This window comes from Streptomyces sp. NPDC093221, assembly GCF_044753885.1.
Taxonomy (GTDB): domain Bacteria; phylum Actinomycetota; class Actinomycetes; order Streptomycetales; family Streptomycetaceae; genus Actinacidiphila.
The window spans coordinates 728,253-840,957 of sequence record NZ_JBIVOA010000001.1; the positions used below are offsets into that span (position 1 = coordinate 728,253).

Consider the following 112,705-nt stretch of genomic DNA (forward strand, 5'->3'; position numbering starts at 1 on the left):
CGGAGCGTACGGCGTTCAGGGCGCGAACCGTCACCGGCTTCCGCGCCAGCGCTCCGTCGGCTCCGTGGCCCGTGGCTCGACCGTCCTCGGCGTCGCCGCGATGGCCGCCGTAGGGGCCGGGGGCGTGGCCGTCGCGGCCGACGCCGTACCCGCGCCCATAGCGGTCCCGGACCTGCCGGAACTCCCCGACTCCACTGACCTGCCCCCGAGTTCGACAGGGGTCTCGCCCGCCGGTTCCCCCGGCGTCTCGGCGGCGGCCGGTGACTTCTTCGGCGCGGCGGTACGGGAGGTGTCGGCCCCCGACACCTCCGTGAGCACGGCCGCCGATACGGCCACGGACTTGGCTCCGGCAACAGACTTGGCTCCGGACCCCGACTTGGCTCCGGCTACGGACTTGGTTCCGGCCACGGACTTGGCGCCGGTTTCGACCACGGCTCCGACCGCCGTCGTGGCCGCCTCCTCCGTCGACGTCGCGCCGTCCGCCGCCCCCGTGCCCACCGACCCCGGTGAGGTCCTGCGCGCCCGCATCATCGACGAGGCCACGCGGCAGCGGGACGCCGCCGCGCGGGCCGAGCGCGAGGCGGCCGAGAAGGCGGCGGCCCAGCAGGCCGCCCGCGAAGCCGCCGCGCAGAAGGTACGCGAGCAGGCCGCCGCCGCGAAGGCCGCGGCGGAAGCACAGGCCAAGGCCGATGCCGAGGCCGCCGCCAAGGCCGAGTCCGAGCGCCTGGCCCACCTCGCGGTCTCGTACCTCAAGCCGCTCGCCTCGTACACGCTCACCGACAGCTTCGGCGAGGCCAGTTCCCTGTGGGCCAACACCCACTCCGGCCAGGACTTCGCCGCTCCCACCGGCACCCCGGTGCACGCCATCCACACCGGTACGGTCACCTCGGCCGGGTGGGCGGGCTCGTACGGCTACCGCGTGATCCTCACCCTCGATGACGGCACCGAGCTGTGGTACTGCCACCTCTCCACCATGGTCGTCACCTCCGGCGAGGTCATCACCGGCGACACCATCGGGCGCGTCGGCGCCACCGGCAACGTCACCAGCCCCCACCTCCACCTGGAGGTTCGCCCCGCCGCCGGGGCCGCCCCCATCGACCCGGCCGTCTGGCTCCGCGCCCACGACATCGCCGTCTGAACCATCTGGGACGGTCCCGCTCCACCCGGGACCGCTCCTCCGGTTAACCCCGACGGCCCTGGCGCTCCCCCCCGACGCCAGGGCCGTTGGCATGCGGCTCGCTCGGTCAGCCCTTCCGGTCCAGCGTCGCCGACAGCACGGCGATACCCGTCTCGCCCTCGTCGAACTGGCGCAGGACATCCGCCAGCGTGGCGGCGGCATCGGTGTGCTCGATGACGAGCAACGGCTGCGCGCCGTCGTCCTGGACCGCCGGTACGAAGTCGGTGACGATCTCGCCCCGCAGCAGGACCAGACGGTCGGCGTCGAGCGGATCGCGGGCCAGCCCGGCGAGGTGCGTCCGCAACTCGTCCGTCTCGCCCAGATCGGCGTCCAGCACCGCGCGGTGCGACAGCACCGTCACGGCCAACCGCTCGCCGATCCGCTCATAACGCGCCGAGAGGTCGTCCGGCAGCAGATAGAAGACGCCTTCCTCGCCCTCGTGCCCCCGGTTCAGCAGCAGACGGATCATCCGCTCCGCCGGGTCGGGCGAGTCCAGATCGAGGTCCAGAATCACTTCCACGCCGTCCGGATCCACCGACGGGATCGCGCCGATCCATATCCGCGCCGACCCGGAACCGACGGCCCCGCCGCCGCTCGTGACATCGTCGTCGTCCATGCGCGGCATTCAAACACGCGGCTCTCAGCCGCGCGGGCCCGTCACGGCGGGGGCGTGGTCTCAGGGGCGACGGCGATGTCGGCGTCGGCCCGCGACCGCCCTGGACGGGGCGCCCGCCTCGGCGTTCATACGCGCGGCTCTCAGCCGCGTCGGCCCGTCACGGCCCAGGACGCGGCGGCCACGCCACCGGCGACGGTGAAGACGGCGGGCCAGGCGCCGAGCTTGCGGGCGAGAGGGTGCGAACCCGCGAAAGCGGCCACGTAGACGGTGGTCAGCGTCGTGGCGACCGCCGGTCCCGAGCGCGCGTGCCACTCGCGGGCCGCGAGCGTGCCCGCCGCCGCGAGGGCCACGCCCCCAAGGGCCCGCTTCCGCGTCCACCGGGCCACCCCGTAGCCGCCGATCAGCCCGCCCGCCGCCACCACACTCGCCGGAACCCCAGCCATCCCGTCCTCCTCCTCACGCACAAACCCCGAAGCCTTGCCTCCGAGGCTAACCGCCCCTCGTCCGCCGCCGCCGCGAGGGGGTCCGCGACCAGAGGCGGCGAGTCGCCCTGTCCGGTGTTTGGGGACGGGAGCCGAGGCTGGCGCTGTGCCAGAAGCGGTGAGTGAGCCTGTCCGGCGTTTGGGGACGGGAGCCGGGGTTGGCGGTGTGCCAGAGGCCATGAATGAGCCTGTCCGGCGTTTGGGGACGGAGGCCGGGGTTGGCGGTGTGCCAGAGGCCATGAATGAGCCTGTCCGGCGTTTGGGGACGGGAGCCGGGGTTGGCGGTGTGCCAGAGGCCATGAATCAGCCTGTCCGGCGTTTGGGGACGGAGGCCGAGGCTGGCGGTGTGCCAGAAGCCATGAATCAGCCCGTCCGGCGTTTGAGGACCAGCCCCAGCGGCAATGAGCGCCCACCCGTCGACCACGCCCCGCCGTCCGGCACCCGAGGGCGGACAGGGGACGGTTCCCCGGGCGAGACCCCCGCCGCCCCTACCCTCGGGGAATGACCGACGCCGACCTCCGTACGGAGGGCCGTACCGAGGGCCGCCCGGAGGGCCGTACGCCCCGCGACTGGGCCGTGGACGCGGCCGCGCTCTGCTTCGCCGTACTGGTCGGCATGGTGGTCTACGGCATCGCGGCGCAGCACGAGGACCGGCCGGTGTGGATCCAGGCGGTCGACCTGCCGCTCGGCGCGCTCGCGTGCGTGTCGCTGTGGTGGCGCAGGCGGTACCCGATGGCCGTGGCGCTGCTGGCCGTACCCGCGTTGGCGCTGTCCAACAGCGTGTTCGGCGCCGGGATGGTGATCACGGCGAGCCTGGCGCTGTACGAGCCGCTGCGCCGTTCGCTGCCGGTGCTCGGACTGTTCGTGGCCGCGTCGGTGCCGGACGCGCTGCTGCTGTCGGACCCGCACGGCACCGACTGGACGGCGGCGGCCTTCTCGGTGGCGTACTACCTCGTCTCCTTCGCCTCGGGCAGCGCCCTGCGCAGCCGACGCCAACTCCTCGTCCGGCTGCGGGAGGACGCGGTACGCGAGCGCGCCGACCACGCGCGGCGGCTCGCCGACACCCGCCGCGCCGAACGGACCGCCATCGCACGGGAGATGCACGATGTGCTGGCGCACCGCATCTCGCTGCTGTCCGTGCACGCGGGCGCGCTGGCGTACCGGACGAGGAGCGCCGGCGGCCCCGCGCTGGACGCCGCAGAGATCGAGGAGAGTGCCCGCGTCATCCGGGACAACGCCCATCAGGCGCTGGAGGAGTTGCGGGAAGTGCTGCTCGTGCTGCGGACGGAGGACGAGGGCACGGCCGCGCCGCAGCCACGGCTCGCGGACGTGGCCGTACTGGTGGGCGAGGCGCGGGCGGCCGGCCAGGACGTGCAGTTCCACGACGACGTGGACGCCGCGCTCGCGTCCGACCTGCGCCCGCAGGCCCAGCGCACCGCCTACCGCGCGGTGCAGGAAGCGCTGACCAACGCCCGTAAGCACGCGGCCGGTTCACCCGTGACCGTACGGCTGAGCGGCGCGCCCGGCGCGGACCTCACCGTCGAGGTGACCAACCCGCAGGCGTACGAGGCGACTTCGGGGCCGCCGCGCCCGATCCCCGGTTCCGGCACCGGTCTCGTGGGCCTCGGCGAGCGCGTCGCCCTGGACGGCGGGACCCTCGAACACGGCCGCGCTGACGGCGTGTTCACCGTACGGGTACGGCTACCGTGGCCCGCGACATCAGCGCGTGATCCCCGGCAGCGGGGGAAGGGCGAGGCGTGAGGGGCGACGGCATGATCCGGGTACTTCTGGTCGACGACGACCCGCTGGTGCGCGCCGGGCTGAAGATGATGCTGCGCGGCGCCGACGGCATCGAGGTCGTCGGCGAGGTGGGGGACGGCGCTGCCGTACCCGGGGCCGTACGGCAGCACGGTCCCGACGTCGTCCTCATGGACATCCGCATGCCGGTCATGGACGGCATCACCGCCACCCGCGCCCTCACCGGGCGCGACCCCGCGCCCCAGGTCATCGTGCTGACCACCTTCGGCGCCGAGGACACCGTCCTGGAGGCGGTACGCGCGGGCGCGGCGGGCTATCTGCTCAAGCACACCGAGCCGGAGGAGATCGTCGAGGCCGTACGCCGGGCGGCTCGCGGCGAACCCGTCCTGTCGCCGTCCGCCGCCCGTGCCCTCATCGCCCACGCGGCTACCGGGTCCTCTTCCCGCGCCGACGCCGCCCGGCAGCGGCTCGCCGACCTCTCCGAGCGCGAGCGCGACGTCGCCCGGGCCGTCGCCGAAGGGCTCTCCAACACCGAGATCGGCGCGCGGCTGCATGTGTCGGTCGGGACGGTCAAGGCGCATCTGTCCAGCGCGCTGGGGAAGGCCGGGGTCGAGAACCGGATTCAGCTCGCGTTGCTGGCGCATGACGCGGGGGAGGAGTGAGGGGGCGGTGCTCGCGGCGGTCCCGTCCCGTAGCGCCTCCGGCGGGGATGCGGGCCGGTGGGTGTACGGGGCCGCTCGGTGGGTGTACGGCACGGGCCGGTCGGTGGGTTGACGGGTCTGGCCGGTCGGACCGCGGGTCTGGCCGGTCGGCCGAGGCCGTGAACGAGGCGGGTGCCTAGCGTCGGAGGTATGCCTTCCGATGACGCAGTACGGACGTCTTTGCCGCGGGCCGCCGCTTCCGCCCCGGACCCGGGGGCCGAGGCTGGCCGGGTGACCGTATCCGAACCTGGGGCCGACTCCCGGCCGGGGACCGTATCCGACCCCCGGACCGTATCCGCGTACCGGCCGCCGGCCGACCCGCGCCCGGCCGACCGGCGCCTGCACGACCGGCGCCCGTATCACCGTCTCCGGCTCGCGGTGGCCCTCTTCTTCCTCTCTCCCCTGATCGGGGAGTTCCTGCTCGGCAACCAGCCGGTCACCGCGCTGCCGTCCGTCCTGATCCTCGCGCCGATGTACGGCGGCGGCGCCGTACTGATCCGCGAGTGCGCGCGGCGCCTCGGCCGGGGCTGGCCGACGATGATCGTGCTCGCGGCGGCATACGCCCTGGTCGAGGAGGGGCCGATCGACCAGATGCTGTGGAATCCGCACTACGGCGGGTTCGACATGGCGGGCGCGTACGCGGGGACGTACGTGCCGTTCCTCGGGACGAGCGTCGGGATGATCGAGGACGTGCTGTCGATCCACACGGTCTGGAGCGTGTGCGTGCCGATCGCGATCGTGGAGACCTTCGCGTGGGGCGGCGGGCGCGCGGGACGGGAGATCCGGCCGTGGCTGGGCAACATCGGCCTGCCGCTGGTCGCCACGGCCTTCGTCGCCGACTCGCTCTTCCTCGCCGTCGCGCAGCAGCACAGCGAGCACTTCATGGCCTCGCCCGCGCGGCTCATCGGCTGCGGCGCCGTCATTCTCGTACTGATCGCGCTGGCCTTCACGCTCCCCGCCCGCCCGGCGACCCGCCCGACGGCCCGTACGCCCCGCCCCTGGCACGTCGGCGCCGCGGCCTTCACCGCCACGTCCCTCTACTGGGCGCGCGGCGGCCTGCTCCCCTCCGGCGTCCCCGACTGGACCGACCCCGCGCTGTGGCTGCTGGCCGTCGCCGCCTTCGTGTGCCTCGCGCTCCGCTGGTCCCGCAGCCCGGCGTGGTCCGCCGCCCACCGCTTCGCGCTCGCCGCGGGCGCCGTCCTCACCTACGCCTGGGTCGGCTTCACGCAGTCCCCGACCCTCGACGTCCCCCTGTCCCTCGCCCTGACGGGCAGCGCCGTCTTCGCCCTCGCCGCCCTCGTCCTCCTGGCCGCCGCCGCCCGCGCCCTCACGCGCCGCGCAACTCCCGGTCGCCCCGCCCCCAGAAACGCCGGTACACCCGCCGGGCCAGCAGCGGACCGAGAATCCACAGCACCCACGCGTGCGTCGTCGCAAAGAACACCGGAATGGACAGACCGAACCCGACGATGACCCCGTACGACCCCTCGTTCCCGTCCACCCCGGCGCCCGTTCCCGCGGGGTTCAGCGTCTTCAGGTAATACGTCAGGGCGAGCAGCGTGACATTCGCCAGCACCTGCAACAGCGCGTAGAAACCCCACCGCAGCGCATGCGTGGCGACGGTGTCGTGCCCCTCCTCGATCAGCATCTTCGTCGCGAACGGATTCAGGATGATCATCATCAGCCACACCATGTTGATCTTCCGCAACCGCGTATCGACCCGCAGCGCCGTCCTGAACACCCTGTGGTGCTCGCCCCACGCCATCGCGATCACCACGAAACTGATCAAAAACGCCAGGTAATGCCCGTCATCCGCCCGCACCGAGTGCCAGAACTCCGACACATCGTGCCCCTCCGGCACCGGCAACTCCAACGCGAGCAACGTGATGGCGATCGCCACCACCGCGTCCGAAAACAAAATCAGCCGCTCCGCCGCCCGCGTCTCATGCCCTTGCTCGTTCTCCGAGGTCCCCAAAAGATGCCCAACTTCCCTGTGGCGCGACCCGCTTTCCGGCCCCGCGACGACTCCGGCCAGAGCGCATTACTACACCACTCTCAGCCCAGCCGCCCCACGCAGGCGCGGAAGACGCGTCCCGCGCTCGTGGGCGGGGACATCCAGGGTTCCGTCAGCTACGCCGTGCCCGGCGCTTGTCGACCTCAGCGGCGATCGTGAGCGCGCAGGCATCCGGTGACTCGTGCTCCCAGAAACGCAGCACCGTCCAACCGGCATCGGTGAGGCGCTCGTTCGTGTCCTGGTCCCGCGCCATGTTCTTGGCGACCTTCTCCGACCAATAGCCCGCGTTGGTCTTCGGCGAGACGTAGTGCTCAGGGCAGCCGTGCCAGTAGCAGCCGTCGATGAAGACGGCGACCTTCGCCGGCCGGAACACCAGGTCGGCTGTCCGGCGGAGGTCCGGCAGGGGGCGAGCCGAGACGCGGTAGCGCAGCCCCCGCGCGTGGACCAGGCGCCGGACCAGCCACTCAGGCCCGGTATCCCGGCTCCGTACGGCCTGCATATTCCGCCGCCGGCTCTCAGAAGACGCCCAGGACCCCTCGGGCGCTACCCACCCTGCCTCCATACGGCAACTACTCCTGCGTCTCCCCTGGACCTTGAGCGTCCTGAATTCTCAAGGCCGCTCCGAGCCGGCTGCGGGTCAACGGCGTCCCAGAGTCCCCCGTCGAGCTCCTTTGTGCGACTCAAGCCTACTTCTGCGTGTGACCAGGCGGTGGCGAATACAGACGCACGGCGGTCTGCGGGCCAGCGGCCTATACCGCTTTACGCCGTGCGTTCCCTGACATCCGCGGCCTGGAATCAGGTCCGTTCACCGTCAGGGCAGCGGTCGCCCCTCTCGAGCCGTCCTTCTTTTCCGGCGCGCCACGTCATGGCACTCTTCACCTCCCAATTCCTTGCACGGAGTCGCCTGTTGTACGGCCGGACCGCGAGGCTCTGCGGCCGTGACGGCCCTCAGTCCGTCGGCGCCGCCGCGATGGCCTCGACGTACTGGCTCACCGTCGTGCTCCCCGGTGTGGTGTACGAGGCCAAGGGCACGTCGTCGAAGCCCGCGAGCGAGAAGTCCCGCGGGATCCGGACGGCATCGCCCGGTCGAGCGCGATGGACCGCAGCCCGGCGTCCTCGTATGTCTGGACCTCGTCGGAGTCGGCCCGCAGCCGCGTCACCAGGACGCGCTTGATCTTCTTGGAGAGCAGCACGTAGAGGTTCCGCCGCTCGATGCGCTCGTCGTCCCGCGTGCCGCACAGCAGGGCGGCTACGGTGTTCGACGCCTCGCGGGCCGAGTCGCTGGAGCCAGGCTCTTGCGCAGGCTCGCGGACTGGGTGACAACTCGCCGCGATCGAGGGCAATGCGGGCGCGGTGCGAGCCGTGGTGGAGGCTAGGGCGACGCGGTGGGCGCGAGGTGCGGAGATTATCGGTGCTTGCCGGGTCCGGGGGCGCCCCACGTGCCCGGCGCCTGCGCGTGCCATCCGCCGGGCGCACCCCACTGGCCGGGTGCCTGGCCGTCCCACGGCCGGGGACCCCACATCGGGGCCTGGCGCGGATGCGGGAAGGGTGCCGCCCAGGCGGCGGGCGGGAGGTGCGGCGTCGCGGCCTGGGCGAGCGGGATTCGCACCAGGGACTTGCGCTGCCAGAGGTGATGGAGGAGTTCGGCTTCGCGCGCGGTGAAGTCCGGCGCGGGCATGCCGCGGGTGGCCGCCGCGCGCAGGAAGGCGAGGTGCGTGGCGAAGGCGGTGTAGTCGCGTACCGCGCGCGCCCCGCTCTCGCCGTAGTAGCGGCGCGCGGTGTCGCGGGCCTGGCTGCGGGCCTTCATCGAGGCCAGGGCGGTCGGCTCGGGGAGCGTCAGCCAGCCGGCGGCGGCGTAGACGGGGAGGTTGGTGCGGATGGTGCGCAACTCGCGGGCGCGGGCCCAGAAGGCGAGCCAGACGACGAGGCCGAAGACCGGGATCATGACGGCCACGTAGACGGTCAGGAAGCCGACGGGCGAGAGCATCGAGGAGCTGTTCCACAGGCCGTGCAGCACCATCGCGAGCAGCCAGCCGCCGAGCGGCGCGAGCCAGCGCCACACACTGCGCGGGCGGCTGGTGGCGGCGATGGCGAAACCGATGCCGGTCATCGCCGTGAAGAGCGGGTGCGCGAAGGGCGTCATCAGGACGCGGACGAAGAAGGTCGCGGCGGTCGCCGAGTCGAGTACGGAGGAGCCGAGCGCCTTGTCCTCGCCGAAGGCCGAGCCGATGTACAGGATGTTCTCGGTGAAGGCGAAGCCGGTCGCGGCCAGCCCCGCCAGCACGATGCCGTCCACGACGGACTCGATGTGACGGCGCCGGAAGAGGAAGAGCAGCAGGAGCGCGGCGCCCTTCGCCGTCTCCTCCACCAGCGGCGCGACGAAGGTCGCACCCCAGTGGTCGGTCTGCGTCGGAGTCGCGGAGAAGGTCGTGGCGATCAGCTTGGCGCCGTACTCGTTGGCGAACAGCGCGACGAGGGTCGCCGCGCACGCGCCCCAGGAGAAGGCGAAGACCACGTTCTGCCAGGGGCTCGGCGCCACGTGGTCGAGCCACAGGAACGCCCAGACCAGCAACGGCACCGGCAGGACGGCCAGCACCAGGCCGACCAGGAAGCTCTCGGTGCCTATGTGCTGGCGCACGACCGCGAGGATGATCACACCGCAGACGGCCAGTGCCGTGAACAGCGCGCCCGTACGGACCGCCCGGCTCTCCCAGAACGGACGGCGGGGCGCGTACTGCCAGGTCTCGGGAGCGGGCGCGGGCGCGAATCCGGGCGGCGGCCCGGCGGGTGCGGCCTCCGACGCGTCGGGACCGGATACGTCGCGACCGGATACGTCGCAACTCGATCCGGCGGAACCTGATCCGTCGAAGCCCGATCCGGCGGTCCCGGACTGCGGTCCCGGCGCGGCGGACCCGGGCGGCGGCCCCGACACGGGCAGGGCAGCGGCCTCCTGAGGACCCGCGGCCCCGGCAGCCGGGTGCGAAAACATGGACACCCGTCGACAGTACGGGGGCCGGGCGGCCGTACGCGAGGGTGCGTCGGCATCGGTTCGCGCAGGTGACCGCCGCTGCCCGGCCCGAACGGGCGGGTCAGGGGCGGTTCCGGCGGCGGCTCAGGGACCGGGCCAGGGACGGGGCCAGGGACGAGACCAGGGGCGGGCCAGGAGACGGTTCCCGGAGCGCGCGCCGGTCGCGTACGCCGGACGTCCCCCGCGCCCGTACGCGCCCCGTGCCCGTACGCCGGTCGCGCCCCGCGCCCGTACGCACGTCGCGCCCCACGCGCCTGCGCAGGATACCCCCCGCCGCCTCCCTCAGATACGGGTGAACAGCAGGTCGCGTACGACGTGCCCCTTCGCCAGCCCCTGCCGCTCGAACTTCGTCATCGGCCGGAAGTCCGGCCGGGGGGCGAAACCTTCCGCCGGGTACCGGTTCGCCAGCCCCGGCTCCGCCGCCAGCACCTCCAGCATCTGCTCGGCGTACGGCTCCCAGTCCGTCGCGCAGTGCACGACCGCGCCGGGCCGCAGCAGGGGCAGCACCATGGCCAGGAAGTCCGGCTGGATCAGCCGCCGCTTGTGGTGCTTGGCCTTCGGCCAGGGGTCGGGGAAGTACACGCGCAGGCCCGCGAGCGAGGCGGGCGGCAGCATGTCCCGCAGCAGGACGACGGCGTCGCCGTTGGCCACCCGGACGTTCGTCAGGCCGAGGCGGTCGGCGAGCGCCAGCAGATTCCCCTGGCCGGGGGTGTGCACATCGACGGCCAGGATGCCGGTCGCCGGGTCCGCCGCCGCCATCGCGGCGGTGGCGTCCCCCATCCCGAAGCCGATCTCCAGCACCAGGGGCGGCTCGGAGTCGCCGAAGAGCGCGCCCGGATCCAGCGGCGCGCCGTCCAGCTCCACCCCCCACGCCTCCCAGTGCCGCTCGATCGCCGCGGCCTGCGCCTGCGTGATCCGCCCCCGCCGGGCATGGAACGACCTGATCCGGTGCTCCTCCCGCGACCCCGCCGGATCGGGCGCGGGCCCGCTGGGAAAGCGCTGCTGCTTGCCGACGCCGGAGACGGCCTTTCCGGCAACGGCTTCCGTGTCGGCTTCCGTGACGGCTTCGGCGTCGGCTTCCGTGACGGATTCCGCTACGGCGACGGCTACGGCTAGGGCTGCGGCATCGGTCTCGCGTACGGCGGGCGCGCTCGTACGCGTGGCGGGGGGAGTGGGTGACGTGGACACAATGCCGTCGATTCTACGGGGCGCCCGCGGCCCCCGGAGCGGCTGCCAGCGGCGTACGGGCTCACGTACCGGTGCGCGGACGCGCCGCGTAAGGCCAGGTCCGGGGCCGTACGGCGGCCGGGGGCGCAGGCGCGAACCGTGAACGCCGTCCGCGGGGCTACGCGGCGCGCAGGGCCTCCAGGGCCCGGCGGGCAACCTCGCGGCCGATCGGGAGCGAGGCGGTGGCGGCGGGGGAGGGGGCGTTGAGGACGTGGACGAAGGGGGCGGTCCCGGCGAAGAGGAAGTCGTCGACGAGGGTCCCGTCGGGGAGTACGGCCTGGGCGCGGACTCCGGCGGGGGCCGGGACGAGGTCGCCGGGGCGCAGCGCGGGCAGCAGGCGGCGGGCGTCGGCGGTGAAGGCGCGCTTGGACAGCGAGCGGTGGATCTCGCCCGCCTCCTGGCGCCAGTGGCGGCGGGCGATCCGCCAGGTGCCGGGGAAGCGGGCGGTCGCGGCGAGGTCGCGCAGCCCCACGGTGCCGCGCCGGTAGCCCTCGCGGGCGAGCGCGGGCACCGCGTTCGGACCGAGGTGGACGCCGCCGTGCACATCGCGGGTCAGGTGGACGCCGAGGAAGGGGAAGTCCGGGTCGGGCACCGGGTAGACAAGACCGCGCACCAGCCCGCGGCGGACCGGGATCAGCTCGTAGAACTCGCCGCGGAAGGGCACGATCCGCATGCCCGGGTCGTCCCCGGCCAGCTCCGCGATCCGGTCGCTGTGCAGCCCCGCGCAGTTGACCAGCACTTTCGTACGGATCTCGGGGCGCGGGCGGCCCTCGGCGTCGCTGCTGCGGACGGCGACCAGGCCGTCGGCGCGGCGCTCGATCGTACGGACCCGCTCGCCGTAGCGGACCCGGCAGCCCGCGTCCCCGGCCAGCCGGGCCAGGGTGGCGGCGACCTCGCGGAAGTCGCAGATGCCGGTGGTGGCGACGTGGATGGCGGCCAGCCCCGCGACCTTCGGCTCGTACTCGGCGATCTGGGCCGGGCCCAACTCCCGCACTGGGATGCCGTGTTCGCGGCCCCGCTGGACCAGGGCGTGCAGCCGCGGGAGTTCGGCCTGGGCGGTGGCGACGATGAGCTTGCCGGTGGTCTCGTGCGGGATGCCGTGCTCGGCGCAGAATTTGCCGATCTCGGCCGAACCCGCCAGCGCGTACTGGGCTTTGAGGGAGCCGGGGCGGTAGTAGATGCCGCTGTGGATCACTCCGCTGTTGCGGCCGGTCTGGTGGCGCGCGGGGCCCGGTTCCTTCTCCAGGACGGTGACGCGGATGCCGGGGGAGGCGCGGGTGAGCGCGTAGGCGGTGGAGAGGCCGATGATGCCCGCGCCCACGACAAGGACATCCTCCGGGCGGGAGGCGGGTGCGGTGCTGCGGGTCATGACGCCTCCTGCCTGTGGGGCCCTCATAGCCCGGCGGCCCGCTCCTCAAACGCCGTACCGGCCGGAAACCGCCGGACGGCCCGGAATTCGCTTCTGGCACACCCGCGCCGCCGCTACGCCCGTGCTGCCGACCTTCCCGCGCTGCTGGCGCATCCGCGCCGCCGGTCCGCCCGCCCGCGCCGCCGGTCCGCCCGCCCGCGCCTGCCGTCCCGCCCGGCTGAATCGTTTACGCCGGGGCCGCGAGCAAGGGCCTGGCCCGCTCCCGCAGCTCCAGCACCCGCGGCTCGTCGTTGTACGGCTCCAGGCGGTGCAGCAGGTCGCGGACGTACTCCGTGGTGCGGGCCGAGGAGATGCGCCCCGCGACCTCGACGGCCTTGGTGCCCGCGGCGCACGCGGCGTCCAGGTTCCCGGACTCCAGTTCGGCGACGGCGGAGACGACCAGGCGCAGGCCGTGGGAGCGGACGAACTCCTCGGTGGGGCGGGCGAGGGCCTGCTCGGTGAAGCGCTGCACCTGGCGCGGGACGCGCAGGTCGCGGTAGCACTCGGCGGCGTCGGCGGCGAGCCGGTCGTAGGAGTAGAAGCCGAGCCACTGCGGGTCGGCGTCGCCCTCGCGGGAGCGCTCGAGTAACGCCTCCGCGGCGGCCAGCGAGGCCCCGCAGGCGGCGGCCTCGCCCGCCTTGGCGTGCGCGCGGGCCTCCACGAGGTGGAAGAAGCTCATCGTGCGGGCGGTCGCCAGACCGCGGTTGCGCTCCAGCGCGGCCTGGGCGAGGTCGACGCCCTCGTCGGAGAAGTTGCGGTACGTGGCCTGGAGCGACATCGAGGCGAGCACGTAACCGCCGAGCGGTACGTCGGCGGCGGCGCGGGCCATCCGCAGCGCCTGGATGTAATACCGCTGGGCGGCCTCCTGTTGGCCGGTGTCGAAGGCCATCCACCCGGCGAGACGGGTGAGTTCGGCGGTCGCGCCGAACAGCGCGCGGCCCACGTCGTCGCTGTAGGAACCGAGCAGCAGGGGCGCCGCCTCGACCCGCAGGCACTCCGGGACCATGCCCGAACGCCAGTCGCCGCCACCGTACTTGGAGTCCCAGCGGCGGGCGTCCTCGGCGGCTTCGCGGAGCTTGGTCACGTCGTTGTGACCGACGTGGTTCATGCCCGGCGCGGGCGCGTCGCGGGCCACGGTGGCGTCCGCGGGGGTGATCAACCAGCGCGACGCGGGGGTCACGTAAGCGCTCACTGCGAAAGATCCGGCCAAGCTCTGCCAGATGCCGGTGCCGCCGGGTCCGCGCCGTCCGGCGAGATCCAACCGCCACAGATCGGTGGCCGATTTCACCGCCTCGCCGACATCGCGCGGGAAGGCGAGGCCGACCTCGGGCGCCGGGTCCGCGTCGGCCAGACCGATCTCGTGCAGCGGCACGGGACGGCCGAGCTTGGCGCCTATCGCCGCCGCGATCAGATGCGGCGCGGCGCCCTGCGGAACCATGCCCTTGGCCACCCACCGGGCGACCGACGTCTTGTCATAACGCAGGGTCAGGCCGCGTTGGGCGCCCAAGTCGTTGACCCTGCGGGCCAGTCCGGCGTTGCTGATGCCCGCCAGAGCGAGAAGGGTGCCGAGCTTCTCGTTCGGCCCGCGGTGTTCTCTGTTCACTGCGGTTCACCTCGTGATGCCGCTGGGGGGCAGGCCGGCCGGCCTGGTCTTGTCGTGGGGTACGGGGGTCACCCTCCCCTGGAGCCCGATTCAGCCACCGCGGTGACCGCTCGGCGGCCGGTGCGGCGCATGCGCCGGACACCCGAGCCGCGCGTACGTGTGCGAACCGGGTACACCCAGCGTAGTTCGCCGCATCCCGACCGTTAAGAGTCTCGTCCCGGATGGCGAGATTCCTGCCCCTTACTCGCCACCTCATTGGACCGTGCTCCCGGTATATGTGGCCGTGCGCCCGGCCGTGCGCTCTGTGCCGTCCGGGACGGCGGCGCTTGCATAGGGTCCGTGGGTCGGCCCGCGGCCCCGGCAGGCGGCTATGGCGGTGGTACGGCGGGCCAGGGGGTTCCGTTGCCACAATCCCCGCGGGCGGCGGACCGGCCCGGGAGGTGCGTCAGCGCCCTCCCGGGCCGTGGACCTCCCCTTGCGCCGAAGCCTCTCCGCGACGGCGCGCCCGCGCCCGGCCCCGCCCGCGCCGCCCGGCGTCCGCGGGAGGTGCTCCACCAGCGGTCCACACCTGCTCCACACCTTCTCCACGGCCCTCACCACTGTCTCCTTCACCACATTCACCGCCCCCGCCCGCGCCGGAACGTGCCCTTAATGTCCCGCATGCCGACCTCGAACGGTCCTCAACCGGTCCCTGGTCGCGTACGTGGCTTTCCGGCATATCAACTCCGGCATGTGCCGCAGACTTTGGCGCGAATCAGACGTTTCGGCTGATGCGTGTTTCACACTCGCCTCGCGGCTGCCCTCAGCGCGCGACCCGGCGCTCCTTGGTGCACCCATGCGCCGCTTTGCGCGCCTTCACGTGGCAGCATGGTCTTTCGGACGTCAGACGTGGCAGCGAAGCGGTAGAGCAGTGGGGCGGCGGCAGAGCGGCCCCCCGCGTACCGGCTGTCCACAGCCTGTGGAGGCGGCGATGCGGTGGTTGGTGGGGTGGAGCAGTGCCACCGCGGGTCCCGTTCCCGGCAGCAGGACCCGTACGCTCCTGCCCGTCGGTGCCCAACTCCTGTGGTCGGAACCGGATCCGCTGTGGGCCGTCGGTGACTGGCGGCCCGACGAGGTCCGTGTCGTCCAGGCCGATCCGGGCGGCGGCGCCGCGTACGCCTTCGGCGGCGGCAAAGGTGCGGCGTACGGCTCCGCGGGCGCGGCCTACGGGGACGGTTACGGCGACACGTACGGCGGGGCGGGTGCCGCGTACGGCGACGGCGGCGCGTACCGCAACGGCGCCCGGGGCGGCGGCGGTTCGAACGGCTCCCACAGCAACGGCTCCCATGGCAACGGGCACGGCGGGGGCGCCCCGCACACCGTCGCCCGGCTCGCCGTACTCGGCCGATGCGGCGCCAGCGACGCCGAGTTGCGGCTCGGCCTGGTCGCCGCCCGCGGCGGCGCGCTGCGCCATCTGACGGCCTGGTCGGGCAGTTACACCGCCGTACTCCAACTCGGCCGCCGCATCACCGTGTTGGGCGACCTCGCCGGGGCCAGGCCGGTCTTCCACACCCGTTGGGCGGGCGGTACGGCGTACGCGACCGCCGCCCTCCCGCTCGCCGACCTCATCGAGGCCGGGCTCGACGTCACCCACCTCGCCGCGCTCCTCGCCTGCCCCGACTCGCCCGAAGCGCTCGGCGACGGCACCCCGTACCTCGGCGTCCGCCGCGTCCCGCCCGGCCACGCGCTCATCCTGCGCGACGGTGCCCCGGAGATCAGCGGCTACGAACAGACCACCTCGCTGGCCGTCGGCCACCAGCCCACCAACAACGCCGACGCCACCGCGGCCGTCGAGGGCATACGGGACGCGCTCGTCGACGCCGTACGCGCCAGGCTCTCCCAGGCCCGCTTCGTACCCGACCCCGGGGACGGGCCCGCGCCCGGCATCGGCGCCGACCTCTCCGGCGGCAGCGCCTCCGCCACGCTCGCGCTGCTCGCCGCCGGGCTGCCCGGCAACCCCGGCATGCTGCCCGGCGCGCCCGGCTCCCTCGCGGGGGAGCGGCTGCTCGCCGTCACCTTCAACGACCTCGCGGGCGGCGGACCTCCGGGGTCCTCCGGCGGGGAGCCCTCGGGCGGCGGACTCCACTCCAGGGAAGCGCAGTTGGAGCGGGCGCGGATCATGGGCGCCGACCCGCGGCTGCGGCACGTCGTCGTCCCCGGCGGCCCCGAGGCGCTGCCGTACGCCGACCTCGGCGGCGGCGCGCTCACCGACGAGCCCGCCCCCTCCCTCGTCGACGCCGAACGCAACCGCCGGCGGCTCGCCGCGGGCGGCGCCGACCACCTCATCGGATACGGCGCCCGGCAGGTCCTCGACGCGCATCCCGCGCGGCTCGCCGACCTCCTGATGGACCGGCGCCGCCGCCACCTCGTACGGCCGGTGGCCGCGCTCACCCGCGCCGACGGGGCCCTCGGGCACCCCGCGCTCGTGCCCTTCACCGTGCCGATCACCGTCTACCGCGCCGCCCGGCGGCTGGCCCGCACCCCGTATCAACAGGGTGTGGAGGACGCGGCGGCGCGGCTCCAGCGACACGAGTTCGGCTCCGCCGGCAGTGGGCCGCTGGCCGCGTCCCTCGCCGCGATGACCTGGGTACGGCCGGGGCCCGCCGCCCGCTGGCTCACCGGGGAGGCGCTGGCCGAGGTGTCGGTACGCCTCCAGGACGCCGCGCGGCGGCCGTGGCCGATGGACCGGCCGGGGGAGCGGCGCGCCCGCGCCGTGCTGGCGCGTACCGCCGCGGATTTCCGCGCCTTCGAGCAGGCCGCGGCGGTGCCCAGCCAGCGGCTGCACGCGCCCTTCCTCGACAACCAGGTCGTCCGGGCCTGCCGGGCGCTGCCCGGCGCCCTTCGCGTACGGCCCGGCGCCCGGGCCGACGTCCTGCGCGACGTCCTCGAAGGCGCCGGGGTCCGTGACCTGCCGCCGGGGTGGGGCGCCAACTCCCACTCCACCGCTGCCGCGGCGGCCCGCACGGGGTTGCGCTTGGCGCTGGACGACCTTCTGGACCTTTTTGACGCGCCGCTGCTTGCCGATGCCGGGCTCATCGACGCTCGCGTGGTGCGCTCCGCGCTGGTCGCTGTCGCGGACGGGGGTGGGGTGCCGGCGGATCTCGACGGGTTGGGCGACCTTGTCGCCACTGAGGTCTGGCTGCGGCGGCTGCTTGCGCGGCGGGGGTCGTGCTGGACCGATCCCGCCACTCCCACTGATCCCCGCGCCCTCTCTTCCGGCGTCCAGCGCCTCTCCCTCTGACGTCGCGTTCTCCTTTTCCCGCCCGCCCACCCGTGCGGGTGCTTTCTTCGTCTGCGGGTGCCGCTTGTGCCTGGGTCGGTGCCGGTCCGGGGCACCTCCTCGAAATGCGGCTACCTGGTCCCGCGTATCCGGTGCCCTTCTTGTCACCGCATTTCTGCGGGGGCACCCCGGCCCGTCCCCTCCCGGTACGTCGGCGTCCGACGGTCCGGTGGGGGTGGCCGGGGAGGTTAGGGGGTCTTTTCAGCGTGCCGCCCTGCGCCGGTGGCCCCTCCCGGTGGGCCGCGGAGCTCGGGCCCTTCCCCAAGCGCCCAACTACGCCCCCTGCGGTTACCCCCACCCGGACGCCCCGCAGGTCCCGCACGCCCCGTCGGCCGTCGGCCGCCGGGGCGTCGACCACGCACCTCCCGCACCTCCCCCCACCCCCTTCCGCCGCCCCGCCGGGAGGTCGGGTGGCGCAGGGGTCGGGCTCCCACCCACCCCCTCCTCCGCCACCACAGTGGACCGTCGGACGCCGGCGTACCCGAGCCCACCCACCCCCCTGCCCGGCCACCCCCACGGACCGTCTGGCGTACAGGTCCGGCACCCCACCCGCCCCCTCCTCCCGCCCCGGGTGGACGGTCGGTCGCGCAGGGGCCGCACCCCCTGCCACCCCTCCCTCCTCAGCTACAGCGGACAGGCGGGCGCCGATGGACCGGAGGGGTCGGTGCGGGGTGCCCCCGCAGGGGGACGAACGGGCAGGGGCAGAAGCAGGCGCAGGTGGCCGCAGGTTCGTCGCCCGAGGAGGTGCCCCGGGCCGGGACCGACCAGGCACAAGCGGCACCCGCAGACGAAGAAAGCACCCGCACGGGTGGGCGGGTGGGAAGGCCCAGGCACCGCAAAGGCGCCCACCCCTGTCAGTGGGGTGACGCAGAATGGTCCTCGGGGAACCGACGGGGACAAGGCGAAGGGAGGTCGACATGACGGTATGGGACGACGTCGTCGGCCAGCAGCGCGTAGTCGCGGAGCTATCAGCGGCGGCGGCAGACGCAAACGCCTTGGTGACGGCCCACGAAGAAGGCCGTCCACAACCCGAGGCGTCAAGAATGACGCACGCCTGGCTGTTCACCGGCCCCCCCGGCTCGGGCCGATCCACCGCCGCCAGAGCCTTCGCCGCCGCACTCCAATGCGTCAGCCCCGACCGAGCCCTCGGCGCCGCCCCCGGCTGCGGCTTCTGCGACGGCTGCCACACCACGGCCGTCGGCACCCACGCCGACGTGGAATTCGTCCGCACGGACCTCCTCTCCATCGGCGTCAAAGAGACCCGTGACCTGGTGCGGCGCGCCGCGCTGTCCCCGGCCGGAGGCCGCTGGCAGGTCATCGTCATGGAGGACGCGGACCGCCTGACGGAAGGCGCGGGCAACGTACTGCTGAAAGCCGTCGAGGAGCCCGCCCCCCGCACGGTGTGGCTGCTGTGCGCGCCGTCGGTGGAGGACGCGCTGCCGACGATCCGTTCGCGGTGCAGGCTGCTGAGCCTGCGTACGCCGTCGGCCGAGGCGGTCGCGGACGTACTGATGCGGCGCGACGGCATCGACCCGGCGCTGGCGGAGCGGGTCGCGCGGGCGACCCAGGGCCACATAGGGCGTGCGAGGCGGCTGGCGACGGACGAGTCGGCACGGTCCCGCCGCGCCGCGGTGCTGCGCGTACCGCTGCGGGTCGCGGACATCGGCGGGTGCCTGCGCGCGGCGCAGGAGTTGGTGGACGCGGCGCAGGAGGACGCGAAGGCGGTCGCGGAGGAGGTCGACGGCAAGGAGACCGAGGAGATGCGGGCGGCCCTCGGCGCGGCGGCGGGCGCGGGCAGCCGGATGCCGCGCGGCACGGCGGGCGCGATGAAGGAGTTGGCGGACCGGCAGAAGCGGCGTTCGACGCGTACGCAGCGCGACACCCTCGACCTCGCGCTCACCGACCTCGCCGGTTTCTACCGCGACGTGCTGTCGTTGCAGCTCGGCTCGGCGGTCGGCATCGCGAACACCGAGGTCCGCGAGGGCATCGAGCAGATCGCGTCGTCGTCCCGGCCGGAGAACAGCCTGCGCAGGATCGAGGCCGTGCTCGCCTGCCGCGACGCCCTGGACCGTAACGTCGCCCCGCTGCTGGCGGTGGAGGCCATGACCCTGGCGCTACGAGCGGGCTGAGGGCCGAGCAACGGCTCGGGATCCGTCCTCCGGAAGGGTCCCCGGCGGTCCGGGGTTCGTCCTCCGGAAGGGTCCCGGCGGCCAGAAAGTTCGTCCGCCGGAAGGGCACCCCGGCGGTCCGGAGCTCATCCGCCGGAAGGCCACCCCCTTGGTCCGTCCGGGTGATCCCGCCCCCGCCCCCGTAACGTCTCCCACCCCATGGCCCGCAGCCGTTGCAAGGTGCAGACAGCGTTCCCGCGCTTCCGCCGCCGTACGGAATCACCAACCGCCCCGGGGGGCATCCCACCCCGAGGACCGACCCGAGGACCCGACCAGGCCCAAGGGTCCGGCCCAAGGCCCCGGTCCAACACCAAGGCCCAGGCCCAGGCACAAGAACCTGGTCCAAGGCCCCGGCCCGAGGACCAGCCCCCGTACCCGGCCGCACCGTCCCAGCGGGAGCGCACCCGCACCCGAGGGGTTCCGCCGTGGCCGACGTCGTCCTGTCCGTCCTGCTGCTCGCGGCGACCGCCGCCGCCGTACTGCTGGCCCACCGCGCCTTGCGGCACTGGTGGTCAGAGCGCGCCGGGCGGCCGTACGAACTGCCCGCCGACCGCCTCGGCACCGCCCTGCGCGCGGGGGCGGCCGGGGTCGCGGCGCTCACCGCCCTGTCGCTCGCCGTGCCGCTGCTCAGCGACTCCCGCGACACCGGCCGCGCCGACCGGGCCCCCGCCGGGGAGTCGGCCGAGGCCACGGCCACCGTGCCGCCCGCCCCCAGCCGTACCCCCGCCCCCGCCCCGCCGGCGCCCGAGATGCGTACGGTCGGCCACCCGGCGGGCGGCACCCTGATGGAACTGCGCGACGGCATCCGCGTCTGGCTGCCGCCGCGTTACGAGTCGACGGGCGCGGCGAGCCTCGCGTACCCCGTCGTCCTCGCGCACCTGCCCGCCACCGGCGCCCCCGACCTCTTCGAGGGCTTCGCCGTACAGGCCAAGCGCGGCCTGGCCAATCCGTTCCTGCTGGTCATGCCGCGCGACTGCGGTCAGGACCCGGTCGCCGTCCTGGCGGAGGCCGCCCGCCACTTCCGCGCGCTGCCCGCGAGCGGCGCGCACGCCGTCATCGGCCTCGGCGCGCAGGCGCCCTGCGCGGTGCACGAGGCGCTGAGCCACCCGGGCCGGTACCGCGCCGCCGCCGGGATCTCCGGTACGTATCCGCCGCTCGCCCCGGCAGCGGGCCCGCATCCGGCCCTGCTCCTGGCCGCCACCACCGGCGAACTGGCCCCGCGCGCCTCGGCGTTGCGCCTGCGCGCCGCCCTGCGCCCGCGCGGCGACCAGGTCCGGATCATCGACGGCGTACGGGTGCGGCGCGAGATGTACGCACTGGTCGCGGGGTATCTGACGGAGAAGCTGGAGGGGCCGAGCCGTAAAGCCGCCTCGGCCGTATCGAAGGCCCGTCACGCGACAGCCGTACCGGAAGCCCACGCCGCGACCGGGGCGGCGCCCACCCCCACCCCCCTCAAACGCTCATAATCGTGCGTATCACTCGTAAGGGGACAGCTTGAGCGTCTGTCCCCGCCCCCCGGCCGATACGCTCGCAAGCACCCGACGGGAGGATCCGAGCCGCCGATGCACTCCAAGCGCCTGCTCCGCATCCCGGCCACCGTGATCGCGGTGACCGGACTGCTGCTGTCCGCATGCACCTCAGAGGGGGGCGGGCACAAGGCCGCGGCGTCGTCGCCGGTCCCCGCCACCACCTCGCTCAAACCGCTGCCGTCCGAGAGCCCCGCGGACCTGGCGCCGTACTACGGACAGAAGCTGTCGTGGCACGACTGCGGCGTCCCCGGCTTCCAGTGCTCGACCATGAAGGTCCCGCTGGACTACGCGCACCCCGTCACCGCCGACGACCTCAAGCTCGCCGTCGCCCGCAAGAAGGCGACAGGCCCCGGCAAACGGCTCGGCTCGCTGCTGGTCAACCCCGGCGGCCCCGGCGGCTCGGCGATCGACTACCTCCAGTACGCGGCCCTCGGCTACCCGACCGCGGTCACCTCCCGGTACGACATGGCGGCCGTCGACCCGCGCGGCGTCGCCCGCAGTGAGCCCGTCGAATGCCTCAGCGACCCGCAGATGGACGCGTTCACGGCCGTCGACACCACGCCCGACGACAACGCCGAGGTCAACAAGCTCGTCACCGCCGACCGCGGCTTCGCCAACGGCTGCGAGAAGCGTTCCGCCAAGATCCTCGGCCACGTCTCGACCGTCGAGTCCGCCCGCGACATGGACATCCTGCGCGCGCTGCTCGGCGACCAGAAACTGACGTACGTCGGAAAGTCGTACGGCACCTTCCTCGGGGCCACCTACGCCGGGCTCTTCCCGCAGCGCGTCGGCCGTCTCGTCCTCGACGGCGCCATGGACCCCTCCGTCGGCGCGCTGGAGAGCAGCCGCGCCCAGGCCGGCGGCTTCGAGGTCGCCTTCAAGGCGTTCGCGGCGGACTGCGTCAAACGCTCCGACTGCCCGCTCGGCACGACGTCCACCGACGACGCGGGCAAGCACCTCGACGCGTTCTTCGCCTCCCTGGACAGCCACCCGCTCTCCACCGGCACCAGCCGCCCGCTCACCGAGGCCCTCGGCACGACCGGCGTCATCGCCGCGATGTACGACGAGGGCGCCTGGCCGACCCTGCGCGGGGCCCTGGCCAGCGCCCTCAAGGATGACGGCGGCCCGCTGCTCAAGCTCTCCGACAGCTACTACGAGCGCGACGACAAGGGCAAGTACAGCAATCTGATGTACGCCAACGCCGCCGTCAACTGCCTCGACCTGCCCCCGGCCCTGTCCTCCCCGGCCGACGTCGAACGCGCCCTCCCCTCCTTCCGCGCCGCCTCCCCGCACTTCGGTACGACCCTGGCCTGGTCCTCCCTCATCTGCGGCTACTGGCCCCTGCCGTCCACCGGCCACGCCCAGCGCATCGAGGCCAAGGGCGCCGCCCCGATCCTCGTCGTCGGCACCATCCGCGACCCCGCCACCCCGTACGCCTGGGCCGTCTCCCTCGCCTCCCAGCTCTCCTCCGGCCACCTCCTCACCTACGACGGCGACGGCCACACCGCCTACGCCCGCGGCTCCGACTGCATCGACACCGCCGTCAACGCCTACCTCCTCGACGACACCGTCCCCCCCAAAGACCAGAAGTGCACCTAACCCCTGACCTGCACCCCCCTTGATCCCCCAACGGTCCGAACCACCCCCCGGAACCCTGTAGACTTGGCGCCGCTGCGCCTGCCACCCTTGGCATCAAGGCGCAGCGCGCCGCCTTAGCTCAGTTGGCCAGAGCAACGCACTCGTAATGCGTAGGTCTCGGGTTCGAATCCCGAAGGCGGCTCCGCGAAAGCCCCAGGACTCACTCGCCGTGACCTGGGGCTTTTGCCTTCACCGGATGCGCCGCCGCCGCTGCGCGCGCGCCGATTTGCTGTCTGCGGTCTCAGTTCTGGTCTCAGTAGGGGCCGCGACCTGCGGCATGAAGGTGTCGCCCATGCGGCCCATTGCGTCCTTCGAGAGGTACGACCTGCCCTTGACGTAGCGGCGGGTCTGACTGATCTGCGTGTGCCGCAGGATCTCCATGATGGTCACGATGTCCACGCCCAGCTCGTTGAGGATCGTGCCGGCGGTGTGGCGGCTTCCGTCGTAAAGCCGCCGGTCGTCGATCCCTGCCTCGGCAAGAAGCTCCTTGAACTCCTCCCAGTCCGCGCGCGGGTCCAGCGGCCGGCCGTCCGGCCGGGTGAACACCGCACCGCACTCCTGCCAGGCTTCGCCCGCGGCGGCCTTCATTGCCTCCTGCTGTTCCTTGTGCGTGCGCAGGTAGGGAATGAAAGGAGGCGGGATCGGCACCTGATTCCGGCTCTTCTTCGTCTTGGGACGGGTGAAGCGGAGACCTCCGTCCTTGCGCTCCGGGCAGGCGCTTGCGTGCCCCGTGCACGTCTTGGTGCACGGCTTCGGGCACCCCCGCTTGTAGCCCTTGTGAGTCGCGCAGTCCGGCAGGCAGGGACCGAATCGGTGCAGCCGAGTACCGCATTCGTGCGGGTCCGTACAGCCGTGACGCCACGTGAGCCGCTGGAGTTGCCATTGCGGGTGGAACAGCTCGTTGTCGAGGTCCACGTATTGCCACCGCAGACCAAGGGATTCGCCCTGCCGGAAGCCCATGCCGACCCCGACCACCCAGCGCATGAACGTGTCGCGTTTGGTCGCCGCGGCGAGGAAGGATTTCGCCTCTTCGATGGTGAACGGGTTCGCCTCGGTCTCATCCACGGTTGGTGGGTCAACGAGTGTGGCCACGTTTTCGGCAATGAGGCGGCGGCGGTGGGCAATCTTGAGGGCCCGCGACAGGATGCGATGCACCTTGAGCACGTGAGACGGGGCGTGTCCGGCGTCGAGCATCACCCGGTACATGTGCTCAAGGTGTTCCGGACCGAGCTTGTCGAGCCGGTGCTGCCCGATTCCGGGAATGATGTCGTTGCGCGTCTTGGACCAATAGTCGTCCAGAGAACGGGGCTTGAGAGTCAAGCTGGCAATGTCGGTGAGGTAGGTCTCCATCCACCTCTGAACGGTGGGCTTTCGACCTGCCTTCGGAGCATGTCCTTTGTCGCGCAGGGTCTCCAGTTCCTTGACCTTGCGCTTGATTTCAGGCTCGGTCTTGGCCCTGCGGTGGCGGCGGTCGGGACTGCCGTCGCTCTTGACGCCCATGGTGACGCGGCCGTGCCACCAGCCGTCGTTTCCCTCGTAGATGGACGACTCCATGTTGGCTTTGCGTGGGCTCACGGTTCCTCCGACGCGAAGAGGCGGGCCGTTGCGTCGGGCCGCCTCTTCGCGGTCTATTCAGTGGGGTTGGTCGGTGAGGCTTGCGGCGAAGCGCTCCAATTCGCTGTGGTGGATGCGACGGGAGCGCCCGCACTTGACGAATCGCAGCGCGCCGTCCGCCATCAGCTCGTAGATGGTGGAACGGCCCAACGACAGGGCTTCGGCTGCATCTTCGGGGCGGTAGAGGAGACGGGGTATCGGCGCGGTGGCGGTGCTCATGTAGGTGGCTCCTAGGTGAGCGGGGAGGGCTCCCCCTCCCGTCAAGTCCGCTACTGCCGCTACCTCCGCTACCGCCCTGGTCAGGGGCTTGATCAGGTAGCGGATGGGGGTAGCGGTAGCGGATGCGTCCGCTACCGGTGGCGGTGCCGGGTAGCGGATGCGGGGTGCTGGTAGCGGATGGGTAGCGGATAGCCGGGGCGTATCCGCTACCGCGTCCGTGCAGCTCAGGGGGTGTTTTGAAGATCAGGTAGCGGAGGTAGCGGATGTTTCGGGGGTGGGAGGGCAGTACCGGCTCCACGCGTCGGCGAGATCGTGGGCGTAGTAGCCCTTGACCACCCCGTCGCCGGTCTTGATGTTGCGTGCTTTGACCGGGGTGTTGTCGGCGGTGACGTACTCCCCGAGCCGCTTCGCCAAGCCCCGTGCGTCCAGCGGCCTGCCGGCGGTGTCGGCCCACGGCGACTCGTCCAGCGTGTTGAGGCTGATGAGGATGTGCGCGGTGGGCATGCGGTCGGCGCCGTTGAACACGTGGTCGCGCAGGTCGGTGAGGAGCTTGATGCCGAGGCTGGCTTTGTCGTCCTGTCGTGCGGCGGTGACCAGTTCCAGGCACGCTGCGCGGGCCCGCTCGGGCCAGTGCCCTCCGACCGCGTCCGCGACGGCAAGCAGCGGCTCCCACACATCGGCCGGCCGGTCGGTGACACCCTCAGGCATCTCGGGAAACGCCCCGTCAACAACCTTGCGGACGCTCCCCGCCCACTTGCTCAGCCGATCGCGCAACACGTGCCCTTGCGGTTCGTGCAGGCGCTTGCGCCACGGCTCCACGACCTCGTTCGGCGCCCGGCGGCGCATGCGGATGATGACCGAGCGGGTGAGGATCGTGTCGGGGAGCGAGCCGAGTCCGGCCATGGCCAGCGCGCAGAACGACGGGAATTCCGTGGGTGTCTGGTTCGAGCCGTCGCCGACGCAGCGCCAGGTTCCGGCGCCGCGGCGGTGTCCGGCGTTGATGAACGCCCGGAGCTGTTCGTCGCCTCCCGCTTTGGGCCCGAACACCGCGTCCACCTCATCGAAGAGGATCGTCGGACGGGTCTCGGTGGCGGACACCGCCCGGAACATGGCGTTGGCGGTGGCGTCGGCGGCCATCATCCGGTTGGGGACCAGGGTCTCCATGACCTCCAGCGCCCGGGATTTCCCGGATCCCGGTTCGGGGGAGAGGAACGCGATGCGGGGAGTGGAGTCGAACGCGTCGATCAGGTGCGCGTGCGCGTCCCACAACGCCACGGCCACGTAGGCGGCTTCGAGGGGGAAGACGTTGAACCGGCGGTGGAAGGCTTCGACCTCGTCCAGCAATTCGGCGCCGTTGTCGTTCATGCTGCCTGCCTCCGTTCGGATGCGGTGTGCAGCGTGCACAGGGTGCGGTGTTCGGCGTGAGCAGTGACCAGGGCGATCACGTCGTCATGGCCGCGGGCGGTGATGTGGCGTCCGCAGCCGCAATGCGACGTGGCCCGGGGCTCCTTGCGCCAGCTCGTGGGCAGCACGATGTGAAGCCACCCGATCACCTGGGGTTCACGGGCCGGGCTCGGGCCAGTGACAAGGGCTGAAGGGACGCCTTCGGCGGCGACCTTCGGCGCATCACCCCCGGTGGACGCCGATGCCGGTTTGGCGGGGCGGGCGCGGGCGGGGGTGGACGTGAGGCTTTTCAGGCGGCGGCGGGGTTCCGGGGTGCTCATGTGGTCTCCCGCGGCCGGGCGGTGCGAATCGACCAATCCAGAGCGGAGCGGATGGTGGCGCGGCACTCGGACGCCGGCAGACCCGTCGACTCGCCCCCCGCCTGAAAAGCCGCTTCCACAGCGGTGCGGTCGAGGTCGCCCCATGCCACGAATCTGCCCACGGCCCGCACCGCGCGCAGCAGTTCGCTGTTACGTGATCCTTCGCCGGTCGCGGCGACGGATGCCGTTTCGCGTTCCAGCACCGTTGCGGCGAGACGGCCGGTGTTCCGGGCGACAGCGTGCCGGATCGGTGTCGTGGTGGGCTTCTGATGGACCGTCAGGGCGCTGTGGAGCCAGTGGGGCAGTGCTGCAACGGGAGCGTCGTCTGACACCGCGTACAGGCCCTGAGGGGTGATGCTTCCCGAGGCGACGACCTGTCCGCCCCATGCGCGGGTGTCGATCATCGGTGCGAGTGTGCCTTTGGTGCTGGACAGGCGGACCCCGGGCGGGGTGGTGAAGTACAGGTGCTCACCACCGCTCGGGGTCCGGATGCGGCGGGTGAGGGGGACGGCCTGTCCGGCGCGCTCGCAGAGCGCCAGGAAGGATTGCGCGCCGTCAGGCGTGTCCGGTGAGTCCATGGCCTTGAGGGTGTCGAGGTCCACCACCAGCAATCCGGCCGGGCCGGTGGCAATCCCGACGTTGTACGGGCCGCTGTTCCAGCATCGGTGGATGCGGGCGGCGTCGGTGGTGGCGCGTTGCTCGAACTTGCGGTGCCCATTGGTGCAGTCGCCGGTCCGGGGGCAGGCAGTTCCGCCGTGCAGGGCGGGGTACTTGCGGCCGGGGCGAAGCGGTATGACGGGCCAGCCGCGTTCGGCAGCACTTAATGCTGCGGACAGCAGCGCGCGGGCAGGGTGTTGGGTCATGCTGGGACTACTCCTGTTCCTTGGTAGTGGAGCGGAGGAGCCGGAACGGCCGCGGTCTTTTGCCGAGAGAGCGGCCGTTCCGGGTGAAGTCAGGCGTCGGGGTGAGTGTCGTAGGAGGCGAGGCGCTGTTCGAAGCCGTCGTTGTCGTCGACAAACTCGCGGTAGACGGGTGCCAGGCCGTGCAGCGTCCGGGTCGGCGCGGTGAAAGCGGTCTGGGCGATGACGACGACCTGCTGCGGTGTGGGCAGCACGTCGCGGGTGTCGAGTTCGCCCACCCAGTCAAGGAGTTCGTTGGGCTGGCCGCCTCCGATGAGCCAGCCCGCTTCCTCGGTCCAGGTCAGAACGATCGTCTCGCCGGGGTAGTGGGGTTCGGTGGCATAGGTGGCGAGGGTGATGCAGGCGTCGCGGGGGTCGTTGGGGTCGGCGAACCAGTCGGTGACGCCGATCCCCGCGGCCGTCAGGGCACTGACCACAGCGGCGATGTAGGGCTGGTGTGCGTTGTGATAGTTCAGCAAGGGTTCCCCCTGGACAGATCGGCGGTGGGCAGTTCGGGCAGTCCGGCCGCGGTGAGCGCGGCAGGGTCGTAGCCGGGCATCGCGGCGCGGGCGGTGAGGGCTGCGGCGAGTGCGGTGGCGTAGTCGCCTCCGGCGCGGGCGGTTTCCACGGCGGCGCGGGCGCGGATGACTTCGACGGTTTCGACGTGGTGCTGTGTTTCGCGCCGGTCGCTGGTGGCCCGGTCGTATGCCGTGGTGTCGCGGTGGTCGGTGCGCCAGTGCCGGTAGGCCAGCACGTAGGCCAGCACGGTGGCGACGGACCACAGCAGCAACGGCAAAGGCAAGCCGTCGCTGTACGCGGCGACTCCAGTGAGCGCGAAGGTGCCGGACGCGGTGAAGCCGACCGCGGCAGCGACCGGTTCGCCGTTGTTACCGCGGGCGAGCGCGTTCCCCGCGAACGCGGCACCCACCGCGAGGACCCCCATCACGGACGCGTCCCCGATCGAGTGCTGCGCGCCGTTGGCATTCCAGATCCGCGCCAGCGCCAGCACGGTAGAGGTCGCCAGCGCGGGCACGGCCTTGGGGGCGAGGCCGGCGGCCCAGTGCCGGTAGGTGATGGGGGTGTTGGCACCGGGCGGGGTGGTGAAGGGCTCGTTCATGGTGGTGCCCTCCTGCGGGGTCAGCGCATCTGGCCGATGGCCTGTGCGGTGGCGTTGACGATGTCGGTGATGGGGGCGGCGGCTCCGGTGGCTGCGGCGTAGAAGCCGAAGAGGAACACCACCAGGGCGGCGCCGAAGCTGGTGGACTTGTAGCGGATGGCCAGGGCGGTGCCGGTGCCGAAGAGCAGCACGGCGGAGACGGACAGAATCATGTGCGGTCTCCCCGGTTCGAGGTGAACGGGCTTGCGTGGGTGGTGGGTTGGTCCGCAGTCGTGCCGCGGTCGTAGGTGCGGCGCCAGGCGTTGTAGGCGTGGCGGCCGGCGCGGATGCGGATGCCGTGGCCGTCGCAGCGGCGGCAGTGCTTGCCGCGCTTGGGCTTGCCGGAGCGGGTGGTGGTCAGGGCGAAGCCGAGTCCGGAGCACTTGCGGCAGCGGGCGAACGGCTGCCCGGCACAGAGTGCTACGTAACCGAGCGTGAAGAGTAGGATGAGAGCTATAGCGGCGAGTACGGGGGTCATGACGGGCCCTTTCAGGGCTTTGACGGGGTTTTCGCAGGTGGGCCGCTAGAGGCTAGGAACCTGATCAGCGGCCGGATGGGGCGCTAGCGGTGCCGCTAGACCTAGCGGGGTGTGCCGCTAGGTCTAGCGGCGAACACGGCTAGCCCGCGTCCTGGTTTCCGTCACGCTCCGCAACAGCGGTGAGGATGCGGGAGCGGTCGATACCGCGCCGGTTGGCACCCTTGCCCGCCTCGGTCTTGCCCCACACCTGGACTGTGGGGACGCCGTGCGGCTTGAGTGCTGCGGCGAGTCCTTCGGGGTCCCAGCCGCCGTAGACCTCGGGGCGCAGGTCGGCGAGCCGGGCGACCACGGTCTCGGACCACACCTTGGGCTCTTCGGCCGGCACCACGGCAAGGATGTCGCGGAGCAGGTCGAAACCACTGGTGGGCGGGGTGTCGAAGGCTTCCCCGAGCGCGTGACCCGACAGCGTCCCCGCGACCTCGCGGAGCCTGCGGGCCCGCAGACCGATCGTCTCGGCGGTGGGCGCGTCCACATAGACGGAGGACACGATCCGGGCGTCCGAGCCTTCACCCACGAAGTAGTGGATGCCCTTGTCCTTCCACGAGAACATCGTCGCCCGGATGCCCCGCTTGTACGACGACGTGCCGAGCACCATGTCGTTCTCCAACTGGCCCATGACCTTCAGGCAGAACCGGGCCGAGGCGTTCGCGGAGATGCCGGTGGGCAGGGCTTTGGCGTCCGGGCGCTGCGTGGCCAGCAGCAGCACGATCCCGGTCGCCGGGCCGCGCTTGACCAGGTCGGTGCAGATCTCCTCGAACTCCGCCCCGTGCTTGGGGTGCTCGAACCACACCTGGCACTCATCCACCCCGACCACGACCGGGTGCAGACCAAGCGACGGCTTGTTCGCCAGGTCGGAGGTCACCTTCGACTCGGGGCAGATGTCCCGCGGCAGGGAACGGATCACCTTCGCCCTGCGCCGCAGTTCCTCGCGCAGTTCCCGCAGGTCCGCCAGCGCGTACTCGATGTCCTCATCATCGTCCCCCGCGCGGTGCCGGTGACTCACGCGCTCCCCGACCGGGTCCAGGTCGCCGGTCCCCTTCAGGTCGTAGGTGTGCAGCTCAGCCCGCACATCCAGCGCGGCGATGAGCAGCAGCAACCGCAGCAGGAACGTCTTGCCCATCCGCGGGATCGCCCCGATGACGGCCGCGATGTACATCAGGGTGATCTCCACCCAGCGCCCGCGCTGGTCAGTGCCGAACGCGACAGGCTTGAACAAGTCCACCGAACCGGCCTTCAGCAGGGGCCAGGCGGGCTTGCGGGCAGTGGACATGTCCTGATCCCCGACCCACATCACCAGCCGTCCAGTGTGCTCATCTGCCACCGCTTCGGGCCACACGCACCCCAGCGGCCGGCGAAGCCCGGAGGCGAGCCGGTCGCGGCGCTCGATCACATCGGTGACCGTCACCCCGTACGGGAGATCACCTTCCGCACGCCAGCCGGGGCCGTCGCGGGTGATCGGGGCGGTGAACGCGAAACCGTCACGGCCCTTGCCCTGCGCCTGGTTGATCGCCGGAATGCCGAGGGCACCGAGGGCGCGGAGGACGATGTCGCTGGTGAGCTTCGGGGAGTTCGGCAACTCCACAGCGCGGGTGATGACGGGTGCGTCGGCCCGGGTGCCGGCCGCCCCCAAAGCGAGCACCAGCGCGCCGACCGACACCGACAGCAGCCACGCCGGGGCGAGCACCCACAGCGCCAGAGCCGACCCCAACCCGACCACGGCCGCCAGTACGCCGACCACGGTGCGGAGCCGCACCCGGCCGTCCCGCTGCCGCGACAGCTTCAGGTACTCGCCCGCGTCCTCACGCCGGACCGCGGCGAGCCGGACCGGCTCTCCCTCACGGTCGGCCAGCCACCGCACCGACCCGCCCACGAAGCGGGCGGCGCCGCGCGGGGACTGCAACGCCAACCGCCCGGCGTAGTACGGGGAGCGAAGCCCGTGGTAGGCGGCAAGGTGCGCGTAGTGCCCCGTGGCCCAGCGGGCCGCAGTGCGGAACTCGGTCGTGGATCGCAGCCACACCGGGAGGGTGTCCCGGCGCTTGGCGCCCATCAGCCGGCCCAGGTATCCCGGGCCGACCGGCACCGGGGAGTCGACCACCATGCGCTTGGTCGGGTCGCCCGACCGGTCGGGCGACGCGGTACCCGACTCGGACAGGTCCGGGTCGGCCGACTCGCGGGCCGACCGGGCCGTGTCGAGATCCACCACATCGGCCCCAAAGTCGGCACCGGCGGCGGGGGTGAAGTCGGCCGACAGGTCGGCCTCTAACCGCGCGAACAGGTCGCGCTCGTTGTCATCGTTCTCGGGGTGATTCACTGAACTTCCTTCCGTACTGCGGGAGGTGGAGCGGGCCCGGCCGATCGCTGTGAGAGGTGGGCGGCCGGGCCCGTGGGGAAATGGACAGGCGCGGTCAGGGACCGTGCGCATACGCTGCGGATGGTGGCCATTCGTGGTCCAACGGCAGGACGCCCCACGCGGGTTCACCCGATGGGTAGATCCCGGTTCGAATCCGGGCGATGGCCACCACTTCACAGCTCGCCGGGCTTCCGGCACGGACGCCGTAGCGTCAGGCGGCGCACTGTTCGTCGGGATAGGCGCAGGACACGCAGCAGCCGAGCGAGCCGGGTATGACGTATCCGGCATCGGTACGGCACTGCGGGCAGGTCCGCCGCGCGAGCATCGCCGCAGCATGCGCGGACCACTTGGCCGGCGTCATCGGACGAACCGGCAGGGCCAGATCGATCCGGTAGAGGTAGGCGACCGCGTAACCCGCCTTACGTCGCCGCGAGCGGCACATGATCTGCGCTGCGATCGGCTGTCCACCCGGCCGCAAGCCCTTCGCCCGAAGCTGCCTGCGGGTCGCCAAGTCCTCCGGTGCCAGCCGCCACGGGAACGTGGGGATGCCCCACGTGGTGCCGGTCGGGTCGTAGCACTGGCCGAACGTCGGGGACATCACGCCACCATCCCCAGGGCCGGCAGGGTGTCGGTGCGGGCGGTGAGGAACGCCGTGCCGATCCACTCGCCGTAGGCGGGCGGGATCGCCTCGGTCAACTCCTCACGGACATCGGTCCACGTGATGCCCATGGCCCGCTGCAACTGCGGGATGGTGGGTTTGCCGCCACCGCTGCCGTACGCGGCGACGTAAGGGCCGTCGTACTTCTTGCCGTGGCGATAGCCCGAGACCCTGCCGCGGTGCGGCAGGTGCGCAGCCCGGACGGCGGTCCAGCCGCCAAGCTCGAAGTTGCGGTGCCGGATCACGCCGAGGCCGAACATCTCCCCGCACAGCGTGATGTCCTTGCGGATCCTCGCCCTACCGTTGGGTTGCTCCATCACGTACGGCAACCCGGTCCGCTCCAACAGGACCCGAGTCGGTGCCACCAGATCCTCATGGGTGCCGCCCCAACCGCGGGACCGGTTGGTGCCCACGGTCAACGTGCACTTGTCCTGGCACGGCGGGGAGGCGTGCACCATCGCGTACCGCACGATCTCGCCGGTCGTGATCAGGTACGCGAGGTGAGCGAGCGCGTCGCCGCGGTGCATCGGGAACGGGTAGTTCGGCCGCTGCGCGATGTCCACGCCGTGAACATCGAACCCCGCCCGGTGATAACCGGTGCCCGCGCCGCCGGCGCAGCAGAACAGATCCAGCAACAGCGGGCGCCTCATGCCGCCACCGCCTCGGAGGCCGGGACGGTGGCGCGTTCGGCTCGCAGGGTGTCGCGGACCGCACGGGCGGGCCCGGCGCCGCAACTCACGGCCTGCCGGATCCGGTCGGCCGTCAGCTCCTCAACCGGCCACGCCTCGGTCACCTGCCGCGCCTCAGCCAGCACCACACCCAGGGTCCGGCGGCCGGTGGTGGTCTTGGCCTGCGGCTTGGTGTTCCGGGTACGGGTCGGCTTCGGCGCTACCAGCGGCACATGTGCGGCCGGAGCCGCGTCAGGCTCGGGCATGGCAGCAGCGGCCGGGGCCAGCTCGCCGAGCCTGAGCAGCACCCGGGTCCGGCGCTCGGTCCTGGACCGCCACCGCCGCCCGTGCTCCTGCCGCAGGTCCGCGCGGACCAACTGCCGCTCCCGCTCCCGGGCCAGCGCCTCGCTGTAGGAGGTGATCTCCCACAGCGTCATCCGCCGCCACAGGCAGAACGTGCTGACCGGAGCCAACAGCCAGCGTGAGCGGCGGATCTTCTCCATCCGCCGGCCGGTCACCGCACCGATCCGCGCCGCGTACACGTGGGCTGCGACCTCGGAGAGCACCACCCACAGCAGCGGCATCGTGCCGTGCGCGACCCGGGCGGATACCGACGTTCCCGCGGCGATGTTCAGCCAGCACGTCACCAGCGTCAACGCCCAGGGCACAAACCGCACCCAGGCAAGGGGCATGTCCATCCGGATCAACAGCAGGTTCACGATCGTGAAGACCGGGATGGCCAGGTCGATGGCCAGCGGAAGCATCTGCGGCGTGGCGAACCCCCACCGGGCACCGGCCGCGGACACGGTGTCGAAGGACAGGGCCAGACCGACCCCGCCCACCCCGACACCGAACACAGTCGCAGCCACCAGAAGAACCCGGTCCCCGAGCGACAGCGGCGGCACCTCCGGCGCGCTCATGCCGCACCCCCGACCACGAACACCGCGGCGAGAAGCAGCAGCACACCGGCAACGCACGTCAGGTCGACCGCACGCCGCAGGTGGACGAACTTGTTCACCGCGACCCGCGAGAGCGCCGCTATGTGCTCGGACCGGTCATCCCCGGCCAGCTCCGTGCGGATCTCCGCCGCGCTGAGCGTGGCCCAGCGCGGGAAACCCACCGCACCGACACCACCCAGGCTCGGACGCGCCGCCCGCAGCAGCACACCGGCCACGACCACCAGCACCCCCACACCCGCACCGCCAGACACCGCGGCAACCGGCGGCAGGTGACGGCCGGAGCCGACCGTCCACACCCCCGCCAACAGAGCGCCGACGAACGCCAGCAACAGCGACACCTTCGCGTCCGTACGGGCGATCTCCGCCTTCACATCAGCGCGAGCCGCATCCAAGTTCACGCCCGTACGCTCCGCCACCGCGGACCGCGTCAGGTCCGGGGCACTCACGCCGCCACCCCCTTGCGGGAGCGCCAACCGCGGCCGGCGGGCCGGGACAGCGGGACGGCGTTGAACAGGTGCGGCGCGAACGCCTCGATCGCCTCGGCAGCAATGCGGGTCGCCCGGTCGGGAAGACCGGGGTCGTCCGCGAGGATGTCGCCGGCCGCCGCGAGTCGCGCCGCCCGCTCCATCCCGCTCTCACCCTCAACACCCAGCCACAGATCCAGCGGGGTACCGAGCGCGAGTTCCACAAACTCAGTGGCCGTGACAGCCACATGACCAGCGACGATACTTCTCATGGGTCGTGCACTCCTTAGACGGTGGGAACGGCCCAAACAGCGGCCACGGAGTTGCACCTCCGTGGCCGCGCGCCGTTCATGGGTGGGAGTACCCCGGGCCGGATTCGATCCGGCAGCGTCACGCCGGGTCCGGGGCTTGGTTGCGCCATGTCTCTGCCTGGCACGCAGCAGGGCAGCTCACATCGGGTGGCACCCGCGAGGGGCGTTTCCCAGAGCCGATGAGCGGTGCGTGCCACGCCGACGCGCGGCACCGCTGCCGACGAACCTCACCCGGTCGTCACGGGAACGGGACTCTCACCCGTCACAAGTTCACTGTTCAGTTCTCAAGGTCCAGGCGCTTCCATGGGACCCCTGTCACCGGGTCCGCCGGGCGCTTCATGAACTAGCGTGCACTAGTGTGCACCAGCTTGGCAAGACATCGGGCAGCGTGGACTAGTGCGGGGTCGCCTACGCTGGATCGCATGACGATTGCGAAGGACGGCCCGCAACTGCCGTCAGTGCAGGTGGCGGAAGCGCTGCGCGAGAAACTAAAGGCAGGCACATACGCGCCTGACGAGAAGCTGCCTTCGATCAAGGCGCTCGCCGCGGACTTCGGAGTTGCCGAAGAGACGGTGAAGAAGAGCCTCGCCACCCTTAGGGCAGAGGGCTTGATCATCCCCGTCCCCAACCGGGGACACTTCGCCGTAGGCTCGAACGGCACCGGGAACCCCAATGCAGCCGACCGCAGAGACCTGAGCGGGTCCATTGATGTCCTCCGTTCCGAGATCCAGAAGCTGACTGAGCGAGTGGCCAAGCTGGAGGCGAGAGCCGACTCCAACGACGCTTGAACACTCATCACAATGGAAGACGGATGGCCGTACGCACAGTGACATCACCTGGTCACAGCAGGGACAGCGCGGACACCTCTGGTGTCACCGGCTTGTCACCTTGACTGTCACCAGGTGCCCTGTAGTCAGATCGGAGCAGGCACCCGGAGGAGGGCTAATGAGCGACGATCGACCGTCGTGGGCACGGCGCATGGTTGCCGAGCGGGAATCACGTGACTGGTCTCAGACAGAAGCCGTCCGCGCGCTGCGAGCGCATGCGCCCAAAGACCTGCCGGACGACGCGAACATGCTCCGTCAGTGGAAGCGCTGGGAGGCCGGCACGGCAACGCCGGGCGCTTTCTACCAGCCGATCATCGCGGCGATGTTCGGAACCGTGACTCATGCGCTGTTCCCCCTGAAGGGGAAGCGCGACGCGAATGCAGAGATTGCATCTGTCAGCGGCATGGAAACTCTGGAAATCGTCAGTCGCCTGCAAGCTTCCGATGTCGATAACGCCACAATCGAAGCTCTGCGCATCACTGCCGACAGATTGTGCTCCGAATACGCGTTCCTTCCCAGTGAACAACTCATTGTCGAGGGTCGCGCATGGCTTCGCCGCGTCGGGCAGCTTCAAGAGCAGAGGCTCACGCTCGCCCAGCACCGCGAGGTTCTGACCCTCTCCGGTTGGCTCGCACTGCTTGTTGGCTGCGTCGAATACGACAGTGGCGATCGGCGCGCAGCCGAGTCCACGCGCCGCGCCGCGCTCTCTTTGGCCCACGAAGCGGAGAACGCTGAGATCCAGGGATGGGCTTACGAAATGCGCGCGTGGTTCGCTCTCACTACGGGCGACTACCGAGGCGTCATCGCTGCCTCGCAAGCGGGGGCTCTCATCGCACCAAATCACGGAGTCGCTGTTCAGCTCGCCGCACAAGAGGCGAAAGCATGGGCTCGCATTGGTGACCGTCGTCAGACAGAAGTATCCCTCGATCGTGGCCGCCGGATTCTCGAAGGGATGCCGCATCCTGATAACCTGGACAACCATTTCGTCGTGGACCCGGCGAAATTCGACTTCTACAGCATGGATTGCTATCGGCTATTGGGCGAAGACCGAATGGCCCGAACGCTGGCTGAGGAAGTCCTCCGCCTCGGCATGGAGTTTGACGACGCGGAGCACTCCCCGATGCGCAACTCCGAGGCCCGCATAACTCTCGGCGTGGCAGCAGCGCGAGAGGGCGACCTAGATCAAGCGCTGGCCTACGGGCAACGGGCGCTCGTTGGCGACCGGCAGTCGGTACCGTCGCTTCTCATGGTGAGCCGGGAACTCGCTGCCGTCGTCAAGGAGCGGTACGCGAGCGAGCCCGCAGCGCAGGAGTACCTCACCCGTTTACACGACCTCGGTCGCTCGAAGCCGGGATTCCTCCCAGTGCAGTAACCGCGCGAAGTGAAAACGGCGGCCCCTGCGAGTTCAGGGCAGCCGTTTTGCGTTCTGATCTGAACTGGTCCTATGCCTGGATCCCACTCACCTGTGAGCTTACCGGGACCTCATTTTCACCATATGTAGTCGCAATCCGCGCGGAGTTTAGCGTTCCGATTGCAGTCCTCGAAATGCTCCGCATCATCAAGGATGAATTCTTGCTGAGAACGCAAAGGGATACCAAGCGTTTTGAAGGGTTTTTTATGGTCAAGAAGAATGGATGTATGTAGCCCGCTCGAATCACTGTGAGTCACCTGAATTTTCCAAGTGCAATCAGAACGTTCGGCTACGGATTGTACGCGCAGCGCGCCTGGAGTCGCCCCATTTCCCAGGTCGATTTTTTGGTGATCAAAGAAGGGCTTACCATAATTTTTATCTGGAGCCACAGAGACGGGCAAGTTGCCGCGAGGCAAATCAAACATTATTCCTGGGACTGCCCCTCCTCCTCTCGGTCGGATGACCAGTACGGCTGCCGCCTTTGCAGGGGAGCAATGGACATCGACGGCTTTCATGGCGACTATGGACAGGGAGCTATCCCTGTCGCTGAAGAAATCGAGAAAGAAAGGCGAAGAATAGCCGTGATGTGAACTTTCAGCCGACAGGAATGTGCCATTATTTGCGTGCACTACCGACATAATCTTGCGTTCTGAATTATCTGCGTCTAAGTTCGTCTTTTTGAGGATTTCGACGTCTTCCGAATTGAGCACATGATCGAATACTATTGCACCCGGAAAAATGGATCCATCGGAATCCTCGGACCGCACATTAAAAGTGAAAGGCGGGTTTTTACCATCTAGTTCGTCCTGCACCGATTTTTCACGCCGCGCCGAAGTCGGCGCGGATAGGTAGTCCAGCCCGAATGAAGAGAACCAAGAAAAGAGCGTAGCCAGCACTGCAACAAAGAAGATGATCGCTAGCCGACGCGTACGCGTTCCGCGCGGAGAGTCGACGCCATCCGGGTCGAGGACATTGCCGACGGCGGACATCCAGGCTACTGACCAATGACGAGTGGGAGACGCTGGGGCTTGCGCCGGTTGGGACGCGCCCGCGCTGGTGGGAGACGCTGGGGCTTGCGCCGGTTGGGACGCGCCCGCGCTGGTGGGAGACCCCAAGCCGGAGGAAGCCTGATTTGGATCGGTCCCCGACATGTTCCCCTCACTGGCTGACGGCTGACGGCCATCCTAGGGTGTCACCGAAGGCGCACACGTGTAGCCGGTTCAACCCGATACGCCCGGATACCTACGGGGACTACATTTCTTGCAGCCAGACCTCTTCCGCACCCTATCGGCGGGGCTGGCATCCCAGAGTGCGGCGGGGTCTCAGTTGTGGTCTCGATTGCCGTACCGTCCGCGTTGATCCGCTGTCGTCCGCAGAGGTCCGTTAGCGGTCTGAACTGCTGAAACGGACTTCTGCGGACGGCAGCGGATCAAGATCGGACAACTCGTAATGCGTAGGTCTCGGGTTCGAATCCCGAAGGCGGCTCCGAAGAACCCCAGGACTCACTCGCCGTGACCTGGGGTTTTTCCTTGTCCGGGGGCCCGCCGCGTCAGGCCGCTCAGACGGCGCTGGACGGCTTGCGTGAGCGATGCGTGAGCGGAGCGCTTTTGGATCTAGGTTTTGGGCTTCTTCCGCTTGGCCTTCTTCTTGGCCCTGGCCTGGGCTTCCTTGGTCTTCTTCGCGGTCTTCCGCGCCTGCTCCGTCTCGGCCTTGCGCTGGAGGGAGACGAGCTTGGCGGTGGCTTCGGCGGCGCTTCTGCCGACCTGGGGGAGGACGCTCTGGTAGATGTCGCGCGTGATGCGGGTGTCGCTGTGCCCGAGGGTGTCGGAGACGACCTTCACGTCGACGCCGGCGGCGAGCATGAGGGTGGCGGCGCCGTGGCGGAGGTCGTGCAGCCGGACCGGTGGCAGGCCGGAGGCGGCCACGGGCCGCTCGAAGAGGTCGGTGACCTTGCCGGGGTGCAGCCAGGAGCCGTCCTCCTGGGCGAAGCTGGGAGGGGTCCACCATGCGGTGGACCCCTCCGAGAGAAGGACTGCTCAGCGGACCTGACCGCAGCCGTTCCATCCGGGCCAGGCGAACCGATGCCAAGTCAAGCCCGGCGACGTCGGTGCCGCGCGCCACCGGCCCTCACTGGCGAGCGTCCCGGCTCCGGCGGTGGGACTGAACCGGGCTGCGCCGGGCCGTCGGTGAGAAGGATTGCCTGCCAGACCCGTTCCTGGAGTTCGTTGATGCAGGGGCCGCAGGCGTACATCGGTGCCTGGGCTCCGGTGACGTTCGCCGGGCCGATCCACAGGACGCGGGTCCACTGCTGGCCGCAGAACAGCCAGCAGTAGCCGTCGGTCCAGTCATTCCCGTCGTCGGTCGTCGCTGGTTCCGGGAGGCCGCCGCGGGCGAAGGCGGCGATCCCGGGGATGACGCGATGCTGGAGGGAGAGTTCCGTCAGCACGGCTGTGCTCCGGCAATCACTGACGTTGCGAGGCCGTCGCGGGCTCGCCGTTCTTCCCGGCGTCCGAGAAGAGGAGGGTCGGTTCGGCGAGGATGTCGCGATCGGCTTCGCTTTTGTAGATGGCGTCGACGCTGCCGAAGCGGGCGTTCGCGTAGTCGAGGTCGAGGCGGGCTGCGGCGTCGCGGACGGAGGGTTCGTCGGGGCCTTCGATCTCCAGGAAGGTGGGGAGGTCGGGCCAGGTGTCGAAGTCGAAGGCGACGTCGCCGAGCTGCCATTCCTCGCGGAAGTTTTCCTGGTAACGGACTTCGTGCAGGCCGAGGTTGGTGAGGATCTCGGCCATGGCGTGGAGGTCGCCGACCTCGGTCTCGATTTCGGTGGTGCCGTGGATGGACGTGGCGTCGGTGACCTGCTTGAGGGTGAGGGTCGTGCGGGTGCCTTCGTGGCGGAGGCGTACCCATTGGGAGCCGTCGAGGACGTCGCTCTCGAAGATCTTCCTGGTGAGCAGGGTACGGGGGAACGCCTGTACCGCGCCGAGGGCCGCGAGCTTGGCTTGGAGTCCGGCGACGTCGACGGCGAGGAACTTCGCTTCGTACTCGTGCTTCATGATCGCTTCATGCCCTTTCAGAGGTCACGGGAGAGGTGCGGGTCGCCAGGAGCAGGCCCATGCGATGGGTGTGCAGGTGGGGCTGACCGATGTGCGGACGTTCGACGTACTGGCCTGATCTCAGAGTCAGTTGGATGTTCCATCCGTCGGAGAAGAGCGGGCTGAGCTTCTCGGGGGACGTGTAGTGCTCGGTGAGATGGTGCCGGGCCGTGACGGGCATCATGAACTCGGCGCCGAACAGACCGTGGACGCGCACCAGGCCCTGCATGCGGGTGATGAAGTCGGCCAGGGGCCGGTGGTGGTTGGCACTGTAATGCCAGGAACAGCTCGTCCAAACGGCGTCGTACTGCGCGTCGGCGGGCAGACCGGCGTCGAGGAAGTCCCCTTCCACGATGTCCACGCGATCGGCCAGTCCTTCCTGCTGAATCCGCCCGGTCAGGCCCGGGGCGTGGGCCTCGGTGCCGTCGGGCAGGCTGACGAGACCACCCCGAAGAGCGACCGGATCTCGTTCGATCGCAGTAACACGGTGGCCGGCTGCCGCCAGCGGCAGGACCAGCCTGCCGTCGCTCGCTCCGATCACCAGCACGGTGGCGTCAGAGCCAGCGTGTTCCGACAGGGCCGCGCGGAACTGGGGGAAGAAGGTGAGGGTGTGCTCCCACCGGCTCAGGGTCTGCACCGCTGGCTCCTTGGGCAGTGACGTCGAGGATGGCGTGGACGACCTGTTCGGGCGTGCGGCCCGTGGTGTTCACGCGGTGCATCGGGAAGGGGGCGTAGGCGTGGGTGATCTGCTCGGCGACCTCTTCGGCGAGGCCGTCCCAGCGTGAGGTCGGCTTGTGGCGGGCGGCGAGTCTGCGTCGGCGTTCGGTCTCATCGCACACGAGGCTGTACGTGACGGGCTCCGGCAGGTTCGGCGGAAGGGTGATGCCGAGGCGGGAGCCGAAGGCGCGGTGGTTGGCCAGGCAGCGGGCGAAGTAGCTGTCCACGACGACCGGAGTGCCGGCGGACAGGTGCCGGCGGATGTCGTCGGTGGCGGTGAAGAGGGCGGAGAGGTAGAAGGCCATGCGGGCTTCAACGTTGTCCCGAGCGTCGATCTCCCGGCGCAGCGACAGGTAGAGCGCGGGCACGGTGGGGACCAAGACCGCCCTGCGGGCTGCGGCGAGCAGCGGTGCGACGGTGGACTTCCCGGTGCCGCGTAATCCTTCGAGGCTCTCGAAGAGCGGCTGGTCAGGCACGGGCGTAGACCACGCCGGGCACGGCGAGGGCGAGTTCGTCGGTGGCGGAGGGGCGGTGGACGACGTGCCCGGCTTCCTTGTCGTACCAGAAGGCATGCGCATCCTTGCCGACCGCCTTGCACGACATCGTGAGGGCGCCGCGCGGGTCGGCCTCGATCCGGGGGATGGCGGCGGTGCCGCTGAGCGGTTCGCAGACCTCGGGTGCGCCGTCTTCCGACAGGTCCTCGTCCACGATGACCTCGATGGTGAGGTCGTCGGCGGTGCGGAGCTGATCGCGCAGGCGGCCGTACGCGGCGGTGCCGCTGATGAGGAGTTCGGGGTGATGGGCGGCGTTGCCGACCGGACGCAGGTGGTGGAGCTTCAACTGCCGGGCGCCGTAGTCCTGGAGGGTGCGGGCGAGCGGCAGCACCTCGTCGATGTTGCGGGCGTTGACGGTCATGGTGGCGCCGGTGGGGATGCCGAGGTCGCGGGCGTGGGCCAGGGCGGACAGGGCTCCCTGGTAGCTGCCGAACTTGCGGATGGCGTCGTTGGTGGCGCCGTTGCCCTCCAGCGAGATCCGCAACAGATCCAGGTGCGGGGCGATCTCGGTGAGGCGGCGCTCGATGCGGTAGCCGTTGGTGCAGATCTCCACGTGCAGGCCCAGTTCCTGCTTGGCGTAACGGACGACCTCGGGCAGGTCCTTGTAGACGAACGGCTCGCCGCCGAGCAGGTTGACGGCCTCGGTGCCGTACTCCTTGTGCATCAGCCGCATCAGCGTGATGGCCTCTTCGAGCGTGAACGCGTCGGCGTGCTGGAGGCGTTCGCCGTGGAAGCAGTGCTGGCAGGCGAAATTGCAGCGGTAGAGCAGTTGCAGGTAGAGCATCCGGATCGTCTTGATGCCGGTGATCTCCGTGATCATGGTGACCTCCCTGGGCGTGGTGCCTGGGTTGAGGCCCTGATCGTGGCCGGGCTGCACGGGACCGCGTCACCGCGTAAAGGGACGCGCCCAGGACGTCCTGGGACGTTTTCAGGCCCGCGCGATGTCCTCCAGGAGGCGAAGGACGCGGTCGGTGTCCGCCAGGTCGGGCAGGACGACGGGGGCGCCGGCGGCTTCGAGTGCGGTGGGGCTGTCGACACCGGTGGCCACGGCGATGATGTGCGCACCCGAGGCCAGGGCGGACTCGACGTCCCGGGGCGTGTCGCCCACCAGCACGACGGGGGAGCCGGCGGGGAGGCCGCGGTCGCGCTGAACGCGGCGACGGGCGACGTCCACCATGTGTGGACGCTCCTCGGCGTCGGCGCCGTACGCCCCGACCGGCAGGTCCAGGAGCGCGTCCAGGCCGAAGGCCGAGAGCTTCACGCGGGCGTTGGCGGCGATGTTGCCGGTCAGTACCGAGGAGACCCAACCAGGTTGTGCGGCAGCGGCTTTGAGTACGTCCTGCACTCCTGGCAGCGCTGTTCCCCGGGCTTGGAGCGCTCCAAGCCGTTCCGCTCCCGCGCGGATCAGCGCGGCTTCGAAGTCCGGCCACGCGGGCTCGGCCACACCGTTCCGGCCGAACATGTCCCGCATGATCAGGCGGTCCGTACGCCCCTCGGTGACGGCCGCCTCAACTGGACGGCTTCCCGTCACGGCCTCGTACGCGGCGGCGTAAATCTCCTTGCTCACACCGGCGTTGTCGATGAGCGTGTGGTCGATGTCCCACAGGACGATGAGCGCCATACGGCCAGCGTAGGTGCCACGCGGGAACGGCCGATTCCGCCGACGTCCAACCAATCGGGCTTGCTCACCTGCCGCACCCTGCACTTGTATGGCTTCTGTGAACGAGCGACTTCACTCCGTACTCGCCCAGCGTGGTGTCACGCCCGAGTTGCTCGCCGAAGCGTGCGAAGTGGACCCAAGACCGTCGGCCGATGGCTCGGCGGACGCATCCCCCACCCCCGGCACCGCCACCGCGTCGCCCAGCACCTCCGCGTGGAGGAGACCTTCCTCTGGCCCGCCCCGCAGATCCTGAGTAGGCCAGCAGTCGGTGCCCAGGACACGGAGCTACTCCGCACGTACCCGAACCGGGCCAGCGTCCCGCGCGAGACGTGGCTTGGTCTGCTCCAACAGGCCCAGGAACAGATCGACGTGCTCGTCTTCTCCGGCACGTTCTTCGCCCAGAGCAACCCGCACGTCGCCCGCATGCTCGCCGCTCGCGCCGCCGACGGCGTCCGCGTACGGCTGTGCTTCGGCGACCCGAGCGGCCAAGCCGTCTCCATCCGGGGCCACGAAGAAGGCATCGGCGACACCCTTGCCGCCAAAATCCGCGCCTCCCTCACCTACTACCGCTCGCTGTTAACGGTGGCCGGATGCGAGGTGCGGCTGCACGACACCACGCTCTACACCTCGCTCTTCCGCTACGACGACACCCTGCTGGCCAACCCGCACATCTACGGCCAGCCCGCCAGCGCCAACCCCGTCCTCCACCTCAAGTGGGCAGAGACCAACGGCTGGTTCGACACGTACGCTCACAGCTTCGACGCCGTCTGGGCCGGCGCCCGCCCCTGGACGCCCGACCAGGAAGGGAGTCCCGCGCATGGGCAGGACTGAGTACTACAACGACCCGAACGCCCCCAAGGCCAACACCCTCATCCCCGCCAGCAACCTCCTGGTCGTCGACGACTCCGGCGCGATCCTCCTCCAACGCCGCCGCGACACCGGCCAATGGGCCCTGCCCGGCGGAGCCCAGGACATCGGCGAAACCGCCGCCCAGTGCGCGATCCGCGAATGCCTCGAAGAGACCGGCATCATCGCCGAAATCACCGGCTTCCTCGGCGTCTACACCAACCCCAAGCACATCGTCGCCTACACCGACGGCGAGATCCGCCAGCAATACGAGAACACCTACATCGGCCGCCCCGTCGGCGGCGAACCGACCATCAACGACGAGGCCGACGGCGTCCGTTGGGTCCAGCCCGACGATATGGACGCGTACGACATCCACGCCAGCATGCGCCAGCAGATCGGCGACTACCTCGCCGGCACCTACCCCTACCTCGCCTGAGCCGCGGAGAGCGCCACCTCGATCCGTGCCACGGCCGCGTAGATCTCCGGCTCCGCACGCCGAATGAACCGCCCCACGATGCTGTCGGCTCCGTACCGTCCGACGATCTCCGCGACCCGCTCCCGCGCGGTCGTCGGCTCTCCGTCAGGCGTCGTCGTCATGTCGCAGTACACCAGCGCATCCACCAGCAACTGGTCCTCCAACAGCGGAAACTCCGCCTCCAACACCCCCCGCAGCCCTCGCTCCTCCGCCTCCAACAACGCGAACGAATGGTTCGCGACCAAGCGCGTCACCCGCTCATCAACCCCATGCTCATCCCGCAGAAACCGCGCCCCGTCCAACGGATGAAACCCGGTGACCACCAGCCGAGGTGCGTACCCGACGTCATGCAGCACCGCCGCCGAATTGATGAGCGCTGCGCGGTCGCCGACGATCTCGGCTAGCGTCCCAGCGCGTGCTGCAACGCCCTGAGAGTGTGCCCAACGCCTCGGCAGCGGGCCTGCAAGCTCGTGCTGAGCAATTAGCTGTTCCCTGGTCAAGCGAGCCTCCAGCCGTAGCTCTGAACTCATACTGCATCGGGGCACGGCACGACCCCAGGCAATGCAGTCTGCCTGGGGTCTGCTGCAGCGTTGGGTGACAGATTGGGTCACGCGGCCTGAAGGGCCGGTGTGGTCATGACGGTCTCGTATTCGACGGGTGTGAGCCGACCGAGGGCGGCTTGTCCAGGTCACGATCGCGATCCGCAGTTCTTCGCGGGTGGCCCAGGTGCGTCGGTCGAGGACGTTCTTCTGCAGGAGGCTGAAGAAGGACTCCATGGCGGCGTTGTCCCCGGCTGCCCCAACCCTCCCAATCGATCCGGCCATGCGATGCCGATCCAGTGCTCGGACGTATTTCCTGGAACGGAACTGGGATCCTCGGTCGCTGCGGACAACACATCCGGCGACGTTTTCACGTCGGGCCACCGCGTTGTCCAGGGCGGCGACGGCCAGGCGGGACTTCATCCGTGAGTCGATGGAGTAGCCCACGATCCTCTTGCTGAAGACGTCCTTGACCGCACAGAGATAAAGCTTTCCTTCTCCCGTGGCGTGTTCGGTGATGTCGGTGAGCCAGAGCCGGTTCGGCGCACTTGCGGTGAAGTCGCGGCGGACGAGGTCGTCGTGAACGGGCGGTCCGGCCTTCTTGCCCTTGCCCCGCTTCTTGCCGAACACGCTCCACCAGCGGTTGTCCCGGCAGATCCGCCACGCGGTCCGGTCCGCCATGCCGGCTCCCACGGAACGGGCTTCGTCGGCCAGGAAGCGGTAGCCGAACTCCGGGTCCTCGCGATAGGCATCGAACAGCGCGTTCGCGCGAGCGGCCGTCATGAACTCGGCACCGGTGACCGGTTGGTCAAGCCATCGGTAGTAGGGCGCTCTGGCGAGCTTCAGGACCCGGCACGTGACCGTGACGGGAACACCGTCTCCGGCCAGCTCCTTCACGAGCGGGTAGATCCTTTTCCCGGCAGATGCGCCTGGGAAAGGTAGGCCGCGGCCCGGCGCAGGACCTCGTTCTCCTGCTCCAGCAGCTTGATACGCCGACGTGCCTCCCGCAGTTCCGCGCTCTCCTGGCTGGACGTTCCGGTTTTTGTCCCCTCGTCGACGTCCGCACGGCGCATCCACTTGAACAGCGTCATCGGATGGACGCCGAAGTCGGTGGCCACCTGCTCGACCGTCACACCCGGACCGCGGTTCCTCGCGACCCGCACGACGTCCTGGCGGAACTCTTCGGAATAAGGCTTGGGCACAGCGACATCCTTCCCACCTGCCCTACAGGACAAGCCAGTTCAGATGTCACCCGATCGTGCAGCAGCCCCCCCCCCCGCCGAACGGGCCAGCCTGTGACCGCGATGCCGGGCCCGCCGTGGGCGGCGTGACGCAGTCGGTTGCGCGGCGCAGCCAGGGTTCAGGACTGCTGGTCGTCGGACTCGCTACCGGGGCGCCGGTCCAGCGCGCGGATCAGGATCTCGGCTCGGATCAGGCGAACGTTGCCTGATGCGGCACTAGCAGTGGGGCAGACCACCAGGCGACATCCAGAACCTCTGGTCACCATCCACGTACGGCCCGTAGGTCCAGCCGGGGCCCCCGGAAGAGGTATATACATCGAGGTAGGTGCCGTTCACCATGATCCCCGAGGTGCGGTACCAGACGTCGCCGGTGGTGCCGACGGTGCCGCCGGACACCCAGCAGTCCACGTAAGCTTGCTGCCCCGGCGCGAGGATGAGGCCGTCGATCTTTTTGGAGTCCGCCCGGGGGGAGCTGTAGACCCCCGCGTGGTACTGGGTGATCAGCGTGGCCATCTGCGGGTTGGAGTCGTGAACGTTCGGATTCGGATCCGCAGACGCCTGCGAGGACGCGCCGAGGATCGATGCCCCAGCCAACACAAGCGCGCCGAGAGCCTTGATCACACGAGCCATTGAGTGTTTCTCCCAGTCCTCATAGTTGTCAGTATCCGGCGATGGGTGATGCATCCCGCTCGGATGCCGTGCGGGGCCGTGGCCCGGCCACCAGGCGGCCCGACCGACTGTCACCCTGCTAATCGAGGCTAAGAGCTTCCGTCCTGGATCCGTCCTAGATCCGTCCTTGCGCACTCGTCTGGCGAGGCTGGTGCTGGCGGGCTGCCAGCCGAGGTCCGATAGCGCGAACGGGAAGGTGCCCGCGCGGAGCGCGGGTGTCGCCCGCTCCATCAGCAGCGGGTCGGCGCTGGGGGCGCTGGCGAAGCTCGCGGTGAAGCCGGACGGGCCGATCTCCGGCTACGACCGGATCGCCGACTTCGGCGCGGCGTGGACCGACGGCCAAGGCGCGTCCGACTGCCAAGGCGCGTCCGGCGGCCACAACGGCTGCGAGACGAGGGACGACATCCTGCGGCGTGATCTCACCGAGGTGAAGCTCGAGGGCAGGTGCGAGGTCGAGTCCGGTGTCCTGAAGGACCCCTGCACCGGCCGGACGATCCGCTTCACCCGGGGCCGGAAGACGAGTCCGGCGGTGCGGATCGACCCTATGGTGGCGCTCGGCAATGCCTGGCAGACCGGCGCGAAGGCGCTGTCGAAGCCGGTGCGCGAGCAGTTGGCCAACGATCCGCTGAACCTGACCGCCGCGGACGGCCCGGCGAACGACGACAAGGGCGACGACGACGCCAGCGGTTGGCTGCCGCAGGCAGCGGCCGGATTCCGGTGCGAGTACGTGGCACGGCAGGTCGCGGTGAAGACGAAGTACAAGCTGTGGATCACCTCGGCGGAGAAGATCGCGATGAGCAGGATCCTGGGCGGCTGCCGCGGCCGGGTGCTGCCCACCGAGTCCAGCCACGAGGTCGCGCTGAAGTCCTGACCTGCAAGCCCCGGGGCTTCGGTCGACCGGGTCGAGCGCTATGACCCGCCGAAGTCACCGGCCGTCGTCGTGGAACGCGGGCGCGGCGGTTCGGCGCGGCGCCGGTGCCACGTCCGGTTGACGGATCAGGAGCAGGCATCGCTGCGGCGCCGGGGCGGGCTGGCGCCGACCCCCACGGAAAATTCAGTCTGGTGACCGGGGTGCTCATAGATTCTGCCGCGGCCCCCTCGCCCAGGACGAACCCTCGTGTGCCCTTTTGGAAGGGACGACAGACTTCCTGCGCGGGCCGGTCGTAGATCCCCACCGACGCCCCGAGCCGCATCTCTTCGCCGTCGAAACCCACGTCGGCGGCGGTCACAATGACGTCGGTGGCGTCGCCGCAGGTGAGCAGGCGCTGAGGTCGGCCCGGGTCGCGGCGTGGACGACCGCGACCCGCTCGCCCGGCAGCCAGCCGCGGGCCAGGGCGTCGCAGACCGCTTCGTCGGCAGCCGCGAACGCGGCCCGCACGTAGCGGGTGTGGCCCACGTCGGGATCTCCTCCCTCGGGTACGCGCGCGAACCAGCATGGGTCGGGGAACCGTCCGCTGAGACTGGGATGCAGGCGGGCGCTGGAATGGTGGTGCGCAGGGGTGGGCCGGCCGGTCAGCGGCCGGGGCGGTCCAGGGTGGCGCGGTGCCCGCGGGCGACGGTCACGCCATGGCGGCCGTCTGCGCCGTGCGTGTCGCTGCTGCTCCCGTAGCCGCCGTGCTCGCCGCCGTCATCGGGTGGGCAGCAGGTCACGGTGTTCGTGACGGTGGCGTGCTGGTGGTGTGCCGTGAGGGTGGTCTCGTACGGCAAGGGCAGGTCCACGGGCGTGCCGTCGATCTCGGTGATTTCGGAGCGGGTGAGCGTGCAGGCGTCGTTGCCCAGGTGGACCTGTTCACCGATCGTCACCTGGTCGCCCACTGTGTAGCCGGGGCGGGCGACGCCCCAAGGCTGCGGTGTCGGTGACGCGGTGTCGGGGCCGGTGAGGGTGAGCTGGGCGTCGAGGCCGTCGGGTTGGGTGCCCTCGGGGTAGAGGTGCCCGTCGACGTCCCACTCCTTGTCGACGGTCAGGTCGGCTTCGCCGTCGTCCTCCGCGGGCCGGTTGTAGACGGTGCAGGTGATCGCGTCCTGGCGGGGAGCGTCGACGGTGAAGCCGGGGCCGGCCGCGGACGCGGTGTTCTCCACCGGTACGCGCCGGCCGGTGTCGAGGTCGGTGCACACCGCGTTCTGGCCGCCCTGGGTGACCAGCTGGTATCCGGGGTGCTGGACCTCGTCCACCGTGACGTCAGCAGAGGGGTTGGCGCCGTAGCCGGGGGTGAAGGTGACCGTGCCGGTGCCGTCGGCGGTGGTGGTCCGGGAGTCGGGCAGACCGGTGACTCCCGGTGTGGTGGTGGAGGCAGCGAAGGTCCACCCCGGGCCGGCCGGAACCGAGCCGGTCACGTCTTCGCCGGTGGTGTCGGCCGGTGTGATCTGCTTGACCACGTTGATCGTGCCGGTGCACTTGTCCACTGCCAGGTCGTGCAGTTGGCGGCCGGCCTGGCCGAAGTCAGCGGTCTGGAAGTAGTCCGCGGCCACGGTGTTGGACCCGTCGAACGCGGTCGGTCCGGAGATCGCCCGCAGGTTCAGCCCGGACACCCCCGCGACGCCGCTGCCCACACCCAGCGCGATCACCCGGGTGTCCTTCGCCTTCACGGAGTTGGCGGAGAAGACGCCGTTCTCCACGTCAATGAAGTGGGTGTTCGACCCGTCGCCCCGGCGTTCGCCGAAACGGGTCGGGTTGCCGTCGGTCAGTACCACGGTCGCGTCGTAGTGCTCCGGTGCCTGCGCCACCGCCCACAGCGCCTGGTCCCAGTTCGTGCCCTTGCCCAGCGTCCAGTCGGCGTACAGGTCCTTGAAGGAGTCCGCTCCGGCCTGCGTGGACACCGAACGCAGCTGCGGATAGTTCACGCCCACGCTGGTGGACGGCGACGCCTCGTCGAAGGAGAACAGCGCCATCCGCGAGGGCGTGCCGGTCAGCGCGTCGGTGAAGGCGTCCGTCGCGGCCTTCAGCGCCGGCAGTTGGCTGCCGACCGACGCCGACAGGTCGAGCACGACCGCGACGTCCAGACCGCACGACGGCGGCAGCGGCGGATTGTCCCGCGAGGACTGCCATACCCCGCCCGACCGTGTGGGCAGCCCGTTGTTCGAGCTGTACATGAACTCGCGCGTCGACCGGTAGGTGTTCCCCGCTTGCAGCGGCGGGGTCTGGAACCGGTAGGGCGAGGCCACCGACCCCGAGCCGCTGCCCGGTCCGGTGCGCAGCACCGGGTTGGTGTACCACCCGGTCGGTGCCGCTGTCTGGCGCACCGTCATCACCGCGGCGTGGTTCGCCTGGCCCGCGGCGGTGTCCGGGACGACGAAGCTGCAGTCCCCCTCGGCGTCGGACGTGCACCGGGCCCACGCCTGTCCGATTGGATCGGTCGCGTCCGGACTCGCGTACAGCGCGAGGCCCACTCCTGCCAGCGGCGCCGCCTCGTCCTCAGAGACCCGGTCTCCCCCGGTCCGCACCGTCACCACGCTGCTGTCCGAACCAGGTGCCGGCACAAAACGCGCGGCCTGTGGGCTCGTTGCCGCGGCAGTCACCGGAGCGGCGGCCAGTACCAGCGCGCTCAACGCGATCCAACACAACCTCTGCCTCATCGGCCTCTCCTCGACGACCAGCCACCGCCCACTGCGGCAAACCGGGATCAAAGGCACCCTAGGCACGCCGTCGGCGACCTCCGCCCGGACGCGCCCAGCACACGGGGCACACCAGCCACACGGGTCACACCGGCGACGGCGGCTACCAACTACGCCGGGGGATCCGACCAGCACCGAAGCCCGACTGTCCGCGATCCTGGAGGGCGCCGTGCGCCGGCCGCGATCCGCGCCTCTTGGACCGCCGCCGCGCCGGCAGGTGACGGCGCGGCCGCGGCGGTCGTCGATGTGGACCTGGCGGCCGTGGACATCGCTGCGACCGTCCACATCCACCGCGAGCACCTCCGCCACCGGCACCTGCTCGCCGCGGCCCGCCGCGGCCCGCCGCGGCCCGCCGCGACCCCGCCGCGGCCCGCCGCGACCCCGCCGCGGCTCCGCCGCGGCTCCGGCGCGCTCTGGTGCGGAAAATGAGCCGCGTTGCTCGATATGGCCATGTTTCGAGCTATTGTGCTCACGAATGGGACTGGCTAGCCTGCGCTGCGCAGTGATCGGGCCGTCTCAGCGGGGCCCCGCCCGGCCCTGGGATCGGATACTGAAGGCCATGTCCGTTCGACAGCCGCACCATCCAATGCAGCGACTCGACGCTGCTCACCAGGAGGAGCACCATGGCTGAACAAGGGATGCCTCGAAGGCGTTTGCTCGCCGTCGGCGGAGCGGTCGGCGTGTCGGGTGCGCTTTTGACGAGTGGTCAGTCGGCTGCTCGTGGCGAGTCGCGCGCGACCGGGCAGCCGGGGAACGGTGCGACCGGAGCTCCGGCGCCCACGCGGTTCGAGGACACCGTCGACAGCGTCAGACTCATTGTGTCGGCCGCGGCGAAGGCCCCGGGCTACACCGTGGTCGTCACCAAGTCGCCCTTCCAGATCACCACACTGCGCGATCGCAAGGTGGTGTTGCAGACCGATGCGGGCTCGTCCGCGTCGTCGGGGTCCGGCCCCGCGGTCTTCCGCACGGCACAGGGAGCGTGGGCGACCGCCACGTCCGTTACGAGCGCGCGGTGGAGCGACGGTGTGCTCGTACTGACGCTGGCGACCACCGTACCCGGCAGCACCGTGACCTACCGGATCACTCCGGCCGCTGACCGGTACCGGATGACCTGGTCGGTCCAGGGACAGGTCGCCGCGACCAAGGTGGCCAGCCATTATCTGGTCGAGTCGGCCGGTCACTGGTACGGGCAGGGCGAGGCGGTGACCGCGACCGGTGCGCCGTACATCGACCAGCCGTGGCCGTTGGACTCCGGCAAGGTCCGGGACAAGACGATGGCGCCCGCGGAGTATCTGGTCACCGAGCCGTTCTGGTTCACCCAGCGGGGCACCGGCTTGTGGGTCAACACCGAAGACGTCATGGATGTGTCCATCAACGACGCGCAGCAGGGGGTCTTCGGCTACACGCTCACCCAGAGTTCCACGATGGACGCCACCGTCTTCGTGGAACGCAACGCCAGAGACGTCTATGAGAACTACATCGGCATCACCGGCACGCCCGCCAAGAGCGACGCGTCGAGCGCGCAGTACGCCAAGCCGTTGTGGAACTCGTGGGCGCAGTTCTACTCCGCCGTCTCACAGGACTCGCTGCTGGGCTGGGCCAGGAGTCTGCACGACGCGGGAGTGCCGGGGCACACGGTCCAGATGGACGACGGCTGGATGAGCCATTACGGCGACTTCACCTTCAACAGCAAATTCCCGGCGCCGAAGGCGATGTCCGACGAGATCCACGCGATGGGATACGACTTCGGGATCTGGGTCACGCTGTGGATCAACACCGACGCCGACAACTTCTCCTATGCCGCCGACCACGGCTACCTCCTGAAATCGAGGACCGACCCGGCCGAACCGGGCCTGGTCAAGTGGTGGAACGGCACCGCCGGCATCGTCGACATCGCCAATCCCGAGGCCCGCGCCTGGTATGTCGGGAACCTTCAGAGCCTGCGGCAGGACTACGGCGTCGACGGGTTCAAATTCGACACCCGCTTCTACGACGAGACCTGTGCGCCGTATCCCGGTCACACCGCGCTCGACTACCTCAAGCTCGGCGCGGAACTGTGCGACCAGTTCGACCTGCAAGGCGCCGGCGTACGGATCCACTGGACCGGCTCGCAGCGGTACGGCTTCGTCACCCGGCAGATCGACAAGGGAACAAGCTGGGTCTCGCTGCGCGCGGCGGTGGCGCAGAACCTCTCGATCAGTACCGTCGGCTACCCCTTCGTCGAGACGGACATGATCGGCGGTTCCCTCAGCAAGGCCCCGCCTGCCAAGCAGGTGCTCGTGCGGTGGGCGCAGGCGGCGTCGCTGATGCCGCTGATGTACTCCTCCACCTCGCCGCTCGGAGTGTCCAACGCCTACGGCAGCCAGAAGTACGATCAGGAGACGGTCGACCTCTACGTCGCCGCGGTCCAGGCGCACGAACGCCTCGCGCCGTACATCGAGTCGCAGGCCGAGCGGGCGGTGCGCACCGGGGAACCGATCATGAAGCCGCTGTTCTTCAACTACCCGCAGGATGAGGCGGCCTACACGATCGCCGACCAGTGGCTGCTCGGCGACTCGCTGATGGCCGCGCCCGTCCTCACCGATCAGACGCGGCGCGACATCCATGTTCCGCCGGGCCAGTGGTACGACGTCCTGCACCGGAGGACGATCCACGGACCCGCCGAGCTGACGGGCTACGCCGCCGACCTGAGCCGGACCCCGGTGTTCGTCCTGCTGGGCACGCACGACACCGACGCCCTGATGCATGCCGTCTCCCGCTGACGCGTCTCCGCGGGGGGCGCGCATCGGCGCAGTGTGGATGAGGGCCGTGCCGATTCACCACTGGGTTTTCGCGTGCAGTTGGCCGTCGGCGTGTGTGAGCGGGTGGCCCGGTGCCGCGCCACGGCAATGAGGCCGGCCCGGAGTCGCGGGTGGGGACTTGGGCGACTCCGGGCCGGCTCGTGCGCGGGGGAGGGGGTCAGCCCTTGGCGCCCTTGGGGATTGCCTTCAGGGTGGAGAGGTCGCTGCGCAGGACGTCCTTGCAGTAGGAGACGTTGCCGGTGTTGTCGACGTACTTCGCCGAGACCCAGTTCGAGTTGTCGCGCAGCAGGTACCAGACGTCGTTGCCCGCGATGTTCTGGGCGCGGACCTTGCAGCGCAGGCCGACCTGCTGGTGGTAGCGCAGCGAGCCCTTGACGGACGAGTCCGTGCTCGGGAACTGGCGCTGGACCACGCCGTCACCGGCGACGACCGTGCCGTACGGGCGGGCCGGGGTGGCGGTCGGGGCGGCGGCCTGGGCGGCCGTCGCGCCGAGCAGCGTGGTGCCGAGTACGACGGCGGTGGTCAGCGCGCTGGCGCCGGTGATGATGCGGCCTCGGAGGGAAGGAAGAGCAGCGAATGTCGCCAAGGGACTTCTCCTGTTCCTGATGTGCAATGACACGCATGGGCACCGCTGAAAATACGCCGGACAATCTCCAACAACTAGGATAAATTGCCACGTTGAGCCGAACGTGCGCAGTCCTCACCCGTCTGCGGGTGCCGCCGCCACCCGGACGGCGGCCTGTGCGCGCAGCGGGTCCGCCGCCGGGGGGCCGGTCCAGAGGTTCTAGAGGTGCTAGAGGTGCTAAAGGTTCTAGAGGCGCTAGAGGTTGTAGCCGCCCGAGACCTCGATGGTCTGGGCGGTGACCCAGCGGGACTCGGGGGAGGTGAGGGCGGCGATCATGGGGCCGATGTCGGCGGGTTCGCCGAGGCGGCCGAGCGCGGTCTTCGCGGCGAGGGCCGGGATGACCTCGGGGAACTGGGTAAAGGCGTCGTTGGCGATGCGGGTGCGGGTGGAGCCGGGGGAGACGGCGTTGACCCGGATGCCGCGCGGGCTGAATTCCTTGGCCATGTAGCGGGTCAGGACGTCGAGGCCGCCCTTCATCGAGGCGTAGACGGAGTAGCCGGGTTCGAGGCCGGCGGACGCGGTCGAGTTGCTGCTCGTGTTGACGATGGCGCCGCCGTCGGCCATCAGGGGGAGCAGCTTCTGCGTCAGGAAGTACGGACCCTTGAGCAGGACGCGCATGAGCCGGTCGAAGGTCTCCTCGGTGGTGTCCTCGATCAGCGAGGTGAGGGAGAGACCGGCGTTGTTGACCAGGTAGTCGAAGGTGTCGCGCTGCCAGGTGTCGTGCAGTACGGCGGCCACGGTGTCGCGGAAGGCGGCGAAGGTGCCGGCCTCGCCGACGTCCAGGGGCAGGGCGACGGCTGTGCCGCCCGCCTTCCCGATGGCGGCGACGGTCTCCCGGCCGCCGGCCGGGTTGTTGGCGTAGGTCAGGATGACGCCGGTTCCGCGTTTGGCGATCTCGATCGCGGCGCTCTGTCCGATGCCGGAGCTGGCCCCGGTGACGATGGCGACGTTCATGGTGGTCCTCCAGATGGGGGTGGGCTTACGCGACCGGGTGGGCCTACGCGACCGGGTGGGCCTACGCGGCCGGATGGGGTTACGTGACCAGGCCGGATTACGCGGCCGGGCGGATCACCCGGCCGGGCGGGCCTACGCGGACAGGGCGCGGGCGAGCCAGTCGGTGCGGGTCCTGCGAGCGGTGGCCGCGATACGGGCTTGCGGGTACAGCGCGTCGAAGCCGTGGAAGCCGCCCGCCCAGACGTGGAGCTCGGCCTGGCCGCCGGCCGCCCAGATCCGGGTGGCGTAGTCGGTGTCCTCGTCGCGGAAGACCTCGGCGGAACCGGTGTCGATGTAGGCGGTCGGCAGATTCGACAGGTCGTCGGCCAGGGCGGGCGATACGTACGCGGGTACGTCGTCGCCGACGAGGCCGCCGAGCAGGCAGCTCCAGCCGAACTCGTTCATCTCGCGGGTCCATACGCCGGGTTCGTTCGCGTACTGGCGGCTGGAGGCGGTGGTGTTGCGGTGGTCGAGCATGGGGCCGATCAGCACCTGGGCGGCGATGGCCGGGGCCTGCCGGTCGCGGGCCGCCAGCGCCACCCCGGCGGCGAGGCCGCCGCCCGCGCTGGCACCCGCGACGACGATACGGGCGGGGTCGATGCCCAGCTCGGCCGCGTGCTCGGCGACCCAGAGCAGCCCCTGGTAGCAGTCCTCGACGGGGATCGTGCCGCCGGACTCCGGCGCGAGCCGGTACTCGACGGTGACCACGACGGCGCCGCACGCGTCGAGCCACTCCAGCGGAATGTCTATCTGGGAGAAGCGGTCGCCCATGACCATCCCGCCGCCGTGCATCCAGTAGACGCAGGGCGCCGCGGTGGTACGGCCGCCGGTGGCCGCGGGGCTGAAGACCGACAGCGCGATCGGTTCGCCGTCCCGGCTCGGGACGGTCACCTCGCGGCGGTCGATCGCGCGTCCTTCCAGGAGCGGTTCGACGGGCGCCGAGGAGAAGGGGCGGACCTGCGCGAGCACCTCCGGGCTGAGCCCGGACATCAGCGGCAAGTCGGCGAGCAGGTCGTGCAGTTCGGGGTCGAGGCCGGGGCGGGGCGTGGTCATGGGCGGTGCCTTTCTCAAGAGGTGGAGAGGGTGGTGGCGGCGGACTGGCGCATCAGAAAGCGGGAGCCGACGGATGAGCCGGTAAGCGGGAGTCGGCAGATGGAAGGTCGGAGCAGGCGGATCAGAAAGCGGCCTTGCCCCGCACCGGCACGTAATCCGTGTAGTCGGACTCCTTGGCCAGCAGCGGGCCGATCCGCGCCACGATGGCCTGCGCGGCCTCGCCGGCGAAGGCGCGGTGGTGGTCCTCCTCGCTGGTCCAGCCCTCGGTGACGTGGACGACGTCCGGGTCGGAGGCGGAGCGGGAGACGAGGTAGACGACGCAGTGCTCGCTCGCGCCGGGGCTGCCCTCGTCCAGACCGGTCAGCAGTAGCTCGACGAGCTGGTCGCTCATTCCGGCCTTGGCGGTCAGCGTGGCGTTGAAGCCGTAGTTCGCGTTCATGGAATCCTTCTTCTCTCCGTTGGAGTGCGGTGATTCCATTGAACCGCTCTGACCTGCGGAAATGTTAGAACGTTCCTCGCTCGTACTTGCACGATCCTCGCCGCCACGGGAGCCAGGGCGCGGTGGGGTGGTGCAATGGACGTATGACCCGTGAAGAACACCTGGACGAGCTGCGCGGCCTGCTGGCACGGCACGCGCCGCGCTCCGGCTGGACCACCGCCATCGACGGCGTCCTCGTCTCGAAGGTCGACCGCCCCGACCCGCCCGCCCCCTCGATGTCCGGCACGGTCCTGGCGGTCATCGCCCAGGGCGCCAAACGCCTGGCCCTGGGGGAGCGGGTCTTCGAGTACGGGGCCGGGCAGTACCTGATCGCGTCCGTGGATCTGCCGGTCACGGGACAGTTCCTCCAAGCCGACGCCGAGGAACCGGCGTTGGGATTCGGCCTGGTCCTCGAACCGTCCGCCGTCGCCGAACTGCTGCTCCAGGCCGGGCCCGGCAACTCCCCCCGTACCGGCGGCGGTACGCCGTCGGGCATCGTCGTCAGCGACGCGCCGCCCGCGCTGCTCGACGCGGTCGTCCGGCTGCTGCGCCTGCTCGACGAGCCGCACGACCGGGCCGTCCTCGCGCCCCTCGTCAAGCGCGAGATCCTGTGGCGGCTGATCACCGGCGAACAGGGCGCGGCGGTACGGCAGTTCGGCCTGGCCGACAGCAGTCTCAGCCATGTCTCGCGCGCCGTGCGCTGGATCCGCGAGCACTACGCGCAGCCCTTCCGCGTCGAGGACGTGGCGCGGCAGTCCGGTATGAGCGTGTCCGCCTTCTACCGCAACTTCCAGGCGGTGACCGCGATGAGCCCGATCCAGTTCCAGAAGCAGATCCGGCTCCAGGAGGCCCGGCTGCTGCTCACCACCCACCCGGGCGACGTCACGGGGGTCGGGCAGCGCGTCGGCTACGACAACCCCTCGCAGTTCAGCCGCGAGTACCGGCGCCAGTTCGGCGCGCCCCCCAGCCGGGACGCCGCCCGCCTGCGCCGGACCGTCCGTACCGTCCACACCCCGGCGGGCGTCCTCCCCTGAGCGGGGAAGCCGCCGAGCCGGGGCGCGGCGGGATCACCCCCGGGTGAGGGCGCTCCCCCCAACGGCGTGGGTCAGGGCGCCTGTTGGACCCAAGGCAGCGTGAAGGCGGCGAAGACGATGCCGCCCGTGTCGCCGATTTCGTAGAGGTCGGCGATCGAGCCGCCCTGGAGGACGGCCAGGGTGGAGTAACCGGCGGCCTTGGACTTGATGAGCGCCTGCTGGGGCCAGGTGGCGCCGTCGTCCTGGCTGACGCGGACGGTCAGTTCGGAACGGGCGGTGGAGGCGTTGTTGCTGAGGAGCGTGACCGAGGTGGTCGTGGGGGCTCCGTTCGCGCCGAGTTGGGAGGGCTGGAGGTAGGAGATCTCGTCGGCGTTGCAACCGGGGTCGACCAGGCCGGAGTTCCAGGCCGGGCCGAACGCGCTGGCGACGTCGGTCGCTCCGGCCGGGGAGGCGTCGCCCGCGGTGGCGTACCAGCGGTTGCCGCCCGCGTTGGAGCGGAGGTTCTGGACGACCTTGCCGTTGCCGCGCTGGACGACCTTGCTCTCGTTGACGCCGGTCGCCGCCGCCGGTCCCGCGTGCCAGGTGGCGCCGTGGTCGTCGGAGTAGATGTCGCCCGCGTGGTCCACGCCGTTCTCGCGGTACACGATGGGCTGCACCAGCCGCCCGCTGGCCAGTTGGGTGCCGTGGCCCGAGGAGGCGAAGAGCCCGGCCCAACCGGTGCTCTTGACCTGGGGGTTGAGGTCGACGGGGGCGCTCCAGGTGGCGCCGTTGTCGGTCGAGGCGATGTAGCGGATGTGCATCGCGGTCGTGTCGGTCGCGGAGTTGGAGCCGGCCGCGGAACCGTAGTAGCCGATGCCGGGCGCCGGCGAGTAGTTGATGAAGGCGAACACCTTGCCGTTCGCGCCGACGGACCGGTCGACGAGCAGGCTGCTGTCCCCGTATCCCTCGTGCGTGGTGGGCGCGTGGGCGACGACGGCGGGCGCGGTCCAGGTGGCGCCGCCGTCGGAGCTGCGGCGCAGGGCGACTTGGATGTTGTTGCTCGCGCCGCCGAGGTCGGCGCTGCTGTCGACCCGCGCGTCGGCCATGGCGATGACGGTGCCGCTCCTGGTGACGGCCATGGCCGGGATGCGTACGGAGGCGGCGGTGCCGGTGTACGTCTCGTACGTGCTGCCGTCCGCCGAGAGCCGGTTGAGGCCGCTGATGGGCGTGGCCGGGCTGAACAGCGTCTGGGCGTTCAACCCCGGTGTGCCGGAGGCCAGTCCGCAGGCGGCGGTGCCGGATTCGGTACGGCTGTAGCCGGTCGGCGTGGTCGTGGTGAACGTGTATGGCGTGCCGTTGGCGACCGTCCAGTACAGCGAGTCGTCCGAGGCTCCGGCGGCGACGGTCCTGGTCCAGGGGGAGCCGCCGCGGCCGGGCCAGGCGACGGTGAAGGTCTGCTGGACGGGGGAGCGGTTGACCAGCGTCACGCGCAGGGCGTGAGTGGCGGGCGGTGAACCGTCGGCGGCGCGCGGGCAGTCCATGCCGACCTGGGAGCCCAGGGCTCCGTCGCAGTTCAGCGTGCCGGACAGGGTGGTGTCCAGGCCCTGGGGCGTGGTGACGCGGAAGGAGTACGCCGTGCCGCTCGCCTTGGTGAAGAACAGGTCCGAGCGGTCGCCCGCCGCGACGGTCGGCGTCCAGGTGCCGTTCCCCGGCCACGTCACGGTGAAGGTGGTGCTCGCGGCGGTCGGATTGGCGAGGGCGACCCGTATACGGCTGCTGACGCAGTCCTGGCTGACGACGGCGGTCTGGGCGCCCGGGGTGGCCGGGTACCCGGGCGTCGCCGTGGCCAGCGGTGCGGCCGCCGCGACGACGACCGTCAGGGGGAGCAGCGTCCGGCGGACCGCCCGCGCCGCTCCCCTCCGGGCCGATCCCCTTCGCGCTGATCGGGCGTACGGAGACACGGGCGGCACGACCGGTACGGACGGCACGGATGCCACGGACAGCACGGGTGCCACGGACGGTACGGGCACATCGGGGGAGGCGGGCGGCAACGGCGGCGGCACAGGGGACTCCTCAGCTCGCGGCGGACACCGCGCTCGACAGGACGTACCTCAGGTCTGACACCTGACGAACGACATCAGATGTCTGCTGTCGAGGGACCCTAGGGCCGGGGTCCGACCCCGTCAAGATCCGGAGCGCCGCCTCGGCGCGATGACCGCACGCTCCCGTGCCTCCGGCGTCCCCGCCTTCCCCTCCGCCGCCGCCCGCGCCTCGGCGATCCGCCGCCGGACCGGCGCGTAGTGGTCGGAGACGGCCGCGGCGAAGGCCGCCGCGTCCCGGTCGCGCGCGGCCTCCACGATCCGGTGGTGGTGGTGGACGGTCTCCACCTCCTCCGCCCTGCTGATCCCGGTGAGCTGCGGGGCCACGACGATGTAGACGTCCCAGAACGCCGCCGAGAGCTGGCCGATCAGTTCGTTGCCGAGCGGCGCGACCAGAAGGGCGTGGAAGGCCCGGTCGGCCTCGACGAAACCGGTCCCGTCGCCGCTGCCGGACGCGTTCATGTCGTCCACCAGCGCGGCGAGGGCGTCCAGGTCGGCGGAGTCGAGCGCGGCCACGATGCGGTCGGCCATCCCGCGCTCGAACAGCTCGCGCATGTCGGCCAGCTCCAGCATGAGCTGCATGTCGTCGTCGCGGTCGAGCATGCCACGGAACGTGAGGCTTTCCACGAGCGCGGACAGTCCGAGGCGGCCGACGTAGGTGCCGTGCCCCCGGCGCACCTCCACGATGTCGAGGACGTCGAGGGTCTTCACGGCCTCGCGGACGCTGGAGCGGCTGGCGTCCAGGGCCTCGCACAGCTCGTTCTCGGTGGGCAGGACGTCCCCCGGACGGAGCCCATTGTCCAGGATGTAACGTTTGATGCCCTCGCTGACCTCGTGCATCAGCAGGCGACGACCCCGTCCGTTGCCCGCATCGCGAGTTCCGTCCACCTCTTGACCCCTCTCGTTCCAACGACTACGGTCCAACCCTATCAGCCATCAGACATCTTATGTCTGATGTTGCACAGAGTGGTCGTCCCACCGGCGTACTCTGGCCGCCCGCGCCCCACTCCCGCCCGCGGAACCGCCCTCCCGGCGTCCGCGGCGGCCCGGCCGGGCACACACCACCGGCCGGGCATACGACGGCCGTACCGCTGGCCGGGCACGCGACGGCCGCACCACCGGCCGGGCGCGCGACGGCCGGTCCGCAGTCCGCCGGGCCCCGCGACCGGCTTCCGCTTCGCCCGTCTCCACCGTCCACCTCATTCCTGCTCACCCCTGCCCGGAGGTTCCCCGTGTCTTCTCGACGGACACCCGCCAGAGTCGATCGCCGCGCATTCCTGCGGTACACCGGCGCGGTCGGCGCTGCCGCCGCCTTCACCGGCACCCTCGCCGCGTGCGGCGGACCCTCCTCGACCAACGCCCCCGACTCCGCGGCCAGCAAGGGGACCGGCGGCGGGACCGGCGGCGCCACCATCACGGCGGGGATCTCGTACGCCCTGTCCACCGGCTTCGACCCGATGACCTCCTCCGGCGCCACCCCGGTCGCGGCCAACTGGCACATCTTCGAGGGCCTGGTGGACCTCAACCCGGTCTCGCTCACCGCCCGCCCCGCCCTCGCCACGGCGCTGCCCGTCCAGGTCGGCCCGACGACGTACCGCGCCACCCTGCGCGACGGGGCCACCTTCCACGACGGCTCCCCGGTCACCGCCGATGACGTGGTCTTCAGCTTCGAGCGCATCCTCGACCCGAAGAACGCCTCGCTGATGGCGCAGTTCCTGCCCTTCCTGCGCTCCGCGCGGGCGGTGGACGCCCACACGGTCGAGTTCGCGCTGAAGTACCCCTTCGCGCTCTTCCCCTCCCGCATATCCGTCGTCAAGATCGTGCCGAAGAAGATCGTCCAGGCCGACGAGAAGGGCTTTGACGCGAAGCCGGTCGGCTCCGGACCGTACGCGCTGGTGTCGGCCACCCGCGAGGACAAGATCGTCTTCAAGAAGTACGCGCGGTACAACGGGCGCTACCCGGCCAAGGCCGAGGCGATGACCTGGAATCTGCTCTCGGACGCCTCCGCGCGGGTCAGCGCCGTGCAGTCCGGCCGGGTCGCGGCCATCGAGGACGTGCCGTACATCGACATGGCCGGCCTCAAGCGCAAGGTCACCGTCGAGTCGGCCGCGTCCTTCGGCAACCTCTTCCTGATGTTCAACTGCGCGAAGAAGCCGTTCGACGACCAGCGGGTGCGCCAGGCCCTGCACTACGCGCTGGACACCGACAAGATCATCGCCACCGCCATGTCGGGCCAGGCCACCCCGGCCAGCGGCTACCTCCAGCCCAGCCACCCCGACTACGTCAAGGCCGCCACGGTCTACGGCCACGACCCCGCCAAGGCCAAGGCGCTGCTCCAGGCCGCGGGCGTCAGCGACCTGAAGGTGACCGTCCTGACCACCGACACCTCCTGGGTGCAGGACATCGCCCCGCTGGTCAAGGAGAGCTGGGACGCCGTCGGCGTCAGGACCACGCTCAGCATCGGCCAGTCCTCCGCCCAGTACGCGAAGATCGACACCGGCGACTTCGACCTCCTCGTCGCCCCGGGCGACCCCTCGGTGTTCGGCAACGACGTCGACCTGCTGATGCGCTGGTTCTACGTCGGGACCTGGCCCGAGACCCGCTACCGCTGGTCGGGCACCGCCCAGGGCAAGCAGGTCGTCTCGCTGCTCGACCAGGCCGCCCGCACCACCGACGACGCGACCCGTACGAAGCTGTGGTCCCAGGTCACCGACATCGTCGCCGAGCAGGCGCCGCTCTACCCGATCCTGCACCGCAAGCTCCCGACCGCGTGGGACGGGCACGCGCTGGCCGGCTTCAGCCCCGTGCCCACCACCGGTCTGTCGTTCCTCGGCGTGTCCCCGGCGTGAGCCGCCAGGACCGGGGCCCGCGCGCCCGGTGCGTGAGCGCCTCGTACCTCCCGCGTACGAGCCGCCCGCGCTCCCCGCGCGGGTCCCGGACCCGCCAGTCGTCCAGGACCTACTGCTAGGAACGCCCGATGTTCGCTTTCCTTCGGCTCGCGCTGCGCCGCGTGGCGATCATGCCGGTGATGATCCTCGGCATCACCTTGCTGGTCTTCGTCGTGCTCCAGTTCTCTCCCGTGGACCCCGCCTACAACGCCCTGGGGGAGAACTCGACGGCCGCCGCCCGCGCGGCGTTCGCGCACGCCAACGGGCTCGACGACCCGCTGCCCGTCCGCTACGCGCACTTTCTGAACCAGTTGCTGCACGGCGACCTCGGCGTGACCGTGCCGCCGAGCCAGCCGGTGGTCGACCGGATCACCGTCGCCTTCCCGCTCACCTTGCAACTGACGCTGCTGGGGCTGCTGATCGCGATCGTGCTCGCCGTCGCGCTCGGCGTGGTCGGCGCGGTGTACCGGGACCGCTGGCCCGACCACGTCTTCCGCGTGGTGTCGATGGCCGGTGTCGCGGTGCCCTCCTTCTGGCTGGGCGTGCTGCTGATCCAGCGGTTCGCCCTGGACAGTTCGCTCTTCCCGACCGGCGGATACGTCAATCCCGGTGACTCCTTCACCGGTTGGCTGCGCTGCATGACGCTCCCGGCGGTCTCGCTCGCGGTCCCGGTCGCGGCCTCGCTCGCCCGGCTCATCCGCACCTCGATGGTCACCGAACTCGACCGCGACTACGTCCGCACGGCCACCGGCAACGGCCTGCCACGGCTGCTGGTCATCCGGTCCGTGCTGCGCAACGCGCTGGTCACCCCGCTCACCGTGCTGGGCGTCAAGGTCGGTTACCTGCTCAGCGGCGCCGTCGTCATCGAGACGATCTTCGACCTTCCCGGCATGGGCAAGCTCATCCTGGAGGGCGTCACCGGCGGCGATGTGGCCCTGGTGCAGGGGACCGTCCTGATGATCGCGCTCGCCTTCCTGGTCGTCAACGTCGTCGTCGACCTGCTCTATCTGCTGGTCAACCCGCGCATCAGGACGGTGTGAGATGTTCCTGTTCACTGGCCCCCAACGCGTCGTCGCCAAGCTGTCGCGTCCCGGCATCCGTTTCCGCGCGCTGCCGCTCGCCGCACGGATCTCGCTCGTCGTCCTGGCCGTCGTGGTCCTGGCCGCGGTGTGCGCGCCGCTGGTCGCGGACAATCCGCTGACCACCGGCATACCCGTCCAACCCCCCGGCTCCCGGCACTGGTTCGGCACCGACCGGATCGGCCGGGACATCTTCGCCCGGGTCGTCTACGGCGCCCGCTACTCGCTGGTGATCGGCCTCGGCTCCACGGCCGTCGCCGTCGTCGTCGGCGCGGTCCTCGGTTCGCTCGCGGCCACCTCGCCCAAGTGGGGCGACGAGTCGGTGATGCGGGTGCTGGACGTCGTCATGTCCTTCCCGCCGATCGCGCTCGCCGCCGTCCTGGTCACCGTCTTCGGCTCCAGCGTGCCCGTCCTGATCTTCACCATCGCCGCGGTGTACGTCCCCTCGCTCGCCCGCGTCGTACGGGCCAACGTCCTCGCGCAGTACGGCGAGGACTACGTCGCTGCGGAGAAGGTCATCGGCGCCCGTCGCGCCTACATCGTGCTGCGGCACGTGGCCGTCAACTGCGCCGCGCCCGTCATGGTCTTCGCCACCGTGCTGGTCGCCGAGGCGATCATCTTCGAGGCGAGCCTGTCCTTCATCGGCGCCGGGGTGAAGGACCCCGAGCCGAGCTGGGGCAACGTGCTCTCGTACGGGCGGCAGATCCTGCTGTCCGGCGGATGGTGGGCCACCCTCTTCCCCGGCCTGGTGCTGCTCGTCACCGTCCTGGCCCTGAACATCCTGTCCGAGGGACTGACCGACGCCTCGGCGGCACCGGGAGCGGCGGCCGGAGCGGCGCCGGAGGCCGTACCCGCGGCGGCGGCCGTATCGGGGGCGGCCGTACCCGCGGCCGCGGCCGGAGTCGCCCCCGCGGCCACCGCCTCCGGTACGGACCGCCCGGCCGGTGACACCGCGCCGCAGGACACGCCGCTTCCCCGCCGGACGCGGGCGGACGACGACGAACGGGCCGCCGCCGTACAGCGCAGCCTCGTCCTGCTCGCCGAACGCATGACGCGGAATCCGCCGCCGCTCGCGGCGGTGCCCGCCACCGCCGCGGAACTGCTCTCCATCCGGGACCTGTCGATCCGCTTCCCCGACCGCTACGGCGACGTGCCGGTGGTCGACGGCATCTCGCTCACCGTCAGGGAGGGCGAGACCCTCGGTCTGGTCGGGGAGTCCGGCTGCGGCAAGAGCATCACGAGCCTGGCCGTCATGGGCCTGCTGGCCCGCAACGCGCGGGTGAGCGGTGCCATCGACTACCGCGGCGAGGACCTGCTCGGCATGTCGCCCCGCCGCCGCAGGGTGCTGGCGGGACCCGAGATCGCCATGGTCTACCAGGACGCGATGTCGTCGCTGAACCCGTCGGTCCTCATCGGCCGCCAGCTCAAGCAGCTCACCTCGCGCGGCGGCACGCAGAGCCCGGCGGAACTGCTCGAACTCGTCGGCCTCTCCCCGGACCGCACGCTGCGCAGCTACCCGCACGAGCTGTCCGGAGGCCAGCGGCAGCGCGTACTGATCGCCATGGCGCTGTCCCGCAGCCCCCGGCTGCTCATCGCCGACGAACCCACCACCGCCCTCGACGTCACCGTCCAGGCGCAGGTCGTCGAACTCCTCACCCGGCTGCGCGACGAACTGGGATTCGCGATGATCCTGGTCTCGCACGACCTCGCGCTGGTCAGCGGGCTCGCCCACCGGGTGGCGGTGATGTACGCGGGGCAGGTCGCCGAGACCGGCGACACCCGGGCGCTGCTGTCCGACCCCGCCCACCACTACACCCGCGGCCTGCTCGGCTCGGTCACCTCGCTGGAGGCGGGCGCCGACCGGCTGCACCAGATCAGCGGCGTGGTGCCCGCGCCGCGCCAGTTCGGCGCCGGATGCCGCTTCGCCTCCCGGTGCGGCGCGGCCACCGAGGTGTGCGGGACCCGCGCCCCCGAGCTGACGGGGCGGCCGGCCCCGGCGACGGACCCGCGCGCCGCAACCGCCGTGTCCCCCCTGCCCGCCGCGGCGCACGGCGTCGCCTGCCACCACGCGGCCGAACCCGTACTGCTGCAAAGGAGCGGACGATGATCCGCGTCGAAGAGGTCCACGTCAGGCACCGGGCGCGCGGCGGCGGCCTGTTCCGGCACGACGCCGTGCACGCGCTGACCGGGGCGTCGCTGACGGTGGAGCGCGGTGAGATCGTCGGCCTGGTCGGTGAGTCCGGCTGCGGCAAGTCGACGCTGGCGCGGGTGCTGACCGGTCTGCAACGGCCGACCGAGGGCCGGGTCATGTTCCGCGGCGAGGATCTGTGGGAGCTGCCGGCGGCCAGGCGCCGCCAGGAGTTCGGCGCGTCGGTCGGCGTGGTCTTCCAGGACCCGTCCACCGCCCTCAACCCGCGGATGCCGGTCGGCCGCATCCTGCGCGACCCGCTGGACGTGCACCGGCGCGGCACCCCGCGCGCCCGCGAACAGCGGGTGACGGAACTGCTGGAGCTGGTGGGCCTGCCCGGGCACACCCGGCAGGCGCTGCCGGGACAGCTCTCCGGCGGGCAGCGCCAGCGGGTCGCCATCGCCAGGGCGCTCGCGCTGGAACCCGAGCTGATCGTCGCCGACGAACCGACCAGCGCCCTCGACGTCTCGGTCCGCGCGCAGGTGCTCAACCTGCTGATGGACCTGCGGTCCCGGCTCGGCCTCGGCATGGTCTTCATCTCGCACGACATCCAGACGGTGCGCCACCTGTCGGACCGGCTCGCGGTCCTCTACCTCGGGCGGATCGTGGAGGAGGGCCCGGCCGCCCAGGTGTCGGCCGCGCCCGCCCACCCGTACACCCAGGCGCTGTTCTCCGCCACACCGAGCCTGCTGGGTACCACCGAGCGGATCGTGCTCAACGGCCCCGTGCCGTCGGCCACCCACCCGCCCTCCGGCTGTCCGTTCCGCACCCGGTGCTGGAAGGCGGACGACACCTGCGCGACCGCCTTCCCCGCCGCCACACGGGACGGCGACCACCAATGGCACTGCGTACACCCCAGGACCACCGCGGCGGCGACCGCCGCGCACCACGGCACAAGGAGCACTTCGTGATTGCCCGTACACCCCGGTTCTCCGGCGTCGTCCCGCCCGTCGTCACCCCGCTGACCGACGACGGCGCGGTGGACGTCGCGTCGCTGGAGCGCGTGGTCGGCCACCTCATCGGCGGCGGTGTCGACGGCCTGTTCGCGCTGGGGAGTTCTGGCGAGGTCGCCTATCTCACCGACGAGCAGCAGGAGACGGTGCTCGACGTGGTGGTGAAGACCGCGGGCGGCCAGGTGCCGGTGCTGGCGGGCGCCATCGAGACCACCACCAACAAGGTGCTGGAGCGCGCCCGTACTGCCGTCGCGCGCGGTGCCAGCGCGGTCGTCACGACTGCCCCCTTCTACACCCGCACCCATCCCACCGAGATCGACCGGCACTTCCGGACGGTCGCGGCCTCGATCGACGTGCCGGTACTCGCCTACGACATCCCGGTCTGCGTCCACAGCAAGCTCTCCCGGCAACTGGTCGGCGCACTGGCCGCCGACGGGGTGCTGGCCGGGGTCAAGGACTCCAGCGGCGACGATGTGACATTCCGTCAACTCATCCTCGACACCAGGGACGTGCCGGACTTCGCGCTGCTCACCGGGCACGAGGTCGTCGTGGACGCGATGCTGCTCGGCGGCGCGCACGGCTCGGTCCCCGGCCTCGGCAACGTCGACCCGCACGGCTACCGGCGGCTGCACGACGCCGCGGCGCGCGGCGACTGGACGGCGGCCCGCGCCGAACAGGACCGGCTGGCCCGGCTCTTCGACATCGTCGCCGTCGCCGACCCGGCCACCGCGTCCGGTACGGCGTCCGGCCTCGGCGCGTTCAAGACCGCGCTGACGCTGCTCGGCGTCATCGCCCGCAACACCGTCAGCCCGCCGATGCGCCCGCTCACCGACGCCGAGACCGGCCGTATCGGCGCGATCCTGGAGCAGGCGGGCCTGCGATGACGCTGCTCGCCGGAGTCGACATCGGCGGGACCAAGACGGCGGCCGCCCTGGTCACCCCCGAGGGCGTGCTGCTCGACCGCGCCACCCTGCCCACCCCGGCGCGGCAGGGCCCGGCCGCCGTGCTGGACACCGCGGCCCGCGCGGTGACCCTGCTCGGCAGGCCCGTGGACGCCGTCGGCGTCGGCAGCGCGGGCGTCATCGACCCCGGTACCGGCCGGGTGCGGTCGGCCACGTCCGCGCTCCCCGGCTGGGGCGGCACCGACCTGCGCGGGCTGCTCGCCGCCCGGCTCGGCCTGCCGGTCGGCGTCGACAACGACGTCAACGCCCATGCGCTCGGCGAGCATTGGCGCGGCGCCGCCGCCGGGCACGCCTGCGTGCTGCTCCTCACGGTCGGCACCGGCGTCGGCGGCTGCGTCCTGATCGACGGACGCGTCCACCACGGCGCCGGTGGCGCGGCGGGCGAGGCCGGTCACCTGCCGGTGCCCGCCGCGGCCGGGCTGCCCTGCCCCTGCGGGGGCGTCGGACACGTGGAGGCCGCGGCGTCCGGACCGGCGATGACGGCGGCCTACCGCGAACTGGCGGGCGCGCGGCCCGGATACGGGACGGGCGCCGCGCCCGCGACCCTCCGCCTCGTCAACTCCCGCGCGCAGGACGGCGATCCGACGGCGCTCACCGTCCTGCGCGCAGGCGCCACCGCGCTCGGCGAAGCCGTCGGCGGCCTCGTCAATGTCCTGGCCCCCGACCTCGTCCTCCTCGGCGGCGGGGTGAGCCGCTGCGGACCCGTCTGGTGGGACACCCTGCGGACGACCGTCGCCTCCCACCTGGTCCCGGCCGTCGCCGGGACCCCGCTGCGGGCGGGCTCGCTCGGCGACGACGCCGCGCTGTACGGGGCCGCGCTCCTGGGACGGGAGGCGCTGGCGTGAACGTCCGTGAAGATCAACCGACTTCGGGCGGTCGGCCCACGTCGGCCGCCGACCCCGGCGGCGTCCTGGAACGGCTGCGCGGCCGGCTCGTCGTCTCGTGCCAGGCGTATCCGGGGGAGCCGCTGCGCGACCCGCTGATCATGCGTCAGATGGCGCTCGCCGTCCGGGAAGGCGGCGCGGCCGGTATCCGGGCGCAGGGCCTCGACGACCTGCGCGCGATCCGCGCGGTCACCGACGTCCCCCTCATCGGCCTCTGGAAGGACGGCACTTCGGGCGTCTACATCACCCCGACCGAGCGGCACGCCCTCGCCGTCGCCGCGACCGGCGCGGACATCGTCGCGGTCGACGCCACCTTCCGCCCGCGCCCCGGCGGCGAGACCCTGGAACGTACCGTCACGGCCGTGCACCGCGCGGGCCGCCTGCTCATGGCCGACGTCTCCAGCTACGAGGAGGGCGTCGCGGCGGCGGACCTCGGCGCGGACCTGGTCGGCACCACGCTGTCCGGCTATACGGGCAGCGGCCCGCACCCGGACGGTCCCGACCTCGCCCTGGTCGCCCGCCTCAGCGCGGACCTGTCGGTCCCCGTCGTCGCCGAGGGCCGTGTCCACACCCCCGCCCAGGCCCGGTCGGCCCTCGCCGCGGGAGCCTTCACGGTCGTGGTCGGCACCGCGATCACCCACCCGACGACGCTGACCCGGTGGTTCGCCGAAGGGCTCGGAGCACAGCGGCAGTTGGGGTGAATGCCCTCTGCCGCGACGGCGCCCCCCGGAACTCTCGGAGGGCGCCGTCGCCGCGACGGCCGGGCCGGGCGCCTGGAACGGGTACGAGTTCAGCACCAGCGTCGCCGTGTCCGGCTTGTCGGGGCTGGTGAACGCGTCGACATCGGCGATGTTCGCCGCCGGGTCGGCCGCGACGGACGGGGAGCCGATGTGAGCGGGACGGTGCGGCCGGACGGTTCAGCGGGCGGCGCGCGCGGGGCGGGGAAGGCGTTCGTACACCGTCAACCGCCGTCCGTGGACGCGGACATCGGCCACCGGGGTGAAGTACGCCAGCAGGACCCGCATCTTCATCCGGTCCTGCGCCGCCGTCAGAGGGCGGGCGATCCAGGGGACGTCGGTGACCAGCAGAATGCGGTCCCGCGCGAGCATCGCCGTACGGATGCGGGCCGGGGCCGCCTCCAGGCCCTTCAGCGTTCCGGAGCGCTCCGGGGTCTCGGTCAGCGCTATGTCGTGCAGGCCGGAGAAGGCGCCGGGGGAGACGGATTCCGTGTCGCGGCGGGCGGAGGGGATGAAGAGGACGGCGTTGCCGGGGCGCTTGAGCCGCTGGACGTCGGAGGCCACGGCCATGACGTCGTCGACCCGGCTCTTCGGCGAGCGCTCGGCGAGCGACTGCGGGATCAGCGCCACCGTCGCGAGCGCGACCGCCACGGGGACGATCCACGCGGACGCGCGCGGGAAACGGGGCCGGGCGGCGCGCACCGCGGCGCCGATCGCCGCGCCGATGAGCAGCGCGAGGCCCAGCATGCTGAAGAGCACATAGCGGTCGAGGAACAGCGGCTGGAACAACGACACGCAGACCAGGCCGAGTTGCGGCACCGCGAGCAACGGCAGCCCCACGGCGGCGGCGGACAGCCGGTCCGTACGGGGCCCGTGCGTACGGGGCGCGTGCGCATGAGGCCCGTCCGTACGAGGCGCGTCCGTACGAGGCGCGTCGGACCGGGGTGGGGCGATACGAGGCGCGCCGGTACGAGGTGGGGCGATACGTAAGACGTCCGTACGGGCGCGGCCCGCGATACGGCGGCCGGACACCGCCGCGCAGACGCCGCCGATCAGCACCAGCACCCCGGGCCCGATCAGCATGTGCCAGGTCAGCGGCGGAATCCAGGACACCTGCGCCGACTGGCCCCGGCTGAAGAGGGCCAGCGGAGTGACGGCCAGGACGGCGACGGCGGAGGCGGCCGTCCAGGCGGCCCACGTACGGCGGTCGGCGGCCCGGGACCAGAGCAGTGTGGCCAGGTGCGCGGGGAGGATCAGGAGCGAGAACCAGTTCAGCAGCCCGCAGACGAGGACGGCGCCGCCGTATCCCGCCCAGCGCCACGCGCGGCGGCGCGGTCCGGTGTCCTCCTGGAGCGCGGCGACCAGCAGCAGGGTCGACACCCCGGCCCCTGCGGCGACCAGCGCGTACGGCCGCCCCTCCTGGAGGTAGAACTGCACGGCGGGCAGCAGCCCGAACGCCAGCCCGCCCGCGAGGCCCGCGGCGGGACCGGCCAGCCGCCGCCCGATGAGCGCGACGCAGGTGGCCGCCACCGCGCCGGCCAGCACCGAGGGCAGCCGCAGCGTGGTCGTGTGGGGTCCGAACACGCTGAACAGGGCGTGCATCAGCAGGTAGTAGAGGCCGTGCACGACGTCCACGTGGTGCAGCATGCGCAGGATCTCGGGGGTCGACCGCCCGGCCACCTGCCAGGTGGCCGCCTCGTCACGCCAGACGGTGTGCTGCCGGGAGAGTCCCCAGAGGCCGAGGGCGAGAGTCCACAGCGGCGGAATCAGCCAGATCAGCATCGCCCGACTCGGTAAAGATGCCCGAGAGGCCGTGATGGTTGCTTTGAATCCCGAACGGCTTTGTATCGAACGGGATTTGCTGTCGGTGGACGTCAAAGAGGCACCCGAGGCAGGTTGTTGAATTGTGAACCGCATGGAGGAAGCGTGATCGACACCCACTGATGGCGGTGACACGCATCCTACTCCGGCGCGCGCGGCGGACTTTCGGAACGTCATTTCTCCGCGCGCGCACCGCTCGAAATGGCCGTCGGCACAGTGGTCGGAACGTTGTTCGGCGCGTTGTTCGGTACGTTGTTCGGCGCGGCGGCCGATGCGGCGGTCGATGCGGGCGCGGGTACGGCCTGCCGGGGGGATGCCGGTGCGGCCCCTGCCCCCGGTGCGGCCCCCGCGCCCCTCCCCACCGCGAACACGTTGTCGCAGCGGTCCCGCACGCCCGCGTCGTGCGTGGCGATCACCACCGCGCACCCCGACCGGCTCAGCTCCCGCAGAATGTCCACCACCACAGCCGAGTTGGCGTCGTCGAGCGCGCCCGTCGGCTCGTCCGCCAGCACCAGCGCCGAGCGCTGGACGAGCACGCGCGCCAGCGCGACCCGCTGCTGCTCACCGCCGCTGAGGTGATGGACCGTCTCCTTGCCGCGCCCCGCGAGGCCGACCCGCTCCAGGGCCTCGGCGATCGCGGGCCCTGCCTTGCCGCGCAGCAACGGCCTCGGCCTGGCCGCGACTTCGAGATTCTGCTCGACGGTCTCGCTCTCGATGAGCGCGTAGTGCTGGAAGAGATATCCGAGGGTGTCGCGGCGGAATTGCCGGATGTCGCGGCGGCCGAACCGCGTGATGTCCTTCCCCTCGTACCGGATGGCACCGGACGTCGGGCGGTCGAGCAGACCGAGGCAGTTGAGGAGGGTCGACTTTCCCGATCCGCTGGGACCGACGAGAGCCAGCATCTCGCCGCGCTCCACGGTGAGGTTGACGTTGTCCCACAACGTGCGGGAACCATAGGACTTCGAAAGACTCTCGATCTCGATCAGCTTCGTCATGACAGGCACACTCCTGCTCGGTGGAGGAATTCCGTGGGCGCGGCCGGCTCAGGTCCCGGTCGCGCCCTCCTTCACGATGCGGCGGTGGAAGTAGGCGAGGGCGAGCAGCACGGCGGCCAGTTCGAAGACGACCAGACCGCTGATGACACCGAGGTCGAGCGCGGTCAGCCGGGTCGGCTCGAAGGTCGCGGGCTCACCGGCGGCGGCCAACTGCCGCAGGTGCTGGCGCTGTTGCCACGTCTGGAACGGCACCCGGGTCGCGAAGATCACCGCGATGGCCACCTCGACGGCCAGGAGGAAGCGGTGCGAGGCGACGTACCGCCAGCCGCTGACGTGCTGGGCGAAGATGCTCTGCGCGTTCTTGCGGGCGTAGATGAGGCAGACGCCGACCGCGGCGATGAGGAGCACCATCGCGGCGATGACCAGGTTGAAGATCTGGACCCGGAGTTCGGTGAGCGCCTTCCTGAGGTCGAGGGCGGTCTTCTCGCCCACCGGACTCATGGAGTTCACGTAGTCCTGGAGGTGTTCCGCGCGGATGCCCGCGGTCACGTCGGCGGGGTCGGGGAAGACGACTCCGGCCTGTGTCGCGATGGCGGTGTAGGCGTCGTCGGTGAGGAAGCGCGATCCGTTGGGGACGACGATGACGACCGGGTCGCGCACCATGGAACGGTCCTCGGCCGCGTCGTGGCCCGAACGGTATGAATACTCACCGGTGTTGTAGCCGAAGACGCGCTGGCCGCCGCGGGCCGCCGAGACCTTTATGGGGACGCGCCCGGTGAGGTCGGGGTCGATGATCGCCTCGGCGGCCTTGGTGATCGCGGGGGTGTCCGACGCGAGCGTGTCGGGGATCAGCAGCCGTACCGCGCGGGCGTCCGCGGCCGTCGCGCTCCCGGCCTGCGACGCGTAGCGCCGCCCCGCCGGGTCGACCATCGGCTGCCGTGCCAGATAGGTGTCGTTGACGACGAGGATCTCGCCGGAGGGCAGGTGCTCACCGGGCGCGGACATCTGGAGGTCCCGCCGCCCGGCCACGATCACCTCGCCCCGCGCGTCGGCTCTGCGCAGCCACGGCCCGACGTGCTGGTCCAACTGGTCCATGTGCATGGCGAATGCGCCGCTGAGCCGGATCGACACGGCGTCGCCCACCGCGTGGTACGCGTCCCGGTTGTCCTCACGGGTGAGAACGTCGCGGCTCGCGAGCGTGGCGTTGGTGGCGATGCTGAGCGCGAGCAGCAGCGCCGGGACACGGACCAGGTAGACGCTCAAGGACGCGGCGCGGGACGGGAGTTCGCCCTTGAGCGCGGGCAGGACGCCGACCTTGAACGTCAGCGCGAGCGCCGCCGCGTGCGCGGCCAGGACGACGGCGGCCAGCAGGACGGCGAGGACCGCGGCCACCGCGGCGAACAGGCCGAGCCACGCGAGGCCGTTGTAGAGGCCGAGGAAGGTGAGGACCGCGGCCGCGACGACGGCGGCCGACAGCGGCCAGAAGACCGCGAGCCGCCGCAGGTCGCGCAGCAGGATGCCGGTGAAGGACATGCCCTGCATGCGCAGTACGCCGTACGCCCGCGCGTTGAGCAGCACGCTCGCGCCGGTCATCGTCAGCGCCGCGAGGGCGACGACGTAGAAGGAACGGAAGAGCGAGTCGTTCTTGTACCGGTCGATCAACCCCCGTGCGGACAGCGGGTGGCTGACCTCGACCGTCATGCCGAGGTGCGTGAACTCCAGCCGCAGGGCGTCGGCGGCGCCCGCCGGCCCGAAGACGTAGTACGTGCCGCGCGGGTCGAGTTGGCCGACGTCGGCGAGCGGGTGCACGCGGGTGGTGAAGTTCTCGCTGAACGCCGGGTAGCCGTGGTCCAGCCACTTCGCGGTCCGCGTACCGGTGCCGCCGGGCGCGAGGTACAGGTGGCGGACCGTGTCGGGGTTCTTGAGGTCGGGCACCTCGCGCGCGACCCCGACCCCGTGCCGCGCCGCGAACGACTCGACGGCCTGGACGACGTGGGGCGCGCTCGTCGATCCGTCGGAGTCGAGCACGTCGACCATGGCGGAGTTGCCCAGCACCCCGTCCTCGTCGAGTCCGCGCACGAAGAGGAAGGCCAGGACGGCGGAGAAGGCCAGAAGGGCGGCGTGGACGACTCGAATACCGCGATGCAGCATGGTGATTCCTCGGTTGAGGGCGCTCGGGAATTCAGACGGGCGTGACGGCGTGACGGCGACGTACGGTGTACCGGCTGTTCACGGCTTACCGCTTACTGCTTACGGCTACGGCTACGGCTACGGCTACGGCTACGGCTACGGCTCACGGCGGGCGCGGGAGGGGCGAGCGGCCGTGGAGGCGGTGACGTCCCCGCCTCCACAACCGCGCCGGATCACCCGGCCGTTACCACCCGGCGGCTACCACCCGGCGGCTACCGCCCGACCGGTACCGCCCGGCCGGTCAGCCATGACCGGCCCCCTCGCTGACGGAGGGTCAGCAGGACGGGTTGTAGTAGTAGCTGACCGAGTTGCCGTTCAGCCCCGCGGAGGCCAGGGACCATACGCCCTTGGCCGTGCAGCCGCTGCCGAACACGACGGTGCCGATCTTCACCGACGACGCGTGCTTGTTCGTCGGGTGCTTGTAGTTCGACCACGCGGTGTTGGCGCCGTGGTCGTAGCTCCACTTGCCGCCGCCGACGTCGACCGAGGTGGCCAGGGCCGGCGTGGCGGCGGCGAAGCTGAGGGCGACAGCGGCGACGGCGACCTTAATTCCGGTTTTCTTGTTCATGAATGAACTCCGCTTTCTCGTGGGCTTGATCGGACGAGGCAGAACCCTGGCACACATTCAGTTGCACTGGCAACCATGAAATTGCGCTCCGGAAATTGCCTGTCGCGGGCGGGTCGGAACGGTCCGCCCATGCCTGAATCCACCGGCGTCAGCGGGCGGCGACGGCGGTGGTCGGCAGGCGAATGGGAAGCGGGAATTCCGCACCGCGCGATGTCCGGCCGCGGGCCGGATTTCGGGCGGTACGGGGTACGTGGACGCCCGGCGCGGGCGGGCGGGCGCCGGTGCGGACGGCGACGCGTCAGGCGGTCGCCGCTGCGGCCCCGTACCGTCTCACGTGCTGCGCTGCGCCGATGGTCGGTCTTCTGATCCCACGCATGTGTGCTCCCCCGTGCCGGTGCCGGGTGGTCCGCGGCAACCCGGCCGACGATAGGCGCGGATCCGGCCGACCTCGAATCCCGTACCGAGGCTTGGCGCGTTCTCGGCGGTATGCGGCTTGAATCAGATCCGGGAAACGGCCCTCAGGCGCGGAATTCCGGATTCAACTTGATTCACGCTGCAAGTAAGGTGCGGCATTCCGTTTTCCGCGAAGTACGGCTATCCGGAACGGTGTTGCGGGAATGTCAGACCGCTCCCGCGAAACGCATTCGGAATCCTCACGGCGCGCTGTGTCGCGGGGGACGAGGCGGGCGGCCTCAGGGCAGGAGGCGGGCGAAGACGACGATGTTGTCGAGGTAGGTGTGGCCGGTGAAACGGCCGCCGCAGGTGATCAGGCGGAGTTGGGGGTCGGGGCGCGGGGCGTAGACGGCCTCGGTAGGGAACGCGTCCTTGGCGTAGCTCCGGACGGACGTCACCTGGAAGCGGACGGTCCGGTTGTCGTCGAGGGTGACGCGGATGACGTCGTTGACCCGCAGGAGTGAGAGACGGGAGAAGACGGCGGGGCCGCCGGGGGAGTCGACGTGGCCGACGAGCACGGCGGGGCCGGGGGCACCGGGGACCGGGCCCGCGTCGAACCAGCCCGCCCGGCTCGGCCGCGAGGGGGTGTCCAGGGCGCCGGAAGGGGTCAGGCCGAGCGGTTCGAGCGGGGTGTCGACGTCGATGGCCGGGATGGCGAGCGCGCGGGGCCGGGCGTCGGTCGCCTCCGTCGGGGCCACGGGCCGGCTGACGACCCGGCCCGGCTCGGGGGCGACCGCCCCGACGGCGGCGCGCGCGTGGCCGGAGCCCGGCCGCGTCCCCAGATTCGCGGCGAGGCCGACGGCGCCGCCCGCGACCGTCACCACTCCGAGGACGGCGAGCGCCCCGGCCGCTCCCCGATGACGCGGCCGGGGCCGTGCGTGTCGCGGCGCCATGACGCCGCTCAGCCGCGCCGCAGTCGGCGTACCGACAGCACCAGCAGGCCGGAGCCGATGACCAAGGCGGCTCCCCAGCCGACCAGTTGGGGCGTACGGGAGCCCTCGGCCGCCGCCTTCCGCTGGTCGAGACCGCCGAAGCCCGCGTCCACGCCGCCGTGGGGCTGACGGCTCGGCCCCGCGGAGTCGGTGAGGTCGAGCAGGCCGGGCGCGGAGCCGGTGGAGGACAGGACGACCAGCGTGTGCGTGCTGCGGCCGGTCAGTTGGACGGTACGGGAGGTCGTCGCGGCCCCGGCCGAGACCCGTACGGTCGTGCTGCCCGCGGACACCGTGCGGTACGGGGTCGAGGCGGGGAAGCGCAGCGAACCCTGGTTCAGCGCGGCCACGTGGACCGCGACGGCGGGCTGGCTCAGCGACGCCTGGATGACCCGTACCGCCGCCTGGCCCTGCGGGGCCGACAACTGGTCGGAGAGCGTGCGCAGTTGCAGCGCCGAGTTCGGGCCGAGCCCGGCGACGGTGTACGCGCGGCCCTGCACGACCCGCACGGTCGAGGAGATGACCGGCGACACCGACGCCGGGTCGCCCGCCTTGCGCATCGCGACCGTGTACTGGCCGGTGGCGACCGACTCGTACGGCGAAGCGTGCCCGTACGACACGCTTTTGAGCACCATCGCGGCCTTCGATCCGCCGAAGGGGTAGAGGTAGACGTCCACCGGCGGCGTACCGGGCGAGAAGTGCGCCAGCCGCAGCCAGCCGCCGGACCAGGCGGGAGCAGCCGACGCACCGGCCGCGGCCGGGCCCGCCAGCACCGCGGCGCTGAGCGTGAGAACGGCGGCGGCGCCGAGCGCGGCGGACCGCGACGAGGATCTGGACGACGGTCTGGACGACGATCCGGTGCGCGCGGTCGCCCGCGGGAAAAGCCTCATGCGAAGTCCTTCTGACGGGCGGATGCGCCGATTGGTCCGGCGTTCAGGGGCGGGGGCGTGGTCTGGGCCTGCGTCGGTGCGGGCCGGGGTCGGGCCGTCTGACGGGCGGGTGTGCCGGCCGGCTCGGGGTTCGGGGGCGGGTTCGGGTGCGGGGCCTGTGTCGGGGCGGCTCGGGGCCGGGCCGCCCAACGGGGTGGGCCGGTCGGTTCGGCGTTCACGGTCGAGCCGGGGGCCGGTACGGGGTCGGCTTCGGCGTCCACGGTCGAGGTCCGGGTTCGGGCCGGGCCCGGAGGGCGGCCCGTGCGGGGGCGATGCGGCGTTCACGACGGCGAGTTGGCGCTGACGAGACCGTCGGGCGCGGGCTGGTCGTACAGCACGGTCAGGACGGCGGGGGTTCCGGCGCCGCCGGTACGCGCCGCAGTCCGCAGCGGGCGGTAGGGCGGCTGCTGGGCGTCGACGAGGGCGCGCAGCGCGGCGGCCTGCGGTCCGCTCCCCGTGGCCGGGGTGCCGTCCACGCGCCAGATCGCCACGCCGCCGCGCGGGACGTCGGCACCGGCGCCGGGCGCGGGCGCGTCGAAGGACGCGACGGTGAGGGTGTGACCGCTGCTGAGGACGGCGAGCAACGCGCAGACGCGCAGGTCGACATGACCACCCGTCAGAAGCGCGCGCGTGCCGCCCTGGAAGGTGATCCGCTGGTTGGCGGCGAGCGCCGCCCCCGAGAAGCGCCGCTCCGCGCGGTCCGCGGCGGCCACGCGCTCGTACGCCGTACGCCCGGCGTGGGCGATCGGCAGCACCTCGGCGCGCTGCGCGTCGGCCGCCGCGTCCGTCCCGCTGCCGCTGCCGGGCCCGTCACCCGCCTCGTCCCCCGCCTCGGTCCCGTCACCCTCACCCCCGCCGAACACGGCGAGCGGCTGCGGGCCGGTCAGATCCCGTAGCGCGTCCCCCGCCATCGCGCGCAAAGGGCCGGTGACGACGGCGACATCGGCGCCGAGCAGCTGCTGCGGAGAGGAGGTGACGGTGAGCGTGGAGCCCGCGGGGAAGCCGTGCGACACGAGCGCGGCGCAGACGGCGACGTCGCAGGCGACGACGTGGGTGGGGCCGATGTGCCCGGCCACCCAGGCCGCGACGGCGTCGCGGATCGGCGGCGGCGTGGACGGGGAGACCGACGCGGAAGACGACGCGGACGACGACGCGGACGACGACCCGGACGCGGACGCGTTCGGATCGACGGCCGCCGTCGGCCGGTCGGAGCCCTCGGTCCCGGACCCGGTCCCGGAGCCGCCGCGGTCGCGCAGGACGACCACGGCCGCCGCGGACACCACCGCCAGGACGAGCACGGTGACCGCGAGCGCCCGGCCCCGGTGCCGCCGGGCGGCCTGTTCGCCGGGCGCGGCCGGCGCCTTCGGCCTCAGCCCGAGGTGGCGCCGGACGAAGGACCGCAGGGTGTTCCAGTAGATCCGGAGCCAGGACGGCTCGTCGGGGCCGCCGGGTCTGGGAGGTTCACCAGGCCCCGACGGCCCCCCGCCCCCGGACGGTCCCGCGGCCTTCCCCTCCCGGGCCGCGGGTTCGAGCCCCGGCACCAGGCCGGGCGGCAGGCCGAGCGCCGGTCCCGGCGGCCGTGGCCGCCGTACCGGTGTGCGGGGCTCGAAGAAGTTCTGCGACATGGACCGCTCACGGGTTGGAAGGGGAACGGCGCCCGCGCGGCGGTGACGACCGCCGCCCGGACGACCGGGACCGGGGCGTCACGGGCTGGTGCCCGCTTCCGCGAAATCGGCCTCCCCCCTGAGGAAGCCGACTCCGCAGCGCCTCGGAGCGAAAGGAATCCAGCCCGAATATCAGCACACTTGAACGAAACTGACAAGCCCTCTCACTTTCCGTTCAATCTCGGACACGGAGTGAATCCCGAATATGCCCGCTGCGATCAAACATGCTGGTCAGCGCGGCGAGAGTGGTGATGATCATTACGGTGATCCTTTTACTCGCGAGTAATTCACTCACGCACCACAAAGCTCATCGGGAGCGTCCCGGTATTCGGGCACGACAAATTCCGGACGCGGGCTGAATGCGCAGAAATTCAGCAGATCCCGCGGTCCGGAAACGACACCTCCACAGCTCAGTGGAGGTAAGCGGCAGGCCCGGTCCTTCCCGTACGACGACCACACGGAGACGCTCTCCTGCCCCGTATTCGGAGCCGCTCCGGCCGCGGATGGGTCGCCGGCCAGGATCAGTCGGGGAGCACGACGGTTCGCCGTGCGGCGGCGATCAGGGCCCGCCCGATGTCGGCCTCCGGCTCGCTCGCGGCGGTGAACCGGCCGGTCTGGACGCCGTGCACGGCCAGGAACACCGTGTCTACGTGCGGCGACTCGATCGTGGCGAGCGGCAGGCTGCCGACGTGCACGCGCCGCAGCACCCCCCGCTCGTGGAGCGAACGCGAGCTGCGCCGCCCGTGCCTGCGCCTCCCCGAGATCCGGGCCTCCACGCTCGCCGACGAGGGCGTGGCCCTGGGCGCCCTGCGCCTGGCCCTGGACGAGGTCGACCACCGCCTGTTCGGTACGGGCCTGTCCGCCCCCCTTCCGCCGCGCCGCCACTGACCCCGGAACCCCGGCTCGTGTTGGTCCGAGCCGGGGTTCCCCCGGAGGTCTCGCGCGCCGAAGGTCAGACGCGGTCGGCGACGATCATCAGGTACTGGAAGCTGCCGTTCTTGTACGCGGTCAGGAAGGCGTCCTCGACTCCGGTGACCAAGTGGTCGGCGGATTTGCGCAGTTCCCAGTACGGGATGGTCGCGGCCGTCAGGTCCTCGACGTGGGTGGGCACCAGCCGGTGCTTGGCCATCGCCTGGAAGTACGCCGAGCGCGGGTGGATGTCGCAGATGTAGTGGGCGTTGATCAGGGACACCTCGCGGGACGCGCGCCCGTACGTGTCGTTGTAGCAGCCGGTGATGACGACGTAGCGACCGCCGCGGCGCAGCAGCCGGGCGTGCTCGGCGAAGAGCAGGTCCAACTCCACGTACATCGTCGACTCGTTGTTCCACGACGCGGCGTAACCGCCGGTCTGGAAGCCGGTGTCGAGCATGTTGCGGTGGTGGTAGCGGACCTTGCCGTCGATACCGCGCGCCCGCGCCTGCTCATTGGCGAAGTCGGCCTGCTTGGTGGAGAGCGTGACGCCGTCGGCGTGGCACTGGTAGCGCAGATTCGCGGTGACGCTGCCGCCGCCGCGCCCGCAACCGGCGTCGAAGACCCGGTCCTCGGGGCTCAGCGGGCCCAGGTGCTTGGCGAGGAGTTCGGCCTGGGCGTGTTCGAGCCGGTGCAGTTCCGTGGTGATCAGGTCCCGGCGCCTGGCGGGGTCCGTCTCGTCGAGTACGGACCAGTCCACGTCGCCGACACCGTAGTGGTGGTGGTACAGGTCGTCGATCCTGCCGAGTTCGAGGTTGACCGGATTCTGTTCGGCGTTCCAGTAGTCCGCGACGCGGGTCTGGTACGTGGACTGGGCCGGAACCGGTGCCTTGGCGACGCCGGGGTGCGAAATGGTCAACGCTGACTCCTCTTGGTACTGGGATCGGTCATCGTGCCGTGGAGCGGGTGAAGCGGCCTGCGCCTACCAGTAGTTGGGCAGGCGGTATCGGTGGGTGTTGGTCGCGTGCCATTCGTGGTTGCCGGCCACCCAGTCCGACAGCCCGCGTGCGTACCGCGCGACCAGCGGTGACGTCGCCGACGCGGCGGCGGCCTCCTCCTCGAAGGAGCCCATGATCCGGTTGTGGATCTCGACGCTCTCCAGATAGGCCGCCTTGAGTCCGCATCCCTCGTTTGCGGCCACGACCTGCGGCAGATTGAGGTGCGTCGGGTCGCCTTCCAGCTCCTTGGTGAAGGAGTAGAGGTCGTTGACGATGGTCGTCGCGTTGCAGGCCAGCGCCGTGATCCGCTGGATCTCCGGCCGCGCGTAGACGGCCTCGGGCAGCTCGTACCCGTCGACCGCGTCGATGATCGACAGGCAGGGGCGGAAGTTGTTGAACTGCCGCATCACCAGGTATTCCCACACCTGCGGGACGAAACGCTTCTCCGCCCAGGCGGCTTCGGCGAGATAGCCCAGGTGCAGCCGGGCGATGTCGTGCATGAAGCGGGTGGTCTGGCTCGGGGTGGCGAACTCCGCGTAGTCCCTCATCGCCCAGTGGTACGAGCGCAGGGGCCCGTCCGCCTGCATGCCGAGCCGCCACTGTGCCTCGGACTCGGGCGTGCCGTGGTGCGGGTCGATCGCCGACTGGGCCATGAGCAGCGGCCCGCCGAGGCCCTGGTGGGAACCGCCTCTTCCCTCCTCCTCCTCGCAGTAGCAGGAGTCCACCAGGTTCTCGGCGAGCAGCAACTCGCCCGCGACGGTGAGCCGTTCGAGGTCGGCGGCGCCCGGATGCTGGAGCACCACGGCCCGGCCGAACTGGAATCCCGCGAAGTCCCCGTTCCACGCGGGCGGGAACAGGTCGAGGCCGCGCGCCCACTCCTCGAGCCGCCGGTCCACCTCGTCGACCTTCGCCTGGTCCACGGGCGGCGCGGGCTGGTACCTGAGACCGGGAACGGCCCCGGTGCGCCGGGCCTTGAGCGTCCGGGTGAGGTTCTGCGGACCGGGCAGTTGCCGGGGGACGGTCGGGGTGACGGCGGCCACCGCGGTGGCCGCCGCCCGCGACACGTCCGTGTCCGGGGGCGCGCCCGTCGCGTGGTCCACGCTCGGCCCGGTCACTCGACGGTCCTGCCGAGCTGGACGTTCTCCAGGATGCCGACCGCGTCGGGCACGAGGATCGCCATCGAGTAGTAGGCGGTGACCAGATAGCTGATGACCGCCGTCGTGCTCACCCCCATGCGGCGCATGTTCAGGCCCGGTTGGAGCTGATCCGGCAGCGCGGTCGGGAGCAGGCCGACCACGCCCTGGTCGTCCTCACCGGTACGCAGCGCGATGATGCTGCTGGTGTGGTGCGCGGTGACCGGGATCTTGCCGCAGGGCAGCAGCGGCACACCGCGCCAGGCGGGCACCGCGTGCCCGTTGACGTCGGCGAGGCCCGGCATCAGACCGCGCTTGCTCACCTGCCGGAAGAAGGCGGTGATCGCCTTCGGGTGGGCGATGAGGAAGCGGGTGCCGCGCCGCATGGACAGCAGCTCGTCCAGGTCGTCCGGTGTCGGCGGCCCGCTGAAGGTGCTGATCCGCTGGTCGTACTCGGTGTTGTGCAGCAGCCCGAAGTCACGGTTGTTGACCAGCTCCCACTCCTGGCGCTCGCGGATCTCCTCGATGGTCAGCTTGAGCTGCTGCTGAGTCTGGTCCATCGGGTCGTTGTAGAGGTCCCCGACCCTGCTGTGCACGCGCAGCGTGGTCTGGGTCAGCGACAACTCGTACTCGCGCGGGGCCAGTTCGTAGTCCACGTAGCCGCTGGGGATCGACGGCTCGCCGCGGTGCCCCGCCTGCGTCGGGACGTCCGCCTCGCCGCGCCGGTTCGTCGGCCGCCGCTGCCGCTCGGCGTACGCGGCCAGGTGCGCGGCGAAGGAGGGGACGCGGTCGGCGACTTCGGCCACGACGGTCCAGGGGACGGTGAGCAGGACGGCCGCGGTGTCGGCCCGCGCCGAGGACGTCCACCGCGGCTCGTCCTGGCCGATGGCCTCGTCCCCCAACTGGCCCCCGTCGGTGACGACTCCGGTGACCGCCTCCTCCCCGTACTTGCCCTCGGTGTACCGGGTCAGCCGTCCGTGGACGACGAGGTAGGTGTCGGTGATCGGCTGCCCTGCCGTGAACAGCGCTTCTCCGGCGCGCACTTGGCGGACCTCGTAGCGGCCGGCCAGTTCCCGCAGCACGCCGGTGTCCTGGTAGCCGCGCAGCGCCGGGAGTTCGGTCAGCGTCTCCGGGATCACCCGGACGTCGTCGGCGCCGTTCTGGTCGAAGCTCACCCTGCCCTGGCCGACGTGGAGTTGGAGCCTGCGGTTGACGCGGTAGGTGCCGCTCGGGACGTCCACCCAGGGCAGCATCCTGAGCAGCCAGCGCGAGCTGATCCCGCGCATCTGCGGTTCTGACTTGGTGGTGGTGGCGAGTTGCCGCGCCCCCAGGGTGCTGAGGCTGGTGAGCCGCGCGCCGTCGCCGGGTGCGGCGGGCGGCGGCTCGTCGGTCGTGGGGCTGGTGATGCTTTCCGAAGCGGGCACTTTGCCTCCGGGACGGGGAACAGAGCTGTGCGCACAGGCCGGTCGCGGACCGGACGGCCCGCGGGACCGAACGGCCCCGGGACCGGACGGCCCACCGCACGGGAACCAGCGAAACAGCCCGGGTCGCCGTCCCGGTACGGCGCGCGGGGGGCGACTTCGCGCCGCGAGTGGTGCAAACCTGCCGGCCGAGGCGGGAAGGGGCGCGCGCCCCCGCGATCACCTCAGCCCGCCGCCACAACGCCGCCGCCAGGCGTTTTCCCCACCCTTCACGGGTTCGGGTGATCCCCCCGTCACAAGGTTTCACCCCGGCGCGCCCCCTGCCCGCGCGCCGTTCGCGGGACGCGGGAAGGGCCCCTGAGGGGCACGTCTCAGACGGTGTGGACGGTGACTCCGGCCGCCGCGAGGGCTTCGGTCTCCTCGGCGGGGGCCGCGCCGTCCGTGACGACGGCGTCGAGGGCGGTCGGCGCGGCGACGAACGCCAGCGCCGTACGGGAGAACTTGGCCGCGTCGGCGACGGCGATGACCCTGCGGGCGGCGGAGATCGCGGCGCGCTTGACGGCGGCGTCGGCGAGGTCGTAGGCGGTGAGGCCGTCGGCCGCGGTGAGGCCGCAGCAGCCGATGACGGCGGTGTCGAAGCGCAGGGAGGCGAGCGACGCCTCGGTGAGCGGTCCGGTGAGGGCGAGTTCGCCGGGGCGGGGCTCGCCTCCCGGCAGCAGCAGCTTGACGTGGGCGGCGCCGGTGAGGGCGTTGGCCGCGTGGAGGGACAGCGGCATGACGGTCAGGCGCCGGTGTTCCAGGGCGCGCGCGACCTCAAGACATGTGGTGCCGCTGTCGAGCACGACGGACTCGCCGTCGGTGAGCATCTGCGCGACGGCGGCGGCGATCCGCCGCTTCGCGTCGCTCCCGTCCTGCGCGCGCAGCGCGAACGGCGGCTCCTCGCCGCGCAGCAGCAGGCTCCGGGCGCCGCCCCGGTAGCGCTCGATGACGCCCTGCTCGGCCAGCGCCTCCAGATCGCGGCGGATCGTCATCTCGGAGGTGTCGGTGAGTTCCGCCAGGTCAGCGACGCTCATCCGGCCCGCCTCGCGCACGGCCTCCGCGATCCGCCGCAGCCGTTCCGCCGCCCCGGCGTGCGCCGCGCCGCCCGTTCCCTCAGTACCGCCCGCCGTACTCGCCATGACGCAATCGAACACCCGAGATGTTCGGATTGCAACTTTACAAACAGAGAATCTGTTCGTTACGTTCGAACCATGGAGAGATCCCTGCGGGCCGGACGGCTGGCCACCTTCGCCTTCTTCGCTCTCAACGGCTTCGTCCTGGGCATGTGGATCGTGCACATTCCCGCCATCGAACACCGCGTGGGCATCAGCCACGCCGTGCTCGGCTGGCTCCTTCTGCTGCTCGGCGGGGGCGCCTTCATCGGCATGCAGCTCGCCGGGCCCCTCACCGACCGGATCGGCTCCCGCAAGGTCGTACCCGCGAGCGCCACGCTGTGCGCCGCGGCCGTCGTCCTGCCGGGCCTGGCCACCAACCCGTGGGCGCTGGCCGCCGCCCTGTTCGTCTTCGGCTTCGGCAACGGCTCCCTCGACGTCAGCATGAACACCCACGCCGTCCAGGTCGAGCACGGATACGCGCGGCCCATCATGTCCGCCTTCCACGCCGTCTTCTCGGTCGGCGGCGTCATCGCCTCCCTGCTCGGCGCGCTCACCTTGAAGCTCGGCTGGAGCCCGGCGGTCACCCTCGGCGCCGCGGCCCTGGTCGGCCTCGCCGTCATGGCCCTGGCCGCCCCGGCGCTGCTCCCCAAGGAAGTGGCCGAGCGGGCGGACGCGAGCGCGGCCACGGATACGGCCACGGGCGCGGCGACGGCCACGGGCGCGGCGACGGATACGGATACGGCCACGGATACGCCCAAGGCGGCGGCCAAGTCCGCGCGCAAGACCCCCTCCCGTATCTGGATCCTCGCCGCCCTCGCCCTGATGCTCATGCTCAGCGAAGGCGTCGCCAACGACTGGAGCGTGCTCCACCTGCGCGACGTCCTCGACGCCCCGCAGGCCACCGCCGCCCTCGCGTACGGCGCGTTCGCCACCGCGATGACCGTCGGCCGCTTCCTGACCGACTCGGTCGCCGCCCGCGTCGGCACGGTCGCGGTCCTGCGGTACGGCTCCGCCCTCGGCGCCGTCGGTCTCGCCACTGCCGCGCTGTCCAACAGCGTCCCGCTGGCCCTCATCGGCTGGACGGTCTTCGGTATCGGCCTGTCCGGCTGCATCCCGCAGCTCTTCAGCGCCGCCGGCCACGCGGACAAGGACGCGGCGGGCGCCAACGTCTCCCGCGTGGCGGGCCTCGGCTACCTCGGCATGCTCGCGGGCCCGGCCGTCATCGGCCCGCTCACCCACTTCATGCCGCTGAACGCCACCTTCGCCCTGCCGGTCGCCTTCTGTGTCATCGCGAGCGTCGCGGCGGGCACCCTGAAGCCGGACGCGGAGCCGGACGCGGCGGCCGGGACAGGCGCGGCGGTCGAGCCGGACGCAGCGGCCGGGACAGGCGCGGCGGTCGAGACGGACACGATGACGGAGACGGACGCCGCCAGTGCGCCGCACGGGGCCTGAGTGTCAGGCGGGGCTGACGAGCCCCCTGCGTTCTTGGACACGATCCGGTCACAATGAGCTGCCCCGCAAAGCGACATTAAATCGGGCATAGGGGGCCGATTTAAGCCGTCTTGTTTGCGCTGCGTGTGACCTCGGGTAGGCGGCGACGCGGAGTCGGAAGGTTCGGCTCCGCTCTGTCCCCTGCCCCGAAAGGCCACCGTGACACAGCTCGTCGTCGAGCACGTAAGCAAGATCTTCGGCAGAAGGCCGAAGGAAGGAGTACGTCGGCTTCAGGAAGGCGCCGACCGCGAGAAACTGAGGGAGGAAGGGACGACCGCTGCGGTCGTCGACGCCTCCTTCACCGTGGAACCCGGCGAGATATTCGTCGTCATGGGCCTGTCGGGATCGGGCAAGTCCACCCTGCTGCGCATGCTGAACGGTCTGCTGGAGCCCACCTCGGGCAGGGTGCTGTTCGACGGGCGGGACCTCACGGCCCTGTCCGCGAAGGCCCTGCGCGACCTGCGCTCCCGCAGGATCAGCATGGTCTTCCAGCACTTCGCGCTCTTCCCGCACCGCAGCGTGCTGGAGAACGCCGCCTACGGCCTCGAAGTCCAGGGCCGCCCGCGCGAGGAGCGCGAGGCCAAGGCCGCCGAGGCGCTGGCGATGACCGGCCTCAGCGGCTGGGAGAAGTCCTGGCCCGACGAGCTGTCCGGCGGTATGCAGCAGCGCGTCGGCCTGGCCCGCGCGCTGGCCACCGACGCCGAACTGCTGCTGATGGACGAGTCGTTCTCCGCGCTGGACCCGTTGATCCGCCGCGACATGCAGGACCAGCTCCTCGAACTCCAGCAGCGGCTGCGCAAGACCATCGTCTTCATCACCCACGACCTGAACGAGGCCATGCGGCTCGGCGACCGTATCGCCGTCATGCGCGACGGCCGGATCGTCCAGATCGGCACCGCGCAGGACATCCTCACCGAACCGGCCGACGACTACGTGGCCAGCTTCGTGCAGGACGTCGACCGCTCCCGTGTGCTCACCGCCGCCTCGATCATGGAGGAACCGCGCGTGATGGTCAGCCCGGACGACGGGCCGCGCGCCGCGATGAGCGTCCTGCGCGACGACCACGCGTCCGCCGCCTTCGTCGTCGAGGGCGGGGCCGAGGGCGGTCGCAAGCTGGTCGGCACGGTCACCGAGGTCAGCTGCACGCAGGCTGACAACGATGGCACCGTGCGCGACCTCATGGACACCGACTGCGTGACGACCCAGGCCGACACCCCGCTGTCCGGCCTGCTCACGCCCGCCTCGCGGACGAAGCTGCCGCTGGCCGTCGTGGACGACGACGGGCGGCTCACCGGAGTGATCCCGCGCGTGGCGCTGCTCGCGGCGCTCGGCGACCACGAGGACGAGACCGCGCCCGAATCCGGGACCGTCGATTCCGCGCCCGAATCCGGCTCCGTCGATTCCGGCTCCGTCGAATCCGGGTCCTTCGAGGGGAAGGAGGCCGCCCGTGCCTAGGATTCACCTCGGTAACTGGGCGGAGGACGCCGTCAATTGGCTGACGGACCACCTCTCCTGGCTCTTCGACGCGATCAGCAGCGTCGTCAACCACATGTACGACGGCGTGGAATGGGTGCTCGGCGGCCCGCCGCCGCTGCTCATGGCGGCCATCCTCGCGGTGATCGCGCTGTGGATGCGCGGCCTCCCGGCGGGCGTACTCGCCTTCCTCGGCTTCGCGTTGATCGACTCCATCGCGCAGTGGGACGAGGCGATGCAGTCGCTGTCCCTGGTCGTCGTCTCCGGTGTCGTGGCCCTGCTGCTCGCGGTGCCGCTGGGCATCTGGGCGGCGCGCAGCCGGACCGCGAGCATGGTCGTCCGGCCGGTGCTCGACGTCATGCAGACGCTGCCCGCCTTCGTGTACCTGATCCCGGCGATCATCTTCTTCAGCCTCGGCACGGTCCCGGCCGTCATCGCCTGCATCGTCTTCGCGATGCCGGTCGGCGTCCGGATGACCGAGCTGGGCATCCGGCAGGTGGACGAGGAACTGGTCGAGGCCGCCGACGCGTTCGGTACGTCGCCGGGCCGCACGCTGATGCGCGTGCAGTTGCCGCTGGCGCTGCCGACCATCATGGCGGGCGTCAACCAGGTCATCATGCTGACGCTGTCGATGGTCGTCATCGGCGGCATGGTCGGCGCCGAAGGACTCGGCTCGACCGTCTTCGGCGCGATCAGCCAGGTCAACATCGGCCTCGGCTTCGAGGGCGGCATCGCGGTGGTCATCCTGGCCATCTACCTCGACCGGATCACCGGCGCGCTCGGCGACCAGGTCTCGCCGCTGGGCCGCCGCGCCCTCGCGCTGGCCCGCGCGAAGCTCCCGACGCGCGGCCTGAGCGTGCTGCGCTACCGCCCGCGCCCCGCCGTCGGCCTGTCCGCCGTCGTCGCGCTCGCCCTGATCGCCTGCGGCACCGGCATCTTCGGCGGCGACTCCGACGACGGCCCCGCGACGGCCGGTTCGGCGGACGTCGGCAAGGGCCGGACGGTCAAGATCGGCTCCTTCAACTGGGACGAGTCCATCGCGTCGGCCAACCTGTGGAAGGAAGTCCTGGACTCGCGCGGCTACAAGGCCCAGGTCAACACCTACGACCCCGGCGCCGCCTTCACCGGCCTGTCCACCGGCAACTTCGACTACCTCACCGACGCCTGGCTGCCCACCACGCACGCGTCCTACCTCCAGCAGTACGGCAAGGACTACGCCGACCTCGGCAAGTGGTACGACCAGACGTCCCTGGAGGTCTCCGTCCCGTCCTACGTCAAGGGCGTCTCGTCCATGGCCGATCTCAAGGGCCGGGGCAAGGAGTTCGGCGGCAAGATCATCGGCATCGAGCCGGGCGCGGGCGAGATGAAGCTGCTCAACTCCACGGTGCTCAAGGGCTACGGCCTCGACAGCGAGTACAAGGTCGTCAGCAGCTCCACCTCCGCCATGCTCGCCGAGCTGAAGCGGGACTACGCGCAGCACAAGCCGGTCGCCGTCGTCCTGTGGTCCCCGCACTGGGCCTACAGCACGTACGAGCTGACCAAGCTCGCCGACCCCAAGGGCCTGTGGGGCAAGGCCGACTCCATCCACAATCTGGCCAACAAGGGCCGGGCGGACAAGCTGCCGCAGGTCACCGCCTGGATGAAGGACTTCCACCTCACCGAGGAGCAGCTCAGCTCCCTGGAGGCCGACATCCAGTCCGCCGGCCAGGACAACACGGCGGCGGGCGTCAAGAAGTGGCTCGCGAAGAATCCGGGGATCGCCGACAAGATGGCGCCGGTGACCGCCACCGGCTGACCCCCCGTCACGCCGACGACGCGGAAGAGGGGTTCGCGGAATCCGTACCGCATCGCGCCCGGACAGCCGGGGGCGCTCCGGCCGGGCGCCGAGCCGGTCGACCGGGCGGACGGCCCGGCGGGACGACCGTACGGGTACTCCGCTGTCCACCGAACGGTGGACGGGGAGCCCGCGGGGTCGTCCCGCCGGGCCGTCAACACACCCTAGGGAAGCGCCAGATGGACGAACGCGCCGTCGTGGTGGATCAACGGCCGGGCGGGGGAGGGGGCGTGGGTGGCCTCGACGACCCGGCCGATGGCCAGGGCGTGGTCGCCGACCGGCACGAGCTGGACGAGGGAGACGATCAGCGCGGCGAGGACGTCGTCCAGCACGGGCAGGCCGCGCGGCCCCCGGTGCCAGGCGGTGGCCGCCCCGAATTTCGCGGCCCCGCCGTGGGCGAAGCGCCGGGCGGTGTCCTCCTGGCCCTCGGCGAGCAGGTGGACGGCGACATGGCGGGCGCTCTCCACGGCGGTGAAGGACGCCGCGTGCAGGCCGACGGTGAAGGAGACCAGCGGCGGGTCGAGGGAGACCGACGTCAGCGAGGTGGCGCAGAAGCCGACCGGCGGCCCGGCGTCCTCGCCCGCGGTGATGACGGCGACGCCCTTCGCGTGCTGCCGCATCACCGCCCGGTAGAGCCCGGGCCCCACACCGGCCTCCAACTCCGGTACGGAGGCGGGCGCCTCGGCGGACGCGGTCACGCCGCGCCCTCCCGGCCGCTCGGTACGGACTCCCGGCCGCCCGTCGCGGACTCCCCGTCGCCCGGCACGAACTCCCGCATCCGCTCGGCGATCTCCTCCACGAAGGGCGACGCCTCGCCCTCCCCGTAGGCCGCCAGGTGGTCGCGCCAGTCGGCGAAGGCGCCGTCCGTCTCGCCGAGCGCGAGGCGTACGGCGCCGCGCCGGTAGAGCAGGTCGGGGTCCTCGTCGGCGAGTGCCGGGATCGCGATGTCCAGGTCGGCCAGGGCCCGTTCGTACGCGCCCAGGTCGTACAGCGCCAGCGCCCGGTTGCCGCGCAGCACCGGGTCGTCGGCCAGCTCGATCGCGTGGTCCAGGTCGTCCACCGCCTCCGGCAGCCGCCCGGCGGAGTACGAGAGCACGGCCCGGTTGACCCAGGCGGCGACGAACGACGGGTCGGACTCCAGGGCGGCGGTGAAACTGGTGAAGGCCGCGTCGACCTGCTCGGACTCGGCGAACAGAGTCCCCTGCGCGCACAGCAGGTTGGCGTTCTTGGAGTCCAGCGCGAGACCCGCCTCGACGTCCGCCGTCGCCTGCTCGATCTCCCCGAGCGCCATGAGCAGGTCGGCCCGGTTGACGAGGGTGTCGACGTGGCCGGGGTCGAGGATCGCCGCGTAGTCCAGATCGCGCAGCGCGGCTTCCTCGTCGCCCAACTCCCGCAGCAGATCGGCCCGGTTGAAGTGCGCCTCGTGGAAGGGCGGGCTGAGCCGGATCGCCTCGGCGTAGTCGGCGAGCGCCGCGTCGAACTGCCCGTTGGCGCGCCGCCCTCCGGCCCGCTCGAAGTAGTAGTCGCCGTAGTCGGGGTCGCGGCTGATCACCAGGTCGTAGTCGGCGAGCGAGCCCTCGTGGTCGCCGCGCGCGGCCAGGATCTGCGCGCGGTTGTAGCGCAGCACCGAGCGGTGCAGAAGCTGCTCGTCCGGGCCGAGATCCTCGTCCGTCATCGCGATGGCGTCGTTGACCAGCGCCAGCGCCGCGTCCAGGTCGGCGCGGTGCAGCTCGACCAGCGCTTTCGCGTTCCGCATGAAAGCGCCCACGAAGACCCGGCGGTGCGGGTCCGGGTTCCAGTCCGCGATGGCGATCGCGGTGTTGACCCACTCCAGCGCCCGCATCTCGTCGTGCATGCCCTTGGGCAGGTGGCGGGTGTAGAGCATCGCCATCATGTAGCAGCTATTCATGTGGATCTCGGGCTCGGTGCTGCCCGACCGCAGCTCGGCGAAGTACGAGAAGCCCTTCTCGCCGCGCCGCAGATACGACAGGCACGCGCCGATCTTGTTGGTGAGGTTCCAGTACGGCTTGGGCCGCGCGTCGCCGAACAGCGCCCGCCCGCGCTGCGAGATCTCCAGCGCCGCCTCGTAGAAGCCGCTGTCGAAGCAGGACTCGCAGGCGTCCACGAAGGCGGTGCCCGCCCCGGCCGCCGGGTCGGTGCCGTGCTCCAGGTGGTACAGGTGCGCGCCCAACGACACACCCGGCTCGGCGCGTTCGGCCAGCAGCTCCGCGCGGGCGCTGTGCCGGGCGGCCCGCTCGGCCGGGTCCAACGCCTCGTAGGCGGCGATCAGTCGCGGGTCCTTGCTGGTGCCGTCCGCGTCGATGAAGAGCTGCGCGAGATCGGCGCCCTCCAGGCGCTCGTCCAGGTGCTCGTCCGGCAGCTCGGCAGGCCGCTCGGCAGGCCGCTCGTCCGGGGTCCCGGCCGCTTCCGGCGCGGCCCGGTCGGCGTACGTGCGCAGCGCCTGCCCCAACTCGTCGTCGGCGAGACCGTCCGTCTCCACGACCAGCCGCAGGACGGCCGGGTCGCAGCGCCGCAGCAGGACGGAGACCAGCTCACGGTCGGTGGGGTCGGCGTCGTCCAGCTCACGGAAGCGGATCACCGTACCGCCGGGGCGGACGGTACGCGCCCAGTCCGTCAGCAGCTCGGCGACGCCGTGCGAGACGCGCAGCGTACGGGCGACGGAGTAGAAGCGGGTGCGCTCGGCGCGGCTGGCGAGCGCGGTCAGCGTCTGCGGCGCGATCGGCACCCGGGGTGCCAGGTCGGGTGCCAGCGAGATCACCTCGGTGGCCCGCGCGGCAATGAACTCGTCGTGCTCGCCCGCCAGTTCGGGGATCACCGCGCGCAGCAGTGCCCCGCCACCGGTGTACGGGCCCCGCAGCCGGCGGTGACAGCGCACGTCGATGTCGGGCTCGGGCGCGGGCGGGAGGTCGCCGTACGTGACGGAACCGGCCGGGTCGGCGGGGTCGGCGGCGGTGCCGGTGGCGGCGACCCAGCAGTGCCGAGGCGGGGACGAGGTCATGAAGTGCTCCTTGTGGTCCTGGAGTTCCTGGGAGTTCCTGAGGTTCGTGGGGTTCATGCGAGCCGAACGGGGCGAGTGAACAAAGCGGGGCGAGCGAGCCAAGCGGGGCGAGCGAACAAAGCGGGGCGAGCGAGCCAAGCGGGGGAAGCGAGCCGAGCGCTCCAAGAGGAAAGGCGTGCTTTAAGCGACGCCTGCGATTTCCGGCTCCTGGCCGTTCGGGCCCTGCTCCTCTTCCCGTTCCGAATCCCCACGGGATTCCTTCGCGGCGCGCCGGTCCCGTACTGTCACGTAAAGCAGCAGCCCGAACTGGAGTGCGGTGAGGCCGACGAAGCTGATCGCGTCGAGAATCCCGCTGGTGGCCGTCCCGGAATCGCTGAAGCGGTTGTTGATCTGCGACCAGAAGTGCACGGTGGTCGGAATCCCCGCCCACAGCAGGCTGCCGAGCGAGAATCCGTAACCGACCACCAGCATCGGCGCGTACCAGCGCGCCATCCGCCGGTCGCGGTCGGACCATTCGGCGTCGGGGTCGGCCACCGGGGGCGGCCTGCGCGTCCAGCGGCGGAAGAGCGTACGCACCTGGAAGCGGGCGGCGTTCTGGAGGTCGGAGCAGCGCAGGGCGTTGGTGAGGACGTAGTAGAGGTCGGTCTCCAGGTAGAACATGAACTGCCACAGCAGCCGCATCACACACGTGAAGGAGATCGCCAGCATCAGGGCGGAGATCCACGCGGGGCCGTGTCCGCGCAGCGCCACGGCCAGCAGCGTCAGGCCCGAGATCAGCACGGCGTCGGCCAGCATCCCGGCCACGAACGGCAGATAGCGCCGCTTGCGCTCCACGCTGAACAGCGAGTCCAGCCGGGTCTCGGCGACCAGATAGTACAGCCGCCGGCTGATCGTGAGCGTGGACGGCAGCCCCAACCGCCGCCCGGACAGGGCGTGATAGCCCTCGTGCACGAGGATGCAGGGAATCTGAACGACCGTCAGGGCAATGGGGATCAGCGCGAGATGGTCGGTGAAGAACACGTCGTGGTACGAGGGCCGCAGCGACGAGTCCCTGATCATCCAGGCGGCGGCGGTCACCATCAGCGCGAGGTAGACCAGCCAGGCGGGCCAGGAGAACGTCCAGGCGCCGAGCCGCTGCCAGCGCACCGGGCCGGCCGGCTCGTCCTCGCCGTCCCCGCGCAGGAACCCCAGATCGGCCAGGACGTCGAGGAAGTCGTCCACGTCCAGCGGCTCGCCGCAGGTCCGTTCGTACCAGGCGGCCACCTCGGCCACCGGCACCCCGGCCTCCAGCATCCGCAGCGCCTCAGCGCCCTCCTCGGGGAAGACGGCGTACGAGGCGGTGTCCGGACGGCCGACCATCACGCCGTCGTCCTCGGGGATCATCGTGAGCTTGTGCAGCAGGACCGCGCCGCCGCCGCCGTCCGGCGCGGTCGTGGTGCCGTCCGACGAGGTCACGGTCATGCGGGGTGCCTCTCTACGGGGAAGTCGGTGACCGGAGCCGGTCACCGGAGCCGGGGCCTGCGCGAAGTGGTCAACAGGGCCCGGCTCCGGCGGTGTTGCTAGAGGGCCGAGCAGCAGTAGTACGCGGAGCTGGTCAGGCGGATGGTGCCGGCCTTGCGGATCGACATCTTCTTCATGGGGTTTCCTCCTCCCGGTTCCGTCGAGCGGTCTTCGGCCGCGGCTGGCCGCCGGGCCGAACCGGGCCAACTATGCGGTGGTAAAGCGCTCGCGCACGTCTGCAACATGACGTAGGCGCGTATGTGGGAATTGACTAGATGTACTCGTCCACGACCGCCGGGTGACCCCTTTTCGGCGTATACCCGTGTACGGCCGGGGACTTCACGGATTTCTGTTTGCGACAGATACGAGACCGCCGCCGGGGCGCGGCGCGGGGAATTACGCCGGATTCCCGCCGCGTCCGGTGAGCGAACACCGTCCGCCACCAGGCACCAAACCTTCACGCGGCCTTTGCGGAACGCCCGTACCGGCCACGATGAAAATGGGCCGGTTTCGCTCCGCCCCCGATGGCAGCTTCTTCGCTTCGCCGTCGACACACCGCTGCCGCGTGCTCACACTGCGCACATGACCAAGTCAGCGCCCTTCGTCGGGCGGTACCCCGAGAAGCGCGCCGCCGTCGCCGCCTTCGACCGCGCGGCGGCCGGCCAGGCCCAACTCCTCCTCGTCACCGGCGAGGCGGGTCTCGGCAAGACCCGCCTCGTCCAAGAGCTCGCCACCCTCGTCACCACCGCCCCCCGCCACGCCCACCTCCGCACCGGCGACTCCGTCCCCCTCACCGGCCCCACCCTCGCCTACGGCCCCTTCATCGCCGCCCTCCGCGACCTCTTCGCCTCCGGCGCGGCCCCCCACCCCGCCCCCGGTGCCGCTCCACACGAGCGCGAACCCTCGCCGGACGGCGGCGCGCGTTCGCCGGGGAGCTTCGGGGGTGCGGCCGGTCCGTCGGACGGCGGTCCGCTGGCGGACGGCGTGGCCGGTGGGTCCGGCCGTTCCGGCGCGGGGAGGGGGTTCGGCGAGGCCGGGGTCGGCCCCGCGCCCGTAGCCGGGGGTGCTGCGCGAGGGCGCGGGGGCTTTGACGGGTGGGCTGAGACCGGGCCGGCCGGTGGACGGGGCGCGGCGTACGCGTTCGGTGGGGGGCGGCCGGCCACGCGGCAGCGGGTGTTCGAGCGGGTGCTGGGGGTGCTGGGGGAGATGTCGGCGCGAACGACGCTGGTGCTGGTGCTGGAGGACCTGCATTGGGCGGACGCGTCGACGCGCGATCTGCTGGCGTTTCTGGCGGTGCGGCTGAGACGACAGCCGGTGCTGATCGTGGCCACGGTGAGGGAGGAGGAGCTGACGGCGGACGCGCGGCGCTGGTTCGCGGAGCTGGGCCGATGTCCGAGGGTGACGCGGCTGCGGCTGAGCGGCTTGGCGGACGCGGAGGTCGCCGAGCTGGTGACCGCGCTGCTCCCCGCCGACGCGGACGCCGCCGACGTGGCGGCGGCCGTATCGGCGGCGGAGGGAAACCCGCTGTACGCACAGGAGTTGGCGCGGGCGGCCCGCCCCTGGCCGCCCGCGTCCATCGCGGAAGTGGTCCTCGCCCGCGTGAGCTGCGTGGACGCCGACGTCCGCGAGGTCATCGACCAGATATCCGTGACCGACGACGGCATGACGCACGAACTCCTCGCCGCCACCGTCCCCTTACCCGAGCGAACGCTGCTGGCCGCCGTGCGCCGGGCCGTCGAGCAGCGCCTGCTCACCTCCACCGAGGACGGTTACGCCCTCCCGCACGGCCTGATCCGCCAGATCCTGTACGCCGACCTGCTCCCGGGCGAGCGCCGCCGCCTGCACCGCCGTTACGCGCACGCCCTCGCCGCCCGTACCGCCTCGGACCCCGCCCTCCTGGCCCGGCACTGGCACCTCGCCGACTGCCCCGCCCGCGCGGCCACTTCGGCCCTGACAGCCGCCCGCCTCGCCGTCAACGCCCGCGCGTACCCCGAGGCCCACCGCCTCTACGCCCTCGCCGTCACCCTCTCCGACCACCTCTCCGAGGCCGCCGCCACCTCTCTCTGGCCGGAGGCCGCCCGCGCGGCCAGCTACGCGGGCGAGCCCCAGAGCGCCACGGAGTACGTCACCCGCGCGCTGGCCCTGTCGGCGGGCGGCGGCCCGGCCACCCTCAACACACCACGTCACGGCCCGCGTTCGGCCGAGGCGTACCGCGCCGACGGAAGCCACGCGGCAGCCGCCGTACAAGGGCAGGCACACGCACAAGCACACGCAGAAGCGCAGGCACAGGCACACGCACAAGACCGCGCCCGCCTGCTCGAACGCCTCGGCGCCTGCCGCCGCGAGGCCGGAGACCCCTGGGGCGCCATCGCCGCACTGGAAGAGGCGCAAGGGCTCCTGGCCACGGCGCCCGAGGCGACCGGCGCCCTCGAAGCCAGAGTCCTGGCGGCGGCGGCCGACATGCGCGTCCAGGTCGGCGACCCGGACGGCGCGCTGCCGCTGGCGCAACGGGCCTTACGGATGGCCGAGCGCATCGGCGCCCTCGCCGAGCACGCCCACGCCCTCACCACCCTCGGCATCGTCCGCGCCCAGCGCGGCGACCTGGAGGCGGGCCTCGAAGCCCTGTGCGCCGCACGCGACTTGGCCCGCCGTACGGACTCCGTCGAGGATGTCCTGCGCGCGGCCAGCAACCACATGTACCTGCTCTGTACGGGGGGCCGCTTCGCGGAGGCGCGCGAAGTGGCCCTGACCGGACGCCGCGCGGCCAGCGAACTCGGCGCGCCGCCCCCGCTCACCGCCGTCCTGGACTTCAACACGGCCGCGGTCCTCGTCGCCACCGGCCGCTGGCCGGAGGCCGACCAGCTCCTGGCCGAACTCGTCGGCCAGTCCAGCGCCCACATCACCCGCTATCTGCACCTGCTCCAACTGGAGTTGGCCGTCGCCCGCGGCGACCGCCGCCGAACCGCGGAACTCACCGCCGTACTCGCCGAAGCCCCCGACGACCCCCGCCTGCTCGGCCCCTGCCACGCCTGCCAGGCCGAACAGGCGCTGGACGCGGGGGAGTTGGCGACAGCCGCCGACCACGTCCTGCACGGCCTGCGGGCCGTCGGCGGCGGGGCCCTCGCCGAGGAGGAGATCCGGCTGCTCGCCGACGGCGCCCGCCTCGCCGCCGAACTCGCCCTGCTGCCGGGCCCGGTACGCCCCAACGGCCTGCCCGCCGCCTGGGACGGCTCCGCCGTGACCTTCGCCGAACGCGCCGCCGCCATCGCCGCCCGCCACTGCGGCGAACCCGTCGTCGCCGCCTTCGGCGCCCTCGCCGCGGCCGAACACTCCCGCGCCGACGGCTCCGACGACCGGGCGACCTGGCGGCAGGTCGCCGACGCCTGGCGCGCCGCCGACCAGCCCTACCGCGAGGCGTACGCACGCCTGCGCGAGGCCGGGACCGCGATCCGCGCGGGCCGCCGCGAACAGGCGGGCCGCGCCCTGGCCGCCTGCCTCGGCCTGGCCGAACCCCTGTCCGCAGCACCGCTGTTGCGCCTCGCCCACGAACTGGCCACCCGCGGCCGTCTCACCCGGCCGCCCGACCCCACGACCCGGTCCGTCGCCGCCCAGGCCCGCCTCGACCTCACCGAACGCGAGGCCCAGGTCCTCGCCCTGCTCTCCCGCGGCGAGAGCAACCGCCAGATCGCCCGCTCCCTCTACATCAGCGACCGCACCGTCGCCGTCCACGTCTCCCACATCCTGGAGAAGCTCGGCGTCCGCAACCGCACCGAAGCCGCCCTGGTCTACGCGCGTACGGACCGCCCCCGCCCCGAGCCCGCCCCGTAACCAATCGCGCCCGGAACAAACACACCTTCGCTCGATCGAGTCAAAAACCGACGACATCGCTCCGCTTGCCGCATTTGCCAGAGGCATCACACCAAGATCAGCGGCGGGCCGCTGTCCGGCCTGAAGAAGCGAGCGAGCCGGGCCGGGTGCCGGGCTCCGTGTGAAGGGGATTTGCGTGATCTCGAAAGCCAAGAAGGTCATCGGCTCGATGACCATGGCGCTGGCCGCCGCCGCCGCGCTGACCGTCGCCGTGCCGAGCGGCCCCGCCTTCGCCATCGACCACGTCGAGTGCGTCGGCGGCGCGGACTACCTGAAGATCTACTCGCACCTCAACGGCCGTGACAGCGTGGACTGTTACGCGAATTCGGGCCGGACCGACTTCGGCGGCTGGTGGGTCGACCGGATCGTCACGGGCAACAACGACCTGATCTACTACGACGTCAACGGCGACTCGGTGCGGATCAACCGCTGGACCGACATCACGTTCCCGAACCGCCCCCCGCGGGTCAAGAGCATCCAGATCCTCTGAGCCCGCGAGTCCGCGAGTCCGCGGGCCCGCGAGCGCGCGAGGGTACGAACCGGCGGCCGGGCGACGTACGGCGCCCGGCCGGGGTACCGGCTCCTCGGATCAGCCCGCGCGGACGCCGTCGAGGATCGCCAAGGCCCGCTCCACGGACTGGTCGACGCCCGCGTCGCTGTACATCGTGTCGACCATCACATGGTCGATGCCGGTACGTTCGCCCGCGGCCTTGATCACCGTCACCACCTGCTCCGTGGACGTGCCCGCCTCGATGTTGACGCGCAAGACCGCGTCGATGACGCGCGGATCGCGGCCCGCCGTCCGCGCCGCCTCGTCCACCCGCGCCCGCTGCCGGACGATGCCGTCGAAGTCCACGAAGCCCGGCACCACGCACACCGGCAGCCAGCCGTCGGCGCGTTCCCCGATCCGGCGCAGCGCCCGCCCCGAGCGCGCGCCCAGGTACACGGGCGGCCGGGGCCGCCGCGCGGGCTTCAGCGGCGCGTGGTGCAGCGGCACCGACAACCGCGCCCCGCTGTACCCGGCCGGGTCCTTCGTCCAGATCTCTTCGAGTACGTCCAGCGTCTCGTCCATCCTGGCGCCCCGCGTGGCGAAGTCCACGCCCGCGGCCTCGTACTCCTCCGGCGACCAGCCCACGCCGAACCCCGCGAGCAGGCGTCCCCCGCTGATCAGGTCAACGGTCGTGAGCGACCTGGCCAGTTGGACGGGCGGATACAGCGGCGCCACCAGTACGTGGCTGCCGAGCAGGACGCGCTCGGTGGCGCTCGCGGCCACGCCGAGCAGGACGAACGGATCGGCCGCCGCGTTCAACTCCGGCGGAATCGTGCTCCCGCCGCCGTACCCGACGCTCGGATCGACGGCGGCCAGATTCCGGTCGCCCACCCACAGGCTGGCTCCGCCCGCCGACTCGATCCCGCGCGCGAACTCGGCGGCCCGCGCGACCTCGAAAGCCTGCTTGTTGAACTGCGGCAGTGCGAATCCGACCTTCATGGCCTCCTCCTACCCCGCCAGCCTCAGAGTTGGCTCGCAAAGCTCAGGAAGTCCGCCCACTGGGCGGGGGAGAAGGCGAGTTGGGGCCCTTCCTTGTCCTTCGAGTCCCGCACGTGGACGGTGCTCGGGCAGGCCGAGACCTCTACGCAGTCACCTTCGCTGCCGCTGCTGTGGCTGGACTTGTGCCAAGTGGCTGCTACCTCGATGCAGTTGTCGCCAGAACCGCTGCTGTAACTGCTCTTGAACCAGGCCAGTTCGGGGGTGCTCATAGTTCTCCTCGAAATCGCTCCAGCAGGCCCCTGGAGTCCTCTGGGGTGAGGGCCTGCGAGCGCAGTTTTGCATACCGCATCTGGAGGATGCTGACCCCTTTCGGGTCGGAGACCAGGTGTCCTGTCTCCTGCCCCTCGACGTAGGCGAGCCATCGGTTGTCCGGCGTCTCCAGAAGCACGAGGGGCCCGTTCAGTCCTGCGTGGACCCCCGTGGTCAACGGCAGCACTTGCACCTCGATGTTCCGCCTCTCGGACAGCTCCAGGATGTGGTCGATCAACTCTCGCGTGAGGTCGGGGCCGCCTGTCTGCCGGAGAAACAGGTGCTCATCGAGGATGAAGCTGAAGGCGGTGCTTGGCCGATTCGCGAGCAGGCGTTGACGTTCTGCACGAGCCGTCCACTGTGCTTCGATCTGGCCGTCCGTCAGCGGAGGCAGGAGGCCGTTGAACAACGTTCGGGCGTATGCCTCGGTCTGCAACAGACCCGGAAGCATGCGGCTCTCGTACGTGTACAGGGTGATCGCGCTCTTCTCCAGCCGCGCCCACTGGCGGAACCAACTGGCCAATCCGCGCTGCCGCCCGAGATGTTGGTGGGCCTTGCGTAAGGCCCCGGTGTTGCCGAGAACTGGTTCGGCGCGGTCCACGAAGTCGGCGTCGGGCATGCGTCGCCCCTGCTCGATCGAGGCGATCGTGTGTTTGGAGAAGCGCACCTGGTTGCCGAACTCCTCGCGGCTGAGGCGCGCGTGTTCCCGGAGCGCCTGGACAAACGCACCGAAGGTGCGCAAGCTGTCCGAGGTCTCGGGCTCGCTGCCGGGAGTGCCGGCACCCGTACCGGCGGAAGTTTCCGCCTCTCCCGCACCGTCCATGCCATCGGCCATCCTTGGCCACCTCCCGCGCGCCCGCTCGTTTGACCACATCGAGTCGGACAATGCTCACAGGGGGTGACGGGTACTGTCTACGTTTTGTGCGCGTACGCTGGCGCAGCGTACGCGGCGGGACCCTGGTGGGAGGGGCGGGGCCGGGGTCACATTGGGCGGTATGACAGCACCAACGATGCACGAACTCCCCGTGACCGAACGTGAGTTCAGCCAGCGGTTCAGCGCCACGCGGCGCGGGGCCCGGCTGGCGCGGCACGCGGCGTCGAACGAGCTCCACCTGTGGGGTGTCGCGCACGGCACCGAACTGGCCGAGACGGCCGCCCTGTTGGTGGCCGAGCTGGCGACCAACGCCGCCACCCACGGCCGCGTGGCCGGGCGCGACTTCGAACTCCGTATCCGCCTCACGGCGACCCTGCTCCGTATCGACGTCTCCGACGCCCGCGGGGAACGCCGTCCCCCGGACCCCGGCCAGCTCCGTCCCGCCTCCCCGCTCTCCGACTCCGGCCGGGGCCTCCTCCTGGTCGAAGCCCTCGCCACCCGCTGGTCGGTCCTCCCCCGCGACCCCGTCGGCAAGACGCTCCGCGCCGAACTCGACCTCCCCCTTCCCCTGGAAGCGGCCCCGTAGCGAGAGCGTGCCAAAGTGGGCGTTATGACGGCTGACGCAACAGACGTAACAGCGGATGAGGTCGAGGAGTTGTCGGCGGACGCGCTGCGCTGGCTGCTCGGGAACGCGCGGGAGGGCGAGGACGGCGGGCTCGCCTGGACCACCACGCCCTCGGACGACGAGCCGAACGCCTCGCTCTACAGCGGTACGGCCGGTGTGATCCCCCTACTCCTCGAAGCGCGGCGGCACTTCGGGGACGACCGGTACGGCGACGCGGCCGTGCGCGCCGCCCGTAGTGTTTCCGCCGCCGTCGACGGCTGGGACGGCAGCTCGCTGTACTTCGGCCTGACCGGCATGGCGTTCGCGCTGCGGGCCGTCCACGACGAACTGGGCGCCCCGGAGGCTGCGGCAGGCGCCGCGCGGGCCCTGGACCTGGTGCGCTCCCGTTTCGACGGGACGCGCTGGGGCGTGCTGTTCGAACTGCTCGGCGGCAACGCCGGTATCGGCCTGGGCGCGTTGGCGATGGGCGACGCCGACCTGGCCGTGCTCGCCGTGGAACCGTATCTGCGGACGGCCGAGGAGACCCCGGCGGGCGTCCACTGGGAGGTGCGCACCGACGCGGCCCCGCGCCTGCACCACATCTCGCACGGCACGCTCGGCATCGTGTACGCGCTGGCCCGCGTCGGCTCGGCGACCGGCCGCACCGACCTGGTCGAGCTGGCGCGGGCGGGCGCCGCCGACGTCGTGGCGCGCGACGAGGACGGGCCGGACGGTTTCCTCGTACCCCACTCCGACCCGCAGGACCGGCCCGAACTCATCGAGCGCTACAGCTACGGCTGGTGTCACGGACCGGCCGGTGACGCCCAGGTCTTCCGGCTGCTCCGGGACGTCCTCGACGAGCCCGCCGCCTGGCAGGCGCTCGCCGACCGCTGCTGGCACACCGTGACCCACTCCGGCCTGCCCCGCCGCCTGCGGCCCCGCTTCTGGGACAACAACGGCCGCTGCTGCGGCACCGCGGGCGTCCTCGCCCTCGCCTGCGACCGGCTGGCGGAACAGGGCGACCCCCCGGACTTCGCCCGACTCCTCGCCGCCGACCTCTCCTCCCGCGCCACCCGCGACCGCGACGGCGCCCGCTGGTCCAACATCGAGCACCGCGCCACCCCCAGCACCCTCGAACCCCACCCCGGCTGGGCCATGGGCACCGCCGGCATCGTCCGCGAACTCCTCCGCTTCACCCGCCTCACCCGCCCCGCCACCCCCACCCCCGCCTACGCCCTCCCCTGGCCCGACCACCACCCCACCACCCCGGCTCGCTGAGGCGCGTGAGACGGGGCCGCTGCTGAACTCGGCCTCAACGCCGGGGATTTCCCGGCCGTTCGGCGAGCAACAGCACAGTGGCGACCGGGGGGCGTCCGGCCGGTCCGGAGTCGTTGATCAGGCGGCCGGTGACGTCGGTGAAGCCGTGGTCGGTGAGCAGTCGCTCCCAGACCGGCATGGCCAGTACCCACCGCTGTACGGCGCCCTCCGCCACGGGGATGGTGACGGGCCGCACGTCGTCGTGGGGCGGCTCACCGCTGTGGAAGTGGCCGAGCGTGGCGATGAGCAGCTTTCCGCCAGGGCGCAACGCCTCTGCGACGGCGGGGAGCAGGGCGTACGGGTCGGTGAAGTCGGCAGCCCCGAAAGCGGAATAGGCCACGTCGACACTGCCGGGCCGCGCCGTCAGCCACCCGGTGGCCTCCGCCCGTACGAACGTCACGCCCGGTACTTCGCCAAACCGCTGCCGTCCCAGCCGGACCGACTCCTCCGACGAATCCACCGCCCACACTCGCTCGGCCCCCCACCCCTCGGCGAGGTGTGCGGCCACCCGCCCCGTTCCCGCCCCGAGATCCACCACGCTGCGCCCGTCCAGCTCCCCCAGGACCTCGGCCCCTGGTCCGTACCGCTGATACCAGTCCCAGTACACCCGCCCTCGCGGTCCCTCGTCCTTCCGCCGCGACGCCGCGTACCGCGCCCACACATCACCATCCGAAGGGCGTGCCCCTGTCTGACTCACCCGCCCCATCCTGCTCATCCCTCGGGCCCGACGCCCCTTGCTCCCCGCGATCCACCCGCACGAGTGCCAAGCACGCCAAGGGCCCGGTTCCCCCCAGAACCGGGCCCGCCCGTGCCGAGCGACGCATCCTCCGCTCAGTGACCGTCCTCCCCGGGACGGCACGGCGTGCATTTCGCAGCGTCGGCAGCCCACAGCGGCCAGTCGACATCGAAGCCGTGTGCGGCGACCCGCCGCGCGGTGCGTGCCACGGAGCCGTCGCCCTTCACGCTGATCTCCGGGACGTGGTGAAGGAAAGCGCCGCCGTTGTGGTGATCGCAGAAGTCGGCGTACGCCATGGTGTCGAGGATCATCGTGTGCACGCCGATATCGATGATGTGTCCGGGCCCCAGTCCGAGGTCCTGTCCCCGGCATTCCATCGCGGTGACGAGGTAGGCGATGGCCTGACCGAGGACGCGCTCGGCCATCACCTGGTCGTAGGGGTTGTCGCGCATGAGCAGCCCGACGAGCTTGTCCCACTGCGCGGGACTCACAAACTGACGCGGGTCACGGGCCGGTGCGACTGGGGCGGCAGCAGCGGCCGGGAATTCGAGGAACATGGTCACGGTGGTTCCCTCCACGATGTCGGCCCCCGCGGTCGCGAGGCCGTGTCATCAGCAGACCGCGGAACAGCTCACCGCAGTGGTCAACTACCGCATCCTGCAAGGGCTTTGCAGATCCTGCACACGGCATCGACGGGGTGACACGGCATGACTACGGTCGGATGGGTGGCGTCTGTGTACGCCCCCGTCCCATGGAGGTGCCATGCGGCCTGCTGATCCGCTTTGGGACAGTGCACGGGCACGGGAGTGCGCCGGGCGGCGGCGGCCGGGCGGTCTGATCAGAATGGGCCGTCTCCGCCTCGGCTGGCGGCAGGACGAGCTGGGCCGTCGTATCGGATGCTCCGCATCGACCGTCTCGCGGCTGGAGACCCGGCCCGTAGGGGATCTGCGGCTCGTCCAGCGGGCGGCGAGAGCTGTCGGCGTACCGGACCAGCTCCTCGGGGCGGCGTTGGGCCTGATCGCATTCGGCGGCACTACAGTGACGGCCATTGCTTACGGTCCGCAGTACGAGGAGGACCCCATGCGTCGCCGATCCGTAGTGACCGCTGTCGCGCTGGCGGCCCCTGCCTCGGTCCTGGCAGGCGTCGATGACGTCTTCGCGGCGGTTCCCTCCGCGACGGTCTCCCATCAAGCGGTGCGAGGCCGGCTCGTGCGGGCGCGTGGGTTGTTCGACGCCGGACGCTATACGGCGGTGCTTGCCGAGGTGCCGGGGATTCTGGCGGACGCGCACCGGGCCGCGGAGTCTCGTACGGAGCCGGGCTACGGACAGCTCTCCGGTTGCTACAGCCTGGCGGCCCAGGCCCTGGCGAAGGTGCAGAGCTACGACCGGGCGCGGATCGCCGCCGACCGGGCGACGGTGTACGCGGACCTTTCGGGTTCGGCGCTCGCCGCCGCGACAGCGGCCCGGGAAATGGCGATCGTGCTGCGGCACCAGGGCCGTCAACAGATCGCCCATCGGCTTGTCGCCGACGCCGCCGCGAGGATCGAGGCGACCGGGCTGACCACGGTCGCGTACCGCTCGGCCTACGCGCAGATCCTGTGCACCACCGCGTACACCGCCGCGCAGGGCGGTGACCGCGACGCGGCCCTCACCATGATCGGTGAGGCGACGGCAGCCGCCCGCACCCTGCCCGCGGCGGCTCCTGTCACATCGGCCGCGGTGGACTTGTACGCGGTCGGCGTGCACCGGGCGCTCGGGGACTCCGGGGCGGCGCTCGAACTGGGCTCCAAACTGCGTGCCGGGCAGTTCCCCACCGCCGAACGGCGCGCGCGATTCCACACCGACATGGCCCGCGCGTGGTGGCAGTGGGGCAAAGCTGCGCAGACCGCCACCGCTCTCATGGACGCCCTGCGCGTCTCCCCGTCAGAGGTACGCGACCGCCCCGCGCTGCGCCGCATCGTCACCGACCTCCGCGACCACCACCCCCTCGTCCCCGGCGTCCGCGACCTCGCCGCTTTGACGGGCTGACGACCGGTCCCGGGCGGGTGCGGGGCGGGGTCAGCCGCGGCGAGAGGATCTGCCTTCGGTGCCGGTTCCCAGGTCCGGGGCGAAGAGAGTGAGGGGCGGGCCCTCGACGGCGAGGACGGTGAAGCCGGTGTCGGTGCCGGAGGTGTGGGGCTCGTCCTGGTCCCAGCGGACGCCCTGGCCCGCGGTGAGGGGGGTGCGGACGCCGTCGGGGCCCGCGATCCAGCCGCTGCCGCTGATCATCAGGAACGCCTGGGGCGAGGGCGCGGTGTGCGTGCCGATGATGCCGCCAGGTGTCACCTTGAGGTGGGTGAGCTGGACGGGGCCGCCGTCGCCCGCGGCGACGCGGGTGGCGTGGACGCCGCTGCTTTTGTAGTGGGTGACGCGGCGTTCGTCGCGGTCGAAGTCGAAGATCTCCACGGGGTCCTCCGGGCGGGTGCGGGGCGGGGGTTATGTCGGGGGGTGGAAGCCGCCGGTCAGTGGTTCGAGCAGTTCGGCCAGGCGCAGCGGGGTGCGGTCCTCGAACATCGGGCCGACGAGCTGGACGCCCACCGGCAGGCCCTCGGGGGACCGGCCCGCCGGAATCGCGGTGGCGGGCAGGCCGGGCATGGTGGGCAGACCGGCCCAGACGAGCTGGTCGAAGTACGGGTACCCGGCGCCGTCGATGTCGATCCGGCGTCGCCTCGGATCGGGGCCGTGGTCGTGCGGGAAGGCGGGAGTGGGCGTGATCGGGCAGACCACGGCGTCGAACTCGGCGAAGAACCGCCGCCAGCCGTGCCGGTGGAGCTCGCGGCGGCCGTTCGCGCCGAGCCAGTCGCGGTGGCTCAACACCATGGCGCGCAGCCGCGTCGCCTCCAGACTCTGGTCGTCCGGGCTCAAGTCGGCGGCGAGGGCCCGCAGTTGCTCCTGCGCCTCGACCGGGAAGTGCGCCGTGGAACTCGACATCAGGAGCTGTGTGTAGACCACCGCGGCTTCGGCCAGATCGGGCAGCAGCGGGCTGTGCCGTTCGACGCGGGCGCCGCCGTCGGCCAGGGCGTCGGCCACCCGGCCCACGGCCGCCCGTACCGCGGCCCCGGTCGGAATGTGCGGGTGCTGGTCGAGGACCAGGACCCGGAAGTCGCCGAGCCGCTCGTGGCGCGCGGGCGGCAGCCTCACCTCGTACGCCACACCGGACGTCAGCGGGTCGGGTCCTGCCATGACGTCGAGCAGGAGCGTGAGGTCGCGCGCGGAGCGCGCCATCGGGCCGACGACGGCGAGGTCGAGGTCGACCGGCAGCGCCGGTGCGGGCGGCTGGGCCATGCCGCGGTTCGCCGCCAGCCCGAGCGTCGGCTTGTGCGCGTAGATCCCGCAGAAATGCGCGGGGGTGCGCAGCGAACCGGCGATGTCCGAGCCGATGGACAGCGCGCCGAAGCCGGACGCGAGGGCCGCCGCCGATCCGCCGGAGGAGCCACCCGACGTGCGGCCGTGGTCCCACGGGTTGTTGGTGGTGCCGTAGATCTCGTTGAAGCTCTGGATGTCCTGGAGCCCGACCGGCACATTGGTCTTGCCGAGCACCACCGCGCCCGCGGCCCTGAGCCGCGACACCTGCACCGCGTCCTCGGCCGGCAGGTGGTTCCGGTGCTGCGGCATGCCCCAGGTCGTGGGGAGCCCGGCCACGTCGTACGACTCCTTGACCGTCACGGGAATGCCGAGCAGCGGCCGGTCCTCGCCGCGGGCCCGCGCCGCGTCGGCCTCCCGCGCGGCGGCCCGCGCACGGTCGAAGTCCGGCACGCAGATCGCGTTGACCGCCTCGTCGTCCCGCTCGATACGGGCTATCGCCTCGTCGGTCAGTTCCGCCGAGGTCACGTCACCGGCGCGCAGGGCGGCACGGAGTTCTTCCGCCGTCTGAAAGCTTCTGTCCATGCCAGGGACCGTACGGGCGGTCCGCTGGAGCCACGAAATGTCGATTCGGGCAAGGGAAAGTCGCCCCGATCTCCGAGGTCCGGGGGCCACTTCGCGGCTGGCCCCGGCGCGCCCGGAGCCGTAGCCTCCGCAATTGTCGCAGCGCTGTTATATTAGCGCTGTGACAACTTCTGATCCCACCGCGCTCCCCGACCCCTGGCACACCCTGCACGAGCTGCTGGCGGCCATGGACGCCGAGATCGAGCAGCTCTACGTCGAGCGCGGCATCACGGGCGTACGGCCCCGGTTCGCGTATCCGCTGATCCGGCTCGCGCACACCGGGCCGCTGACCATCCGCGAGCTGGCGAAGTCCCTGAACCGCTCGCACTCCGCGATCAGCCAGACCGTCGCCGCCATGCGCAGGGAGGACCTGGTCACCTCGGAGCCCGGCCCCGACGCCCGCACCCGGCGGATCGACCTGACCGAACGCGGCCGGTCGCTCGTACCGTTCCTGGAGGCGGAGTGGCGCGCCACCCACGAGACCGTCGCCGAACTGGACGCCGAGGTGCCGTACGCCATGACCGCCGTCGTCGAGGAGGTGCGGCGCGCGCTGGAACACCGGTCGATGCGGCAGCGCATCCTCAACCGCCTTGTCGAGCCGCCGAAGTGAGCGGGTCGAAGTGAGCGGACCGAACGTGAGTGAGCGGGTCGAAGTGAGCGGGTCGAAGTGAGCGGGTCGAAGTGAGCGGGTCGAAGTGAGCGGGACGACGTGAGCGGACGGATACGCGTCCGGTTCCTCGACACCCGTCCGCTGCGCGGCAGTCAGCCCTTCCGCGACCTGTGGATCGGGACGTCCGTCTCCCAACTCGGCGGCCAGATAGCCAATGTGGCCGTCCTCGCCCAGGTCTGGGACCTCACCGGCAGCCCGGTCGGCACCGGCGCGATCGGGCTCGCCACCGGCCTGCCGATGCTGCTCTTCGGGCTGCTCGGCGGCGCGTTGGCCGACACCGTCGACCGCCGCGCGCTCGTACGCGCCACCACCACGGGCCAACTCCTGGTCGCCGCCGCCCTGTGCGCCCAGGCCCTGGCCCACAACAGGAACGTCCTGCTCCTGCTCGCCCTCGTCGCCCTGGCCACCGTCTTCAGCGCGCTCGGCGCTCCCGCCCGGCGCACCTTTCCCGTCCGGCTGCTGCCCGGCGGCCAGGTCGCGGCCGGTCTCGCCCTCACCAACGTCTCCTTCCAGGCCGCGATGCTGGCCGGGCCCGCCGCGGCCGGACTGATCATCGCCCGCTGGGATTTCCCCGCCGCGTACGGGATTCAGGCCGTGGCCATGGCGGTCTCGATGCTCGCGGTGATTCGCCTGCCGGCGATGCGGCCGGAGGGAGGTGAGGGGACGGCGTCCGAGGGGGGCGGTGGCTGGCGTCGGCGCGCGAAGTGCGGTGGGCTCGCGCTCGGGAAGGGCGGTGGGATTGGGCGCGCGCTCGGGAAGGGCGGCGGTCGGCGGCGTGCCGAGCGCGGCGGGTGGCGGATCGTCCTGCGCCGACCCACCCTCTGGGGCTCGATGGCCACCGACCTGGCCGCGACGCTCCTCGCCATGCCCGTGGCGCTCTTCCCCCTCGTCAACGAGATCCGCTTCGGCGGCAACCCGCGGACCCTCGGCCTGTTCCTCTCGGCCGTCGCGGTCGGGGGCATCACGGCCGGTCTGCTCTCCGGCACGGTGACCCGCTGGCGGCGCGGCGGCCTCGTACAGCTCTCCGCCGCCGTGGTCTGGGGCCTGGCGCTGGCCGGGTTCGGGCTGGCGGGGCCTTTGTGGCTGGCGCTCGGCTGCCTGGCCGCGGCGGGGGCCGCCGACACCGTGTCCGTCGTCACGCGCAGCGCCCTGGTCCAGTTGGAGACGCCGGACGCGTACCGGGGGCGGGTCTCCTCCGTGGAGCACGTGATCGGTGTCGCGGGGCCCGAACTCGGCAATTTCCGGGGCGGCCTGCTGGCCTCGGCCACCTCCGCCCCGTTCTCCCTGGTCCTCGGCGGGGTGTCCGCCGTCCTGGCGGTGCTGGCCGTGGCCGCGACGAACGCGCCGCTCCGGGCGTACCGCACGCCGTCCCACGGCGGTGCGGACACCGACGCCGGGCCGGTCCCGGACGCCGACCTGGCGGTGACCTCCGGCCAGGTCCCGTGAATTCTCCGAATCCGATCCGGCCGCCGTGTCGATCCGCTCCCGCGCCGTTCGACCTTGGGGGTGAGAGGGTCGGAAAACGGCCCCCGGAGCGCGTCAGCGCTGAACGCACGGAACAGAACAGAGTGGAGACAGCCGTCATGGCGAAGTACATGCTGATCATGCGTGGTACGGACGAGTCCGTCGCGAAGATGATGGAGACCCCGTTCGACGAGATGCTGGAGACGGTCGGCCGGTTCAACGAAGAGCTGATCCGGGCCGGGGTCCTGGTGGCGGCGGAGGGGCTCGACGACCCGGGCCAGGGGGTCGTGGTCGACTTCAGCGGTGAGGCGCCGGTGGTCACCGACGGCCCGTACGGCGAGACGAAGGAGCTGTTCGGCGGCTTCTACCTGATCGACGTGGCCTCGAAGGAGGAAGCGGTCGAGTGGGCGAAGCGGCTGCCCGCCGTCGCCGGTTCGAAGTGCGAGGTGCGCCGGGTGCCGAGCATCGAGGAGTTCCCGCAGGACAACGAGTGGATCACCAAGGAGCGGGCGTGGCGCGAGCGGACGGGCCAGATCTGAGCGGGCCGGATCTGAGCGGACCGGTTCCTGACGGACCGGTTCCTGACGGGGTGGCTCGGGGCGGGCCGGTTCCGGGCGGGTCGGCTCCCGACGGACCGGCTCCCCGCAGTACGGAGGCCGCGCGCCGCGCCGTCGAGGCCGTCTGGCGGATCGAGTCGGCCCGCGTCGTCGCGGCCCTGGCCCGTTACACCGGGGACTTCGAACTGGCCGAGGACGTGGCGCAGGAGGCCCTGGCCGAGGCGCTGGTCGGCTGGTCACGCGACGGCACACCGGCGAACCCGGTGGGCTGGCTGCTCGCGACCGGGCGGCGGCGGGCGATCGACGCCTTCCGCCGCCGCTCGGCGCTGGACCAGCGGTACGCGCTGCTCGCGGGGGAGGCGGCCGAGGACGCGGGTACGGGCGTCGCCACGGGAAGGGCCGCGGGCCCGGATACGGGTGTGGGCTCGGCGGCCGACGCCGACCTGCCCTGGGACCCGGACCGTATCGACGACGACATCCTGGCCCTGATGTTCATCTCCTGCCATCCGGTCCTCTCGCCCGAGGCCCGCGTGGCCCTGACCCTGCGCGCGGTGGGCGGCCTGGCCAGCGAGGAGATCGCGCGCGCCTTCCTGGTGCCGGTGCCGACCGTCCAGGCGCGGATCACCCGTGCGAAACGTACGATCGCCGCCGCCGAGGTCCCGTTCGCCCTGCCCCCGGCCGAGGAACGGCGGGAACGGCTCGGCGGCGTCCTCAGCGTGCTCTACGTCATCTTCACCGAGGGGTCGACCGCGACGTCCGGCGACGACCTCCTCCGCCCTGACCTGGCCTACGAGGCGATCCGGCTCACCCGCGTACTGGCCGCCCTGCTGCCGCGCGAGCCCGAGGTGCACGGTCTGCTCGCCCTCTGCGAACTGACCGCCGCCCGCTTCCCCGCCCGCACCGGCCCCGACGGCGAGGCCGTACTCCTGGAGGACCAGAACCGGCGCCTGTGGGACCGCTCGGCGATCCGCCGTGGCCGGGCGGCTCTCGAACGCGCCTCCACCGTCGGGCGCGGCCTCGGCCCGTACGGCCTCCAGGCGGCCATCGCGGCCTGCCACGCCTCCGCGCCCTCCGTCGCCGCGACCGACTGGGAACGGATCGTCGTGCTCTACGAAGCCCTCGGCCGTATCGCCCCCTCGCCGGTCGTGGACCTCAACCGCGCGGTCGCCGTCGCGATGGCCCACGGGCCGCAGCCCGCCCTCGACCTCGTCGACGAACTCGCCGCCGCCGGTCACCTCTCCCATTCCCATCTCCTCCCCACCGTGCGCGGTGAACTCCTCGCCCGCCTCGGCCGCACCGCCGAAGCCCGCGCCGCACTCCAGCTCGCCGCCCGCCACTGCCCCAACACCCGCGAACGCGCCTTGCTGCTCCGCAAGGCCGATGCCCTGCCGATGCCGTGACCCCGTCCGGGCGTCAGCTGCGCGTCGGTGGCGTCAGCGGTGCGTCGGTGGCGGGGTCCGGGTGGGTGCCGGTGCCGGGGTTGAGGGGCGGTGCCGGTGCCGGACCGGCCGGGCCCTTGCTCGACCGGGGCGGCGGGCGCGTCACGCCGTGAGGACGACCTTCCCGGCGACCGTCCCCGACTCGGCCAGCCGGACCGCCTCCGCCACGCGTGCCAGCGGCAGTTGGGCCGCGATCCGGGCGGTGACGTCGCCGCGCTGGAGCGCGGCGAAGACCTCGGTGAGGTCGGCGCGCAGCCGGGCCCGGAAGCGGTCCTTGGCCAGGGCCTTTCCGGCCCAGAGGTTGTAGAAGTAGGCGCGGCGGCCGTTGGGCAGCGTGTTCCAGACCCAGACGCGGGCGATGATCTTGAGCACGGGCCACTGCTTGGAGCCCTCGTCGTTGAGCGTGGACGCGGTGCCGTAGGAGACGAGCGTGCCGCCGGGCGCGAGCAGCCGCCACGAGTCGACGACGCCCCGGCCGCCGACGTGGTCGAAGACGGCGTCCACCCCGCCGGGCGCGAGGGCGCGGACCTGGGCGGCGACGTCGCCCGCGCGGTAGTCGACCGGTGTGACGCCGCGCTCCCTGAGCGCGTCGTGGTGCCGTACGGACGCCGTGCCGATCACCTTGACGCCCGCGACCCGCGCCAGTTCGACCAGGACGGAGCCGACGCCGCCGTTCGCGCCGAGCACGAGGACGGTCTGTCCTGCGCGGACGCGCGCCTTGCGGTGCAGCATCTGCCAGGCGGTGGCGCCGTTGACCACCATCGCCTCGGCCTCCGCCGCGCCGACCCCCTCGGGCACCGGGACGGTGTCGGCGGCGTCGACCACCACGTGGCTGGCCCAGCCGCCGGTCTTGGTGAGCGCGGCGACCCGCGTGCCGACCAGGTCCGTGCCGACGCCCTCGCCCGCCGCCTGCACGGTGCCGACCAGGTCGTAACCCGGCACGAAGGGGAACGGGGGCTGGTCGTAGTAGCGGCCCCTGCGCATCTGCTGCTCGGCGAAGGAGACGCCGGTGGCCTCCATCCGCACCACGACCTGGCCGGGGCCCGGCGTGGGGACGGCGCCGTGCCTGACCTGGAGGCCCTCCGGCTCGACCTTGCCGGGCAGGACGACCTCGGTGAGTTCTTCGGTGGTGTTCATGGCGGCCTCCGCTGCGAGCTGCTCGTTACTGACGTTTGCGTTCGTTAGAAGTTCTAACACCTCACGATCGGGAGTGTCAATAGCGTTCGTGATAGCCTCTAACTAAAGGGAACGCGGACACGACGTACGGGCACGACGTACGGGAAGGAGGCAAGGCCAGTGGCTGAACCGGGTACGACCACCAGCACCCCGCGCGAGCGGTACCGGGCCCAGGTCCGCGAGGAGGTCAAGAAACACGCGTGGGAGCAGATCGCGACGGCGGGCGCCTCAGCGCTCTCCCTCAACGCCATCGCCAAACAGATGGGCATGAGCGGCCCCGCGCTCTACCGCTACTTCGCCGGGCGCGACGAACTCATCACCGAGCTGGTCAGGGACGGCTACCGCAGCCTCGCCGACACCTTCCTCAGCGTCCACGCCGCCGCCTCGGCCTACGACTCCCGGCCCGAACTGGTCGCCCTCGCCCACGCCCTGCGCGGCTGGGCCCTGGAGGACCCGCACCGCTACTTCCTCCTCTACGGCACACCCGTCCCCGGCTACCACGCCCCCGACGACATCACCGGCATCGCGTCCGAGATCATGGCCGTCCTCCTGGACGCCTGCGTCGCCCTCGACCCCGACGCCACCGCCCCCGTCACCCCCTTCGACACCCACCTCGCCACCCACCGCGCATGGGCCGACCCCCACCCCGCCCCCACCACCGCCCTCCACCGCGCCCTCACCTGCTGGACCCGCCTCCACGGCGTCCTCTCCCTCGAAGCCGCCGGCCACTTCACCGGCATGTCCCTCGACCCCGCCCAGCTCTACGAAGCCGAACTCCACGCCCTCCTCGAACCCTGAGCTCACCGCCGCGGCAGGGCAGTTGGACCTATTCTGGGAATCGGCAGAGGCGCAACACGAAGACGCGATACGGACGGGGGGCCGGATGTCTTTTCTGCGGTTCGCGGGCGACGAGGTCAAGGACATGGCACGCAAGCTGGAGACCAGCGGCGACCAGATGAAGAGCGCTTCGAAGGAGATGAAGCACGCCAACACCAAGGAGATCGGCCACTCCGGCCTGGAATCGGCGTGTGACGACTTTGCCGACTCCTGGGACTACGGATTCGGCCAGCTCTCCAAACTCACCCAGGGCGTCTCG

At 71.5% G+C, this 112,705-nt stretch carries 98 protein-coding genes, 1 tRNA gene and 5 pseudogenes (1 of these 104 running past the window's edge); 40 read left to right on the forward strand and 64 right to left on the reverse strand.

From position 1 onward, the window contains the following. The first annotated feature begins 64 nt into the window (after positions 1-64). Entirely contained in the window at positions 65-1,138 is a 1,074-nt protein-coding gene (locus ACIQCJ_RS03240) for a peptidoglycan DD-metalloendopeptidase family protein (protein WP_402710542.1), read from the forward strand. A gap of 106 nt (positions 1,139-1,244) precedes the next feature. On the opposite strand, the gene ACIQCJ_RS03245 is transcribed toward ACIQCJ_RS03240, so the two are convergent. Then, the gene (locus ACIQCJ_RS03245; RefSeq protein ID WP_402710543.1) at positions 1,245-1,793 is read right to left on the reverse strand and encodes a hypothetical protein; all 549 of its coding nucleotides are present in this window, start codon (positions 1,791-1,793) and stop codon (positions 1,245-1,247) included. 140 nt (positions 1,794-1,933) lie between these two features. Next, positions 1,934-2,236 carry a hypothetical protein gene (locus ACIQCJ_RS03250; RefSeq protein WP_355336261.1) on the reverse strand — a complete coding sequence of 101 codons (303 nt, stop codon included), beginning with the start codon at positions 2,234-2,236 and terminating at the stop codon, positions 1,934-1,936. Between the two features lie 540 nt (positions 2,237-2,776). On the opposite strand from ACIQCJ_RS03250, the gene ACIQCJ_RS03255 reads away from it, so the two are divergent. From ACIQCJ_RS03255 to ACIQCJ_RS03265, 3 genes are all read left to right on the forward strand, one after another. Continuing rightward, the gene (locus tag ACIQCJ_RS03255) at positions 2,777-4,036 is read left to right on the forward strand and encodes a sensor histidine kinase (protein WP_402710544.1); all 1,260 of its coding nucleotides are present in this window, start codon (positions 2,777-2,779) and stop codon (positions 4,034-4,036) included. An 11-nt stretch (positions 4,037-4,047) separates the two neighbouring features. After that, positions 4,048-4,695 carry a response regulator gene (locus ACIQCJ_RS03260; protein ID WP_391042790.1) on the forward strand — a complete coding sequence of 216 codons (648 nt, stop codon included), beginning with the start codon at positions 4,048-4,050 and terminating at the stop codon, positions 4,693-4,695. Between the two features lie 270 nt (positions 4,696-4,965). Continuing rightward, positions 4,966-6,204: a hypothetical protein gene (locus tag ACIQCJ_RS03265; protein WP_402710545.1), complete on the forward strand. Its 1,239-nt coding sequence runs from the start codon at positions 4,966-4,968 to the stop codon at positions 6,202-6,204. A gap of 199 nt (positions 6,205-6,403) precedes the next feature. Here ACIQCJ_RS03265 and ACIQCJ_RS03270 read toward each other — a convergent pair. From ACIQCJ_RS03270 to ACIQCJ_RS03295, 6 genes and pseudogenes are all read right to left on the reverse strand, one after another. Beyond that, positions 6,404-6,706: pseudogene (locus ACIQCJ_RS03270) on the reverse strand (TMEM175 family protein); the annotation flags it as partial. Between the two features lie 151 nt (positions 6,707-6,857). Next, positions 6,858-7,307 (reverse strand): very short patch repair endonuclease, encoded by a 450-nt coding sequence (locus tag ACIQCJ_RS03275; protein ID WP_402710546.1) that lies wholly within the window; start codon positions 7,305-7,307, stop codon positions 6,858-6,860. 843 nt (positions 7,308-8,150) lie between these two features. Then, positions 8,151-9,734 (reverse strand): PrsW family intramembrane metalloprotease, encoded by a 1,584-nt coding sequence (locus tag ACIQCJ_RS03280; protein ID WP_402710851.1) that lies wholly within the window; start codon positions 9,732-9,734, stop codon positions 8,151-8,153. 321 nt (positions 9,735-10,055) lie between these two features. Beyond that, on the reverse strand, positions 10,056-10,961 hold the full coding sequence (gene trmB, locus ACIQCJ_RS03285) for a tRNA (guanosine(46)-N7)-methyltransferase TrmB (RefSeq protein WP_402710547.1): 906 nt from the start codon (positions 10,959-10,961) through the stop codon (positions 10,056-10,058). 157 nt (positions 10,962-11,118) lie between these two features. After that, positions 11,119-12,369 (reverse strand): L-2-hydroxyglutarate oxidase, encoded by a 1,251-nt coding sequence (gene lhgO, locus ACIQCJ_RS03290; RefSeq protein WP_355336277.1) that lies wholly within the window; start codon positions 12,367-12,369, stop codon positions 11,119-11,121. A 226-nt stretch (positions 12,370-12,595) separates the two neighbouring features. Then, complete coding sequence (locus ACIQCJ_RS03295) at positions 12,596-14,011, reverse strand: MFS transporter (protein ID WP_188283634.1); 1,416 nt, start codon at positions 14,009-14,011, stop codon at positions 12,596-12,598. A gap of 970 nt (positions 14,012-14,981) precedes the next feature. On the opposite strand from ACIQCJ_RS03295, the gene ACIQCJ_RS03300 reads away from it, so the two are divergent. From ACIQCJ_RS03300 to ACIQCJ_RS03320, 5 genes are all read left to right on the forward strand, one after another. After that, positions 14,982-17,291 (forward strand): asparagine synthase-related protein, encoded by a 2,310-nt coding sequence (locus tag ACIQCJ_RS03300; RefSeq protein ID WP_402710548.1) that lies wholly within the window; start codon positions 14,982-14,984, stop codon positions 17,289-17,291. A gap of 956 nt (positions 17,292-18,247) precedes the next feature. Then, positions 18,248-19,459, forward strand: a complete 1,212-nt coding sequence (locus ACIQCJ_RS03305) for a DNA polymerase III subunit delta' (RefSeq protein WP_401856114.1) — start codon at positions 18,248-18,250, stop codon at positions 19,457-19,459. A 464-nt stretch (positions 19,460-19,923) separates the two neighbouring features. Then, positions 19,924-20,964, forward strand: coding sequence for a hypothetical protein (locus ACIQCJ_RS03310; protein ID WP_402710549.1), 1,041 nt, complete (start codon positions 19,924-19,926; stop codon positions 20,962-20,964). A 96-nt stretch (positions 20,965-21,060) separates the two neighbouring features. After that, positions 21,061-22,626: an alpha/beta fold hydrolase gene (locus tag ACIQCJ_RS03315; RefSeq protein ID WP_391120290.1), complete on the forward strand. Its 1,566-nt coding sequence runs from the start codon at positions 21,061-21,063 to the stop codon at positions 22,624-22,626. Positions 22,627-22,733: 107 nt separating this feature from the next. Continuing rightward, positions 22,734-22,807: transfer RNA gene (locus ACIQCJ_RS03320), tRNA-Thr, on the forward strand. Positions 22,808-22,854: 47 nt separating this feature from the next. Here ACIQCJ_RS03320 and ACIQCJ_RS03325 read toward each other — a convergent pair. The 10 genes from ACIQCJ_RS03325 to ACIQCJ_RS03370 form a co-directional block, all read right to left on the reverse strand. Continuing rightward, positions 22,855-24,240: a tyrosine-type recombinase/integrase gene (locus ACIQCJ_RS03325; RefSeq protein WP_402710550.1), complete on the reverse strand. Its 1,386-nt coding sequence runs from the start codon at positions 24,238-24,240 to the stop codon at positions 22,855-22,857. 57 nt (positions 24,241-24,297) lie between these two features. Next, complete coding sequence (locus tag ACIQCJ_RS03330) at positions 24,298-24,498, reverse strand: helix-turn-helix domain-containing protein (protein ID WP_402710551.1); 201 nt, start codon at positions 24,496-24,498, stop codon at positions 24,298-24,300. Positions 24,499-24,741: 243 nt separating this feature from the next. Continuing rightward, a complete protein-coding gene (locus ACIQCJ_RS03335; RefSeq protein WP_402710552.1) occupies positions 24,742-25,863 on the reverse strand; it encodes a DUF3631 domain-containing protein in 1,122 nt (373 codons plus the stop codon). Further along, entirely contained in the window at positions 25,860-26,222 is a 363-nt protein-coding gene (locus ACIQCJ_RS03340) for a hypothetical protein (RefSeq protein ID WP_402710553.1), read from the reverse strand. Before ACIQCJ_RS03340 ends, ACIQCJ_RS03335 begins: the two co-directional genes overlap by 4 nt. Next, on the reverse strand, positions 26,219-27,124 hold the full coding sequence (locus ACIQCJ_RS03345; protein WP_402710554.1) for a bifunctional DNA primase/polymerase: 906 nt from the start codon (positions 27,122-27,124) through the stop codon (positions 26,219-26,221). Before ACIQCJ_RS03345 ends, ACIQCJ_RS03340 begins: the two co-directional genes overlap by 4 nt. Before the next feature lie 89 nt (positions 27,125-27,213). Continuing rightward, positions 27,214-27,639 (reverse strand): DUF6292 family protein, encoded by a 426-nt coding sequence (locus ACIQCJ_RS03350; RefSeq protein ID WP_402710555.1) that lies wholly within the window; start codon positions 27,637-27,639, stop codon positions 27,214-27,216. Then, positions 27,633-28,277, reverse strand: a complete 645-nt coding sequence (locus tag ACIQCJ_RS03355; protein ID WP_402710556.1) for a hypothetical protein — start codon at positions 28,275-28,277, stop codon at positions 27,633-27,635. The genes ACIQCJ_RS03350 and ACIQCJ_RS03355 overlap by 7 nt, the downstream gene beginning before the upstream one ends. A 20-nt stretch (positions 28,278-28,297) precedes the next feature. Then, on the reverse strand, positions 28,298-28,489 hold the full coding sequence (locus ACIQCJ_RS03360) for a hypothetical protein (RefSeq protein WP_402710557.1): 192 nt from the start codon (positions 28,487-28,489) through the stop codon (positions 28,298-28,300). Next, positions 28,486-28,794: a hypothetical protein gene (locus tag ACIQCJ_RS03365; RefSeq protein ID WP_402710558.1), complete on the reverse strand. Its 309-nt coding sequence runs from the start codon at positions 28,792-28,794 to the stop codon at positions 28,486-28,488. Before ACIQCJ_RS03365 ends, ACIQCJ_RS03360 begins: the two co-directional genes overlap by 4 nt. A 139-nt stretch (positions 28,795-28,933) precedes the next feature. Beyond that, positions 28,934-31,165: a cell division protein FtsK gene (locus ACIQCJ_RS03370; RefSeq protein ID WP_402710559.1), complete on the reverse strand. Its 2,232-nt coding sequence runs from the start codon at positions 31,163-31,165 to the stop codon at positions 28,934-28,936. 125 nt (positions 31,166-31,290) lie between these two features. On the opposite strand from ACIQCJ_RS03370, the pseudogene ACIQCJ_RS03375 reads away from it, so the two are divergent. Further along, positions 31,291-31,375 (forward strand): annotated as a pseudogene (locus tag ACIQCJ_RS03375). 40 nt (positions 31,376-31,415) lie between these two features. Here the strand turns inward: ACIQCJ_RS03375 and ACIQCJ_RS03380 are convergent. The 5 genes from ACIQCJ_RS03380 to ACIQCJ_RS03400 are packed head-to-tail and all read right to left on the reverse strand — an operon-like array spanning position 31,416 to position 34,225. Continuing rightward, positions 31,416-31,802, reverse strand: a complete 387-nt coding sequence (locus ACIQCJ_RS03380; RefSeq protein WP_402710560.1) for an RRQRL motif-containing zinc-binding protein — start codon at positions 31,800-31,802, stop codon at positions 31,416-31,418. Then, complete coding sequence (locus ACIQCJ_RS03385) at positions 31,802-32,512, reverse strand: DNA methylase (protein ID WP_402710561.1); 711 nt, start codon at positions 32,510-32,512, stop codon at positions 31,802-31,804. The genes ACIQCJ_RS03380 and ACIQCJ_RS03385 overlap by 1 nt, the downstream gene beginning before the upstream one ends. Further along, positions 32,509-33,399, reverse strand: coding sequence for a DUF2637 domain-containing protein (locus ACIQCJ_RS03390; RefSeq protein ID WP_402710562.1), 891 nt, complete (start codon positions 33,397-33,399; stop codon positions 32,509-32,511). Before ACIQCJ_RS03390 ends, ACIQCJ_RS03385 begins: the two co-directional genes overlap by 4 nt. Positions 33,400-33,446: 47 nt before the next feature. After that, positions 33,447-33,935 (reverse strand): Pycsar system effector family protein, encoded by a 489-nt coding sequence (locus ACIQCJ_RS03395; RefSeq protein WP_402710563.1) that lies wholly within the window; start codon positions 33,933-33,935, stop codon positions 33,447-33,449. Further along, complete coding sequence (locus ACIQCJ_RS03400) at positions 33,932-34,225, reverse strand: hypothetical protein (protein WP_402710564.1); 294 nt, start codon at positions 34,223-34,225, stop codon at positions 33,932-33,934. Before ACIQCJ_RS03400 ends, ACIQCJ_RS03395 begins: the two co-directional genes overlap by 4 nt. A 461-nt stretch (positions 34,226-34,686) precedes the next feature. Here ACIQCJ_RS03400 and ACIQCJ_RS03405 point away from each other — a divergent pair, with 461 nt between their 5' ends. Both ACIQCJ_RS03405 and ACIQCJ_RS03410 read left to right on the forward strand, forming a co-directional pair. Next, a complete protein-coding gene (locus ACIQCJ_RS03405) occupies positions 34,687-35,052 on the forward strand; it encodes a winged helix-turn-helix domain-containing protein (protein ID WP_402710565.1) in 366 nt (121 codons plus the stop codon). 157 nt (positions 35,053-35,209) lie between these two features. After that, positions 35,210-36,463 carry an XRE family transcriptional regulator gene (locus tag ACIQCJ_RS03410; protein WP_402710566.1) on the forward strand — a complete coding sequence of 418 codons (1,254 nt, stop codon included), beginning with the start codon at positions 35,210-35,212 and terminating at the stop codon, positions 36,461-36,463. 116 nt (positions 36,464-36,579) lie between these two features. Here the strand turns inward: ACIQCJ_RS03410 and ACIQCJ_RS03415 are convergent, their stop codons facing one another. The 8 genes and pseudogenes from ACIQCJ_RS03415 to ACIQCJ_RS03450 form a co-directional block, all read right to left on the reverse strand. Further along, positions 36,580-37,491, reverse strand: a complete 912-nt coding sequence (locus ACIQCJ_RS03415) for a hypothetical protein (RefSeq protein WP_402710567.1) — start codon at positions 37,489-37,491, stop codon at positions 36,580-36,582. 624 nt (positions 37,492-38,115) lie between these two features. Beyond that, positions 38,116-38,514 (reverse strand): annotated as a pseudogene (locus ACIQCJ_RS03420) (tyrosine-type recombinase/integrase); the annotation flags it as partial. 77 nt (positions 38,515-38,591) lie between these two features. Continuing rightward, entirely contained in the window at positions 38,592-38,948 is a 357-nt protein-coding gene (locus ACIQCJ_RS03425) for a hypothetical protein (RefSeq protein WP_402710568.1), read from the reverse strand. A 16-nt stretch (positions 38,949-38,964) separates the two neighbouring features. After that, entirely contained in the window at positions 38,965-39,552 is a 588-nt protein-coding gene (locus ACIQCJ_RS03430) for a class IV adenylate cyclase (protein ID WP_402710569.1), read from the reverse strand. A 7-nt stretch (positions 39,553-39,559) separates the two neighbouring features. Continuing rightward, a complete protein-coding gene (locus tag ACIQCJ_RS03435) occupies positions 39,560-40,228 on the reverse strand; it encodes a class I SAM-dependent methyltransferase (RefSeq protein ID WP_402710570.1) in 669 nt (222 codons plus the stop codon). Further along, positions 40,146-40,784, reverse strand: coding sequence for an AAA family ATPase (locus ACIQCJ_RS03440; RefSeq protein ID WP_402710571.1), 639 nt, complete (start codon positions 40,782-40,784; stop codon positions 40,146-40,148). The genes ACIQCJ_RS03435 and ACIQCJ_RS03440 overlap by 83 nt, the downstream gene beginning before the upstream one ends. After that, positions 40,777-41,682, reverse strand: coding sequence for a radical SAM protein (locus ACIQCJ_RS03445; protein ID WP_402710572.1), 906 nt, complete (start codon positions 41,680-41,682; stop codon positions 40,777-40,779). The genes ACIQCJ_RS03440 and ACIQCJ_RS03445 overlap by 8 nt, the downstream gene beginning before the upstream one ends. A 108-nt stretch (positions 41,683-41,790) precedes the next feature. Further along, positions 41,791-42,483 (reverse strand): HAD family hydrolase, encoded by a 693-nt coding sequence (locus ACIQCJ_RS03450; protein WP_402710573.1) that lies wholly within the window; start codon positions 42,481-42,483, stop codon positions 41,791-41,793. A 97-nt stretch (positions 42,484-42,580) separates the two neighbouring features. On the opposite strand from ACIQCJ_RS03450, the pseudogene ACIQCJ_RS03455 reads away from it, so the two are divergent. Both ACIQCJ_RS03455 and ACIQCJ_RS03460 read left to right on the forward strand, forming a co-directional pair. Then, positions 42,581-43,353: pseudogene (locus ACIQCJ_RS03455) on the forward strand (XRE family transcriptional regulator). Continuing rightward, entirely contained in the window at positions 43,340-43,807 is a 468-nt protein-coding gene (locus ACIQCJ_RS03460; protein ID WP_402710574.1) for an NUDIX hydrolase, read from the forward strand. The pseudogene ACIQCJ_RS03455 and the gene ACIQCJ_RS03460 overlap by 14 nt, the downstream one beginning before the upstream one ends. Here the strand turns inward: ACIQCJ_RS03460 and ACIQCJ_RS03465 are convergent. The 3 genes and pseudogenes from ACIQCJ_RS03465 to ACIQCJ_RS03475 all read right to left on the reverse strand — a co-directional run bounded on the left by ACIQCJ_RS03465 (position 43,795) and on the right by ACIQCJ_RS03475 (position 46,256). Continuing rightward, entirely contained in the window at positions 43,795-44,376 is a 582-nt protein-coding gene (locus ACIQCJ_RS03465; protein ID WP_402710575.1) for an HD domain-containing protein, read from the reverse strand. The two genes, ACIQCJ_RS03460 and ACIQCJ_RS03465, sit on opposite strands and share 13 nt — an antisense overlap. A 77-nt stretch (positions 44,377-44,453) precedes the next feature. Further along, positions 44,454-45,587 (reverse strand): annotated as a pseudogene (locus ACIQCJ_RS03470) (IS3 family transposase). A gap of 255 nt (positions 45,588-45,842) precedes the next feature. Beyond that, the gene (locus ACIQCJ_RS03475) at positions 45,843-46,256 is read right to left on the reverse strand and encodes a hypothetical protein (protein ID WP_402710576.1); all 414 of its coding nucleotides are present in this window, start codon (positions 46,254-46,256) and stop codon (positions 45,843-45,845) included. A gap of 235 nt (positions 46,257-46,491) precedes the next feature. On the opposite strand from ACIQCJ_RS03475, the gene ACIQCJ_RS03480 reads away from it, so the two are divergent. Further along, complete coding sequence (locus ACIQCJ_RS03480; RefSeq protein ID WP_402710577.1) at positions 46,492-47,166, forward strand: HNH endonuclease family protein; 675 nt, start codon at positions 46,492-46,494, stop codon at positions 47,164-47,166. Between the two features lie 354 nt (positions 47,167-47,520). On the opposite strand, the gene ACIQCJ_RS03485 is transcribed toward ACIQCJ_RS03480, so the two are convergent. Together ACIQCJ_RS03485 and ACIQCJ_RS03490 are read right to left on the reverse strand one after the other, a co-directional pair. Next, on the reverse strand, positions 47,521-47,691 hold the full coding sequence (locus ACIQCJ_RS03485; RefSeq protein WP_401716778.1) for a hypothetical protein: 171 nt from the start codon (positions 47,689-47,691) through the stop codon (positions 47,521-47,523). A gap of 116 nt (positions 47,692-47,807) precedes the next feature. Continuing rightward, positions 47,808-49,736, reverse strand: coding sequence for a vWA domain-containing protein (locus tag ACIQCJ_RS03490; protein ID WP_402710578.1), 1,929 nt, complete (start codon positions 49,734-49,736; stop codon positions 47,808-47,810). A gap of 432 nt (positions 49,737-50,168) precedes the next feature. On the opposite strand from ACIQCJ_RS03490, the gene ACIQCJ_RS03495 reads away from it, so the two are divergent. Beyond that, positions 50,169-50,336, forward strand: coding sequence for a hypothetical protein (locus ACIQCJ_RS03495; RefSeq protein ID WP_402710579.1), 168 nt, complete (start codon positions 50,169-50,171; stop codon positions 50,334-50,336). Between the two features lie 389 nt (positions 50,337-50,725). Beyond that, entirely contained in the window at positions 50,726-52,669 is a 1,944-nt protein-coding gene (locus ACIQCJ_RS03500) for a glycoside hydrolase family 31 protein (RefSeq protein ID WP_402710580.1), read from the forward strand. Positions 52,670-52,865: 196 nt separating this feature from the next. Here the strand turns inward: ACIQCJ_RS03500 and ACIQCJ_RS03505 are convergent, their stop codons facing one another. From ACIQCJ_RS03505 to ACIQCJ_RS03520, 4 genes are all read right to left on the reverse strand, one after another. Then, entirely contained in the window at positions 52,866-53,294 is a 429-nt protein-coding gene (locus ACIQCJ_RS03505; protein ID WP_355336303.1) for an SH3 domain-containing protein, read from the reverse strand. Positions 53,295-53,528: 234 nt separating this feature from the next. After that, positions 53,529-54,287, reverse strand: a complete 759-nt coding sequence (locus ACIQCJ_RS03510) for an SDR family NAD(P)-dependent oxidoreductase (RefSeq protein ID WP_401856124.1) — start codon at positions 54,285-54,287, stop codon at positions 53,529-53,531. A gap of 132 nt (positions 54,288-54,419) precedes the next feature. Continuing rightward, a complete protein-coding gene (locus ACIQCJ_RS03515; protein WP_391042877.1) occupies positions 54,420-55,379 on the reverse strand; it encodes an alpha/beta hydrolase fold domain-containing protein in 960 nt (319 codons plus the stop codon). A gap of 121 nt (positions 55,380-55,500) precedes the next feature. Then, positions 55,501-55,818, reverse strand: a complete 318-nt coding sequence (locus tag ACIQCJ_RS03520) for a putative quinol monooxygenase (RefSeq protein ID WP_401856126.1) — start codon at positions 55,816-55,818, stop codon at positions 55,501-55,503. 143 nt (positions 55,819-55,961) lie between these two features. Between ACIQCJ_RS03520 and ACIQCJ_RS03525 the strand changes: the two genes are divergently transcribed. Further along, positions 55,962-56,891: an AraC family transcriptional regulator N-terminal domain-containing protein gene (locus ACIQCJ_RS03525; protein ID WP_402710581.1), complete on the forward strand. Its 930-nt coding sequence runs from the start codon at positions 55,962-55,964 to the stop codon at positions 56,889-56,891. 71 nt (positions 56,892-56,962) lie between these two features. On the opposite strand, the gene ACIQCJ_RS03530 is transcribed toward ACIQCJ_RS03525, so the two are convergent. Next, positions 56,963-58,933, reverse strand: a complete 1,971-nt coding sequence (locus ACIQCJ_RS03530) for an exo-alpha-sialidase (protein WP_402710582.1) — start codon at positions 58,931-58,933, stop codon at positions 56,963-56,965. Between the two features lie 120 nt (positions 58,934-59,053). Continuing rightward, positions 59,054-59,809 carry an FCD domain-containing protein gene (locus tag ACIQCJ_RS03535; protein WP_355336437.1) on the reverse strand — a complete coding sequence of 252 codons (756 nt, stop codon included), beginning with the start codon at positions 59,807-59,809 and terminating at the stop codon, positions 59,054-59,056. Between the two features lie 392 nt (positions 59,810-60,201). Here ACIQCJ_RS03535 and ACIQCJ_RS03540 point away from each other — a divergent pair, with 392 nt between their 5' ends. From ACIQCJ_RS03540 to ACIQCJ_RS03570, 7 genes are all read left to right on the forward strand, one after another. Then, positions 60,202-61,818: an ABC transporter substrate-binding protein gene (locus ACIQCJ_RS03540; protein ID WP_401716763.1), complete on the forward strand. Its 1,617-nt coding sequence runs from the start codon at positions 60,202-60,204 to the stop codon at positions 61,816-61,818. 128 nt (positions 61,819-61,946) lie between these two features. Next, positions 61,947-62,897 (forward strand): ABC transporter permease, encoded by a 951-nt coding sequence (locus ACIQCJ_RS03545; protein ID WP_355336316.1) that lies wholly within the window; start codon positions 61,947-61,949, stop codon positions 62,895-62,897. Position 62,898: 1 nt separating this feature from the next. Beyond that, positions 62,899-65,043, forward strand: coding sequence for a dipeptide/oligopeptide/nickel ABC transporter permease/ATP-binding protein (locus tag ACIQCJ_RS03550; RefSeq protein ID WP_402710583.1), 2,145 nt, complete (start codon positions 62,899-62,901; stop codon positions 65,041-65,043). Next, positions 65,040-66,035, forward strand: a complete 996-nt coding sequence (locus ACIQCJ_RS03555; protein WP_355336320.1) for an ABC transporter ATP-binding protein — start codon at positions 65,040-65,042, stop codon at positions 66,033-66,035. Before ACIQCJ_RS03550 ends, ACIQCJ_RS03555 begins: the two co-directional genes overlap by 4 nt. Next, positions 66,032-66,961 (forward strand): dihydrodipicolinate synthase family protein, encoded by a 930-nt coding sequence (locus tag ACIQCJ_RS03560; RefSeq protein WP_401716757.1) that lies wholly within the window; start codon positions 66,032-66,034, stop codon positions 66,959-66,961. The genes ACIQCJ_RS03555 and ACIQCJ_RS03560 overlap by 4 nt, the downstream gene beginning before the upstream one ends. Further along, complete coding sequence (locus tag ACIQCJ_RS03565; RefSeq protein ID WP_355336323.1) at positions 66,958-67,884, forward strand: ROK family protein; 927 nt, start codon at positions 66,958-66,960, stop codon at positions 67,882-67,884. Before ACIQCJ_RS03560 ends, ACIQCJ_RS03565 begins: the two co-directional genes overlap by 4 nt. Then, the gene (locus tag ACIQCJ_RS03570; RefSeq protein WP_402710584.1) at positions 67,881-68,624 is read left to right on the forward strand and encodes an N-acetylmannosamine-6-phosphate 2-epimerase; all 744 of its coding nucleotides are present in this window, start codon (positions 67,881-67,883) and stop codon (positions 68,622-68,624) included. Before ACIQCJ_RS03565 ends, ACIQCJ_RS03570 begins: the two co-directional genes overlap by 4 nt. Before the next feature lie 216 nt (positions 68,625-68,840). Here the strand turns inward: ACIQCJ_RS03570 and ACIQCJ_RS03575 are convergent, their stop codons facing one another. The 7 genes from ACIQCJ_RS03575 to ACIQCJ_RS03605 all read right to left on the reverse strand — a co-directional run bounded on the left by ACIQCJ_RS03575 (position 68,841) and on the right by ACIQCJ_RS03605 (position 78,170). Further along, positions 68,841-70,442, reverse strand: coding sequence for a glycosyltransferase family 39 protein (locus ACIQCJ_RS03575; protein ID WP_402710585.1), 1,602 nt, complete (start codon positions 70,440-70,442; stop codon positions 68,841-68,843). Between the two features lie 212 nt (positions 70,443-70,654). Further along, the gene (locus ACIQCJ_RS03580) at positions 70,655-71,476 is read right to left on the reverse strand and encodes an ABC transporter ATP-binding protein (RefSeq protein ID WP_402710586.1); all 822 of its coding nucleotides are present in this window, start codon (positions 71,474-71,476) and stop codon (positions 70,655-70,657) included. A 48-nt stretch (positions 71,477-71,524) separates the two neighbouring features. After that, positions 71,525-73,627, reverse strand: coding sequence for a hypothetical protein (locus ACIQCJ_RS03585; RefSeq protein ID WP_402710587.1), 2,103 nt, complete (start codon positions 73,625-73,627; stop codon positions 71,525-71,527). Positions 73,628-73,940: 313 nt separating this feature from the next. Continuing rightward, a complete protein-coding gene (locus ACIQCJ_RS03590; protein ID WP_355336333.1) occupies positions 73,941-74,234 on the reverse strand; it encodes a lactococcin 972 family bacteriocin in 294 nt (97 codons plus the stop codon). Positions 74,235-74,926: 692 nt separating this feature from the next. Next, entirely contained in the window at positions 74,927-75,580 is a 654-nt protein-coding gene (locus ACIQCJ_RS03595) for a class F sortase (protein ID WP_355336335.1), read from the reverse strand. Positions 75,581-75,588: 8 nt separating this feature from the next. Continuing rightward, positions 75,589-76,506, reverse strand: coding sequence for a DUF4397 domain-containing protein (locus ACIQCJ_RS03600; protein ID WP_402710588.1), 918 nt, complete (start codon positions 76,504-76,506; stop codon positions 75,589-75,591). 320 nt (positions 76,507-76,826) lie between these two features. After that, positions 76,827-78,170: a hypothetical protein gene (locus ACIQCJ_RS03605; RefSeq protein WP_402710589.1), complete on the reverse strand. Its 1,344-nt coding sequence runs from the start codon at positions 78,168-78,170 to the stop codon at positions 76,827-76,829. Between the two features lie 681 nt (positions 78,171-78,851). Between ACIQCJ_RS03605 and ACIQCJ_RS03610 the strand changes: the two genes are divergently transcribed. Next, positions 78,852-79,097 carry a hypothetical protein gene (locus tag ACIQCJ_RS03610; protein WP_402710590.1) on the forward strand — a complete coding sequence of 82 codons (246 nt, stop codon included), beginning with the start codon at positions 78,852-78,854 and terminating at the stop codon, positions 79,095-79,097. 64 nt (positions 79,098-79,161) lie between these two features. On the opposite strand, the gene ACIQCJ_RS03615 is transcribed toward ACIQCJ_RS03610, so the two are convergent. The 4 genes from ACIQCJ_RS03615 to ACIQCJ_RS03630 all read right to left on the reverse strand — a co-directional run bounded on the left by ACIQCJ_RS03615 (position 79,162) and on the right by ACIQCJ_RS03630 (position 83,848). Beyond that, positions 79,162-80,037: a geranyl diphosphate 2-C-methyltransferase gene (locus ACIQCJ_RS03615; protein WP_355336343.1), complete on the reverse strand. Its 876-nt coding sequence runs from the start codon at positions 80,035-80,037 to the stop codon at positions 79,162-79,164. A gap of 63 nt (positions 80,038-80,100) precedes the next feature. After that, positions 80,101-81,156, reverse strand: coding sequence for a family 2 encapsulin nanocompartment cargo protein terpene cyclase (locus ACIQCJ_RS03620; protein WP_355336438.1), 1,056 nt, complete (start codon positions 81,154-81,156; stop codon positions 80,101-80,103). A gap of 71 nt (positions 81,157-81,227) precedes the next feature. Further along, positions 81,228-82,673 (reverse strand): family 2B encapsulin nanocompartment shell protein, encoded by a 1,446-nt coding sequence (locus ACIQCJ_RS03625; RefSeq protein WP_402710591.1) that lies wholly within the window; start codon positions 82,671-82,673, stop codon positions 81,228-81,230. Between the two features lie 368 nt (positions 82,674-83,041). After that, positions 83,042-83,848 (reverse strand): DeoR/GlpR family DNA-binding transcription regulator, encoded by an 807-nt coding sequence (locus tag ACIQCJ_RS03630; protein WP_355336345.1) that lies wholly within the window; start codon positions 83,846-83,848, stop codon positions 83,042-83,044. Between the two features lie 72 nt (positions 83,849-83,920). Here ACIQCJ_RS03630 and ACIQCJ_RS03635 point away from each other — a divergent pair, with 72 nt between their 5' ends. The 3 genes from ACIQCJ_RS03635 (at position 83,921) to ACIQCJ_RS03645 (ending at position 88,583) form a co-directional block, all read left to right on the forward strand. After that, on the forward strand, positions 83,921-85,276 hold the full coding sequence (locus ACIQCJ_RS03635) for an MFS transporter (RefSeq protein WP_402710592.1): 1,356 nt from the start codon (positions 83,921-83,923) through the stop codon (positions 85,274-85,276). 198 nt (positions 85,277-85,474) lie between these two features. Continuing rightward, positions 85,475-86,770, forward strand: a complete 1,296-nt coding sequence (locus ACIQCJ_RS03640) for a glycine betaine/L-proline ABC transporter ATP-binding protein (RefSeq protein ID WP_402710593.1) — start codon at positions 85,475-85,477, stop codon at positions 86,768-86,770. Continuing rightward, complete coding sequence (locus ACIQCJ_RS03645) at positions 86,763-88,583, forward strand: glycine betaine ABC transporter substrate-binding protein (RefSeq protein WP_391162545.1); 1,821 nt, start codon at positions 86,763-86,765, stop codon at positions 88,581-88,583. The genes ACIQCJ_RS03640 and ACIQCJ_RS03645 overlap by 8 nt, the downstream gene beginning before the upstream one ends. A 203-nt stretch (positions 88,584-88,786) precedes the next feature. On the opposite strand, the gene ACIQCJ_RS03650 is transcribed toward ACIQCJ_RS03645, so the two are convergent. The 3 genes from ACIQCJ_RS03650 to ACIQCJ_RS03660 all read right to left on the reverse strand — a co-directional run bounded on the left by ACIQCJ_RS03650 (position 88,787) and on the right by ACIQCJ_RS03660 (position 93,102). Then, positions 88,787-89,242 (reverse strand): flavin reductase family protein, encoded by a 456-nt coding sequence (locus ACIQCJ_RS03650; RefSeq protein WP_355336440.1) that lies wholly within the window; start codon positions 89,240-89,242, stop codon positions 88,787-88,789. Positions 89,243-89,316: 74 nt separating this feature from the next. Next, the gene (locus ACIQCJ_RS03655) at positions 89,317-91,698 is read right to left on the reverse strand and encodes a tetratricopeptide repeat protein (protein WP_402710594.1); all 2,382 of its coding nucleotides are present in this window, start codon (positions 91,696-91,698) and stop codon (positions 89,317-89,319) included. 123 nt (positions 91,699-91,821) lie between these two features. Further along, positions 91,822-93,102 (reverse strand): hypothetical protein, encoded by a 1,281-nt coding sequence (locus ACIQCJ_RS03660; RefSeq protein ID WP_391042920.1) that lies wholly within the window; start codon positions 93,100-93,102, stop codon positions 91,822-91,824. Between the two features lie 621 nt (positions 93,103-93,723). Here ACIQCJ_RS03660 and ACIQCJ_RS03665 point away from each other — a divergent pair. Both ACIQCJ_RS03665 and ACIQCJ_RS03670 read left to right on the forward strand, forming a co-directional pair. Next, positions 93,724-96,969: a helix-turn-helix transcriptional regulator gene (locus ACIQCJ_RS03665; protein ID WP_402710595.1), complete on the forward strand. Its 3,246-nt coding sequence runs from the start codon at positions 93,724-93,726 to the stop codon at positions 96,967-96,969. 175 nt (positions 96,970-97,144) lie between these two features. Beyond that, positions 97,145-97,498, forward strand: coding sequence for a beta/gamma crystallin domain-containing protein (locus ACIQCJ_RS03670; RefSeq protein WP_355336359.1), 354 nt, complete (start codon positions 97,145-97,147; stop codon positions 97,496-97,498). A gap of 99 nt (positions 97,499-97,597) precedes the next feature. Here ACIQCJ_RS03670 and ACIQCJ_RS03675 read toward each other — a convergent pair whose 3' ends face one another. The 3 genes from ACIQCJ_RS03675 to ACIQCJ_RS03685 are packed head-to-tail and all read right to left on the reverse strand — an operon-like array spanning position 97,598 to position 99,641. Beyond that, positions 97,598-98,497: a TIGR03619 family F420-dependent LLM class oxidoreductase gene (locus ACIQCJ_RS03675; protein WP_391162541.1), complete on the reverse strand. Its 900-nt coding sequence runs from the start codon at positions 98,495-98,497 to the stop codon at positions 97,598-97,600. Between the two features lie 23 nt (positions 98,498-98,520). Next, a complete protein-coding gene (locus ACIQCJ_RS03680) occupies positions 98,521-98,766 on the reverse strand; it encodes a DUF397 domain-containing protein (protein WP_355336363.1) in 246 nt (81 codons plus the stop codon). Next, positions 98,763-99,641 carry a Scr1 family TA system antitoxin-like transcriptional regulator gene (locus ACIQCJ_RS03685; protein ID WP_402710596.1) on the reverse strand — a complete coding sequence of 293 codons (879 nt, stop codon included), beginning with the start codon at positions 99,639-99,641 and terminating at the stop codon, positions 98,763-98,765. The genes ACIQCJ_RS03680 and ACIQCJ_RS03685 overlap by 4 nt, the downstream gene beginning before the upstream one ends. A gap of 160 nt (positions 99,642-99,801) precedes the next feature. Between ACIQCJ_RS03685 and ACIQCJ_RS03690 the strand changes: the two genes are divergently transcribed. Next, positions 99,802-100,266 carry an ATP-binding protein gene (locus tag ACIQCJ_RS03690; RefSeq protein WP_355336365.1) on the forward strand — a complete coding sequence of 155 codons (465 nt, stop codon included), beginning with the start codon at positions 99,802-99,804 and terminating at the stop codon, positions 100,264-100,266. A gap of 24 nt (positions 100,267-100,290) precedes the next feature. Beyond that, positions 100,291-101,562 (forward strand): lanthionine synthetase LanC family protein, encoded by a 1,272-nt coding sequence (locus tag ACIQCJ_RS03695; RefSeq protein ID WP_402710597.1) that lies wholly within the window; start codon positions 100,291-100,293, stop codon positions 101,560-101,562. A 34-nt stretch (positions 101,563-101,596) separates the two neighbouring features. On the opposite strand, the gene ACIQCJ_RS03700 is transcribed toward ACIQCJ_RS03695, so the two are convergent. Continuing rightward, positions 101,597-102,469, reverse strand: coding sequence for a class I SAM-dependent methyltransferase (locus tag ACIQCJ_RS03700; protein WP_402710598.1), 873 nt, complete (start codon positions 102,467-102,469; stop codon positions 101,597-101,599). Further along, positions 102,433-102,894, reverse strand: a complete 462-nt coding sequence (locus ACIQCJ_RS03705; protein WP_402710852.1) for a glycine-rich domain-containing protein — start codon at positions 102,892-102,894, stop codon at positions 102,433-102,435. The genes ACIQCJ_RS03700 and ACIQCJ_RS03705 overlap by 37 nt, the downstream gene beginning before the upstream one ends. 205 nt (positions 102,895-103,099) lie before the next feature. On the opposite strand from ACIQCJ_RS03705, the gene ACIQCJ_RS03710 reads away from it, so the two are divergent. Then, on the forward strand, positions 103,100-104,365 hold the full coding sequence (locus tag ACIQCJ_RS03710) for a helix-turn-helix domain-containing protein (RefSeq protein ID WP_402710599.1): 1,266 nt from the start codon (positions 103,100-103,102) through the stop codon (positions 104,363-104,365). 30 nt (positions 104,366-104,395) lie between these two features. Here ACIQCJ_RS03710 and ACIQCJ_RS03715 read toward each other — a convergent pair whose 3' ends face one another. Beyond that, the gene (locus ACIQCJ_RS03715) at positions 104,396-104,782 is read right to left on the reverse strand and encodes a cupin domain-containing protein (RefSeq protein ID WP_402710600.1); all 387 of its coding nucleotides are present in this window, start codon (positions 104,780-104,782) and stop codon (positions 104,396-104,398) included. A gap of 30 nt (positions 104,783-104,812) precedes the next feature. Beyond that, positions 104,813-106,264, reverse strand: a complete 1,452-nt coding sequence (locus tag ACIQCJ_RS03720; RefSeq protein WP_401309829.1) for an amidase — start codon at positions 106,262-106,264, stop codon at positions 104,813-104,815. Between the two features lie 160 nt (positions 106,265-106,424). Here ACIQCJ_RS03720 and ACIQCJ_RS03725 point away from each other — a divergent pair, with 160 nt between their 5' ends. The 4 genes from ACIQCJ_RS03725 (at position 106,425) to ACIQCJ_RS03740 (ending at position 110,394) form a co-directional block, all read left to right on the forward strand. After that, a complete protein-coding gene (locus ACIQCJ_RS03725; RefSeq protein WP_402710601.1) occupies positions 106,425-106,913 on the forward strand; it encodes a MarR family winged helix-turn-helix transcriptional regulator in 489 nt (162 codons plus the stop codon). Between the two features lie 99 nt (positions 106,914-107,012). Next, the gene (locus ACIQCJ_RS03730) at positions 107,013-108,419 is read left to right on the forward strand and encodes an MFS transporter (RefSeq protein WP_402710602.1); all 1,407 of its coding nucleotides are present in this window, start codon (positions 107,013-107,015) and stop codon (positions 108,417-108,419) included. Positions 108,420-108,556: 137 nt separating this feature from the next. Continuing rightward, positions 108,557-108,976, forward strand: a complete 420-nt coding sequence (locus ACIQCJ_RS03735) for a YciI family protein (protein WP_188285869.1) — start codon at positions 108,557-108,559, stop codon at positions 108,974-108,976. Between the two features lie 50 nt (positions 108,977-109,026). After that, entirely contained in the window at positions 109,027-110,394 is a 1,368-nt protein-coding gene (locus ACIQCJ_RS03740) for an RNA polymerase sigma factor (RefSeq protein ID WP_402710603.1), read from the forward strand. 141 nt (positions 110,395-110,535) lie between these two features. Here the strand turns inward: ACIQCJ_RS03740 and ACIQCJ_RS03745 are convergent, their stop codons facing one another. Next, a complete protein-coding gene (locus tag ACIQCJ_RS03745; protein WP_402710604.1) occupies positions 110,536-111,570 on the reverse strand; it encodes a medium chain dehydrogenase/reductase family protein in 1,035 nt (344 codons plus the stop codon). Between the two features lie 159 nt (positions 111,571-111,729). Here ACIQCJ_RS03745 and ACIQCJ_RS03750 point away from each other — a divergent pair, with 159 nt between their 5' ends. Both ACIQCJ_RS03750 and ACIQCJ_RS03755 read left to right on the forward strand, forming a co-directional pair. Further along, positions 111,730-112,407: a TetR/AcrR family transcriptional regulator gene (locus tag ACIQCJ_RS03750; protein WP_402710605.1), complete on the forward strand. Its 678-nt coding sequence runs from the start codon at positions 111,730-111,732 to the stop codon at positions 112,405-112,407. 85 nt (positions 112,408-112,492) lie between these two features. Next, positions 112,493-112,705 carry the 5' portion of a hypothetical protein gene (locus tag ACIQCJ_RS03755; RefSeq protein WP_355336373.1) on the forward strand. Its footprint extends 93 nt past the window's final position, so 213 of the gene's 306 nt are visible here — the first part of the coding sequence; the start codon lies at positions 112,493-112,495; the stop codon falls past the right edge of the window.

Excerpts from the sequence above, each read along its gene's own strand:
- ACIQCJ_RS03245 (WP_402710543.1), bottom strand. The coding sequence starts at position 1,793 with ATGGACGACGACGATGTCACGAGCGGCGGCGGGGCCGTCGGTTCCGGG.
- ACIQCJ_RS03250 (WP_355336261.1), bottom strand. The coding sequence starts at position 2,236 with ATGGCTGGGGTTCCGGCGAGTGTGGTGGCGGCGGGCGGGCTGATCGGC.
- ACIQCJ_RS03255 (WP_402710544.1), top strand. The coding sequence starts at position 2,777 with ATGACCGACGCCGACCTCCGTACGGAGGGCCGTACCGAGGGCCGCCCG.
- ACIQCJ_RS03260 (WP_391042790.1), top strand. The coding sequence starts at position 4,048 with ATGATCCGGGTACTTCTGGTCGACGACGACCCGCTGGTGCGCGCCGGG.
- ACIQCJ_RS03275 (WP_402710546.1), bottom strand. The coding sequence starts at position 7,307 with ATGGAGGCAGGGTGGGTAGCGCCCGAGGGGTCCTGGGCGTCTTCTGAG.
- ACIQCJ_RS03280 (WP_402710851.1), bottom strand. The coding sequence starts at position 9,734 with ATGTTTTCGCACCCGGCTGCCGGGGCCGCGGGTCCTCAGGAGGCCGCT.
- lhgO (WP_355336277.1), bottom strand. The coding sequence starts at position 12,369 with ATGACCCGCAGCACCGCACCCGCCTCCCGCCCGGAGGATGTCCTTGTC.
- ACIQCJ_RS03300 (WP_402710548.1), top strand. The coding sequence starts at position 14,982 with ATGCGGTGGTTGGTGGGGTGGAGCAGTGCCACCGCGGGTCCCGTTCCC.
- ACIQCJ_RS03305 (WP_401856114.1), top strand. The coding sequence starts at position 18,248 with ATGACGGTATGGGACGACGTCGTCGGCCAGCAGCGCGTAGTCGCGGAG.
- ACIQCJ_RS03315 (WP_391120290.1), top strand. The coding sequence starts at position 21,061 with ATGCACTCCAAGCGCCTGCTCCGCATCCCGGCCACCGTGATCGCGGTG.
- ACIQCJ_RS03330 (WP_402710551.1), bottom strand. The coding sequence starts at position 24,498 with ATGAGCACCGCCACCGCGCCGATACCCCGTCTCCTCTACCGCCCCGAA.
- ACIQCJ_RS03335 (WP_402710552.1), bottom strand. The coding sequence starts at position 25,863 with ATGAACGACAACGGCGCCGAATTGCTGGACGAGGTCGAAGCCTTCCAC.
- ACIQCJ_RS03340 (WP_402710553.1), bottom strand. The coding sequence starts at position 26,222 with ATGAGCACCCCGGAACCCCGCCGCCGCCTGAAAAGCCTCACGTCCACC.
- ACIQCJ_RS03345 (WP_402710554.1), bottom strand. The coding sequence starts at position 27,124 with ATGACCCAACACCCTGCCCGCGCGCTGCTGTCCGCAGCATTAAGTGCT.
- ACIQCJ_RS03355 (WP_402710556.1), bottom strand. The coding sequence starts at position 28,277 with ATGAACGAGCCCTTCACCACCCCGCCCGGTGCCAACACCCCCATCACC.
- ACIQCJ_RS03360 (WP_402710557.1), bottom strand. The coding sequence starts at position 28,489 with ATGATTCTGTCCGTCTCCGCCGTGCTGCTCTTCGGCACCGGCACCGCC.
- ACIQCJ_RS03365 (WP_402710558.1), bottom strand. The coding sequence starts at position 28,794 with ATGACCCCCGTACTCGCCGCTATAGCTCTCATCCTACTCTTCACGCTC.
- ACIQCJ_RS03380 (WP_402710560.1), bottom strand. The coding sequence starts at position 31,802 with ATGTCCCCGACGTTCGGCCAGTGCTACGACCCGACCGGCACCACGTGG.
- ACIQCJ_RS03385 (WP_402710561.1), bottom strand. The coding sequence starts at position 32,512 with ATGAGGCGCCCGCTGTTGCTGGATCTGTTCTGCTGCGCCGGCGGCGCG.
- ACIQCJ_RS03400 (WP_402710564.1), bottom strand. The coding sequence starts at position 34,225 with ATGAGAAGTATCGTCGCTGGTCATGTGGCTGTCACGGCCACTGAGTTT.
- ACIQCJ_RS03405 (WP_402710565.1), top strand. The coding sequence starts at position 34,687 with ATGACGATTGCGAAGGACGGCCCGCAACTGCCGTCAGTGCAGGTGGCG.
- ACIQCJ_RS03410 (WP_402710566.1), top strand. The coding sequence starts at position 35,210 with ATGAGCGACGATCGACCGTCGTGGGCACGGCGCATGGTTGCCGAGCGG.
- ACIQCJ_RS03415 (WP_402710567.1), bottom strand. The coding sequence starts at position 37,491 with ATGTCCGCCGTCGGCAATGTCCTCGACCCGGATGGCGTCGACTCTCCG.
- ACIQCJ_RS03430 (WP_402710569.1), bottom strand. The coding sequence starts at position 39,552 with ATGAAGCACGAGTACGAAGCGAAGTTCCTCGCCGTCGACGTCGCCGGA.
- ACIQCJ_RS03445 (WP_402710572.1), bottom strand. The coding sequence starts at position 41,682 with ATGATCACGGAGATCACCGGCATCAAGACGATCCGGATGCTCTACCTG.
- ACIQCJ_RS03450 (WP_402710573.1), bottom strand. The coding sequence starts at position 42,483 with ATGGCGCTCATCGTCCTGTGGGACATCGACCACACGCTCATCGACAAC.
- ACIQCJ_RS03460 (WP_402710574.1), top strand. The coding sequence starts at position 43,340 with ATGGGCAGGACTGAGTACTACAACGACCCGAACGCCCCCAAGGCCAAC.
- ACIQCJ_RS03465 (WP_402710575.1), bottom strand. The coding sequence starts at position 44,376 with ATGAGTTCAGAGCTACGGCTGGAGGCTCGCTTGACCAGGGAACAGCTA.
- ACIQCJ_RS03475 (WP_402710576.1), bottom strand. The coding sequence starts at position 46,256 with ATGGCTCGTGTGATCAAGGCTCTCGGCGCGCTTGTGTTGGCTGGGGCA.
- ACIQCJ_RS03510 (WP_401856124.1), bottom strand. The coding sequence starts at position 54,287 with ATGAACGTCGCCATCGTCACCGGGGCCAGCTCCGGCATCGGACAGAGC.
- ACIQCJ_RS03515 (WP_391042877.1), bottom strand. The coding sequence starts at position 55,379 with ATGACCACGCCCCGCCCCGGCCTCGACCCCGAACTGCACGACCTGCTC.
- ACIQCJ_RS03520 (WP_401856126.1), bottom strand. The coding sequence starts at position 55,818 with ATGAACGCGAACTACGGCTTCAACGCCACGCTGACCGCCAAGGCCGGA.
- ACIQCJ_RS03525 (WP_402710581.1), top strand. The coding sequence starts at position 55,962 with ATGACCCGTGAAGAACACCTGGACGAGCTGCGCGGCCTGCTGGCACGG.
- ACIQCJ_RS03535 (WP_355336437.1), bottom strand. The coding sequence starts at position 59,809 with ATGCACGAGGTCAGCGAGGGCATCAAACGTTACATCCTGGACAATGGG.
- ACIQCJ_RS03545 (WP_355336316.1), top strand. The coding sequence starts at position 61,947 with ATGTTCGCTTTCCTTCGGCTCGCGCTGCGCCGCGTGGCGATCATGCCG.
- ACIQCJ_RS03550 (WP_402710583.1), top strand. The coding sequence starts at position 62,899 with ATGTTCCTGTTCACTGGCCCCCAACGCGTCGTCGCCAAGCTGTCGCGT.
- ACIQCJ_RS03555 (WP_355336320.1), top strand. The coding sequence starts at position 65,040 with ATGATCCGCGTCGAAGAGGTCCACGTCAGGCACCGGGCGCGCGGCGGC.
- ACIQCJ_RS03565 (WP_355336323.1), top strand. The coding sequence starts at position 66,958 with ATGACGCTGCTCGCCGGAGTCGACATCGGCGGGACCAAGACGGCGGCC.
- ACIQCJ_RS03575 (WP_402710585.1), bottom strand. The coding sequence starts at position 70,442 with ATGCTGATCTGGCTGATTCCGCCGCTGTGGACTCTCGCCCTCGGCCTC.
- ACIQCJ_RS03580 (WP_402710586.1), bottom strand. The coding sequence starts at position 71,476 with ATGACGAAGCTGATCGAGATCGAGAGTCTTTCGAAGTCCTATGGTTCC.
- ACIQCJ_RS03585 (WP_402710587.1), bottom strand. The coding sequence starts at position 73,627 with ATGCTGCATCGCGGTATTCGAGTCGTCCACGCCGCCCTTCTGGCCTTC.
- ACIQCJ_RS03590 (WP_355336333.1), bottom strand. The coding sequence starts at position 74,234 with ATGAACAAGAAAACCGGAATTAAGGTCGCCGTCGCCGCTGTCGCCCTC.
- ACIQCJ_RS03595 (WP_355336335.1), bottom strand. The coding sequence starts at position 75,580 with ATGGCGCCGCGACACGCACGGCCCCGGCCGCGTCATCGGGGAGCGGCC.
- ACIQCJ_RS03600 (WP_402710588.1), bottom strand. The coding sequence starts at position 76,506 with ATGAGGCTTTTCCCGCGGGCGACCGCGCGCACCGGATCGTCGTCCAGA.
- ACIQCJ_RS03605 (WP_402710589.1), bottom strand. The coding sequence starts at position 78,170 with ATGTCGCAGAACTTCTTCGAGCCCCGCACACCGGTACGGCGGCCACGG.
- ACIQCJ_RS03630 (WP_355336345.1), bottom strand. The coding sequence starts at position 83,848 with ATGGCGAGTACGGCGGGCGGTACTGAGGGAACGGGCGGCGCGGCGCAC.
- ACIQCJ_RS03635 (WP_402710592.1), top strand. The coding sequence starts at position 83,921 with ATGGAGAGATCCCTGCGGGCCGGACGGCTGGCCACCTTCGCCTTCTTC.
- ACIQCJ_RS03650 (WP_355336440.1), bottom strand. The coding sequence starts at position 89,242 with ATGCGGCAGCACGCGAAGGGCGTCGCCGTCATCACCGCGGGCGAGGAC.
- ACIQCJ_RS03655 (WP_402710594.1), bottom strand. The coding sequence starts at position 91,698 with ATGAACCCCACGAACCTCAGGAACTCCCAGGAACTCCAGGACCACAAG.
- ACIQCJ_RS03660 (WP_391042920.1), bottom strand. The coding sequence starts at position 93,102 with ATGACCGTGACCTCGTCGGACGGCACCACGACCGCGCCGGACGGCGGC.
- ACIQCJ_RS03665 (WP_402710595.1), top strand. The coding sequence starts at position 93,724 with ATGACCAAGTCAGCGCCCTTCGTCGGGCGGTACCCCGAGAAGCGCGCC.
- ACIQCJ_RS03675 (WP_391162541.1), bottom strand. The coding sequence starts at position 98,497 with ATGAAGGTCGGATTCGCACTGCCGCAGTTCAACAAGCAGGCTTTCGAG.
- ACIQCJ_RS03680 (WP_355336363.1), bottom strand. The coding sequence starts at position 98,766 with ATGAGCACCCCCGAACTGGCCTGGTTCAAGAGCAGTTACAGCAGCGGT.
- ACIQCJ_RS03685 (WP_402710596.1), bottom strand. The coding sequence starts at position 99,641 with ATGGCCGATGGCATGGACGGTGCGGGAGAGGCGGAAACTTCCGCCGGT.
- ACIQCJ_RS03690 (WP_355336365.1), top strand. The coding sequence starts at position 99,802 with ATGACAGCACCAACGATGCACGAACTCCCCGTGACCGAACGTGAGTTC.
- ACIQCJ_RS03695 (WP_402710597.1), top strand. The coding sequence starts at position 100,291 with ATGACGGCTGACGCAACAGACGTAACAGCGGATGAGGTCGAGGAGTTG.
- ACIQCJ_RS03700 (WP_402710598.1), bottom strand. The coding sequence starts at position 102,469 with ATGCACGCCGTGCCGTCCCGGGGAGGACGGTCACTGAGCGGAGGATGC.
- ACIQCJ_RS03705 (WP_402710852.1), bottom strand. The coding sequence starts at position 102,894 with ATGTTCCTCGAATTCCCGGCCGCTGCTGCCGCCCCAGTCGCACCGGCC.
- ACIQCJ_RS03710 (WP_402710599.1), top strand. The coding sequence starts at position 103,100 with ATGCGGCCTGCTGATCCGCTTTGGGACAGTGCACGGGCACGGGAGTGC.
- ACIQCJ_RS03720 (WP_401309829.1), bottom strand. The coding sequence starts at position 106,264 with ATGGACAGAAGCTTTCAGACGGCGGAAGAACTCCGTGCCGCCCTGCGC.
- ACIQCJ_RS03735 (WP_188285869.1), top strand. The coding sequence starts at position 108,557 with ATGGCGAAGTACATGCTGATCATGCGTGGTACGGACGAGTCCGTCGCG.
- ACIQCJ_RS03745 (WP_402710604.1), bottom strand. The coding sequence starts at position 111,570 with ATGAACACCACCGAAGAACTCACCGAGGTCGTCCTGCCCGGCAAGGTC.